57 protein-coding genes, 1 pseudogene and 1 riboswitch (2 of these 59 only partly in view) are annotated in these 115,343 nt (G+C 72.9%); of the genes and pseudogenes, 13 read left to right on the top strand and 45 right to left on the bottom strand.

Features of this window, described 5'->3' with window-relative positions; translation table 11 throughout:
- Nucleotides 1-72, top strand: the 3' portion of a protein-coding gene (locus ACTVZO_RS30385; RefSeq protein WP_443301354.1) for a DUF3093 domain-containing protein. Its footprint begins 384 nt before the window's first position; 72 of the gene's 456 nt are visible here — the last part of the coding sequence; its start codon lies off the left edge, out of view; the stop codon is at nucleotides 70-72.
- Between the two features lie 71 nt (nucleotides 73-143).
- Here ACTVZO_RS30385 and ACTVZO_RS30380 read toward each other — a convergent pair whose 3' ends face one another.
- The 4 genes from ACTVZO_RS30380 to ACTVZO_RS30365 form a co-directional block, all read right to left on the bottom strand.
- Complete coding sequence (locus ACTVZO_RS30380; protein ID WP_443301353.1) at nucleotides 144-1,079, bottom strand: hypothetical protein; 936 nt, start codon at nucleotides 1,077-1,079, stop codon at nucleotides 144-146.
- A gap of 12 nt (nucleotides 1,080-1,091) precedes the next feature.
- Entirely contained in the window at nucleotides 1,092-1,388 is a 297-nt protein-coding gene (locus ACTVZO_RS30375; RefSeq protein ID WP_443301352.1) for a DUF4193 domain-containing protein, read from the bottom strand.
- Nucleotides 1,389-1,770: 382 nt separating this feature from the next.
- The gene (locus ACTVZO_RS30370; RefSeq protein WP_443301351.1) at nucleotides 1,771-3,012 is read right to left on the bottom strand and encodes a sensor histidine kinase; all 1,242 of its coding nucleotides are present in this window, start codon (nucleotides 3,010-3,012) and stop codon (nucleotides 1,771-1,773) included.
- Between the two features lie 5 nt (nucleotides 3,013-3,017).
- Nucleotides 3,018-3,671, bottom strand: a complete 654-nt coding sequence (locus tag ACTVZO_RS30365) for a response regulator transcription factor (RefSeq protein ID WP_030008767.1) — start codon at nucleotides 3,669-3,671, stop codon at nucleotides 3,018-3,020.
- A 259-nt stretch (nucleotides 3,672-3,930) separates the two neighbouring features.
- Between ACTVZO_RS30365 and ACTVZO_RS30360 the strand changes: the two genes are divergently transcribed.
- Nucleotides 3,931-4,104, top strand: a complete 174-nt coding sequence (locus ACTVZO_RS30360) for a hypothetical protein (RefSeq protein WP_384225627.1) — start codon at nucleotides 3,931-3,933, stop codon at nucleotides 4,102-4,104.
- A gap of 78 nt (nucleotides 4,105-4,182) precedes the next feature.
- On the opposite strand, the gene ACTVZO_RS30355 is transcribed toward ACTVZO_RS30360, so the two are convergent.
- The gene (locus ACTVZO_RS30355) at nucleotides 4,183-4,986 is read right to left on the bottom strand and encodes an inositol monophosphatase family protein (RefSeq protein ID WP_443301350.1); all 804 of its coding nucleotides are present in this window, start codon (nucleotides 4,984-4,986) and stop codon (nucleotides 4,183-4,185) included.
- 12 nt (nucleotides 4,987-4,998) lie between these two features.
- Nucleotides 4,999-6,183 (bottom strand): ferrochelatase, encoded by a 1,185-nt coding sequence (locus ACTVZO_RS30350; protein ID WP_443301349.1) that lies wholly within the window; start codon nucleotides 6,181-6,183, stop codon nucleotides 4,999-5,001.
- A gap of 172 nt (nucleotides 6,184-6,355) precedes the next feature.
- On the opposite strand from ACTVZO_RS30350, the gene ACTVZO_RS30345 reads away from it, so the two are divergent.
- Together ACTVZO_RS30345 and ACTVZO_RS30340 are read left to right on the top strand one after the other, a co-directional pair.
- On the top strand, nucleotides 6,356-7,609 hold the full coding sequence (locus ACTVZO_RS30345; RefSeq protein ID WP_443301348.1) for an MFS transporter: 1,254 nt from the start codon (nucleotides 6,356-6,358) through the stop codon (nucleotides 7,607-7,609).
- Nucleotides 7,563-8,888 (top strand): D-arabinono-1,4-lactone oxidase, encoded by a 1,326-nt coding sequence (locus ACTVZO_RS30340; protein WP_443301347.1) that lies wholly within the window; start codon nucleotides 7,563-7,565, stop codon nucleotides 8,886-8,888. The genes ACTVZO_RS30345 and ACTVZO_RS30340 overlap by 47 nt, the downstream gene beginning before the upstream one ends.
- Before the next feature lie 13 nt (nucleotides 8,889-8,901).
- Here the strand turns inward: ACTVZO_RS30340 and ACTVZO_RS30335 are convergent, their stop codons facing one another.
- Nucleotides 8,902-9,648, bottom strand: coding sequence for a hypothetical protein (locus tag ACTVZO_RS30335; protein WP_443301346.1), 747 nt, complete (start codon nucleotides 9,646-9,648; stop codon nucleotides 8,902-8,904).
- Nucleotides 9,649-10,143: 495 nt separating this feature from the next.
- On the opposite strand from ACTVZO_RS30335, the gene sepH reads away from it, so the two are divergent.
- Nucleotides 10,144-11,199, top strand: a complete 1,056-nt coding sequence (gene sepH / locus ACTVZO_RS30330; RefSeq protein ID WP_384225642.1) for a septation protein SepH — start codon at nucleotides 10,144-10,146, stop codon at nucleotides 11,197-11,199.
- Between the two features lie 28 nt (nucleotides 11,200-11,227).
- On the opposite strand, the gene ACTVZO_RS30325 is transcribed toward sepH, so the two are convergent.
- Nucleotides 11,228-12,073, bottom strand: coding sequence for a sulfurtransferase (locus tag ACTVZO_RS30325; protein ID WP_443301345.1), 846 nt, complete (start codon nucleotides 12,071-12,073; stop codon nucleotides 11,228-11,230).
- 174 nt (nucleotides 12,074-12,247) lie between these two features.
- Between ACTVZO_RS30325 and ACTVZO_RS30320 the strand changes: the two genes are divergently transcribed.
- Nucleotides 12,248-13,069 carry a VOC family protein gene (locus tag ACTVZO_RS30320; protein WP_443301344.1) on the top strand — a complete coding sequence of 274 codons (822 nt, stop codon included), beginning with the start codon at nucleotides 12,248-12,250 and terminating at the stop codon, nucleotides 13,067-13,069.
- Here the strand turns inward: ACTVZO_RS30320 and ACTVZO_RS30315 are convergent.
- Nucleotides 13,066-13,512, bottom strand: coding sequence for a type II 3-dehydroquinate dehydratase (locus ACTVZO_RS30315; protein WP_443301343.1), 447 nt, complete (start codon nucleotides 13,510-13,512; stop codon nucleotides 13,066-13,068). The two genes, ACTVZO_RS30320 and ACTVZO_RS30315, sit on opposite strands and share 4 nt — an antisense overlap.
- Nucleotides 13,513-13,906: 394 nt before the next feature.
- On the opposite strand from ACTVZO_RS30315, the gene ACTVZO_RS30310 reads away from it, so the two are divergent.
- On the top strand, nucleotides 13,907-15,223 hold the full coding sequence (locus ACTVZO_RS30310) for a helix-turn-helix transcriptional regulator (RefSeq protein ID WP_443301342.1): 1,317 nt from the start codon (nucleotides 13,907-13,909) through the stop codon (nucleotides 15,221-15,223).
- A gap of 28 nt (nucleotides 15,224-15,251) precedes the next feature.
- Here the strand turns inward: ACTVZO_RS30310 and ACTVZO_RS30305 are convergent, their stop codons facing one another.
- The 4 genes from ACTVZO_RS30305 to ACTVZO_RS30290 all read right to left on the bottom strand — a co-directional run bounded on the left by ACTVZO_RS30305 (nucleotide 15,252) and on the right by ACTVZO_RS30290 (nucleotide 19,109).
- The gene (locus tag ACTVZO_RS30305; protein ID WP_443301341.1) at nucleotides 15,252-16,103 is read right to left on the bottom strand and encodes a metallophosphoesterase family protein; all 852 of its coding nucleotides are present in this window, start codon (nucleotides 16,101-16,103) and stop codon (nucleotides 15,252-15,254) included.
- A complete protein-coding gene (locus ACTVZO_RS30300; RefSeq protein ID WP_443301340.1) occupies nucleotides 16,103-16,909 on the bottom strand; it encodes a thioesterase II family protein in 807 nt (268 codons plus the stop codon). Before ACTVZO_RS30300 ends, ACTVZO_RS30305 begins: the two co-directional genes overlap by 1 nt.
- A 103-nt stretch (nucleotides 16,910-17,012) precedes the next feature.
- A complete protein-coding gene (locus ACTVZO_RS30295) occupies nucleotides 17,013-18,257 on the bottom strand; it encodes a cytochrome P450 family protein (RefSeq protein ID WP_443301339.1) in 1,245 nt (414 codons plus the stop codon).
- A 126-nt stretch (nucleotides 18,258-18,383) separates the two neighbouring features.
- On the bottom strand, nucleotides 18,384-19,109 hold the full coding sequence (locus ACTVZO_RS30290; RefSeq protein ID WP_443301338.1) for a class I SAM-dependent methyltransferase: 726 nt from the start codon (nucleotides 19,107-19,109) through the stop codon (nucleotides 18,384-18,386).
- Between the two features lie 377 nt (nucleotides 19,110-19,486).
- Between ACTVZO_RS30290 and mhpA the strand changes: the two genes are divergently transcribed.
- The gene (gene mhpA, locus ACTVZO_RS30285) at nucleotides 19,487-21,121 is read left to right on the top strand and encodes a bifunctional 3-(3-hydroxy-phenyl)propionate/3-hydroxycinnamic acid hydroxylase MhpA (RefSeq protein ID WP_443301337.1); all 1,635 of its coding nucleotides are present in this window, start codon (nucleotides 19,487-19,489) and stop codon (nucleotides 21,119-21,121) included.
- Between the two features lie 4 nt (nucleotides 21,122-21,125).
- Here mhpA and ACTVZO_RS30280 read toward each other — a convergent pair whose 3' ends face one another.
- From ACTVZO_RS30280 to ACTVZO_RS30195, 18 genes and pseudogenes are all read right to left on the bottom strand, one after another.
- Complete coding sequence (locus ACTVZO_RS30280) at nucleotides 21,126-22,025, bottom strand: ROK family protein (protein WP_443301336.1); 900 nt, start codon at nucleotides 22,023-22,025, stop codon at nucleotides 21,126-21,128.
- Nucleotides 22,026-22,039: 14 nt separating this feature from the next.
- Nucleotides 22,040-22,732 (bottom strand): HAD-IA family hydrolase, encoded by a 693-nt coding sequence (locus ACTVZO_RS30275; RefSeq protein ID WP_443301335.1) that lies wholly within the window; start codon nucleotides 22,730-22,732, stop codon nucleotides 22,040-22,042.
- 66 nt (nucleotides 22,733-22,798) lie between these two features.
- Nucleotides 22,799-23,881 (bottom strand): Gfo/Idh/MocA family protein, encoded by a 1,083-nt coding sequence (locus tag ACTVZO_RS30270; RefSeq protein ID WP_443301334.1) that lies wholly within the window; start codon nucleotides 23,879-23,881, stop codon nucleotides 22,799-22,801.
- Nucleotides 23,878-25,038 carry a DegT/DnrJ/EryC1/StrS family aminotransferase gene (locus tag ACTVZO_RS30265; RefSeq protein ID WP_443301333.1) on the bottom strand — a complete coding sequence of 387 codons (1,161 nt, stop codon included), beginning with the start codon at nucleotides 25,036-25,038 and terminating at the stop codon, nucleotides 23,878-23,880. The genes ACTVZO_RS30270 and ACTVZO_RS30265 overlap by 4 nt, the downstream gene beginning before the upstream one ends.
- 228 nt (nucleotides 25,039-25,266) lie before the next feature.
- Entirely contained in the window at nucleotides 25,267-26,079 is an 813-nt protein-coding gene (locus ACTVZO_RS30260) for a shikimate dehydrogenase family protein (protein ID WP_443301332.1), read from the bottom strand.
- Nucleotides 26,076-27,335, bottom strand: coding sequence for a 3-deoxy-7-phosphoheptulonate synthase (locus ACTVZO_RS30255; protein ID WP_443301331.1), 1,260 nt, complete (start codon nucleotides 27,333-27,335; stop codon nucleotides 26,076-26,078). The genes ACTVZO_RS30260 and ACTVZO_RS30255 overlap by 4 nt, the downstream gene beginning before the upstream one ends.
- A 1-nt stretch (nucleotide 27,336) precedes the next feature.
- Entirely contained in the window at nucleotides 27,337-28,404 is a 1,068-nt protein-coding gene (locus ACTVZO_RS30250) for a 3-dehydroquinate synthase family protein (RefSeq protein WP_443301330.1), read from the bottom strand.
- Nucleotides 28,405-28,410: 6 nt separating this feature from the next.
- Entirely contained in the window at nucleotides 28,411-29,727 is a 1,317-nt protein-coding gene (locus ACTVZO_RS30245; protein ID WP_443303311.1) for an NAD(P)/FAD-dependent oxidoreductase, read from the bottom strand.
- Nucleotides 29,728-29,837: 110 nt separating this feature from the next.
- Nucleotides 29,838-30,614, bottom strand: coding sequence for an arylamine N-acetyltransferase (locus ACTVZO_RS30240; RefSeq protein ID WP_443301329.1), 777 nt, complete (start codon nucleotides 30,612-30,614; stop codon nucleotides 29,838-29,840).
- Nucleotides 30,615-30,627: 13 nt separating this feature from the next.
- Complete coding sequence (locus ACTVZO_RS30235) at nucleotides 30,628-41,286, bottom strand: type I polyketide synthase (protein WP_443301328.1); 10,659 nt, start codon at nucleotides 41,284-41,286, stop codon at nucleotides 30,628-30,630.
- 50 nt (nucleotides 41,287-41,336) lie between these two features.
- Nucleotides 41,337-46,820: pseudogene (locus ACTVZO_RS30230) on the bottom strand (type I polyketide synthase); the annotation flags it as partial.
- A 159-nt stretch (nucleotides 46,821-46,979) separates the two neighbouring features.
- The gene (locus ACTVZO_RS30225) at nucleotides 46,980-57,851 is read right to left on the bottom strand and encodes a type I polyketide synthase (protein WP_443301327.1); all 10,872 of its coding nucleotides are present in this window, start codon (nucleotides 57,849-57,851) and stop codon (nucleotides 46,980-46,982) included.
- Nucleotides 57,852-57,887: 36 nt separating this feature from the next.
- Nucleotides 57,888-68,648 (bottom strand): SDR family NAD(P)-dependent oxidoreductase, encoded by a 10,761-nt coding sequence (locus ACTVZO_RS30220; RefSeq protein WP_443301326.1) that lies wholly within the window; start codon nucleotides 68,646-68,648, stop codon nucleotides 57,888-57,890.
- A gap of 6 nt (nucleotides 68,649-68,654) precedes the next feature.
- The gene (locus ACTVZO_RS30215; RefSeq protein ID WP_443301325.1) at nucleotides 68,655-85,745 is read right to left on the bottom strand and encodes a type I polyketide synthase; all 17,091 of its coding nucleotides are present in this window, start codon (nucleotides 85,743-85,745) and stop codon (nucleotides 68,655-68,657) included.
- 35 nt (nucleotides 85,746-85,780) lie between these two features.
- Nucleotides 85,781-86,974, bottom strand: coding sequence for a cytochrome P450 (locus ACTVZO_RS30210; protein WP_443301324.1), 1,194 nt, complete (start codon nucleotides 86,972-86,974; stop codon nucleotides 85,781-85,783).
- A gap of 53 nt (nucleotides 86,975-87,027) precedes the next feature.
- Complete coding sequence (locus ACTVZO_RS30205; protein WP_443301323.1) at nucleotides 87,028-87,654, bottom strand: FMN-dependent NADH-azoreductase; 627 nt, start codon at nucleotides 87,652-87,654, stop codon at nucleotides 87,028-87,030.
- Between the two features lie 291 nt (nucleotides 87,655-87,945).
- The gene (locus tag ACTVZO_RS30200; RefSeq protein ID WP_443301322.1) at nucleotides 87,946-88,944 is read right to left on the bottom strand and encodes a Gfo/Idh/MocA family protein; all 999 of its coding nucleotides are present in this window, start codon (nucleotides 88,942-88,944) and stop codon (nucleotides 87,946-87,948) included.
- Nucleotides 88,941-89,927, bottom strand: coding sequence for a Gfo/Idh/MocA family protein (locus tag ACTVZO_RS30195; protein ID WP_443301321.1), 987 nt, complete (start codon nucleotides 89,925-89,927; stop codon nucleotides 88,941-88,943). The genes ACTVZO_RS30200 and ACTVZO_RS30195 overlap by 4 nt, the downstream gene beginning before the upstream one ends.
- Before the next feature lie 361 nt (nucleotides 89,928-90,288).
- Here ACTVZO_RS30195 and ACTVZO_RS30190 point away from each other — a divergent pair, with 361 nt between their 5' ends.
- Complete coding sequence (locus ACTVZO_RS30190; protein ID WP_443301320.1) at nucleotides 90,289-90,909, top strand: hypothetical protein; 621 nt, start codon at nucleotides 90,289-90,291, stop codon at nucleotides 90,907-90,909.
- A gap of 144 nt (nucleotides 90,910-91,053) precedes the next feature.
- Here the strand turns inward: ACTVZO_RS30190 and ACTVZO_RS30185 are convergent, their stop codons facing one another.
- From ACTVZO_RS30185 to ACTVZO_RS30170, 4 genes are all read right to left on the bottom strand, one after another.
- On the bottom strand, nucleotides 91,054-91,704 hold the full coding sequence (locus ACTVZO_RS30185) for a thymidine kinase (RefSeq protein WP_443301319.1): 651 nt from the start codon (nucleotides 91,702-91,704) through the stop codon (nucleotides 91,054-91,056).
- A gap of 66 nt (nucleotides 91,705-91,770) precedes the next feature.
- Nucleotides 91,771-92,976, bottom strand: a complete 1,206-nt coding sequence (locus ACTVZO_RS30180) for an alkaline phosphatase family protein (RefSeq protein WP_443301318.1) — start codon at nucleotides 92,974-92,976, stop codon at nucleotides 91,771-91,773.
- On the bottom strand, nucleotides 92,976-93,584 hold the full coding sequence (locus ACTVZO_RS30175) for a DUF5998 family protein (RefSeq protein ID WP_384216124.1): 609 nt from the start codon (nucleotides 93,582-93,584) through the stop codon (nucleotides 92,976-92,978). Before ACTVZO_RS30175 ends, ACTVZO_RS30180 begins: the two co-directional genes overlap by 1 nt.
- 51 nt (nucleotides 93,585-93,635) lie before the next feature.
- Nucleotides 93,636-96,479, bottom strand: coding sequence for a bifunctional acetate--CoA ligase family protein/GNAT family N-acetyltransferase (locus ACTVZO_RS30170; RefSeq protein ID WP_443301317.1), 2,844 nt, complete (start codon nucleotides 96,477-96,479; stop codon nucleotides 93,636-93,638).
- A gap of 184 nt (nucleotides 96,480-96,663) precedes the next feature.
- Between ACTVZO_RS30170 and ACTVZO_RS30165 the strand changes: the two genes are divergently transcribed.
- Complete coding sequence (locus ACTVZO_RS30165) at nucleotides 96,664-96,945, top strand: HPr family phosphocarrier protein (protein ID WP_266783732.1); 282 nt, start codon at nucleotides 96,664-96,666, stop codon at nucleotides 96,943-96,945.
- Between the two features lie 240 nt (nucleotides 96,946-97,185).
- Here ACTVZO_RS30165 and ACTVZO_RS30160 read toward each other — a convergent pair whose 3' ends face one another.
- From ACTVZO_RS30160 to ACTVZO_RS30145, 4 genes are all read right to left on the bottom strand, one after another.
- Nucleotides 97,186-97,863, bottom strand: a complete 678-nt coding sequence (locus ACTVZO_RS30160) for a GntR family transcriptional regulator (protein WP_443301316.1) — start codon at nucleotides 97,861-97,863, stop codon at nucleotides 97,186-97,188.
- 201 nt (nucleotides 97,864-98,064) lie between these two features.
- Nucleotides 98,065-98,862, bottom strand: coding sequence for a M23 family metallopeptidase (locus ACTVZO_RS30155; RefSeq protein ID WP_443301315.1), 798 nt, complete (start codon nucleotides 98,860-98,862; stop codon nucleotides 98,065-98,067).
- 12 nt (nucleotides 98,863-98,874) lie between these two features.
- A riboswitch (cyclic di-AMP (ydaO/yuaA leader) is annotated at nucleotides 98,875-99,034 on the bottom strand.
- A gap of 194 nt (nucleotides 99,035-99,228) precedes the next feature.
- A complete protein-coding gene (locus ACTVZO_RS30150) occupies nucleotides 99,229-100,596 on the bottom strand; it encodes a M16 family metallopeptidase (protein ID WP_443303310.1) in 1,368 nt (455 codons plus the stop codon).
- 20 nt (nucleotides 100,597-100,616) lie between these two features.
- Nucleotides 100,617-101,966, bottom strand: a complete 1,350-nt coding sequence (locus tag ACTVZO_RS30145) for a M16 family metallopeptidase (RefSeq protein ID WP_443301314.1) — start codon at nucleotides 101,964-101,966, stop codon at nucleotides 100,617-100,619.
- A 191-nt stretch (nucleotides 101,967-102,157) separates the two neighbouring features.
- Here ACTVZO_RS30145 and ACTVZO_RS30140 point away from each other — a divergent pair, with 191 nt between their 5' ends.
- Nucleotides 102,158-104,614: a DNA gyrase/topoisomerase IV subunit A gene (locus ACTVZO_RS30140; protein WP_443301313.1), complete on the top strand. Its 2,457-nt coding sequence runs from the start codon at nucleotides 102,158-102,160 to the stop codon at nucleotides 104,612-104,614.
- 109 nt (nucleotides 104,615-104,723) lie between these two features.
- Nucleotides 104,724-106,796, top strand: a complete 2,073-nt coding sequence (locus tag ACTVZO_RS30135) for a restriction endonuclease (protein ID WP_443301312.1) — start codon at nucleotides 104,724-104,726, stop codon at nucleotides 106,794-106,796.
- An 18-nt stretch (nucleotides 106,797-106,814) separates the two neighbouring features.
- On the opposite strand, the gene ACTVZO_RS30130 is transcribed toward ACTVZO_RS30135, so the two are convergent.
- Nucleotides 106,815-107,939: a CobW family GTP-binding protein gene (locus ACTVZO_RS30130; RefSeq protein WP_443301311.1), complete on the bottom strand. Its 1,125-nt coding sequence runs from the start codon at nucleotides 107,937-107,939 to the stop codon at nucleotides 106,815-106,817.
- A gap of 14 nt (nucleotides 107,940-107,953) precedes the next feature.
- A complete protein-coding gene (locus tag ACTVZO_RS30125) occupies nucleotides 107,954-109,105 on the bottom strand; it encodes a citrate synthase/methylcitrate synthase (RefSeq protein ID WP_443301310.1) in 1,152 nt (383 codons plus the stop codon).
- A gap of 70 nt (nucleotides 109,106-109,175) precedes the next feature.
- Between ACTVZO_RS30125 and ACTVZO_RS30120 the strand changes: the two genes are divergently transcribed.
- Complete coding sequence (locus ACTVZO_RS30120) at nucleotides 109,176-110,408, top strand: citrate synthase (RefSeq protein WP_443301309.1); 1,233 nt, start codon at nucleotides 109,176-109,178, stop codon at nucleotides 110,406-110,408.
- A gap of 50 nt (nucleotides 110,409-110,458) precedes the next feature.
- Here ACTVZO_RS30120 and ACTVZO_RS30115 read toward each other — a convergent pair whose 3' ends face one another.
- From ACTVZO_RS30115 to ACTVZO_RS30100, 4 genes are all read right to left on the bottom strand, one after another.
- Nucleotides 110,459-112,066, bottom strand: coding sequence for a glycoside hydrolase family 13 protein (locus ACTVZO_RS30115; protein ID WP_443301307.1), 1,608 nt, complete (start codon nucleotides 112,064-112,066; stop codon nucleotides 110,459-110,461).
- Nucleotides 112,067-112,161: 95 nt separating this feature from the next.
- On the bottom strand, nucleotides 112,162-113,037 hold the full coding sequence (locus ACTVZO_RS30110) for a carbohydrate ABC transporter permease (RefSeq protein WP_443301306.1): 876 nt from the start codon (nucleotides 113,035-113,037) through the stop codon (nucleotides 112,162-112,164).
- Nucleotides 113,038-113,052: 15 nt separating this feature from the next.
- Complete coding sequence (locus tag ACTVZO_RS30105) at nucleotides 113,053-113,997, bottom strand: carbohydrate ABC transporter permease (RefSeq protein ID WP_443301305.1); 945 nt, start codon at nucleotides 113,995-113,997, stop codon at nucleotides 113,053-113,055.
- A gap of 72 nt (nucleotides 113,998-114,069) precedes the next feature.
- A protein-coding gene (locus ACTVZO_RS30100; RefSeq protein WP_443301304.1) for an ABC transporter substrate-binding protein crosses the window boundary here: on the bottom strand, nucleotides 114,070-115,343 show its 3' portion. It continues 124 nt past the right edge of the window; the window shows 1,274 of its 1,398 coding nt (coding positions 125-1,398); the start codon falls outside the window, past its right edge; its stop codon occupies nucleotides 114,070-114,072.

Raw genomic sequence — 115,343 nt, 5'->3', positions numbered from 1 at the left:
ACCCCGTACGTGTACGTCTCCACCCGCGAGCCGGAGGCCCTGCGGGCGGCCATCCTCGCGGCGAAGGGCTGATCCCGGCTCCGGTCCCGGCTCCGGTCCGGTCCGGTCTCCTGTTCCGCCCGGCGGTCCGGGGGGTCGGGCCCTCAGGCTCCGGTGCCGTGGCGTCCGGGACCCTCGAGTGCGGCCCTGGTGGCCTCGGGAAGGGGCTGGGAGGGCCGTTCCAGGGGCGGGAGCTGAGGCAGGGCGTCCCAGGCCACGGCGCGGCCGCGCAGGTCCCCACGGACCTTCTCGGCGAGTTTGCGGGTGTCGCGGCGGTTCATGACCGCACCCACCGCGGCGCCGACCATGAACGGCATCAGGTTGGGCAGGTTGCGGAACATCCGCTTCATGATCTGCTGGCGCAGTTCGCGCTTCATCTGGCCGCCGAGGGCCGCGTTCAGCGTCGTGGGCTTGGTGAGGTCGACGCCGCGCTCCTCGGTCCACGAGGTCAGGTACGCGAAGCTGCGCTGCCCCACCGTGCCGGGCGGGCGCAGGCCGTAGACCTCGTGGAGTTCGGCGATGAGCTTCAGTTCGATGGCGGCGACGCCGGTGATCTCCGCGGCCAGCTCCGCCGGCATGGCGGGCGGGACGGGCAGCATGGCCGCCGCTCCGATGCCCGCGCCGACGGTGGAGGTGGCGTTGGCGGCGCCGTGGATCAGCTTGTCGGCAAGCTGATCGGGGCCGAGGCCCGGGAACTGGGCGCGCAGGGTCGCGAGGTCCCGAACCGGAACGCGCGGTGCGTTCTCGATAATTCTGTCGGTGACGTACAGGGCGGCGTCCCTGACACTTTCGCCGCCCTTGCGTACACCGTTCCTGACTGCTCGCAGCCGACGAGCCCCGGACCTCTGCCGGGCCTCCTCGCCGACTCCTGTGGCCGACGGCACCGCCGGGGCGGTGTCGGAGGGCACGATGGCGCTATCCGTGGCGGAGCCGCCGGAGGTTCCAGGACTCGTGACCGGGTCCGTGGTTCCCGCCTGCGCCTCCGCCGGATCACCAGATTTTCGGAAGCGGCGCTTCCGAAACGGTGTCGAGCCAGCCACGGCCGACGCCTCTCAGTCGCAGTCGCGACAGATCGGCTGACCGTTCTTCTCACGTGCCAGCTGGCTGCGGTGGTGCACCAGGAAGCAGCTCATGCAGGTGAACTCGTCGGCCTGCTTCGGCAGGACCCGGACGGCCAGCTCCTCGTTGGAGAGGTCCGCGCCGGGAAGCTCCATGCTCTCGACCGAGTCGAATTCGTCCATGTCCGCGGACGAGGTCGACTTCTCGTTACGCCGGGCCTTCAGCTCTTCAAGGCTGTCGTTGTCGACGTCGTCGTCGGTCTTGCGTGGGGTGTCGTAGTCCGTTGCCATTGTTCGCTCTCCCCCTCTGGGTGTTAGCGGTGTCTCAGCGCACGTAACGCGCGAGAGGCCGGACTTGTGCCCGACCTGAGGCGGAGATTTTGCCTCACATCAAGGTCTGTTACTCAATCGACACCCAGCCGCCTGCCGGAACGGGCAATCGGCTGGGATGACGACCGGGACCGTACACGGTCCGGGGGCCGTCTTGCACAAACGCCACCCCGTGTATTTCCCGCCATCCGGGGGGCCGGAAACCCGGACGTCCCGGGCTTTCCGGCCGCCATGGGGTCACAGAACGCACATGGTCCGACACTCGGACATGTGATCGATCACACAGGACCGGTTGGCTTCATGGTGCAGGTATTCAGCCAAAAGCGAACACGGGGTGGAGGGCTCACATGGGAAGAGTGACACGCATCACGAGTCCACCGCCTTCCCGGGGGATCGCCTGGATCCGTCCGCCGTGTGCGCGGGCCACGGAGCGCGCGATGGAGAGGCCGAGCCCGACACCCTTGTCGCTGCCCGTGCGCTCCGTACGCAGCCGCCTGAAGGGCTCGAAGAGGTTGTCCACCTCGTACGCGGGAACCACGGGACCCGTGTTCGACACCAGCAGGACGGCCTGGCCGTGCTGGGCCTCGGTGGTGACCTCCACCCAGCCGTCCTCCGGCACGTTGTACCGGACGGCGTTCTGCACCAGGTTGAGGGCGATCCGCTCGAGCAGCACGCCGTTGCCCTGGATGACGGCCAGGGCGCGCTCGCCGCGGATCTCCACGCCCTTCGCCTCGGCCTCCCCGCGCACCTGGTCCAGGGCGCGGGAGGCGACCTCGGCCAGGTCCACGGGCTTGCGCTCGACGATCTGGTTCTCGCTGCGGGCCAGCAGCAGCAGGCCCTCGACCAGCTGCTCGCTGCGCTCGTTGGTGGCGAGCAGGGTCTTGCCGAGCTGCTGGAGCTCGAGCGGCGCCCCGGGGTCGGAGAGGTGCACCTCCAGCAGGGTGCGGTTGATCGCGAGCGGGGTCCGCAGCTCGTGCGAGGCGTTCGCGACGAACCTCTGCTGGGCCGTGAAGGCCCGCTCCAGCCGGTCGAGCATCTCGTCGAAGGTGTCGGCGAGCTCCTTGAGCTCGTCGTCCGGCCCGTCCAGCTCGATGCGCCGGGTCAGGTCGGACCCGACCACCCGGCGGGCGGTACGGGTGATCTTGCCCAGCGGCGAGAGCACCCGGCCGGCCATCGCGTAGCCGAAGGCGAAGGCGATGATGCTCAGGCCCAGCAGGGCCATCAGCGAGCGGCTCAGCAGGTCGTCCAGGGCGTGCCGGCGCTGTTCCAGCATGCACTGGCCGATCGCGGCGTTGAACTCGTTGGGCGTCAGCTGGCCCACCACGCCCGGGCAGGTGCTGCTGGTGACCTTCACCTCGCCGCCGACGATCTGGAACGGGGGCGCGTTGCCCTCCCGCAGGGCCTGGGCCGCCAGCAGGTAGATGATCGACAGCAGCAGGATGCCCGCGATCAGGAACATCCCGCCGTACAGCAGCGTGAGGCGTATGCGGATGGTCGGCCGCAGCCAAGGGAAAGGACCCTCGGGCTGGCCGGGGTCCCAGGTCGGTTTCGGTGGCGCGACCGGTGGCGCCGGGTTGGCTGGCACGCCCGTCAGATCCGGTATCCGGAGCCCGGCACGGTGACGATGACCGGGGGCTCGCCCAGCTTGCGGCGCAGGGTCATCACGGTCACCCGCACGACGTTCGTGAAGGGGTCGGTGTTCTCGTCCCAGGCCTTCTCCAGCAGCTGCTCGGCGGAGACCACGGTCCCCTCGCTGCGCATGAGGACCTCCAGCACCGCGAACTCCTTGGGCGCCAGCTGCACCTCCTTGCCCTCACGGAACACCTCGCGCCGGTTCGGGTCCAGCTTGATGCCGGCCCGCTCCAGTACGGGCGGCAGCGCGACCGTGGTGCGCCGCCCCAGGGCGCGCACGCGGGCGGTCAGCTCGGTGAAGGCGAAGGGCTTGGGCAGGTAGTCGTCCGCCCCGAGCTCCAGACCCTCCACGCGGTCGCTGACGTCGCCGGAGGCGGTCAGCATCAGGACGCGCGTGGGCATGCCGAGCTCGACGATCTTCCGGCAGACGTCGTCGCCGTGCACGAGCGGGAGGTCCCGGTCGAGCACGACCACGTCGTAGTCGTTCACGCCGACACGCTCCAGGGCGGCGGCGCCGTCGTACACGACGTCCACGGCCATGGCCTCCCGGCGCAGTCCGGTGGCCACCGCATCGGCGAGCAGCTGCTCGTCCTCGACGACGAGTACGCGCACGTCGATTTCCTTCCTCCGAGCCCAGCAGGGCACATGTGTGTTGCGTCGCCCATCCTGCCCGTTTCGGCCGTAAACCGGCTGTAAGACGCTGCTCGCAGGGTGCAGCCACGGGCGGTTCCGGGCGGAGGTGAGGATTCCCTCGTCTTACGAGGTTTCTGGGCCCAGGGTGCCGGGGAGGACGTGAGCACACCCCATCCACTCCCTGACGGCGGACTGCCACGTGCCGCCGCCGAAGCCACGAAGAGGGGGCGAACCCACCATGGACGCATTCACCGCGGGTCTCCTGCAGCGCATCAGGGCCACGCAGTCGGACCTGAGGCAGGCCCGCGAGGCGGGCGACGACTTCCTCGCGGAAGTGGAACAGGCGGAGCTGGAGGATCTCCAGCGCCTCGCCGCCGAGCACGGCGTTCCGGTCTCCGTGCCCGCCTCCTGACCCGAGTTTCCGCACGGCCCGAACCCCGGCCGCCCTCTCAGGGCGGCCGGGGTTCACTCTTGCGCTGCCGCGGGCCGGTCAGTCGTGCCAGGCTCCCGCCTCGTCCAGCAGCGGCTGGAGCGAGGCGAAGACCGCGGGCGTCGCGGCGAGCGTGAGCTCGCCCGAGGCGGGCTCCCCCGGCCGGCCGCCGGTCAGGGCCCCGGCCTCCCGGGCGATCAGGTCGCCCGCCGCCAGGTCCCAGGGGTTCAGCCCGCGCTCGTAGTACCCGTCGAGCCGTCCGGCGGCCACGTCGCACAGGTCCAGCGCCGCCGACCCGCCCCGCCGGATGTCCCGCACCACCGGGATGATCCGCGCCACGACCTCGGCCTGGTGGGCGCGCCGGGTCTGGACGTACGCGAAGCCGGTCCCGAGCAGGGCCTGGTCCAGCGGGGCCGCGGGCCGGCAGGCGAGGCGCGCCGGGCCCAGCCAGGCCCCGCCGCCCAGCACCGCGCGGTAGGTCTCCCCGCGCATCGGGGCCGCCACGACGCCCACCACGGTCTCGCCCCGGTACTCGGCCGCGATGGACACGCCCCAGCTGGGCAGGCCGTAGAGGTAGTTCACGGTCCCGTCCAGCGGGTCGACGATCCACCGCACCCCGCTCGTGCCGGGGCTGTCCGCGCCCTCCTCGCCCAGCAGGCCGTCGTCGGGCCGGCGCTCGGCGAGGATGCCGGTGATCAGCTTCTCGGCCGCGATGTCCATCTCGGTCACCACGTCGATGGGGCTGCTCTTCGTCGCGGCCACCGCCAGATCGGCCGGCCTGCCGTCGCGCAGCAGGGCCCCGGCCTGCCGGGCGGCGCCCAGGGCCACGTCGAGCAGTTCGGCCTTCAGGTCATCGGAGATCAAGGTCCCTCATCCCTACGCGTACGGACTGTCGGCGCCCGCGGCCGCGGGCCGGGGTGCCCGCCCCGGGCAGCAGCCCACGGCGCACAGGTCGTGGCTCTGCCCCAGCATGCCCACCCAGCACTCCTGAGCGGTCTCCCCGCGCTCCTTGGCGGCCCGTTCCAGTACGAGCTCCCGCACGGCTCCGGCGAAGGCGGGGTCGGCGCCGACCGTCGCGGAGCGGGCGACCGGCAGGCCCAGTTCGGCGGCCTTGGCGGTGGCCTCGGTGTCGAGGTCGTAGAGGACCTCCATGTGGTCCGAGACGAATCCGATGGGCACCATGACGACGGCGGGCGCGCCCTCGTCGTGCAGGGCCTCCAGGTGGTCGCAGATGTCCGGCTCCAGCCACGGGATGTGCGGGGCGCCGCTGCGGGACTGGTAGACGAGCCGCCAGGGGTGCGTGACACCGGTCCGCGCGGCCACCTCGTCCGCGATCACACGGGCGACGTCGAGGTGCTGCCGGACGTAGGCGCCGCCCTCGCCACGCCCGCCGTCCTCGCCGCCCGCGGTGTGGTCCTCGACGGGGCCGGAGGTGTCGGCCGCGGCGGTCGGGATGGAGTGGGTGGTGAAGGCGAGGTGGGCGCCGTCGCGGACCTCTTCGGGCAGCGCGGCGAGCGAGGCCAGCACGCCTTCGGTCATGGGACCGACGAAGCCGGGGTGGTTGAAGTAGTGCCGCAGCTTGTCGACGCGCGGCGGCTCCAGGCCCTCCTCGGCGAGCGCGGCCAGCGCGTCGGCGAGGTTCTCGCGGTACTGCCGGCAGCCCGAGTAGGAGGCGTACGCGCTGGTCGCGAGCACGGCGATGCGGCGGCGGCCGTCAGCTGCCATCTCCCGCATCACGTCGGTCAGGTACGGCGCCCAGTTCCGGTTGCCCCAGTAGACCGGCAGGTCCAGTCCGTGCCCGGCGAACTCCTTGCGCAGCGCGTCCAGCAGCGCACGGTTCTGCGCGTTGATCGGGCTGACCCCGCCGAAGCCGAAGTAGTGCTGTCCGACCTCCACGAGCCGCTCGCGCGGGATCCCTCGCCCGCGCGTGACGTTCTCCAGGAACGGCACGACGTCGTCGGGTCCCTCGGGCCCCCCGAAGGAGAGCAGCAGGAGGGCGTCGTACGGGGCGGCGAGGCCTTCGGCCCGGGGCTGGGCGGCGGCGCGGAGCTGGTCTGACATGCATGGAATCCTGCCACCCGGCCACCGCGCACGGGAATCGACCCGGCCCGGAACCGTGTGCCGACCAAAGGTAAGGTGAACCTAAGTTCCCGCGTCGGGAGCTTTCCCCGTGCGGGTGGCTTGTCAGCAGTCGTAACCTGTATGGGCCGATGACGTCCCTTACGGAGACCCTTTGCCCAGTCCCTATCGCGCCATCTTCGCGGCCCCCGGCACCAAGGGGTTCAGCGCGGCCGGCCTCATAGGCCGCATCCCGATATCCATGGTCGGGGTCGGCATCCTCACGATGATCTCCGAGATCACCGGCCGCTACGCGATGGCCAGCGCCCTCACCGGCACCCTCGCCCTGGCGGCCGCCGTGATAGGCCCGCAGGTCTCGCGGCTGGTCGACCAGTACGGCCAGCGCCGGGTCCTGCGCCCCGCCACCCTGATCTCCGTCGCCGCGGTCGGCGCGCTGCTGATCGCCGCCGCGAACGGGTGGCCCGACTGGACGCTCTTCGTGTTCGCCGCGATCGCCGGCTGTGTGCCCAGCGTCGGCTCGATGATCCGCGCCCGGTGGACCGTGATCTACCAGGACTCCCCGCGCGAACTGCACACGGCGTACTCCTTCGAGTCCGTGGTCGACGAGGTCTGCTTCATCTTCGGCCCGATCATCGCCATCGGCCTGTCCACCACCTGGTTCCCCGAGGCCGGTCCGCTGATCGCCGCGCTCTGCCTGCTGGTGGGCGTCTGGCTGCTCACCGCGCAGCGCTCCACCGAACCCGCGCCGCACCCGCGCAGCGAGGGCGGGGACCGCACCTCGGCCCTGCGCTCCCCCGGCCTCCAGGTGCTGACGCTCACCTTCGTGGCGACCGGCGCGATCTTCGGTTCCATCGACGTGTCCACCCTGGCCTTCGCCGAGGAGCAGGGCCACAAGTCCTGGGCCAGCTTCATCCTGGCGATCTGGGCGGCGGGGTCCTGTATCGCCGGAATCGTCTTCGGCCTGCTCCACCTCAAGGGCCGGGCCGAACTCCGGTGGGTACTGGGCGTATGTGCGATGGCCGTGAGTATGATCCCCCTCCTACTGGCCGGGAACCTTCCGTTTCTGGCCGTGGCGCTCTTCGTCTCGGGCCTCGCCATCGCTCCCACGATGATCACCACGATGGCCCTGATCGAGGCGCACGTACCACGCGCGAAGCTGACCGAGGGCATGACCTGGATCAGCACCGGCCTCGCGGTCGGCGTCGCGGTCGGCTCGTCGGTGACCGGTCTGGTCATCGACGCGGCGGGCGCGCAGCGCGGGTTCGTCGTCTCCATCACGTCGGGGGTGGCCGCGGCGGCGGTTGCGTTCGCGGGATACCGCCGGCTGACGCAGCCGGCGCAAGGGGAGGAGCCAGCCAGCGATGGGGACGGCGACAGCAGGGCAGAACAGCCAGACCGCGTGGCGTAACTGGGCGGGCAACGTCTCGGCCACGCCCGTGCGCACGGTGACCCCGGCCTCGGTCGGGGAGCTCCAGGAGGCGGTCCGCCGGGCCGCCGAACAGGGACTGCGGGTGAAGGCCGTCGGCACCGGCCACTCCTTCACCGCGGCCGCCGCCACCGACGGGGTGCTCGTACGCCCCCAGGCGCTGGCCGGGATCCGGTCGCTCGACCGGGCCGCCGGGACCGTCACGGTGGCGGCGGGCACGGTCCTGAAGGACCTGAACGTGGCGCTGGCCAAGGAGGGCCTGTCGCTCACGAACATGGGCGACATCATGGAGCAGACGGTCTCGGGCGCCACCAGCACGGGCACCCACGGCACCGGCCGTGACTCCGCCTCCATCGCCGCCCAGATCCGCGGCCTGGAGCTGGTCACCGCCGACGGCACGCTGCTGACGTGCTCCGAGAAGGAGAATCCCGAGGTCTTCGCGGCGGCCCGGATCGGCATCGGGGCGCTCGGCATCGTCACCTCGCTCACCTTCGCCGTCGAGCCGGTGTTCTTCCTGACCGCCCGTGAGGAGCCCATGGGCTTCGACCGGGTGACCGCCGAGTTCGACCAGCACTTCGCGGAGAACGAGCACTTCGAGTTCTACTGGTTCCCGCACACCGGCAACTGCAACACCAAGCGGAACAACCGCAGCCAGGGCCCCGCGGCCCCGCCCGGGCCGGTGAGCGCGTGGGTCGAGGACGAGCTGCTGTCCAACGGGGTCTTCCAGGCGGTGAACTCGCTGGGCCGCGCGGTCCCGGCCACCATCCCGGCCATAGCGCGGGTGGCCAGCCGCGCCCTGTCGGCGCGCACGTACACCGACATCCCGTACAAGGTGTTCACCAGCCCGCGCCGGGTCCGGTTCGTGGAGATGGAGTACGCACTCCCGCGCGAGCGGGTCGTCGAGGCGCTGCGGGAGCTGCGGGCGATGGTCGACTGCTCCGGGCTGCGCGTCAGCTTCCCGGTCGAGGTGCGGACGGCCCCGGCGGACGACATCACGCTGTCGACGGCCTCGGGGCGCGAGACGGCGTACATCGCGGTGCACATGTACCGGGGCACCCCGTACCAGGCCTACTTCACCGCGGCCGAGCGCATCTTCACCGCGCACGGCGGCCGGCCGCACTGGGGCAAGGTGCACACGCGGGACGCGGAGTACTTCGCCGGCGTCTACCCGCGGTTCGCCGAGTTCACCGCGCTCCGCGACCGGCTCGACCCGGGCCGGCTGTTCGGCAACGACTACCTGCGGCGGGTCCTGGGCGACTGAGCCCCCGGCCCCCTCAGGGCGTGGCCCGCGGCGGCCCGGACGGGGTCCGCGCGTCCGGGCTCGGCGTCGCGGACGGGGTGGGCGTGGGAGTCGGCGTCGGAGCGGGCTTCGGCGGGGACGGGCTGGGCGTCGGGTCCCCCGGGTTCCCCGGGCCCGAGGGGTCCGGGTCGGGGGACGCGCTGTGGCCGCGGCCCCCGTGGGAGCCCGAGGGGTCCGGGGTGGGCCCGGATCCCGGGGTCCTGCCGTCCGTCCCGCCGGTGCCCGGCTTCTCCGTCGGTGCGGACGGCTGGTGGTCGGGCGCCTTGCGGGTGCCTCCGGACAGGATGGTCCCGCCGTCCGAGCTGACCGAGGTGCCGGCGATCGCCTCGTAGCTCCCGAGGCCGCCCAGGGCGATGGCGAAGGCGGCGCCGGCGGCCACCGCCGTGCGCTTCCAGCCCCGCACCCGGGTGCCGTGCACGGTGGCCTCGCCGAACTCCCCGGACGGCGCGGCGTCGTCGGGCGGCGGCACCTGCCGGGCCCCGGGGCGGGCGGTCCCGCGCAGCTGGTCGCCGGTGCGGCGGAAGAAGTGCTGGATGACGGGGCCGCCGGCGGTGGCGACGACACTGACGACGCCGGCTCCGAGGATGGTCCCGTAGACCCCCATCTTCGAGGCGAGGAGGGCGGCCGCGACGGTGGCGAGCGAGCTGCCGGCCACCTGAGCGGCGCTCAGGTCGAGCTTCTTCTTCTCCGGTTCGGTGTCGTGCGCCGACTTCTGACCCATCGCCATCCCCTGTGTGCCCTGCCTCTCCCGCGCCGGAAGCCTTCAGGAGTTACTGACACCCGGGCGAAACGATTAGTTCCGTTTCTGGGGATTATGTGAAGCAAGACACCCGGAAACGGACACGGGTGCAGGTGGAGCCCGTCGGAGGGCAGGCCAACTCCCGCCGTCCGGGAGAACTTCGGCGGCGCGGCGGTCCACCCAGGTGGCCCGAATGGAGTACTGTGACGAGCCCTGGGGCCGTCCTTCCTTTCGGATGTCCGGACTCGGGAGAGGGGGCCGGCTGATGGAGAACGGCACTCGAAGACCGGTGATGCCGCGGTATCGCACGGGCGCCTGCTGCGCACAGTAATCGTTCGGTCACTGTGCGTGCCCAACAGGTAACCGTGCCATAACGGCGATCAAGGGCGCATGCCCGACACGCCGGTTTAACTCGGCAAGGTTGTGGCAGGCTGCACCCGGGCAGGCCACACTCGACTAGCGGAAGCAGCGACGCACGTGACGTCGGCAGGCACCACCCGGGAGGTCCCCATGCCCGAACTGCGTGTCGTGGCCGTCTCAAATGACGGCACACGACTGGTGCTCAAGGCTGGGGACAGCACGGAGTACACGCTTCCGATCGACGAACGGCTGCGGGCCGCCGTGCGCAACGACCGCGCGCGCCTGAACCAGATCGAGATCGAGGTGGAGAGCCACCTCCGCCCGCGCGACATCCAGGCCCGCATACGGGCCGGTGCCTCCGCGGAGGAGGTCGCTCAACTCGCCGGCATCCCCGTCGACCGCGTACGCCGCTTCGAGGGCCCGGTGCTCGCCGAGCGCGCGTTCATGGCCGAGCGCGCCCGCAAGACACCCGTGCGCCGACCCGGCGAGAACACCGGACCCCAGCTCGGCGAGGCCGTGCAGGAACGGCTCACGCTGCGCGGAGCCGAGAAGGAGTCCGTGCAGTGGGACTCCTGGCGCCGCGACGACGGCACGTGGGAGGTCCTCCTCGTCTACCTGGTCGCCGGTGAGCCGCACTCGGCGAGCTGGACGTACGACCCGCCGCGCCGGCTGGTCGTGGCCGTGGACGACGAGGCGCGCTCGCTGATCGGCGAGTCCGACGACCTGCCCGCAGCGCCGGAGCCCAGCTTCCCCTTCGTGCCGAGGATCGCTCGGCTGCCGCGCGACCGGCCGCTGGACCGCGCGCTCGACCGCCAGTTGGAACGGCCGACCGCCCCCCAGCCGGATCCGGAGGAGGAGCGCGACACGCTGACCAGCCTGCTGGAGGCGGTCCCGAGCTTCCGCGGCGACATGGTGGTCCCGGAGCGGACTCCGGAACCTCCGGCGCCGGAGGACGAGGCGGAGGAGCCGCCGGCTCCGGCCGCCTCGGCGGGCGCGGGCTCCGCGTACGCCGATGTCCTGATGCCCCGTACGGTCGCCGGCCACCGCGACCGGCTGACGGGAACCACGGACCGGCAGGCCGAGGCGGACGGCGTCCGCCCCGGGCGCCGGGCGGCGGTTCCCAGCTGGGACGAGATCGTCTTCGGTACCCGGCGCAAGAAGCAGCAGGAATAACGCACGACCGCCCGGCCCGGATCCGCCGCTACTGCGGTTCCGGGCCCGTGGCCACCGGGCGGGCCGGGTCGGAGGACCACTGCGACCAGCTGCCCGCGTAGAGGTCGGAGGCGATGCCCGCGACCTCCAGTGCCAGCACCTCGTGGGCGCCGGACACCCCCGAGCCGCAGTACACGCCCACCGGGGCGCCGCCCGTGGCGCCGAGCGCGGCGAAGCGTGCCCGCAGGGCCCCGGCCGACAGGAACCGGCCGTCCGGACCCACGTTCTCCGTGGTCGGGGCCGAGAGCGCGCCCGGGATGTGGCCGCCGACCGGATCGATCGGCTCGACCTCACCGCGGTACCGCTCCCCCGCACGCGCGTCCAGGAGCACCCCCGCGCGTGCCCGCGCGGCCGCTCCGTCCGCGTCGAGCAGCCCGACGGCCCCCGGATTTGGCTTGAAATCGCCCTCCTGGGGAATCACCCGGTCGGCCGACACGTCACCCCCCGCTGACGTCCACGCGGCCAGGCCGCCGTCCAGGACCCGTACGTCCTCGTGACCCGTCCAGCGCAACAGCCACCAGGCCCGGGCGGCCGACCAGCCCTGGCCGCCGTCGTACACGACCACCGGGACGTCCGCCGAGACCCCGGCCCGGCGCATCACCGCCCCGAAGGCCTCCGGCTCCGGCAGCGGGTGGCGCCCGCCCGACCCGGCCGGACCAGCCAGTTCGCGGTCGAGGTCGACGTACACCGCGCCGGGCAGGTGCCCGGCCTCGTACGCGGGACGCTGGTCGGGGCCGCCCAGCTGCCAGCGGATGTCCAGCAGCACGGGAGGCCGGGAACCGGCCAGCTCGCTCATGAGTTCGGCGGCGGAGAGGATCGCTGTTGTCGCAGTCATACGGGCCATCTTCCTCCCCGCCCCACACCCGCGTAACAAGCCCGTCACCAGCGGGGCGAACCGATCCGGTCATCTCCTCCCGGGCCCCGAACGTGCGGCGCGGCCGGGGCGCGCCGGGCCTCCCGGAGTGGAAGCATCAGCAGCGGCAACGGCACGACGGAGGAGACGGTTGACATGACCGAGGCAGCGAAGGCAACGCGGCGCACGCCCGGCACCCCGTGCTGGGTGAGCCTCATGGTGCACGGCCTAGGGACCACCGAGGACTTCTACGCCGACCTGTTCGGCTGGGAGTACGAACCGGGCCCCGAGCAGCTCGGCCCGTACGTACGGGCCCTGTTGGACGGGCGCGAGGTGGCCGGCATCGGCGAGATGCCGCCGGACCGCCATCTTCCGGTCGCCTGGACCACGTACCTGGCCACGGACGACGCCGACGCCACGGCCGAGACGATCCGCGCGTGCGGCGGGACGGTCGCGGTGGGCCCGCTGGACGCGGGCATCGCCGGGCGGGTGGCGATCTGTTCCGATCCGCTGGGCGCGATCTTCGGCCTGTGGCAGGCCGAGAGCCACATGGGCACCCGGCTGCACGGCGCCCCGGGCACGCCGGTCTGGAACGAGCTCGTCACCCAGGACACCTCGACGGTCGGCAAGTTCTACGAGCACGTCTTCGGTCACGAGCCGCAGACGCACTCCACCGCCTCGGACGACTTCGACTACGTGACCCTGCACCTGGAGGGCCGCCCGGTGGCCGCCGTGCACGGGGTCGGCCGCTCGCTGCCGCACGACCGCGGCCCGCACTGGATGGCGTACTTCGAGGTCGAGGACACCGACGCGGCCGCGGCCCGGGTCGGCGACCTGGGCGGCCGGATCCTGGAGCCGCCCCACGAGGGGCTCGTCGGCCGGGTCGCCACGGTCTCGGATCCGGAGGGCGCGGTCTTCGCGGTCGTCCGGTCGCGTGGGCGGACGTCGGCGGCGGGCTCGGGGGCGGCGGAGGGCTAGGGGGTGTCTGCCTCGGACAGGTGCAGCAGTGCCTTGGCTGCCAGCCGGTAGCCGAAGGCGCCCAGACCGACCACCACTCCGCTGGCCAGCGGGGCGATCACCGACTCGTGCCGGAACTGCTCGCGGGCCCAGACGTTGCTGAGGTGCACCTCGACCCAGGGCGGTGAATAGCTCGCCAGGGCGTCGCGCAGGCTCCATCCGGCGATCATGAGCGCGCCGGGATTGACGATGGCGCCGACGGTGGAGTCGTTGTGCTCGTGGATGGCGCGCACGAGGTCGCCTTCCGAGTCGTGCTGGACGGAGACGACGCCCCACCCCTTGACCGCCACCTCTTCGGCGACCGCCTTCTCGATGTCGGCCAGCGTGTCGGTGCCGTATATCTCCGGCTCGCGCCGTCCCAGAATTCCCAGATTGGGACCGTTCAAGAGAAGTACGACACTCAAGGGACACCTCGTTCTTCACACCGTGCCGAATTCCGGACCCTGTCCATGGTCTCGGCGCCGCCGGCGCCGCGCCATCATCAGAACTGATAGTTCCGGTCGGCGTTCTCGAGGAACTGCCCTACGCCCGCTCGACGTCGGCTGGGGCCGCACTCGAGATCGTCTCGTCGACCCCGCACGCCCGGTTCGGCGCGGATCCTGCGGGCACCCTGGCGCGAACAGGTCGGTCGCAGCCGGCGCGCGCCCGCGAACTGCCGGAAACCGGTGGTCGTTCGGCGGATCCCGATCACCTCTCGAGGGGTTCCTGAGCCACCGCCGCCTAGGCTCCCCGAGAACTCTGCCGGTACCACCACGGGAACGACGCGGCGTGAATGATGATCCCCTGACAGGAGATGTGATGCTCGATTCTCTGTTCCGGTTGGAGCTGCCGCCTGCTTTCTCCGCCATGCGGGCTTGCGACAGCGACTCTTGCGAAACGGTCCGGCTCTCCTCCCTCTCCTTCTCCGCCTGGTCCCGCGGCGACCTGACGGACGCACTGCGCCTGTCGGACGCGGCGAGCCAGGGGCACCCCGCGTGCGCCGGCACCTGCATAGGGCCGGCCACGATCTGGCATTCCTCCTTGCTGGTCAGAGTGCGCGAACCGGTCGCCGCGGCGCGTTCGCTCGCCCGGGTGGAGGAGCTGACGGCCGGCGCCCGGGACACCGAGGGGCTGGTGGCGGCCTCGCTGGTGTGCGCGGGAGATCTCGCGCTCGCCCAGGGGGATGTCGCCGCCGCCGTCGACGCGGTGGGCCGGGGTGTGCGCAAGGCGCAGCAGGCCGGCCTGCGTTGCCTGCTGCCGGACGCGCACACGGTGATGGCGCTCAGCGCGCTGCGCCAGGGCAACGTGAGCGTGAGCCTGGAGTTCGTCGACCAGCTGCGCGACGACGCCCTGCTGGGCCGGACGACCGACCGGCCCGGTCAGTACGCCTGGGCCGCGGCTCAGTTGCTGGAAGTGCAGGGCGGAGCGAAGAGCGCCGCTCATTTCATCGTGGGCATCATCACGGACGACCAGCTCCTCCTGGAGCTGCTGGCCTCGCAGCCGGCCGCCGCCGCCTGGCTGGTGCGGGCCACCAGGGAGCTGGGTGACGCCTCCCTCGCCCAGCGGGTGGCGTCCGAGGCCTCCGGCCTCGCGACGCGCAACTCCGGGCTCCGTTCGATGACGGCGGCGGCCTCGCACGCCCGCGGGCTGCTCGAGGAGAGTCCCGAACGGCTCCTCTCCGCGGGCGAATCGCACCTGGACCCGTGGGCCGGCGCGTCCGCCTTCGAGGACGCCGGGAACCTGCTCGCCGACCTGGACCGGGAACGCGACCGGGCGGTCGAGGTCCTCGAACGGGCGGTGGACGGCTACACGAACGCCGGGGCGCCGCGCGACGCCCGCAGGGTCGTCAGCAGGCTCCGCGGGCTCGGGGTGCGGCGCGGCCGCTATCCGCGCTACGTCAGCCAGGACGGGGTGAACACCGGCTCCCTCACCGAGACGGAGGCCGCCGTCGCCGAGCTGGTGAGCCACGGGTTCACCAACTCGCAGGTCGGCGAGCACCTCTTCATCTCCGGTCACACGGTGGCGTTCCACCTGAAGAAGATCTTCCGCAAGCTGAACGTGGCTTCCCGCGTGGAGCTGACGCGGACGTGGAGCCGTCTTTCGGATGCCGCCGCCGAGCCCGTTTCCCCGGGGTGACGCCGGGCGGCCGCCGCTTCGCACCGGGTCACTCCGCCGGCAGGATCCGGCGGAGTTTTCCGGGTGCTCCACCGGGGCGCTTGCGCCACTCGCGGGGGTAGCCCACGGACACCTCCTCGAAGCGGACGCCCTCGTGGTAGGTGGTCCGCGGGATGTGGAGGTGGCCGTAGACCATGGCGGTCACGCGGAACCTGCGGTGCCAGTCGGCGGTGAGCCGGGTCCCGCACCACATGGCGAACTCCGGGTACCACAGGACGTCCGTCGGGTGCCGGTCGAGCGGGTAGTGGTTGACGAGCACGGTGGGGAGGTCTTCGGGGAGTTCGGCGAGCCGGCGCTCGGTCTCGGCGACCCTGGCCCGGCACCAGGCCTCGCGGCTCGGGTAGGGGTCGGGGTGCAGTACGTACTCGTCCTGGCAGACGACTCCGGTCTCGTGCGCGTAGGCCAGCCCCTCCGCCTTGGTGGTGCAGCCGGCGGGCAGGAAGGAGTAGTCGTACCCCAGGAACAGCGGCGCCACGGCGACGGGGCCGCCCGGCCCCTCCCAGATCGGGTAGGGGTCCTCGGGCGTGGTGACGCCCAGTTCCCGGCACAGCTCGACCAGGTGCTCGTAGCGGGCCACACCGCGCAGGCTGACGGTGTCGCTCGGGTGGGTCCACAGCTCGTGGTTGCCGGGGACCCAGACGACCTTGCGGAAGCGGCTCGCGAAGGTCTTCAGGCACCAGCGGACGTCGGCCACGGTCTCCGCCACGTCCCCGGCGACCAGCAGCCAGTCCTCGTCCGACTCGGGTGTCATCCGCTCCACCAGGGCGCGGTTCTCCGCGTAGTTGAGGTGGAGGTCGCTGATGGCCAGCAGCTGTCCGGTGCCGCCGGCGGTGCCGGCCATCACCCGGTCCCCTCGGCGCTCGCGAGACCGCTTCCCGCGTACGTGGCGGCGTGCCGGCCGTCCAGGCGCTGCGCCAGCAGTCCGGCCACGCGGGCGTTCTGGTCGACGAGGTAGAAGTGGCCGCCCGGCAGGACGTGGAGGTCCGTCGGTCCGTCGGTGTGGTTCTCCCAGGCCGCCGCTTCGTCGATCGAGACCCGGGGGTCGCTGTCACCGGTGATGACGGTGACCGGGCAGTCCAGCCGCCGGCCGGGCTCGTAGCGGTACGTCTCCACCGCACGGTAGTCGCTGCGGATCGCCGGCATGATCATTTCGAGCAGTTCGGGATCGTTCAGCATGGCCGCGCTGGTGCCGCTGAGCTTGCGGAGCTCGGCGACCATGTGCTCGTCCGACTGCGTGTGGACGCCCTCGTCGCGCTCGCAGGAGGGGGCCCTGCGTCCGGAGGTGAAGAGCCGTACGGGCGAGGGGAGTCCGGCGTCCTGCATGCGCAGCGCGACCTCGTAGGCCAGTACGGCCCCCATGCTGTGCCCGAACAGCGCCAGGGGCTTCTCGTCGAGGCTGCGGACGGCCTCGAAGATCCGGTCGGCCAGGTCGGGAAGGCTGGGGATGTTCGGCTCGCCCCGCCGGTCCTGGCGCCCCGGGTACTGGACCGCCAGTACCTCCACCGCGGGCGCGAGCGCCTTGGACATCGGGAAGTAGAAGCTCGCCGATCCGCCGGCGTGCGGCAGGCACACGAGGCGTACCCCGCTGTCCGGCGCCGGGTGGGACCGGCGCAGCCACTTCTCGAATTGCTCCGCTGCTTGAGGCACGGCCAGTGATTCCTTTCGGGAACATCCCTTGGCGCAACATCTTTTCAGGAGGGTAGGACAGGCAAGGCCGGCCGGACATCCCCCGATCTGATAGGTGAACGGCTCAGCCGAGCCGCAGCGGGAGCGCGGCGACCGCCGTGAAACCGGTCCGCAGCACCCACGGGATCTCCTCGCGCGGCACGGCGAGCGACAGGTCCGGGAACCGGTCGAACAGGGCGCGCAGCGCCACTTCCGCCTCCTGGAGGGCCAGCGGCGCCCCGAGGCAGTAGTGGGCTCCCTGCCCGAACCCGAGGTGGCCCGTGCCGGTTTCCCGGTCCATGTCCATCCGCTCGGGGCAGCCGAACCTGCGCGGGTCGGTGTTCGCGGACAGGATCAGCGGGAGGACCGGCGCGCCCGCGGGGATCGTCACTCCGCCGAGCTCGACCTCCTCGGCCGGGTACCGGGGGTTGCCGAACTGGGTGGGCCCCAGGCGCATGAGCTCCAGGACCGCCTGCGGCCACCGGGACGGCTCCTCGCGCAGCAGCGCGAGCTGGTCCGGGTGCTCGAGCAGGGTCATCACCGAGTTGCCGATCAGGTTCATCGTCGTCTCGTGTCCGGCGATCACCAGGGTGAAGACGAGCTTGACCATCTCCCGGTCGGTGAGGCGGTCGCCGTCGTCCTCCTGGACCTGTACGAGTGCGCTGATCAGGTCGTCGCGCGGCTCGGCGCGGCGGCGGGCGATCACGCCGAACAGGTAGTCGGCGCAGTCGCGGAAGACGGCCGGGAGGGTCTCCACGTGCTCCGTGGGCGCCATCAGGGCGCGCCCCCATGCGTACCAGTCCGTACGGTCGGCCACGTCGATGCCGACCAGCTCGCAGATCACGGTCGCCGGGAGCTCGAAGCAGAACGACTCCACGAGGTCGACGGGCGCGCCCTCGCGTCCGGCCTCCGCCATGCTGTCGAGCAGTTCCCCGGCGATCTCCTCGATCCGCGGGCGCAGCCCGGCCACCCTTCGCGCGGTGAAGGCCTTGGAGACCAGCCTGCGCAGCCGGAGGTGGTCGTCGCCGTCGATCTCGATCAGTTTGCCGGAGAGGTACTCCACCACGTCGGAGGAGACGTTCTTCATGACCGTGAACCGGCGGGCGGCGCCCGGTACCGATGCCGGGTTGTTGAGGAACAGCGGGTCGGTGAGGACCCGGCGCACGTCTTCGTAACGGGTGACCAGCCACATCGGCGGCCCGCCCATCAGCGAGCCGGCCAGCACCGGAGCCTGCTCGCGCATCCGCGCGTACGCGGCGAACGGATCGGCTGTGACGTCCGGCGAGAACAGGTCGACCGGCGCGGCCGGACTCTCGGCGGTGGCGGTCATGGGTCTACCCCTTCGGGTCGAGGACGGAGCTGGGGCCGGGACGGCGGCGCGGCCGGCTGCCGAAGCGGCAGCCGGCCGCGTGGAAGCCCGCTCTGGGACGGGCCGATGGCCTGGCGGCGGCCGGTGTCAGCCGGCGCGGACGGCCGTGAGCTGCCAGACGGGCGCCTTGATCTCGCCCTCCAGCTCCTCCTCGGGCCACTTGAAGGCCGGGTCGAAGGCGACGGGCGCGTCGGGGGCGCCCTCGGCGGGCTTCACGCCCAGCATCTCCCGGATCCCCTCGTGGGTGAGGGTGGTGTCGTACTCCGCCAGCTGCAGCGAGGTGATCTCGAACTTCTCGCCGACGTTCTCGCGGAGGTTCTTCTCGGTGACGCGCTGCACGGTGGGGAACGGGGCGTGCGCCTCGGCGGCGAAGACCCAGAGGTGGAGCTTCGCGCCGGGCTTCGTGGCGCGGTGCAGCGCGGCGATGTAGTCGCGCTGGCCCTGCTCGTTCAGGCAGTGGTAGAGCGCGCTGTCCACGACGGTGTCGAAGCGGCCCTCGAAGCCCTCCAGGCTGGTGGCGTCGGCGACGGCGAACTCGGCCTCGACGCCCTGGGCCTTGGCGCGCTTCGAGGCCTCCTTGACGGCGGTCTTCGCCGCGTCGATGCCGGTGACCTTGTGACCGCGCGAGGCGAGGAAGATGGAGTTGCCGCCGAGGCCACAGCCGATGTCGAGGACGTCACCCTTGATCTCGCCGGACTCCTCGAGCGCGATCAGGACCGGCTGCGGACCGCCGATGTCCCACGGCGCCGGCGGGCCGACACGGGTCTCTCCCTTGTAGCTCTCGTAAAAGGCGTCCAGGTCGAGATTTTCCACGGAAACCTGATTTCCGGTCACACGAGCCTCCAGCGAATTGTTCAACGAGATTGCCCGGCAGCGGTGGCCCGCGCGCCTTGCATTGTCCTTCCACACGCTAGGGCGGGTACCGCCGGTCGGCCATCCCCCGATCTGATAGGCCGTACTCGAATTCGCGGGCCTCCTAGGGCACGGAGGGACGGCTGCACATCCCTCAACCTGATAGTATTTCCCGTTCCTTGACACGCCCGGAACGCCGGAATACTATTCTGGCAATTTTCCAGCGTGGCGGAATTCAGCCTTCAAACAGCGCGGACCTGTGAAGTCTTCCTTGACGCCGTTTTTCGAAGTTCTCGCTGATCTGCCCACGGCATGCGACGAGGGGCACGATGCCAACCATGCGAACGCACGATACGCACGCGAATCCGACGGACACGGACGTCGTCATCGTGGGCAACGGGCCGATCGGTGCCGCGCTCTCGGTACTGCTCGCCCAACAGGGATGGCGGGTGACGGTGCTCGAGCGCCGTCCCCGGCCGTACCGGCTTCCGCGGGCGACCAGCTTCGACGGGGAGACGGCCCGGCTGCTGGCCGGCACCGGGATCGGCCCGGACCTCGGCCGGGTCACCGAGCCCGCCAACGGCTACCAGTGGCAGACCGCGGCCGGCGCGGTGCTGCTGGACATCGGTTTCACCACGTCCGGTCCCTACGGCTGGCCCGACGCCAACACGATGCACCAGCCCGCCCTGGAGGAGCTGATCGCGGCCCGGGTGGCGGAACTTGACGGCATCACGCTGCTGCGCGGGCACGAGGTCGTGGGGATCTCCGACGGCGCGGAGCGGGCGGAGGTGACGGTGTCCACCGACGACGGGGCGACGCGCGTCCTCACCGCGCGGTGGGTCGTGGGATGCGACGGCGCCAACAGCTTCGTGCGCGACCACCTCGACGTCCCGGTCACGGACCTCGGTTTCTCGTACGAGTGGCTGCTCTGCGACGTCGAGCTGCACCAGCCGCGCGAGTTCACCCCGTCCAACGTGCAGATCTGCGATCCGGCCAGGCCCACGACCGTGGTGGCGAGCGGGCCGGGGCGCCGGCGCTGGGAGTTCATGCGCCTGCCGGACGAGAGCGCCGCCGAGCTCAACCGGGACGAGACGGCCTGGCGGCTGATGGCGCCGTTCGGCGTCACCCCCGACACGGCCACGCTGCTGCGCAGCACCACGTACATATTCCAGGCCCGTTGGGCCGACCAGTGGCGGGTGGGCCACGTGCTGCTGGCCGGTGACGCGGCCCACCTCATGCCGCCGTTCGCCGGGCAGGGCATGTGCTCCGGCATCCGGGACGTCGTCAACCTGGCGTGGAAGCTGGACCTGACGCTGCGCGGCCTCGCGGACGAGTCCCTGCTGGACACCTACACGGAGGAGCGCCGCGCGCAGGCCAAGGAGGCGATCTTGTCGTCGGTCCAGCTGGGCCGGATGATCTGCGTGACGGACCCGGCGGCCGCCGCCGAGCGCGATGCCACGGTGCTGGCCAACCGGCGGGGCCGGCCGGCCGGGCGGCCCGAGCCGGCGAAGCCGCTGGCGGCCGGGCTGCTCCAGCGGGCGGCCGGGGCCGGGCCGGCCGGGGCGCCCGCGGGTGCCGTCGTACCGCAGGGGCGGGTGGACGGGCCGGGCGGCAGCGGGCTGTTCGACGAGGTCGTCGGCCGCGGTTTCGTCCTGCTGACCACCGACGATCCGCACACCGTGCTCGACGCGGAGCGGCTGGCGTTCCTCGCCGGGCTGGGCGCCCACGTGGTGCGGCTGCTGCCGGCCGGGCAGGCGCCCGACGGAGCGGGCGGTGTCGTCGGCGTGGTGGACACGGACGAGGTCTACGGGCCGTATCTGGCGCGGTACGGGGCCACTTCGCTGCTCGTACGGCCCGACTACCACGTGTTCGGCGCGGCGAGCGGCCCGGACGGGACGGCGGCGCTGGTCGACGACCTGCGGGACCGGTTGCGGGCCGCCGTGCCGGCCGGTGCGGGGCACCTGGCCGGCTGACGGGTCAGGGCGCGACCAGCCGGGCGAGCGAGACCGCCCCGCGCAAGGACGACAGGCCGCCCAGCGCCGCCGGTTCCACCGGCAGCGCGGGCCGTCCTGGCCGGGCGAGTCCGGCCAGGTGGCCGGAGACCGCCCCGACGAGGCCGGGGATCCCGGCCGCGAAGCCGCCGCCGATCAGGACGAGCTTCGGCTGGACCAGTTCCTGGACCCCGCACACGGCGGCGGCCAGGGCCCGGCCGGTCCGGTCCAGCGCGGTGACCGCCCACGGCTCCCCGTCGTCCAGTGCCCGCCGCAGGTCCTCGAAGGCGGCGGGTGCGCCCCGCAGCGTCGCCGCGCGGCGCAGGGTGGCCGGGCCGGAGGCGATCGCCTGGAGGCATCCGCGGCGGCCGCAGACGCAGTGCGCACCGCCCATGTCGACGATCACGTGCCCGATCTCGAACGAGCCGCGGCCGAGCCCGGGGCACGGTTCGCCCCTCAGCACGAGGCCGCCGCCGATGCCGGTGCCGACCCCGAGGTAGAGCAGGTCCTCGCAACCGCACGCCTCGGCCTCGGCGAGCGCGCCGAGGTCACCGTCGTCGGCCCAGGCCACGGCCGCTTCGGGGAACAGGGCCCGCAGCGACGCGTCCAGCGCGAGCCCGTTCCACTCCGGGCGGCTGGGCCAGGCGGTGATCCGCCCGTCCGGGCCGACCGCTCCGGGCATGGCCACGCCCACCGCCCGGAGCGGTGCTCCGAGGCGGCTGCGCAACCCCGCCACATGGGCGGCCAGTTGTGCCAGGTCCTGGGCGGCGCTGTGCCGCGGGCCCCACGGGAACGAGGACTCGTCCACGCATCGCGCGCCGGCCTCCACCCGGAAGGCGACCTTGGTGCCCCCGATGTCGACGCCGAGGTGAAGTGCGTTCTCCATGCCCGTGGTCGCCCTCAGCCGCGGGGCACGGCCGGGCACAGCGCCAGCAGGTCGGACGGGCGGTGCAGCACGGCGCCCGGCTGGGCGGCCAGCAGTGCGTCCTCGTCGTCGACCTCGGCCCACAGCGCGGCCGCTGAGGCCACACCGGCGCCCTTGGCGCTGGCCAGGTCGGTCGGCGCGTCGCCGACCATGATGGCGGCGGCGGCCGGCAGCCCCAGCAGGTCCAGGGCGTGCTCCACGATGTCCGGGGCGGGCTTGGGGTGGGCGACCTCGTCCGAGCCGATCACGTGGTCGAAGAACGGCAGCAGGCCCAGCTCGTCGAGCAGGGAGCGGGCGCGGGGCCCGCTCTTGCCGGTGGCCACCGCGAGCTTGTACCCGCGCACCCGCAGGGTCAGCAGCAGCTCGACGATGCCGTCGAAGACCGGGACCTGGGGGGCGAGCCGGTAGCTCTCGCGAACGAAGGGCTCCTCCATCTCCAGCGGGAGGCCCATGATCCGCATGATGTCCGGGAAGTAGCGGCCCTGGTGGCGCCGGTACTCCTCGAAGGGCGCCGGACCTTCGCCGACGGCCTCCTTGTAGGCGATGGCGAACGCCTCTTCCATCACCGCGAAGCTGTCGACGATGACCCCGTCGAGGTCGAAGATCACGGCGCGCCTGGCCGACGGCAGGGTCTGCGTCGGCGGCGTCCGTACCGTTGTCACTGTCATGTGATGCCCACTCCGTACGTCTGCTCGTTCTCTTGGAACCGGTGGTCGACCGGCTTTCCGTGCCCGCTACTGGTAGGCGGGCACGGCGTGGCGGGCGCGCGCGGAACGGGCCGACGCGTAGAACTCCTCGATGACGCGGACCGTGGTGCGGGCGTCGTCGATGGAACGGCCGCGGTTGCGGGGGTCGCCCAGGATCCCGGCGAGGCCGTCCAGCTGCCGCCGGTACTCGTTGCCGATCGGCTCGTCGGGCACCGGGATGGACGTGGTGGTGCCTTCGCGGGTCAGCGTCAGCACCGGCTGCGGCTGGCGGTTGGGGCTGAAGCCGAAGGTGCACCGCAGCTCGGCGGTGCCCGCGCTGCCCACGACCTGGATCGTGGACACGTCCCGTGCCTCGTGCGAGGCCCAGCTGGCGTGCAGGGCGACGGAGACGCCGTCCTCGCGGACGAAGAAGCCCCGGGCGGTGTCCTCGACGTCGCCGCCGGAGTCGGCCGCCGGCTGGTCCTGCCGCCAGGCCGCGCTCCACGAACCGATGTTCACGAAGTCGCTCGCGGTGACGCCGACGACCTGGGTGAAGCGGGACGGCCCGAGCAGCGAGGCGAGCGTGTCGAGCAGGTGCCATCCGAGGTCGAACAGCACGCCGCCGCCGGCCTTGCTGCGCTGGGTGAACCAGCCGCCGGCCTTGGGGATGCCGCGCGCCCGGACCCAGGACAGGTCGACGTGCCGGATGTGGCCCAGGTCCGGCACCAGGCGGGCCAGGGCCCCGACGTCGCTGCGGTACGGGGCGGCGCTGCCGGCCAGCAGCATGGCCCCGCCGGAGCGTTCGGCGTCGGCCAGCAGGCCCGCCTCGTCGGAGGTCAGGCACACCGGCTTCTCCAGGAAGACGGAGATGCCCTTGCGGAGCAGGGCCGCGGCCACCTGGGCGTGCAGGAAGTTGGGCACGGCGACGACGGCGAGGTCGACGGAGCGGGCGTCGAGGGCCTCGACCGTCGCGTGGACGGGGATGCCGAGCGTGCCGTCGAAGGCCTCGCGGGCCGCCGGTTCGGTGTCGGTGACGGCCACCACGTCGAAGTCGGCGTGCTCGCGCAGCAGCGGGAGCCACAGCTCCCGCCCGGCCCAGCCGAGCCCGACGATGGCCACCCGGACGCTCATGTGGTGCTCACCTCATGCGCGATGATCTCAGCGGTCCGGTGCATGTCCTCCTCGGTGCCGAGCAGCGTGCGGTGGTGCAGCCAGATGCAGTCCTGGCTGATGGCCTCCGAGTGGGGGCAGCGCTCCGCGAGCTCGTCCGGGGTGGTGTCGGGCGCGCCGATCTCCCAGAAGGCGTCGGTGCGGTAGATCGCGCGGAATCCCGCGAAGGCCGGCAGGCCGGCCGCCACGAGCCGGTCGACCAGGGCGTTGCGGTCGTCCTCGCCGAGGCCCGGCACCCGGAACATCGCCATGTAGTGCGAGGGGACGTCGGTGCGCTCGTCACCGCGCTGCGGGACCACCCCGTCGATGGCCTCGAGGAGCTGGGAGAGCACGGCCCAGCGCTCGTGGCGCGTGGCGATCTGCCCGTCCAGGCGGCGCAGCTGGGACCGCAGGACCGCGGCCTGGAACTCGCCCAGGCGCAGGTTGGAGCCGGCGATCGCGTGCCGGTAGCGGCGGTCGGTACGGGGCCGCCCGCAGCTGTGCCGCAGGAAGGCGTTCTCGTACATCTCCGAGTCCGGGAACAGGACGGCGCCGCCCTCTCCGGCGGTCATCAGCTTGCCGTTCTGGAAGCTGAACGCGGCGACCGAGCCGAGCTCGCCGACGCGCTTGCCCTGCCAGCGGGCGCCGTGGGCGTGCGCGGCGTCCTGGAGCAGCGGGACTCCGGTGTCGGCGGAGAGCTTGGCCAGCGCGTCCATGTCGGCGAGGAAGCCCGCCATGTGCACCGGCATGATCGCCCGGGTCCGCGAGGTCACGGCGGCGGCGGCCGAGGCCACGTCGATGGAGTAGGTGTCCGGGTCGACGTCGACCGGGACCGCGACGGCGCCGAGCCGCTGCGCCGCCTGGGAGGAGGAGATGAAGGTGAAGGCCGGGACGATCACTTCGGAGCCCGGTCCGACGCCCATGACCTGGAGCGCGAGCTCCAGTGCGTGGGTTCCGTTCGTGACGGCGAGGGCGTGGGCGGCGCCGTGGTGCTCGGCGAATTCCTGCTCGAAGGAGTCGACTTCGGTTCCGCCCATCCGCCACCACTGGCCCTGCTCGAGTGCACGGATGAGCCCTTCCCGCTCACTCTCGTCATACTGGGGCCACTGGGGGAATTCCGGCGCCTGTCGCACGTTCATGTTTCTCCAAGTAATGGATCCGACTCGACGCGGAGTGCGAAGCGGGCGGGGCAGCGTTCCACAGAGAAATACGCGCGCGCACGAGCACTTTCCGTCGAGTTCGCGGAAGAGGCGCACACTCCGCCCCGTGCAGCGTCATGTGCAGTCAGAAAGAGCTGAATTACCGGTCCAATGTAGAGCTTCCGTGCGCGACCCCGCATCCCCAGATTTGGTGGTCTCGCCGATAATTCAGCGGAGATCGAAGAAGACTCGATAGGAATTCAGTTGCCCCTCGAGCATGTGAATGCCGTGGTGGACCGGGTGGCCGTGTGCGGCGGCGTGGCGCAGGAGCCGCGTCTCGCGGGGTTTCATGACGATGTCGGCCACCACGCAGTGCCGCGGCAGGGAGTCCAGGGGGAACGGCAGCGGATCTCCCGCGTGCATGCCGAGCGGTGTGGCGTTCACGGCGAGGTCGGCGTCGCGCAGCCGCGGTCCGTCCAGGGCGAACACCCGGCCGGGCCAGTGGGCTTCGAGGCGGGCGACCAGGGCGCCGAGTTTCGCGGGGTCCCAGTCGTACACCCCCAGCCGCTCGACACCGGCGGTCAGGAGGGCCGCGGCGATGGCACTGCCCGCGCCGCCCGCGCCGACGAGGGCGGCGCGCCGGCCGCCCGGGTCGTGGCCGGCCGCGACGAGTCCGGCGACGAAGCCGGATCCGTCGAAGTTCTCGGCGAGCCAGCCGCCGTCGGCCTCCCGGCGCATCACGTTGGCGCTTCCGACGATGTCCACGGTCGGACCGCGGCGGTCGGCCAGCCCGGGAACGGCGACCTTGTGGGGCACGGTGATGAACATGCCGTCGAGGTTGTCCATCCGCTGGAGCCCGCGCACCACCTGCTCGAGGTTCTCCGGACGGGCGTGCACGGGGACGACCACCGCGTCGATCCGCAGGCTCGCGAAGATCGGGTGCATCAGTGTGGGTGCCTGGACCTGGGCGATGGGGTGCCCCAGCACGGCGTACAGGCGGGTGGTGCCGGTGATGGGGATGGCGGGGGGCAGTCCGGTCATCGCAGCGCTGCCCCGGCGACGCCGGCCGCCGCCAGTCCGGCGACGCGGAAGGCGATTTCCCTCGACTGCGCCCCGTTGAGACGGGGGTCGCAGGCCGTGCGGTAGCGGGCCGGCAGGTCGGCTTCGGTCACTTCCGGGGTCCCGCCGACGCATTCGGTGACGTCGTCACCCGTCACTTCGAGGTGGATGCCGCCGGGGTGGGTGCCCAGCCTGCGGTGGACTTCGAAGAATCCGGTGATCTCGTCGGTGATCCGCAGGACGTCGCGCGTCTTGTACCCGTTGGCGGACGTGTGGGTGTTGCCGTGCATCGGATCGCACTGCCAGATCACCTCGTGCCCGGTGGCGGCGACCTTCTCCACGATCGGCGGCAGCACGTCCCGGACCTGTGCGTGCCCCATGCGGCTGATCAGTGTCAGCCGCCCGGGTTCACGGTGCGGGTCGAGCCGTCGCACGTATTCGACGGCCGTGTCCGGGGTGGTGCCCGGACCGATTTTGAGGCCGATCGGATTGGAGAGGAGTTCAGCGAACGCGATGTGCGCGCCGTCGAGCTGGCGGGTGCGCTCGCCGATCCACAGGAAGTGCCCCAGCCCGCTGGACAGCCGGGGCACGGGCCCCGTCGTGTCCACCGTCAGCAGGGACTTCTCGTAGTCGAGCAGGAGCGCCTCGTGGCTGACGTGGACGTCGGGGAACGAACGGACCAGGGCCATCGCGCGCGCCGCGTCGGCGCGGGCCCGCAGCATCCGGTGCGGGTCGGCCGTCCGGGCCGTGAGGGTGGGCTCCACGGAGTTGACCAGGTCGCCGCGGTAGACGGGCAGCCCCAGTGCGTCGACGGCCTGGGAGCGGGGCTTGGCGTACTGGCCGGCCATCCGGGCGATCTTGACGACGGGCAGTCCGGTGCCGTCGGCGAGCACGGAGGCCATGTCCGTGAGCGTGCGCAGGTTGGCCCGCACATGGGCTTCGGTGTTCCCGGCGAAGGTCTCGGCGCAGTCACCGCCCTGGAGCAGGAACGCCTCGCCGCGCGCGACCGCGGCGAGCTGCCTGCCCAGCCGTGCCGTCTCGGCCGGCGTCACGACCGGTTCGGACCGGCTGAGCAGTTCCACCGCGTCGCGGGCCCGTTGCGGGTCCGGCCAGACGGGCTGCTGCGCGGCCGGCCGGGCCAGCGCCGCCTCCAGCCGGTCGAACAGGAGGTGGTCCACCACCGGGTCGGTGCGGGCCGGTCCGTCGAGATCGGCCGGCCACTGGGTCACAAGCTTCATGTCAAACCACATCGGTCGTGGAGGCTCCGGGCACGGTGTCGCCGACGAGGTCGGCCGTCCGCACCCGGGGCATCCGGTCCAGGACCCGGGCGACGACCTCGTGGGGTACGTCGCTCACCAGTTCCGCGCCCTCGGGGCCGTCCAGAACGAAGCCGAGTCCGGTCATCGCCTTCTTGTCGTGCCGCATCAGGTCGATGAGGTCCGCGGCGTCGGCCTCGGCCGGCAGGGCGGTGGGGAGGCCGTAGTACCGGACGACGTCCAGGTGTTCGGCCTCCCGCGCCTCGTCGATGCGGCCCAGGGCTCGGGCGAGCCGGCCCGCGAAGACCGTCCCGATGGCCACCGCCTCGCCGTGGCGCAGTGCGAAGCCGGTGGCCTTCTCCAGCGCGTGGCCCAGCGTGTGGCCGTAGTTGAGCACGTGGCGCAGGCCCGTGTCGCGTTCGTCCCGCTCCACGACTCCGGCCTTGAGGGTGACGCTGGCGGTGATCTGCTCCTCCAGCGGCAGCCCGCGCAGGTCGGGTGCGCCGATGAAGTGGCAGCGGGCGATCTCGCCGAGGCCGTTCAGCATCTCCCGGCGCGGCAGGGTCGACAGGTAGTCGGTGTCGCACAGGACCGCGCTGGGCTGCCAGTACGCGCCGACCAGGTTCTTGCCGGCCGGCAGGTTCACCGCCGTCTTCCCGCCGACGCTGGCGTCGACCTGGGCGAGCAGCGTCGTCGGGAGGTGGATCACGGGGACGCCGCGGTGGTAGAGCGCCGCCGCCAGCCCGACCACGTCGGTGGTGGTGCCGCCGCCGCAGGAGACGACGACGTCGGACCGGGTGAGCCCGAACCGGACGAACTCACCGCACAGCGCCTCCACCGTGGCGAGGGTCTTGTCCTGCTCGCCGTCCCGGGCCGGCAGCAGCAGGGTCTCCACCCCGGTGTCGGGCACCCATTCCTCCGGGCGGGCCGACACCACGACGGCCCGCCTGGCGCCCAGCCGCTGGATGATCTCGGCGAGCGACGTACGCACCCCCGGTCCGATGAGGATGTCGTACGAGTGGTCTCTGAGGCGCAGAGGAATGGAAGCCATCACGTTCTACCGACCCGCCGTCGCCCTGTGCACGCGCGCCGCGGCCCGCTCCTTACGGTCGAATTCGTCCAGCTGGGGATAGGACGGGCAGCCGTACACCCGCCTGAACGGGGCGAACGTGTCCCATTCGGTCCGCCGCCGCATTTCCTGTGCCATGGGGTTGTGCTCACTCCAGAAGTCGCCGCCGATGAGCCGGATCACGTACTTCTCCAGGTCCTCGCGCCGCGTCGAGCGGGCGGCGTCGGCTGCCACCGACACCAGCTCGCCCTCGTAATAGGCGTGGATGAGGCGGATGTACGTGTCGTAGCCCGTCTTGAAGTAGTTGGAATAGGTGTCGAACAGGCGGGTCTCCGCCGCGGGGTCGGCCAGCGCCGCCCCGATCGTCTCGGCCGCGCGGACGGCGGTGGCCGTGGCCACCAGCACGCCGCCGGAGAACATCGGGTCGCCGAAACAGCCCGCGTCCCCGACCATGAGCCAGCCGGACCCGATGACCGTGTCCGAGTGGTAGCAGTAGTCGGTTTCGACCCTGAGGCCGGTGGTGGGGCGGGTTCCGGTCAGCCGCGCGGTGATCCTCGGGATCCTGGCCACGTGCTCCTCGAACGCCTTCTCGGGCGTCGTCGCGCGCAGCACGTCGCGCGGCATGACCGTGCCCACGCTGATGGCGTCCTTCGACAGCGGGATCGCCCAGACCCAGCCGTCGTCGTGGGCGCCGACCTGGATGTCGCCCTCGACGCCGAGGTTGTGGCTCTCGTCGAGTCCCTCGTAGTGCCGGAACAGCGCCACCATGCGGAGCTTCTCGAGGGTCTTGCGCAGTCCGAAGCGGTGGGCGATGCGCCCGGCGCGGCCGCTCGCGTCGACCACGTAGGCCGAACGCAGCTCGTGGCCCCGGCCGTCGCGCTCGTAGCGGACGCCGACCATGCGGTCGCCGTCCATGAGCAGCTCGGTCACGTTGGCCCCGAAGAGGACCTCCGCCCCGGCCGCCCCGGCCTGGTCGGTGAGCATCTTGTCGAACTTGGCCCGCTCGACCTGGAAAGCGCTGGGATGGCGTCCTTCCCCCTGCTTGGTGAAGTCGGCCCGGAAGACGCCCTCGAAGAACTTCGTCTCCGTCGGGTCGATGAACTCGCCGCCGAACTTGGGGACGTAGCCCTGTGCCTCCACGGCTTCGCGGAGCCCGATCTGGTCGAACAGGCCCATCATGTAGGGCAGCAAGGACTCGCCGATGTGGAAACGGGGGAACTCGTCCTTCTCCAACAGGACCACGCGGTGGCCCTGCCGGGCGAGGACCAGGGCGCTCACCGCGCCGGCCGGTCCTCCGCCTATCACGACGACGTCAGCCGATTCTCTTTCCACTGTTCTCCCTTTCGTGTGCCAACTCGGTTCGAATCACATTCGGGATGAGCGGTGTTACGCGTGGGGGGTGGGAGTGCGAAAAACTAGCTGAGCGGGCCGGACACGATGCCGGTGATCAGTGTCCGGTGCTCTGCGTCGTCCATGATCGTGCGCACCTCTTCGCGCCCGTCACGGACCGTCAGGTAGCGCCGCTGCTTCATGACGACCTGGCCGTTCTCGAAAGTCCTGCCGCACAGGACTTCCTTGTCGTCGAGCTTCCCGGGATCGGACAGGATTCCGCGGAAGCAGTCCTCCAGTTCCTTCCAGTCGTTCCATTCCCGGGGGGTCAGGGTGAAGGTGTAGACGACGCTCCACCGGGTGATCGCCCCCCGGCGCTGCAGGGCGATCTCCGTTCCGTGGTCGACCAGCCGGAACTGGCTTCCGTACTGGGCCTGCACCGCGTCGGTGACCAGCAGCGGCTCCATGTAGGAGGGGCCCGGGTAGCCGACGTCCACGAGCCACTGCTCGCCGTCCAGGGACACCGTGTTGAACATGTGCTCGATGCCGAGCCCGAAGGTGTCCCAGCCGGTGGCGGTGCTGCCCGCGATCAGCGTGACCTCGTAGCCCAGTTCGCGGAGCAGCCGGTGGAACATCCGGTTCAGGTGGTAGCACGCACCGCCCTGCCCGTTGATGATCGTCTTCTCGAACATGGCGTCCTCGTCGAGGTCGACGATGTCGATCCCGTCGGCGAGGTCGTAGGCGAAGCTGTTGTACGGAAGCGCCATGAGGTGGCTCTTGTGCAGCTTGCGCAACGTCCCGATGTCCACACCGGTCTCTCCGTCACAGCCTATGCGCTGCAGGTACCTGTTTACGTCGAACATGTCATCACCTCTTTCAGACGGAGACCGCTACGGAACGCGCGGCCTCGTCGCCGCACATCAGCTCGTGCAGGTACCCGGCGAGCAGTCCGGGGGTGGGGTAGTCGAAGACGAGGTTGGGGGAGAGCTTCGTCTCGGTGATGTTGCGCAGCCGGTTGCGGAGCTCGATCGCGGTCAGGGAGTCGAAACCGATCTCGAAGAGACCCTGGTCCGCGTCGAAGTGGTACGTCGGGCTGTAGCCCAGTACGGCGGCCACCTGGGCCCGCACCAGGTCGAGCAGGACCTTCTGCCGGTCGGCGGCGGACAGTCCGGTCAGCCGCTCCGACAGCTTGCGCGGGTCCTCGTTCTCACCGGCGGCCTGCACGAGCTGCCGGCCGGCCCGTACCAGGCCGCGCAGCAGGTGCGGGACTCCCCCGCCGCCCGCGGCCTGGGTGCGCAGCGCCCGCAGGTCCAGCTTGACGGGCACCAGCAGGGCGTGGCCGGAGCCGACGGCGGCGTCGAACAGTTCCATGCCCTCCGCCGGGGCGATGGGCAGCAGGCCGCCGCGCCGGTTCATCCGGTTCCTGGTGAGGTCGTCGATGTGCTCCGCCATGCCGTTGCTCTGCTCCCACAGGCCCCAGGCCAGCGACAGACCGGGCAGGCCCGCCGCCCGGCGGTCGGCCATCAGGCCGTCCAGGAAGGCGTTCGCCGCCGCGTAGCTGCCGCTGCCCGCGCCCATGAAGACCGCCGAGACGGACGAGTAGACGACGAAGGCGTCGAGGTCGAGGCCGCGGGTGAGCTCGTCGAGGTGGCGTACCGCGTGCACCTTGGGTGCGAACACCCTCGCCAGCCGCTCCGGAGTCAGCATCCCGATCACACCGTCATCGGTCACACCGGCGGTGTGGACGACTCCGGTCAGCGGGTGCTCGGCCGGGACCGAGGCCAGCAGCGCTTCCACCTGGGTGCGGTCGGACACGTCGCAGGCCGCCACCGACACGGCGGCGCCCTGTCCGGTGAGTTCGGCGACCAGCTCCGCCATGCCCTCGGCCTCGGTGCCGCGACGGCTGGCCAGCACCAGACTCCGTACGCCGTGCCGCGCGACCAGGTGGCGGGCCACCAGGCCGCCCAGCGAACCGGCGCCCGAGACGAGGACGGTGCCCTCGGGTCCGAAGACCGCCGGAGCACCGGGGGTCTGGGCGGCCGTGCGGGCGAGCCGGGGGACGGAGAGGGCCGTGCCGCGCACCGCGACCTGCGGCTCGCCGCTCGCCAGCACCGCTGCCAGCACCTGTTCGACGGGGACGTCGGCGGCCGGATCGGTGTCGAGCAGGACGATCCGGTCGGGGTTCTCGGCCTGTGCTGCGCGCACCAGACCCCACACGGCCGCTCCGGCCGGGTCGGTCACCGTGCCGTCACCGCCGGCGGGCACCGCGCCCTTGGTCGCGATCACCAGCCGCGATTCCTCCAGCCCGGTCCCGGCCAGCCAGCACTGCACCACCTCCAGCACCTGGCAGGCGAGCCCCAGTACCGCGTCCTCGCCCTCGACGGCGCCGCCGACGGCTTCCATGACGGCCATCGCCGGGGCCGCAGCGCCCGATTCCACGTCGTCGGCCAGTGTCGCCACCTGCTCGGCGGTGGACACGGGCACCCAGGTCGGCGCGGGGTCCGTCCCCTGGGTCAGGGGCAGTTCGTTCCACTTCACCTGGAACAGCGCGTCGGCGCCCGGCGTGCCCGCGGCCGTCTCCAGCTGCTCGGCGGACACCACCCGGCCCACCAGCGAGTCCATCGTGACGACCAGGCCGCCGGTCTCGTCGGCCGCCTGGAACGACATCGCGTCGTCCTCGTTGCGTGCGATGCGTACGCGCAGTACCGAGGCACCGGCCGCGTACAGCTCCAGCCCGTTCCACGCGAACGGCAGCTGAAGCTCCTGACCATCCCCTTCGCCTTCGGCTTCGACGCCGTCGGCGGCCGCGGCGGCGGCGGTCAGCATCGCCGAGTGCAGGGCCGCGTCGAGCAGCGCCGGGTGGATGCCGAAACCGCCGGCTTCCTTGCGGTGCTCCTCGGGCAGGGCGACCTCGGCGAAGAGTTCCTCGCCGCGCCGCCACACCGCCCGCACGCCCTTGAAGGCAGGCCCGTAGCCGTACCCGATCTCGGCGAGCCGGCCGTAGCCGCTGCTGACGTCCACCTGCTTCGCGCCGGCCGGCGGCCAGGCCGCGAAGTCGAACGCGGTGGCGCCGGTGTTCGCGCGGACCGCGACGGCCAGCATGCCGGTGGCGTGCCGCGTCCACCCGTCCGTGCCGCCCTCGCCCGCGGCGTCCTCCCGCTGGGAGTACACGTCCACCGTGCGCGAGCCGTTCTCACGCGGTCCGCCGACCACGGCCTGGACGCGTACGCCGCCGTGCTCGGGCACCACCAGCGGGGCCTCGATCACCAGCTCTTCCAGGACCCCGCAGCCGGCCTCGTCACCGGCGCGGACGGCGAGCTCCACCAGGCCGGTGCCCGGTACGAGCACCACGCCGCGGACCCGGTGGTCGGCCAGCCAGGGGTGCGTGCGCAGCGCGAGCCGCGAGGTGAAGATGAACCCGTCGGAGTGCGGGAGCTGTACGACCGCGCCCAGCATCGGGTGATCGGCGCCGGCAAGGCCCAGCGAGGTAGCGTCGGTCGGCTGACCGGCGGGCCGCAGCCAGAAGTGCTGGTGGTCGAAGGCGTAGGTCGGCAGTTCCACGCGGGTCGCCGTCCGCGGCGCGACGGCCGTCCAGTCCAGCGCGATGCCGCGGACGAACAGTTCGGCCATGGAGGCGTACAGGCGGCGCAGGCCGCCGTCCTCGCGGCGCAGCGAACCGGTCACGACCGCCTGGGTGCCGGCTTCGGTGGTGTCGACGGTTTCGGTGATCGGCTGGACCAGCACCGGGTGGGCGCTGACCTCGACGAACACCCCGTGACCCTGCTCGGCGAGGTGCGCCACGGCCGGACCGAAGCCCACCTGCGCGCGCAGGTTGCGGTACCAGTAGTCGCCGTCGAGGACGCCGGCGTCCTCGATCCACGTACCGGAGACCGTCGAGTAGAACGGCACCTCGGGTGCCTGTGCGTCGACCCCGGCCAGCTCCCCGGCCAGTGCGTCGCGGATGTCCTCGACGTGGCGGGTGTGCGAGGCGTAGTCCACGGCGACCCGGCGGACGCGGACACCTTCGGCGGACAGGGCCTCCAGGGCCTCGTCCAGCGCTTCGGCGTCACCGGCGATGACCACGGAGGACGGCCCGTTGACGGCCGCGACCTCGACCCGGTCGGCCCACGCCTGGATCCGTGTGACCGCCTCGTCCGCGCTGAGCGCGACCGAGGCCATACCGCCGCGGCCGGCCAGCTCCGACGCGATCACCTGGCTGCGCAGCGCGACCACGCGCGCCGCGTCCTGGAGCGAGAGAGCTCCCGAGACGCAGGCGGCGGCGATCTCGCCCTGCGAATGGCCCAGTACGGCGTCGGGCTTGACGCCCACGGAGCGCCATACGGCTGCCAGGCCGACCATCACGGCGAAACTGGCGGGCTGGAGGACGTCGACCCGCTCGATGAGCCCGGGATCGGCCTCGCCGCGCAGCACGTCGATCAGCGACCAGTCCACGAACGGGGCCAGAGCCGCCGCGCATTCGGCGATCCGCTCCGCGAACACCGGGGAGGCGTCGAGGAGTTCACGCCCCATGCCCGCCCACTGCGAACCCTGGCCCGGGAACACCCAGACCACCTTGCCCGGCGTACCCGAACCGGCGCTGCCGGAGACGACGGTGGCCGCGCTCTCGCCCCGGGCCAGCGCGCCCAGTCCGGCCAGCGCCTCCTCGTCCGAGCCGGCCACGACGACCGCTCGCTCGCCGAAGACCGCGCGGCCCGACAGCAGCGCCCCGGCCACGTCCGCGAGCGGTACCGCGTCGGCGCCCTCGGCCGCGTCGACGAACGCCGCGAGCCGCCCGGCCTGCCGTGCGAGCGAGCCGGCGTTGCGCGCGGAGACCACCAGGGGCACGACACCCGCGGGTGCCTGCTCCTCGGTGGCGGTGGAGGTGGCGGGCTCGGCGGGCGCCTCCTCCAGGATCAGGTGCGCGTTCGTCCCGCTGATGCCGAACGAGGACACACCGGCCCGGCGCGGATGACCGTTGCGAGCCCACTCGCGGGACTCGGTCAGCAGCTCGACGGCGCCCGCCGTCCAGTCCACCTGGCTGGTGGGCTCGTCCACGTGCAGCGTCGGGGGCATGATCCCGTGCCGCAGGGCCTGCACCATCTTGATCACGCTGGCCACACCGGCGGCGGCCTGCGAGTGGCCGATGTTCGACTTGAGGGAGCCCAGCCACAGGGGCTGCTCCGGGTTCCGCTTCCGCCCGTAGGTGGCGAGCAGGGCCTGGGCCTCGATCGGGTCGCCCAGCGCGGTGCCCGTGCCGTGCCCCTCGACCACGTCCACGTCGGACGGGACGAGACCCGCGCTGTCCAGCGCCTTGCGGATCACGCGCTGCTGCGAGGGACCGTTCGGGGCGGTCAGGCCGTTGGAGGCGCCGTCCTGGTTCACGGCGCTGCCGCGCAGCACCGCCAGCACCCGGTGACCGCGCTCACGCGCCACCGACAGCCGCTCCAGGGCCACGATGCCCACGCCCTCGGCCCAGCCGGTGCCGTCGGCGCCGTCGGCGTAGGACTTGCAGCGGCCGTCGGCGGCCAGGCCGCGCTGCCGGGAGAACTCCACGAAGGTGCCGGGGGAGGCCATCACCGTGGCACCGCCGGCCAGCGCCATCGAGCACTCGCCCTGGCGCAGCGACTGCGCCGCCAGGTGCATGGCCACGAGCGAGGACGAGCAGGCGGTGTCGATGGTGACCGCCGGGCCCTCGAACCCGAACACGTACGACACGCGGCCGGACGCGACGCTCGCCGCCGACGCCGTGGCCGCGAAACCCTCCAGCTCCGGCGCCTCGCCTGCGCCGGCCCCGTAGCCCTGGCTGGACACGCCGGAGAAGACCCCGACGTCGGTGCCCTTCAACGAGGCCGGGTCGATGCCGGCCTGCTCCATGGCCTCCCAGGAGGTCTCCAGCAGCACACGCTGCTGGGGGTCCATGGCGAGGGCCTCGCGCGGCGAGATCCCGAAGAAGGCCGGGTCGAAGAGGCCCGCGCCTTCGAGGAAGCCGCCCTGGGAGGTGTACGAGGTACCCGTGCTCTCGGGGTCCGCGTCGAAGAGACCGTCCAGGTCCCAGCCGCGGTCGTCGGGGAAGTCCGACATGCCCTCACGGCCCTCGGACACCAGCCGCCACAGACCCTCGGGGTCCCGCACGCCGCCCGGCAGGCGGCAGGCCATGCCGACGATCGCGATCGGCTCGTCGGGGTCCGCGACGGCGGCCGCCGTCGGGACGGGGGCGTCGGCGACCGTGTCGCCGAGCTCGTCGCGCAGGTAGCGGGCGAGGGCCAGCGGGGTCGGGTAGTCGAAGACCAGGGTGGCGGGAAGCTTGAGGCCGGTCTCCTCGCGGAGCCGGTTGCGCAGTTCCACCGAGATGAGGGAGTCGAACCCGGCGTCCTTGAAGGCCGTTTCCGCCCCGACACCGCCCGGCCCGGTGTGCCCGAGCACGAGCGCGACCTGCGCACGCACCAGGTCGAGGAGCAGCGCCTCCTGCTCCGCCGCGCCGAGCCCGGCCAGGCGGCGCACCAGTCCGCCGTCCCCGGCGGAGGCCGCCCGCGCCTGCTGACGGCCCACCCGGACCAGGCCGCGCATCAGCGGCGGCACTCCCGCTCCGGCCGACGCGTCCGCCCGTACGCTGCGCAGGTCGAGCTTGACCGGGACCACCAGGGCCTGTCCGGAGACCACGGCGGCGTCGAACAGCTCCATGCCCTCGACGGCGGATATCGCCTGCACACCACCGCGGTTCATGCGTGCCTGGTCGGCGCCGCTGAGGTGGGCGGTCATGCCGTTGATCTGCTCCCACAGGCCCCAGGCCAGTGACAGACCCGGCAGGCCCGCCGCGCGGCGGCCGGCCACCAGACCGTCCAGGAAGGCGTTCGCCGCACCGTAGTTGCCCTGTCCGGCCGAGCCGAACACACCGGAGGCGGACGAGAACACGACGAAGGCGTCGAGGTCGAGGCCGCGGGTGAGCTCGTCGAGGTGGCGTACCGCGTCCACCTTCGGGGCGAACACCCTCGCCAGCCGCTCCGGGGTCTGCGCCGCGATCACGCCGTCGTCGAGCACACCGGCGGTGTGGACGACTCCGGTCAGCGGGTGCTCGGCCGGGACCGAGGCCAGCAGCGCTTCCACCTGGGTGCGGTCGGACACGTCGCAGGCCGCCACCGACACGGCGGCGCCCTGTCCGGTGAGTTCGGCGACCAGCTCCGCCATGCCCTCGGCCTCGGTGCCGCGACGGCTGGCCAGCACCAGACTCCGTACGCCGTGCCGCGCGACCAGGTGGCGGGCCACCAGGCCGCCCAGCGAACCGGCGCCCGTGACCAGGACGGTGCCCTCGGGTCCGAAGACCGCCGGAGCACCGGGGGTCTGGGCGGCCGTGCGGGCGAGCCGGGGGACGGAGAGGGCCGTGCCGCGCACCGCGACCTGCGGCTCGCCGCTCGCCAGCACCGCAGCCAGCACCGGCTGCACATCGCCGTCACCGGCGGGGTCGGCGTCGATCAGCACGATCCGGTCCGGGTTCTCCGCCTGCGCGGCCCGCACCAGACCCCACACCGCCGAACCGGCCGGATCGCTCACCGCGTTCGCCGCACCGGCGGGAACCGCACCGCGGGTCACCACGACCAGCTGCGACTCCTCCAGCCCGTCTCCGGCCAGCCAGGTCTGGACGGCTTCCAGTACGCGGGAGGTCAGCGCCAGTACGGCGTCCTCACCCTCGCCGCCGACCGCCTCCAGGACCGCCACCGCCGGGGGCTGCCCGCCCTCGGCCAGTGCCGCCACGTCGGCGGCGGAGGACACCGCGGCCCACGAGGGCGCGGGCTCCGTGCCCGAGGCCGCGGGCAGCCCGGTCCACTCCACCTGGAACAGCGAGTTGGCGGTGACGGTGTCCGCCGCCGTCTCCAGCTGCTCCGCGGACACCGGACGGGACACCAGCGAGTCCAGCGTCACGACCAGGCCGCCGGCCTCGTCCGCCGCCGTCAGCGAGACGGCACCGGGCCCGCCGGGCGCCATGCGCACCCGCAGGGCCGTCGCACCGGAGGCGTGCAGCTCGAGCCCGTTCCACGCGAACGGCAGCACCGGCCGCCCGGGCTCCTCGCCCGTCGTGCCCGTGCCCGCGCCGAACATGCCGGTGTGCAGGGCCGCGTCGAGCAGCGCCGGGTGGATCCCGTACCTGGCGGCTTCCTTGTGGTGGTCCTCGGGCAGTGAGGCCTCGGCGAAGAGCTCCTCGCCGCGCCGCCACACCGCGCGCAGGCCCTGGAACACCGGACCGTAGCCGTACCCGCTGTCGACCAGACCGGCGTAGAAGTCCCCGACCTCGACGGCCTGCGCACCGGCGGGCGGCCAGGCGGTGAAGTCGAAGCCGGTGCCGCCGCCGCCCGCCGGAGCGGTGGCCGACAGCATGCCGGTGGCGTGCCGCGCCCACGTGTCGGGGCCGTCGTCGATCGCGTCCTCGCGCTGGGAGTACACGTCCACCGTGCGGGAGCCGTTCGCGCCCGCGCCGCCGACCGCGACCAGGACGCGTACGCCGCCGTGCTCGGGCACCACCAGCGGGGCCTCGATCACCAGCTCTTCCAGCACCCCGCAGCCGACCTCGTCACCGGCGCGGACGGCGAGCTCCACCAGGCCGGTGCCCGCGACGAGCACCACACCGCCGACCCTGTGGTCGGCCAGCCAGGGGTGCGAGCGCAGCGAGAGCCGCGAGGTGAAGACCAGGCCGTCCGACTGCGGCAGCCGCACCACGGCACCGAGCAGCGGGTGGTCGGCGGTCGCCTGCCCCAACGACGCGGCGTCCGTGGCCTGTGCGGCCGGCGGCAGCCAGTAGTGGCGGCGGTCGAAGGCGTACGTCGGCAGGTCCGCCCATGCGGGTCCGGCCGTCTGCGGCAGCAGGCCGCTCCAGTCCACGGCCGCGCCGCGCACGAACAGCCCGGCCACGGAGGTCAGCAGCGTCTGCTCCTCCGGCCGGCCGTCGCGCAGCGCCGCGATGCAGGTCACGTCGGCGTCCGCGGCGGTGGCCGTCTCCTCGACCAGGCCGGTCAGGGCCGCCCCCGGACCCATCTCGACGAACAGGGTGCCGCCGTACGCGACCGCGGCCGCGATCCCCTCGGCGAACCGCACCGGCCGCCGCACGTGCCCGGCCCAGTACTGCGGGTCGGCGAGCTCTTCCGGCTCGGCCAGGCGTCCGGTCACGTTCGAGACCACCGGGATGGCCGGCGTCTTCCACTCGATCCCGCGCAGCTCCGCGGCGAACTCGGCCAGCATCGGCTCCATCCGCAGCGAGTGGAACGCGTGCGAGACCGCCAGCCGCTTCGTCTTGTGCCCCTGCGCCTTCAGCCGTCCGGCCGCGGCGAGGACCACTTCCTCCTCACCGGAGAGCACCACCGAAGTGGGGCCGTTGACCGCGGCGATCTCCACGCCCTCGCCCAGCAGCCCGGCGACCTCCGCCTCGCCGGCCCCGACCGCGACCATGGCCCCGCCCGGCGGCAGCGCCTGCATCAGCCGGCCGCGGGCCGCGACCAGCCGCGCCGCGTCCTGCAGGGACAGCGCACCCGCGGCGTGGGCGGCCGTGATCTCGCCGACCGAGTGTCCGATCACGACGTCCGGCCGCACGCCCCAGGACTCCACCAGCCGGAACAGCGCGCATTCCACCGCGAACAGGCCGGCCTGCGTGAACACCGTCTGGTTGAGGAGGTCGGCGCTGCCCGGCACCTTGCCCAGCACCACGTCGCGCACCGGGTGGTCGACCCACCCGGCCAGCCGTGCGTCCAGCTGCTCGCACGCCTCGTCCAGCGCCCGCGCGAACACCGGGTACCGCTCGTACAGCTCCTGGCCCATGCCCACGCGCTGCGAGCCCTGGCCCGGGAACACCCACACGGCCTTGCCCGGCGCGCCCGAACCGGCCGCACTGCCGGAGACCGCGCCGGGTGCGTTCTCGCCGCGCTCCAGCGCGCGCAGACCGGCCAGTGCCTCCTCGTTCGTACCCGCCACGACCACGGCACGCTCACCCAGCAGCGCACGGCCCGACAGCAGCGCCCCGGCGACGCCCGCCAGGGGCACCCCGCCGTCGGCGGACTCCAGGAACGAGGCCAGGCGCCCGGCCTGACCGGCCAGCGCGCCGGTGCTGCGCGCCGACACGACCAGCGGCACCACGCCCGCGGGCGCCGCCTCGGCGGTGTCCTGGACGGCCTCCTCCTGCGGCGCCTCCTCCAGGATGACGTGCGCGTTCGTACCGCTGACACCGAACGACGACACGCCGGCGCGGCGCGGACGGCCGCTCTGCGGCCACTCCCGGGCCTCGGTCAGCAGCTCCACCGCGCCCTCGGTCCAGTCCACCTGGGTCGTGGGCTTCTCCACGTGCAGCGTGGGGGGCATGACACCGTGCCGGATCGCCTGCACCATCTTGATCACACCGGCGACGCCCGCGGCGGCCTGCGTGTGACCGATGTTCGACTTCAGGGAGCCCAGCCACAGCGGCTGCTCCGGGTCGCGTCCCTGACCGTAGGTCGCCAGCAGCGCCTGCGCCTCGATGGGGTCGCCCAGGGCCGTACCGGTCCCGTGCGCCTCCACCACGTCCACGTCCGCCGCGACCAGCCCGGCGGAGGCCAGCGCCTTGCGGATGACGCGCTGCTGGGAGGGGCCGTTCGGGGCGGTCAGGCCGTTGGACGCGCCGTCCTGGTTCACGGCGCTGCTCCGCAGCACCGCCAGCACCTGGTGCCCGCGCTCGCGCGCCACCGACAGCCGCTCCAGTACGAGCACGCCGACGCCCTCGGCCCAGCCCGTGCCGTCCGCGCCGTCCGCGAACGCACGGCACCGGCCGTCGCCGGCGAGGACCCGCTGCCGGGAGAACGCCACGAAGGTACCGGGGGTCGCCATGACGGTCGCGCCGCCGGCGAGGGCCATCGAGCACTCGCCCTGGCGCAGGGCCTGCGCCGCCAGGTGCATCGTCACCAGCGAGGAAGAGCAGGCCGTGTCCACGGTGACCGCGGGGCCTTCGAGGCCCAGCACGTACGAGACGCGGCCCGAGGCCACGCTCGACGCGCCTCCGGTCCCCGCGAAGCCCTCCAGCTCCGGCGGGATCGCCCCGACACCGGCCCCGTAGCCCTGGGTGAACACCCCGGAGAACACGCCGACGTCGGTGCCCTTCAGCGAGACCGGGTCGATGCCGGCGCCCTCGAGCGCCTCCCACGAGGTCTCCAGCAGCAGCCGCTGCTGCGGGTCCATCACCAGTGCCTCACGGGGCGAGATCCCGAAGAACCCCGCGTCGAAATGGCCCGCGTTCTGAAGGAAGCCACCCTGGTCGGTGTAGGACGTACCCGCGTGATCGGGGTCCGGGTCGAAAAGACCCTCCAAGTCCCAGCCACGGTCCTCGGGGAAGGACGACATCGCGTCCCGGCCCTCGGACACCAAGCGCCACAAGTCCTCCGGCCCCGTCACACCACCCGGGAACCGGCACGCCATGCCGACGATCGCGATCGGCTCGTCCGCGTGGCGCGAGCCCTGCTGACGCAGGGTGTGCAACTCGGTCGTGACGCGCTTGAGGTACTTGAGGAGTTTTTCGTCCGTGGCCATTCTTTAGTCCTTACGAAGGTGTGATGGAACCGCAAAAGCGTGAACTGGTATCAGTTGAGGCCGAATTCACCGTCGATGAAGTCGAAGATTTCATCGGCGGACGCGGATTCCAGTTGCTCCGCCACCGTGGAGGCGTCCGTCGCCTCGAGCACTCCGTTGCACCTGGCCACCAAACCCTGAAGCCGCAGGGCGATACTGGATTTCTGGTCGAGGCGCAGACCGGTGATCAGCGATTCGACGTCCTCGATCTTCGCGTTCAGCAGGGAGAGCGCGTCGTCGCTGGTCCCGAGCTCGTCGCGCAGGTAGCGCGCGATGGTCAGCGGGGTCGGGTAGTCGAAGACCAGCGTGGCCGGAAGCTTCAGTCCGGTCGCCTCGCGCAGCCGGTTGCGCAGTTCCACCGAGGTCAGCGAATCGAACCCGGTGTCCTTGAACGCCATTTCCGCCCGGACGTTCTCCGGTCCGGCGTGGCCGAGCACGACCGCGACCTGGGCCCGCACCAGATCCAGGAGCAGTTGCTCCTGCTCTGCCGCGGCCAGTCCGGCCAGGCGGGCGGCCAGCCCGCCGTCCGTGGCGGACGCGGCCCGGGCCTGCTGCCGGCCCGCCCGGACCAGGCCCCGCATCAGGTGCGGAACTCCCGCACCGGCGGCTGCCTGGGTGCGCAGGGTCCGCAGGTCCAGGTTGACCGGCACCAGCAGTTCCTGCCCGGACGCGGCGGCCGCGTCGAGCAGTTCCATGCCCTCCGCCGCCGTCATCGCCTGCACGCCGCCGCGGCCGGCCCGCGCCTGGTCGGCGCCGCCCAGGTGGGCGGTCATGGCGGTGGCCTGCTCCCACAGGCCCCAGGCGAGCGACTGCCCGGGCAGGCCCGCCGCGCGACGGCTCGACATCAGGCCGTCGAGGAAGGCGTTCGCCGCCGCGTAGTTGCCCTGACCGGCCGAGCCGAACACGCCCGAGGCGGACGAGAACACGATGAACGTGTCGAGGTCCAGGCCCCGGGTCAGCTCGTCGAGGTGGCGTACGGCGTCCACCTTCGGCGCGAACACCTTCGCCAGCCGCTCCGGGGTCTGCGCGGCGAGGACGCCGTCGTCCAGCACGCCGGCGGTGTGGATGACGCCGGTCAGCGGGTGTGCGGCCGGGACCGAGGCCAGGAGGGCCTCCACCTGGCCGCGGTCGGACACGTCGCAGGCCGCGGCCGTTACGGCGGCACCCTGCTCGGTGAGTTCGGCGACCAGCTCGGCCATGCCCTCGGCGTCCGGCCCCTTGCGGCTGGCCAGCACCAGGCTCCGTACGCCGTGCCGGGTGACCAGGTGGCGGGCCACGAGAGCACCCAGGGCGCCGGCGCCCGAGACGAGGACGGTCCCTTCGGTCGCGAAGACCTCGGAGGCGACGGCGGCCTGGCCGCCGGCCCGGACGAGCCGCGGGACGGAGAGGGCCGTGCCGCGGACGGCGACCTGCGGCTCACCGCTCGCGAGCACCTCGCCCAGCACCGATTGCGCTCCCTCGCGGGCGGCCGGGTCGGTGTCGATCAGGACGATCCGGTCGGGGTTCTCGACCTGTGCGGCCCGGACCAGGCCCCACACCGCGGATCCGGCCGGGTCGGTGACCGCGCCGTCGCCGGCGGGCACCGCGCCCCGGGTCGCCACGACCAGCTGCGACTCCTCGAATCCGGCCGCGGCCAGCCACGCCTGCACGGCGCCCAGCACCCGGGAGGTCAGAGCCAGTACCGCGTCGTGGCCGCCGTCGGCGGCGCCGACGGCCTCCAGGAGCGCCACCGTGGGCACGACGCTCTCGGCCAGGGCCTCGATGTCGTCGGCCGCGGCCACCGGCACCCACCACGGCGAGGACTCGGCCGCGTCGACCGGGGGCAGCTCGGTCCAGTCGACCGCGAACAGGGAATCGGCGAGCGCAGTGTCCGCCGTCGTGTCCAGCTGCCCGACGGACAGCGGACGGGACTCCACCGAGTCCAGGGTCACCACGAGGCCGCCGGTCTCGTCGGCGGCCTCGACGGACAGCGTGTCCGGACCGACCGGGGCCAGCCGCACCCGCAGCGCCGAAGCACCGACCGCGTGCAGGACGAGGCCGTTCCAACCGAGCGGCTGCCTCAGCTCACCGGACTCCTCCACCGCAGCACCCGCCACCGCGGCCTGCACGGCAGCGTCCAGCAGCGCCGGGTGAACCCCGAACCCATCGGCTTCCTTGCGCAACTCCTCGGGCAGCACGACCTCGGCGAAGACCTCCTCACCACGGCGCCACACCGCCCGCACACCCTGGAACGCCGGACCGTACGCGTAACCACGCCCCAGCAGACCGGAGTAGAACTCCCCGACCTCCACCACCTGCGCACCGGCCGGCGGCCACGCGGCGAAGTCGAACCCGCTACCGACGACGGCACCGGCCGACTCCGACAGCACACCCGTCGCATGCCGCGTCCACACATCCGCACCAGCCGCGTCCTCACGCAGCGAGTACACCTCCACCGTCCGCGAACCGGCCTCACCCGGACCACCGACCGCGACCTGAACCCGCACACCACCCAACTCCGGCACCACCAACGGCACCTCCACGGAGAGCTGCTCGAGGACGCCGTAGCCGAACTCGTCGCCCGCGCGGACCGCGAGGTCGACGTACGCGGCGCCGGGAACGATCGCCACTCCGCCGATCGTGTGGTCGGCCAGCCAGGGGTGCGTGCGCAGCGAGAGCCGCGAGGTGAAGACCAGGCCGTCGGACTGCGGCAGCCGTACTGCCGCGCCCAGCAGCGGGTGATCGGCGCCGGCCAGTCCCAGGGAGGCGGCGTCGGTGGCCGACTCGCCGGGCTGGAGCCAGTAGTGCTGGTGGTCGAAGGCGTACGTCGGCAGGTCCACGCGCGCCGTCGACCGCGGCACGACGGCCGTCCAGTCCAGCGCGATGCCGCGGACGAACAGTTCGGCCATGGAGGCGTACAGGCGGCGCAGGCCGCCGTCCTCGCGCCGCAGCGAACCGGTCACCACGACATCGGCGTCGGTGGTGTCGACGGTCTCGGTGATCGGCTGGACCAGCACCGGATGGGCACTGACCTCGACGAACACCCCGTGACCCTGCTCGGCGAGGTGCGCCACGGCCGGACCGAAGCCCACCTGACCGCGCAGGTTGCGGTACCAGTAGTCACCATCGAGGACATCGGCGTCCTCGACCCAGCTGCCCGTGACCGTCGAGTAGAATGGAATCTGCGGCGCCTGAGCACCGATCCCGGCCAGCGTCTCGGCCAGTGCCTCGCGAATCGCTTCGACGTGCCGGGTGTGCGAGGCGTAGTCCACCGCGACCCGGCGCACCCGGACACCCTCGGCCGACAGGGCCTCCAGGGCCTCGTCGAGCGCTTCGGCGTCACCGGCGATCACGACGGAGGACGGGCCGTTGACAGCTGCGACCTCCACACGATCCGCCCACGCCTGGATGCGTACGACGGCCTCGGCCTCGGACAGCGCGACCGAGGCCATACCACCCCGACCCGCCAGATCCTTGGCAATCGCCTGGCTGCGCAACGCCACCACACGCGCCGCGTCCTCAAGCGACAGCGCACCCGCCACACACGCGGCCGCGATCTCACCCTGCGAATGACCCAGCACCGCATCCGGCTTGACACCGACCGAGGTCCACACCGCCGCCAGGCCGACCATCACGGCGAAGCTGGCGGGCTGGAGGACATCGACCCGCTCCATGAGCCCGGGATCGGCGTCACCGCGCAGCACATCCATCAGCGACCAGTCCACGAACGGGGCCAGAGCCGCAGCACATTCGGCGATCCGCTCCGCGAACACCGGGGAGGTGTCGAGGAGTTCACGGCCCATGCCCGCCCACTGCGAACCCTGGCCCGGGAACACCCACACGACCTTGCCCGGAGCACTGGAGCCCACCGCGCTCCCGGTGACCACACCGGGAGCGTTCTCGCCGCGGGCCAGGGCCCGCAGCCCGGCCAGGGCCTCGTCGCCCGAGCCGGCCACGACCACCGCACGATCACCGAAGACCGCACGCTCCGTGAGCAGCGCCCCGGCCACATCCGCCAGCGACACCGCGTCGGCGCCCTCGGCGCCCTCGATGAGCGCCGCGAGCCGCTCGGCCTGGCCGGCCAGCGAACCGGCGCTGCGCGCCGACACCATCAGCGGCACGACACCCGTGGCAGGGGCGGCCTGCGCTTCATCGGCGGAAACCTCCTCGGCGGGCGCCTCCTCCAGGATCAGGTGCGCGTTCGTCCCGCTGATGCCGAACGAGGAGACACCCACCCGGCGCGGACGGCCGCCCCGCGGCCACTCCCGCGCCTCGGTCAGCAGCTCGATGGCCCCGTCGGTCCAGTCCACCTGGCTGGTGGGCGCGTCCACGTGCAGGGTTGCCGGGAGCACTCCGTGCCGCAGCGCCTGCACCATCTTGATCACACCGGCGACGCCCGCGGCGGCCTGCGTGTGACCGAGGTTCGACTTGGACGACCCGAGCCACAGCGGCTGCTCGGGGTCCCGGCCGCGCCCGTACGTGGCCAGCAGCGCCTGCGCCTCGATCGGGTCGCCCAGGGTCGTACCGGTTCCGTGGCCCTCCACGGCGTCCACGTCGGAGGGCGAGAGCCCGGCGTTGGCCAGTGCCTTGCGGATGACGCGCTGCTGCGAGGGACCGTTCGGGGCGGTCAGGCCGTTCGACGCGCCGTCCTGGTTGAGCGCGCTGCCGCGCATCACGGCCAGCACCCGGTGGCCGCGTTCCCGCGCCACCGACAGCCGCTCCAGCAGCACCACGCCCACGCCCTCGGACAGCCCCATGCCGTCGGCGCCGTCCGCGTACGCCTTGCAGCGGCCGTCGGCGGCCAGGCCTCGCTGCCGGGAGAAGGCCATGAAGGTGCCCGGCGTGGCCATGACCATCACACCGCTGGCCAGTGCCATGGAGCAGTCGCCCTGCCGCAGCGCCTGCGCCGCCAGGTGCATGGCGACGAGCGAGGAGGAGCACCCGGTGTCCACGGACACCGCGGGGCCCTCGAAGCCGAGGACGTAGGAGACGCGGCCCGAGGCCACGCTCGACGCCGTGGCGGCGCCCGCGAAGGCCTCCAGCTCCGGCGCGACCGATCCGCCGCCGGTGCCGTAGCCCTGGTTGGAGACGCCGGTGAACACGCCGACGTCGGTGCCCTTCAGCCCGACCGGGTCGATGCCGGCGGCCTCCAGCGCCTCCCAGGAAGTCTCCAGCAGCAGCCGCTGCTGCGGGTCCATGGCGAGGGCCTCACGCGGCGATATGCCGAAGAAGCCGGCGTCGAAGAGCCCGGCGTCGTGGACGAAGCCGCCCTGGCTGACGTAGGAGGTGCCCGCGCTGTCGGGATCCGGGTCGATCAGGGCCTCGAGATCCCAGTGCCGGTTGTCGGGGAAATCGGAGACGGAGTCGCGTCCGTCGACCACCAGCTTCCACAGGTCCTCGGGCGAGGACACACCACCCGGGTACCGGCACGCCATGGAGACGATGGCGATGGGCTCCCGCGCCTGGTCCTCGACCTCGCGCAGCCGCTTGCGGGCATCGCGGGCGTCGGCGATGGCCCTCTTGAGGTAGTCGCGGAGTTGTACCTCGTCAGCCACTGAATTCAGCTCCCAGGAAATCGATGTGTGCGAATGCTGTGGGTGGTGGTGCGGTCGGTCCCCGCACCGTCATGCGGGCCGTACGGCCGGGCCCACCCGGGCCCGGCCGTACGGTCCGGCTCAGTCGAGCCGGTCGAAGATCGCGAACAGATCCTCGTCACTGGCGGCTTCGAGGTCCTCGTCGGACACGTCCGCCGTACCCGCGGCTCCGGTGGAACCGCCTGCCGCCTCGGCCGCCTTCAGGAGTTCCCGCAGGCGTACGGCGATCCGGTCCCGGGCCTCCTCGTCGGACGCCGCGGACTCGATGGCCGCGTCGAGACCGGCGAGTCCGGCCAGCACCGAGTCGGCGGGCGACGCCTTGTCGACCGCGAGCTCGTCGCACAGGTGGCGGGCGAGCGCGATCGGCGTGGGGTAGTCGAAGACCAGCGTGGCCGGAAGCTTCAGGCCCGTCGCCTCACGCATCCGGTTGCGCAGTTCCACCGAGGTGAGCGAGTCGAACCCGGCGTCCTTGAACGCCGTCTCCGCCCGCACGCCCTCCAGCCCGGAGTGCCCGAGCACGACCGCGATCTGAGCACGCACCAGGTCGAGCAGCAGAGCCTCCTGCTCCGCCGCACCGAGCCCGGCCAGCCGGTCGGTCAGCTGCCCGCGGTCGTCGCCGACCGCCGCCGCCTGCGCCTGCTGCCGGCCGACGCGCACCAGGCCGCGCAGCAGGTGCGGAACCCCGCCGCCTGCCGCCGCCTCGGCGCGCGCAGCCCGTACGTCCAGCTTGACCGGCACCAGCAGTGCCTGCCCGGAACCCAAGGCCGCGCCGAACAGCTCCATGCCCTCGGCCGGCCCCAGTGCCGTGATGCCCCCACGTCCCTCACGCCGGCTCATCTGAGCCTTGGTGAGGTCGTCGATGGTGTCCCCCAGGTTGGTGGCCGTGTCCCACGGCCCCCAGGAAAGCGACAGACCATGCAGGCCGGCCGCTCGCCGGTGGGCCATCAACCCGTCCAGGAAAGCATTCGCCGCGGCGTATCCGCCACTACCAGCTCCCATAAAGACTGACGACGCGGAGGAGTAGACGATGAAGGCGTCGAGGTCCGTACCGCGGGTCAGTTCGTCGAGGTGCTGCGCCGCGTCGACCTTCGGCGCGTACACCTTCGCGAGCTTCTCCGGGGTCAGCGTCCCGACCACTCCGGCGTCGAACACACCGGCGGTGTGGATGACTCCGGTCAGGGGGTGTGCGGCCGGCACGGATGCCAGCAGCGCCTCCACCTGGGCGCGGTCGGACACGTCGCAGGCCACCACGGACACCGTGGCGCCCTGCTCGGTGAGTTCGGCGACCAGGTCCGCGACGCCCTCGGCGTCCGGGCCCTTCCGGCTGGCCAGCATCAGGTGGCGCACGCCCTGCCGGGTGATCAGGTGGCGGGCGGCCAGTGCGCCCAGCGAGCCGGCGCCGGAGACGAGGACGGTGCCTTCCGGCCGGAAGACCGCGGCGCCGTCCGTGGCCTCACCGGCGACCCGGGCGAGCCGGGGGACGGAGAGGGCGGTGCCGCGGACCGCGACCTGCGGCTCGCCACCGGCCAGTACCGCACCCAGCACCAGTTCCACGTTGCCTTCGGCGGCCGGGTCGGTGTCGAGCAGGACGATCCGGTCGGGGTTCTCCGACTGGGCGGCGCGCACCAGACCCCACACGGCCGAGCCGGCCGGGTCGGTGACCGTACCGTCACCGGCGGGAACCGCGCCACGGGTCAGGACGACCAGCCGCGACTCCTCCAGCCCCGTCCCGGCCAGCCACGCCTGGACGACCTCCAGCACACGGGAGGACAGCGCCAGTACGGCGTCCTCGCCGTCGCCGCCGACCGCGTCCAGGACGGCCGCCGCCGGGACGCCGAGGCCCGAGGCCGCGTCGTCAGCCAGGGCCGCCACGTCGTCGGCGCCGCCCACCGGCACCCACCAGGGGGACGGCTCCAGGCCCGCGTCCGGGGTCAGCTCGGTCCATTCCACGCCGAACATGAAGGAGCGGCTCTCGTCCGCCGCCGCAGCGTCCAGCTGCTCGACGGACACCGGCCGGGAGACCAGTGAGTCCATCGTCACGACCAGGGCGCCGGTCGCGTCGGCTGCCTCGACCGACAGCGCGTCGGGGCCGGCCGGTGCGACGCGTACGCGCAGTGCGGAAGCACCGGCGGCGTGCAGCACGAGCCCGTTCCAGGCGAACGCCAGGACCGGTTCGCGGGTTTCGTCCTCGGCCGCGCCCGCCGCCGCACCGAAGGTGCCGGCCTGGAGGGCCGCGTCGAGCAGCGCGGGGTGGATGCCGTACTTGTCGGCCTCCTTGCGCTGCTCCTCGGGCAGGACGATGTCGGCGAAGACCTCGTCGCCGCGGCGCCATACGGACCGCACGCCCTGGAAGGCGGGACCGTAGTCGAACCCGCTCTCGATCAGATCGGCGTAGAGGTTCCCGGCGTCGACCGGCTGGGCGCCGGCCGGCGGCCAGGCGGCGAAGTCGAATCCGGTACCGCCCGCGGGGGCCGATGCCGACAGCATTCCGGTGGCGTGCCGCGTCCAGATGTCCACGCCGTCCTCGTCGACGACGGCGTCCTCGCGCTGGGAGTAGACCTCCACCGTGCGCGAACCGTTCGCGCCCGGTGCGCCGACGGCGACCTGGACGCGTACCCCGCCGTGCTCGGGCACCACCAGCGGCGCCTCGATCACCAGCTCCTCCAGGACCCCGCAGCCGGCCTCGTCACCCGCGCGGACCGCGAGTTCGAGCAGTCCCGTACCCGGGAGGAGGACCACGCCGCCGATCGTGTGGTCGGCCAGCCAGGGGTGCGTGCGCAGCGACAGCCGCGAAGTGAAGACCAGACCGTCGGACTGCGGCAGCCGTACGACCGCACCCAGCAGCGGGTGATCGGCGCCGGCCAGTCCCAGGGAGGCGGCGTCGGTGGCCGACATCCCGGGCTGGAGCCAGTAGTGCTGGTGGTCGAAGGCGTACGTCGGCAGCTCCACGCGCGCCGCCTGCTGCGGCAGGACAGCGGTCCAGTCCACGGCCACTCCGCGGACGAACAGCTCGGCCATGGAGGCGTACAGGCGGCGCAGACCGCCGTCGTCGCGCCGCAGCGAACCGGTCACGATCGCGTCGGTGCTGCCGGCGCTTTCGACGGTCTCGGTGATCGGCTGGACCAGCACCGGATGGGCACTGACCTCGACGAACACCCCGTGACCCTGCTCGGCCAGCTCGGCCACGGCCGGGCCGAACCCCACCTGACCGCGCAGGTTGCGGTACCAGTAGTCACCGTCGAGGACATCGGCTTCCTCCACCCACGCGCCGGTCACGGTGGAGTAGAAGGGGACCTTCGGCTCCAGGGCGACGACTCCGTCCAGCGCTTCGGCGAGCGCGTCGCGGATGTCCTCGACGTGCCGGGTGTGCGAGGCGTAGTCCACCGCGACCCGGCGCACCCGGACACCCTCGGCCGACAGGGCCTCCAGAGCCTCGTCCAGCGCCTGCGCGTCACCGGCGATGACCACCGACGACGGGCCGTTGACCGCGGCCACCTCGACGCGGTCCGCCCACGGCTCCAGCCGGGCGAGCGCCTCGTCCGCGGTCAGCGCGACCGACGCCATGCCGCCGCGCCCGGCCAGGTCCTTGGCGATGGCCTGGCTGCGCAGCGCGACCACGCGCGCCGCGTCCTGCAGGGAGAGCGCGCCCGCCACACAGGCGGCGGCGATCTCACCCTGCGAGTGGCCGAGCACCGCGTCGGGCTTGACCCCGGCCGACTCCCAGACCGCCGCCAGACCCACCATCACCGCGAAGCTCGCGGGCTGGAGGACGTCGACCCATTCCATGAGCTCGGGTGCGGTCTCACCGCGCAGCACCGCCGTCAGCGACCAGTCCACCCACGGCTCGAGGGCAGCCGCGCATTCGGCGATCCGCGCCGCGAACACCGGGGAGGCTTCGAGCAGTTCACGCCCCATGCCCGCCCACTGCGAACCCTGGCCCGGGAACACCCAGACCACCTTGCCGGGAGCACCCGGACCGTCACTGCCGACCACCACGCCGGGAGCGTTCTCTCCCCGCGCCAGTGCCCGCAGCCCCGGCAGGGCTTCCTCGGCCGAGTCGGCCACGACGACCGCTCGCTCGCCGAAGACCGTACGGTCCGACACCAGCGCCCCGGCCACATCGGCGAGCGACACCGCGTCGGCGCCCTCGGCGCCCTCGGTGCCCGCCACGAGCTCCGCGAGCCGCTCGGCCTGACCCGCGAGCGAACCGGCGCTGCGCGCCGACACCACCAGCGGTACGACGCCCGAGGGCGCCTGCGCTGCGGCGGCGGCCTCGGCCGGCGCCTCTTCCAGGATCAGGTGCGCGTTCGTGCCGCTGATGCCGAACGAGGAGACGGCGGCGCGGCGCGGACGGCCGCCCCGCGGCCAGTCCCGGGCCTCGGTCAGCAGCTCGATGGCGCCCTCGGTCCAGTCCACCTGGGTGGTGGGCTCCTCCACGTGCAGCGTGGGAGGCATGACCTCGTGACGCAGGGCCTGCACCATCTTGATCACACCCGCCACACCGGCGGCGGCCTGCGAGTGGCCGATGTTCGACTTCAGGGAGCCCAGCCACAGGGGCTGCTCCGCGTCGCGGTCCCGGCCGTACGTGGCGAGCAGGGCCTGGGCCTCGATCGGGTCGCCCAGCGCGGTGCCGGTGCCGTGCCCCTCGACCACGTCCACGTCGGACGGGACGAGACCCGCGCTGTCCAGCGCCTTGCGGATCACGCGCTGCTGCGAGGGACCGTTCGGGGCGGTCAGGCCGTTGGAGGCGCCGTCCTGGTTCACGGCGCTGCCGCGCAGCACCGCCAGCACCCGGTGACCGCGCTCACGCGCCACCGACAGCCGCTCCAGCAGCACCACTCCGACGCCCTCGGACAGCACCGTGCCGTCCGCGCCGTCCGCGTACGCCTTGCACCGGCCGTCGCCGGCCAGGCCGCGCTGCCGGGAGAAGGCCGTGAAGCCGCCGGGCGAGGCCATGACCATCGCGCCGCCGGCGAGCGCCATCGAGCACTCGCCCTGGCGCAGGGCCTGCGCCGCCAGGTGCATCGCGACCAGCGAGGAAGAGCAGGCCGTGTCCACGGTGACGGCGGGGCCTTCGAGGCCCAGCACGTACGAGACGCGGCCCGAGGCCACGCTCGACACCGATCCGGTGACCGCGAAGCCTTCCAGCTCGGGCGCGTCCGCGCCGACCCCGTAGCCCTGGCCGGACACTCCGGAGAACACTCCGACCTCGGTGCCCTTCAGCGAGACCGGGTCGATCCCGGCGCCCTCCAGCGCCTCCCAGGACGTCTCCAGCAGCAGTCGCTGCTGCGGGTCCATGGCGAGGGCCTCACGCGGCGAGATCCCGAAGAACCCCGCGTCGAACTGCGCGGCGTCGTGCAGGAATCCGCCCTTGCTCGTGTACGAGGTGCCCGCGCTGTCGGGGTCCGGGTCGAACAGGCCGTCCAGGTCCCAGCCGCGGTCGTCGGGGAAGGACGACACCGCGTCCCGGCCCTCGGACACCAGGCGCCACAGGTCCTCCGGACCCGTCACGCCACCGGGCAGACGGCACGCCATGCCGACGATCGCCAGCGGTTCGCCCGCATCGGCCACGACGGACGCGGACACCGCGGACGCCGGGGCCGGAACGGAACCCGAAGCCGACGCGGGGGCCACGTCGCCGAACTCCTCGCGCAGGTAGCGGGCGAGGGCCAGCGGGGTCGGGTAGTCGAAGACCAGAGTGGCCGGAAGCTTCAGGCCGGTCGCCTCGCGCAGCCGGTTGCGCAGTTCCACCGAGGTCAGCGAGTCGAAGCCGACGTCCTTGAACGCCATCTCGGCCCGAACGCCCTCCGGCCCGGCGTGCCCGAGCACGACCGCGGCCTGGGCCCGCACCACGTCGAGGAGCAGGGTGTCCTGTTCCGCCGCGCTGAGCCCGCCCAGACGGCCGGCCAGCCCGCCTTCGGTGGTGGCCGCCGCCCGGGCGGCCTGCCGGCCGGCCCGTACGAGGCCGCGCAGCAGGTGCGGGACTCCCCCGCCGGATCCGGCCTGGCCGCGCAGCGTCTTCAGGTCCAGCTTGATCGGCACCAGCAGCGCGTGGTCCGTGTGCAGGCCGGCGTCGAAGAGGTCCAGGCCCTCCTCCGCCGTGATCTCCAGCACGCCGCTGCGGCTCGCGCGGGCCTGGTCGACGCTGCTGAGGTTCGCGGCCATGCCGAGGGTCCGCTCCCACAGGCCCCAGGCGAGCGAGAGGCCCGGCAGGCCCGCCGCGCGACGGCTCGACATCAGGCCGTCGAGGAAGGCGTTCGCCGCCGCGTAGTTGCCCTGGGCGCCACCGCCGAACACGCCCGCGACGGACGAGTAGACGACGAAGGCGTCGAGGTCGAGGCCGCGGGTGAGCTCGTCGAGGTGACGTACCGCGTCCACCTTCGGCGCGAACACCGCCGCCAGCCGCTCCGGGGTCTGCGCCGCGATCACGCCGTCGTCGAAGACACCGGCGGTGTGGACGACACCGGTGAGCGGGTGCTCGGCGGGCACGGATGCCAGCAGCGCCTCCACCTGGTCGCGGTCGGACACGTCACAGGCCACCAGCGATACGGCGGCACCCTGTTCGGTGAGTTCGGCGACGAGGGCTTCGGCGCCCTCGGCACCGGCGCCCCGACGGCTCGCGAGGACCAGACTCCGTACGCCGTGCCCGGTGACCAGGTGACGGGCCACGAGGGCGCCCAGCGCCCCGGTGGCGCCCGTGACCAGGACCGTGCCCTCGGGTCCGAAGACCGCGGGGGCGTCCGTGGCCCGACCGGCGGCCCGGACGAGCCGGGGGACGGAGAGGGCCGTGCCGCGCACCGCGACCTGCGGCTCGCCGCCGGCCAGTACCGCAGCCAGCACCGGCTGCACATCGCCGTCACCGGCGGGGTCGGCGTCGATCAGCACGATCCGGTCCGGGTTCTCCGCCTGCGCGGCCCGCACCAGACCCCACACCGCCGAACCGGCCGGATCGCTCACCGCGTTCGCCGCACCGGCGGGAACCGCACCGCGGGTCACCACGACCAGCTGCGACTCCTCCAGCCCCTCTGCGGCGGTCCAGGCCTGCAGGACACCCAGTACGCGGGAGGACAGCGCCAGTACGGCGTCCTCACCCTCGCCGCCGACCGCCTCCAGGACCGCCACGGCGGCTCCGGTGCTCTCGGCCAGGGCCTCCACATCGGCGGCCGTGGCGACGGGCGCCCACGACGGCGCGGACTCCACGGCCTCGGCCGGCGTCAGCTCGGTCCACTCCACGCCGAACAGCGCATCGGCGACCGCGGTGTCCGCGGCCGTCTCCAACTGCTGGGCGGACACCGGCCGGGAGACCAGTGAGTCCATCGTCACGACCAGGGCGCCGGTCGCGTCGGCTGCCTCGACCGACAGCGCGTCGGGGCCGGCCGGTGCGACGCGTACGCGCAGTGCGGAAGCACCGGCGGCGTGCAGCACGAGCCCGTTCCAGGCGAACGCCAGGACCGCCTCGCCGGACTCCCCGTCCGCCGTGTCGGCCGGACCGGCGAAGGTGCCGGCCTGGAGGGCCGAGTCGAGCAGCGCCGGGTGGATGCCGAACCGGTCGGCCTCCTTGCGCAGTTCCTCGGGCAGGACGACCTCGGCGAAGACCTCGTCGCCGCGGCGCCACACCGCCCGCAGACCCTGGAACGCCGGGCCGTAGCCGAACCCGCGCGCGTCGAGGTCGGCGTAGAACTCCCCGACCTCCACGGCCTGGGCGCCGGCCGGCGGCCAGGCGGCGAAGTCGAACGCCTGCCCCGTGCCCTGCGCCGCCGCGACGGCGAGCATGCCGGTGGCGTGCCGCGTCCAGGCGTCCGCGCCGTCCTCGTCGACGACGGCGTCCTCGCGCTGGGAGTAGACCTCCACCGTGCGCGAACCGTTCGCGCCCGGAGCGCCGACGGCGACCTGGACGCGTACCCCGCCGTGCTCGGGCACCACCAGCGGCGCCTCGATCACGAGCTCTTCGAGAACGCCGCAGCCGGCCTCGTCACCGGCGCGGACCGCGAGTTCGAGCAGTCCCGTACCCGGGAGGAGGACCACGCCGCCGATGGCGTGGTCGGCCAGCCAGGGGTGCGTGCGCAGCGAGAGCCGCGAGGTGAAGACCAGGCCGTCGGACTGCGGCAGCCGTACGACCGCGCCCAGCAGCGGGTGATCGGCGCCGGCCAGTCCCAGGGAGGCGGCGTCGGTGGCGGACTCGCCGGGCTGGAGCCAGTAGTGCTGGTGGTCGAAGGCGTACGTCGGCAGCTCCACGCGCGCCGCCTGCTGCGGGAGCACAGCGGTCCAGTCCACGGCCACACCGCGGACGAACAGCTCGGCCATGGAGGCGAGCAGGCGGCGCAGACCGCCGTCCTCGCGCCGCAGCGAACCCGTGATCACCGGGTCGGTGTCGCGGTCGGCGTTGTCGACCGTCTCGGTGATCGGCTGGACCAGCACCGGATGGGCGCTGACCTCGACGAACACCCCGTGACCCTGCTCGGCGAGGTGCGCCACGGCCGGACCGAAGCCCACCTGACCGCGCAGGTTGCGGTACCAGTAGTCACCATCGAGAACATCGGCGTCCTCGACCCAGCTGCCCGTGACCGTCGAGTAGAACGGAACCTGCGGCGCCTGAGCACCGATCCCGGCCAGCGTCTCGGCCAGTGCCTCGCGAATCGCTTCGACGTGCCGGGTGTGCGAGGCGTAGTCCACCGCTACCCGACGCACCCGGACACCCTCGGCCGACAGGGCCTCCAGGGCCTCGTCGAGCGCTTCGGCGTCACCGGCGACGACCACGGAGGACGGGCCGTTGACGGCCGCGACCTCGACCCGGTCGGCCCACGCCTGGATGCGTACGACGGCCTCGGCCTCGGACAGCGCGACCGAGGCCATACCACCCCGACCCGCCAGATCCTTGGCAATCGCCTGACTGCGCAACGCCACCACACGCGCCGCGTCCTGGAGCGACAGCGCACCCGCCACACACGCGGCCGCGATCTCACCCTGCGAATGACCCAGCACCACATCCGGCTTGACACCGACCGAGGTCCACACCGCCGCCAGGCCGACCATCACGGCGAAGCTGGCGGGCTGGAGGACATCGACCCGCTCGATGAGCCCGGGATCGGCGTCACCGCGCAGCACGTCGATCAGCGACCAGTCCACGAACGGGGCCAGAGCCGCAGCACATTCGGCGATCCGCTCCGCGAACACCGGCGAAGCGTCCAGCAGTTCACGGCCCATGCCCGCCCACTGCGAACCCTGACCCGGGAACACCCACACGACCTTGCCCGGCTTGCTCGAACCGGCCGCGCTGCCGGAGACCGCTCCGGCCGCGTTCTCGCCTCGCGCCAGGGCCTGGAGCCCGGCCAGCGCCTCCTCGTTCGTACCGGCGACCACCACTGCGCGGTCGCCCAGCAGTGCGCGGTCCGAGAGCAGAGACCCGGCCACATCCGCCAGCGACACCGCGTCGGCGCCCTCAGTGCCCTCGACGAATGCCGCCAGCCGTCCGGCCTGGCCGGCCAGCGAACCGGCGCTGCGCGCCGACACCACCAGCGGCACGACACCCGCGGCAGGGGCGGCCTGCGCCTCATCGGCGGAAACCTCCTCGGCGGGCGCCTCCTCCAGGATCAGGTGCGCGTTCGTCCCGCTGACGCCGAACGCGGACACGCCGGCCCGGCGCGGACGGCCGCTCTGCGGCCACTCCCGGGCCTCGGTCAGCAGCTCCACCGCGCCCGCCGACCAGTCCACCTGCGGGGTGGGCGAGTCGACGTGCAGCGTCGCCGGAAGCACTCCATGGCGCAGCGCCTGCACCATCTTGATCACACCGGCCACACCGGCAGCCGCCTGCGTGTGACCGATGTTCGACTTCAGCGAACCCAGCCACAGCGGCTGCTCCGGGTTCCGGTCGCGGCCGTACGTCGCGAGGATCGCCTGCGCCTCGATCGGGTCGCCGAGCGTCGTGCCCGTTCCGTGCGCCTCGACCGCGTCCACGTCGGACGGGGTGAGACCGGCTCCGGACAGTGCCTTGCGGATGACCCGCTGCTGCGAGGGACCGTTCGGCGCGGTCAGGCCGTTGGAGGCGCCGTCCTGGTTGACGGCGCTGCCGCGCAGCACCGCCAGCACCCGGTGACCGCGCTCACGCGCCACCGACAGCCGCTCCAGCACCACCACACCGACACCCTCGGCCCAGCCCGTGCCGTCGGCCGCCGACGAGAACGCCTTGCACCGGCCGTCCGCGGCCAGGCCCCGCTGCCGGGAGAACTCCACGAAGGCACCGGGCGTCGCCATGACGGTCGCGCCGCCGGCGAGGGCCATCGAGCACTCGCCCTGGCGCAGCGCCTGCGCCGCCAGGTGCATCGCGACCAGCGACGACGAGCACGCCGTGTCCACGGTGACCGCCGGTCCTTCGAGACCCAGCACGTACGAGACGCGCCCCGAGGCCACGCTCGACAGCGTCCCCGTGACCCCGAAGCCCTCGGCCTCCGGCGCGTCCGCGCCGGCCCCGTAGCCCTGGGTGGACGTCCCGGAGAACACGCCGACGTCGCTGCCCTTCAGCGAGACCGGGTTGATGCCCGCCGCCTCCAGCGCCTCCCAGGACGTCTCCAGCAGCAGCCGCTGCTGCGGGTCCATGGCGAGGGCCTCACGCGGCGAGATCCCGAAGAACCCCGCGTCGAACTGCGGTGCCTCGTGGAGGAATCCGCCCTGGCTGGTGTACGAGGTACCCGCGTGGTCGGGGTCCGGGTCGAAGAGCCCCTCCAGGTCCCAGCCGCGGTCGGCGGGGAAGGACGTCATCGCGTCCCCGCCCTCGGACACCAGGCGCCACAAGTCCTCCGGCCCCGCAACGCCACCCGGCAAACGGCACGCCATGCCCACGATCGCTATCGGCTCGCGGGAAGCGCCGAGGAGTTGGCGGTTCTGCTTCTTCAGCGAACCGACCTCTTCGAGCGACTTCCTTAGCGCCTCGACGACCTTTTCATACGACGCACTCACTTAACTGCCCCAATCATTTCGCGGTTTCGAAGGACTTCAGTCGCCGAGCGCCATCTGAACGAGATCGTCGACGTCGAGATCGGCGATCGCCGCTTCGTCGTCGGCCTCGTCGGAAGCACCGATTTCCAGTTCGCCGTCGCCGAGGGCGACCAGCTTGACCAGGGCATCCATCAATCCGGCTTCCCGGAGCCGGGCCAGCGGGAGAGTGGCGAGTGCGTTCCGCAGCCGCTCCTCGTCCACTTCCGAGTCCGTCGAGCCGCCGTCCGGGAGCAATGCGTGGTGCAGGTGCCGGGCAAGGGCCAGCGGGGTCGGGTAGTCGAAGATCAACGTGGCCGGAAGCTTCAGGCCGGTCGACTCGCACAGCCCGTTGCGCAGGGCCACCGAGGTGAGCGAGTCGAATCCCGCTTCCTTGAACGCCGTTTCCGCGCCCACTCCGTCCGGCCCGGCGTGGCCGAGCACGACGGCGGCCTGGGCGCGGACCAGGTCCAGGAGCAGCTCCTCCTGCTCCGGCGCGGTGAGCCCGGCCAGGCGGCGGAGCAGCCCGCCGTCCGTGGCGGACGCCGTCCGCGCCACCTGTCGGCCCGCTCGTACCAGGCCGCGCAGCAGGTGCGGGACTTCCCCGCCGGCCGCCGCCTGGCTGCGCAGGGTCTTCAGGTCCAGCTTGATCGGCACCAGCAGTGCCTGACCGGAGCCGACGGCGGCGTCGAAGAGCTCCGTGCCCTCCGCGGCCGCGAGCCGCAGTCCGCCGGTGCCGGCGGTCTGCTGCCACTGGCCCCAGGCGAGCGCGAGGCCCGGCAGGCCCGCCGCGCGACGGCCCGACATCAGGCCGTCGAGGAAGGCGTTGGCCGCGGACTGGTTGCCCTGACCGGCCGACCCCATGAGCGAGGCGGCGGAGGAGAAGACGACGAAGGCGTCGAGGTCCAGGCCCCGGGTCAGCTCGTCGAGGTGGCGTACCGCGTCCGCCTTCGGGGCGAACACCGTTGCCAGCCGCTCCGCGGTCAGCGCGGTGATCACGCCGTCGTCCGATGCACCGGCGGTGTGGACGACGCCGGTCAGCGGGTGCGTGGCCGGGACCGAGGCCAGCAGGGCCTTCACCTGGTCGCGGTCGGAGACGTCGCAGGCCGCCACCGATACGGCGGCGCCGTGCTCGGCGAGTTCGGCGACCAGTTCGTCCACCCCCTCCGCGGCCGTACCGCGACGGCTCGCCAGCAGCAGGTGCCGGACGCCGTGCCGGGTGACCAGGTGACGGGCCACCAGGGCGCCCAGCGCGCCGGTGCCGCCCGTGACCAGGACGGTCCCTTCGGTGCCGAACACCGCGGGGACGTCGGGGACTTCGCCGCCGGCCCGGACGAGCCGGGGCGCGGAGAGGGCCGCGCCGCGGACCGCGACCTGCGGCTCGCCGCTCGCGAGCACCGCACCGAGCACCAGTTCCACGTTGCCTTCGGCGGCGGGGTCGGTGTCGATCAGGACGATCCGGTCGGGGTTCTCGACCTGTGCGGCCCGGACCAGGCCCCACACCGCGGATCCGGCCGGGTCGGTGACCGCGCCGTCGCCGGCGGGCACCGCACCCCGGGTCGCCACGACCAGCCGCGACTCCTCGAATCCGGCCGCGGCCAGCCACGCCTGCACCACGGTCAGTACGCGGGTGGACAGGGCCAGGGCCGCATCGTCGGCGTTGCCGCCGACCGCTTCCAGCAGCGCCACCGCCGGCACTTCGGTGCCCGCGGCCAGGGCCGCCACGTCGTCGGCCGTGGCCACCGGCACCCACCACGGAGAGGGGTCGGCGCCGTCGGACAGGGCCAGTTCGGCCCAGTCCACCGCGTACAGCGAGTTGGCGACCGCCGTATCGGCCGCGGTGTCCAGCCGCTCGGTGGACACCGAGCCGGACACCAGGGAGTCGATCGTCAGGACCAGGCCGCCGGTCTCGTCGGCGGCCTCGACGGACAGCGTGTCCGGACCGACCGGGGCCAGCCGCACCCGCAGCGCCGAAGCACCGACCGCGTGCAGGACGAGGCCGTTCCAACCGAGCGGCTGCCTCAGCTCACCGGACTCCTCCACCGCAGCACCCGCCACCGCGGCCTGCACGGCAGCGTCCAGCAGCGCCGGGTGAACCCCGAACCCATCGGCTTCCTTGCGCAACTCCTCGGGCAGCACGACCTCGGCGAAGACCTCCTCACCACGGCGCCACACCGCCCGCACACCCTGGAACGCCGGACCGTACGCGTAACCACGCCCCAGCAGACCGGAGTAGAACTCCCCGACCTCCACCACCTGCGCACCGGCCGGCGGCCACGCGGCGAAGTCGAACCCGCTACCGACGACGGCACCGGCCGACTCCGACAGCACACCCGTCGCATGCCGCGTCCACACTTCCGCACCAGCCGCGTCCTCACGCAGCGAGTACACCTCCACCGTCCGCGAACCGGCCTCACCCGGACCACCGACCGCGACCTGAACCCGCACACCACCCAACTCCGGCACCACCAACGGCACCTCGACCGAGAACTGCTCGAGAACACCGCACCCGGCCTCGTCGCCCGCGCGCACCGCCAGCTCCACCAGTCCGGTGGCCGGGAGGAGTGCAACGCCGCCGATCGTGTGATCGGCCAGCCACGGGTGGGACCGCAGCGAGAGCCGCGAGGTGAAGACCAGGCCGTCGGACTGCGGCAGCTGCACGACCGCGCCCAGCATCGGGTGGTCGGCCGTCACCTGCCCCAGGGACGCGGCGTCGGTGGCCGACTCGGCCAACTGGAGCCAGTAGTGCTGGTGGTCGAAGGCGTACGTCGGCAGCTCCACGCGCGCCGTCGACCGCGGCACGAGGGCCGTCCAGTCCAGCGCGATGCCGCGGACGAACAGTTCGGCCATGGAGGCGTACAGGCGGCGCAGGCCGCCGTCCTCGCGCCGCAGCGAACCGGTCACCACGACATCGGCGTCGGTGGTGTCGACGGTCTCGGTGATCGGCTGGACCAGCACCGGATGGGCACTGACCTCGACGAACACCCCGTGACCCTGCTCGGCGAGGTGCGCCACGGCCGGACCGAAGCCCACCTGACCGCGCAGGTTGCGGTACCAGTAGTCACCATCGAGGACGCCGGCGTCCGCCACCCAACCGCCGTCCACGGTCGAGTAGAACGGAACCGTCGGCGCCTGAGCACCGATCCCGGCCAGCGTCTCGGCGAGAGCCTCGCGGATGTCCTCCACGTGCCGGGTGTGCGAGGCGTAGTCCACCGCGACCCGGCGCACCCGGACACCCTCGGCCGACAGGGCCTCCAGGGCCTCGTCGAGCGCTTCGGCGTCACCGGCGATCACGACGGAGGACGGGCCGTTGACGGCCGCGACCTCGACCCGGTCCGCCCACGCCTGGATGCGTACGACGGCCTCGGCCTCGGACAGCGCGACCGAGGCCATACCACCCCGACCCGCCAGATCCTTGGCAATCGCCTGGCTGCGCAACGCCACCACACGCGCCGCGTCCTCAAGCGACAGCGCACCCGCCACACACGCGGCCGCGATCTCGCCCTGTGAATGACCCAGCACCGCATCCGGCTTGACACCGGCCGAGGTCCACACCGCCGCCAGGCCGACCATCACGGCGAAGCTGGCGGGCTGGAGGACATCGACCCGCTCCATGAGCCCGGGCTCGGTCTCACCCCGCAGCACATCAAGCAGCGACCAGTCCACGAACGGATCCAGAGCCGCAGCACACTCCGCGATCCGCTCCGCGAACACCGGCGAAGCGTCCAGCAGTTCACGGCCCATGCCCGCCCACTGCGAACCCTGACCCGGGAACACCCACACGACCTTGCCCGGAGCACCCGAACCGGCGCTGCCCGAGACGGCGGCGGCCGAGCCCTCGCCGCGGGCCAGGGCCCGCAGCCCGGCCAGGGCCTCGTCGCCCGAGCCGGCCACGACCACCGCACGATCACCGAAGACCGCACGCTCCGTGAGCAGCGCCCCGGCCACATCCGCCAGCGACACCGCGTCGGCGCCCTCGGCGCCCTCGATGAACGCCGCGAGCCGCTCGGCCTGGCCGGCCAGCGAACCGGCGCTGCGCGCCGACACCATCAGCGGCACGACACCCGTGGCAGGGGCGGCCTGCGCTTCATCGGCGGAAACCTCCTCGGCGGGCGCCTCCTCCAGGATCAGGTGCGCGTTCGTCCCGCTGATGCCGAACGAGGAGACACCCACCCGGCGCGGACGGCCGCCCCGCGGCCACTCCCGCGCCTCGGTCAGCAGCTCGATGGCGCCCTCGGACCAGTCGACCTTCTTCGAGGGCTCTTCCGCGTGCAGCGTGGCGGGCATGACCCCGTGTCGCAGCGCCTGCACCATCTTGATCACACCGGCGACGCCCGCGGCGGCCTGCGTGTGACCGATGTTCGACTTCAGGGAGCCCAGCCACAGCGGCTGCTCCGGGTTCCGGTCCCGGCCGTACGTGGCCAGCAGCGCCTGCGCTTCGATCGGGTCGCCCAGCGCGGTGCCGGTGCCGTGACCCTCGACCACGTCGACTTCGGACGCGGAGAGACCCGCGCTGTCGAGGGCCTTGCGGATGACGCGCTGCTGCGAGGGGCCGTTCGGGGCCGTCAGGCCGTTGGATGCACCGTCCTGGTTGACGGCGCTGCCGCGCAGCACCGCCAGCACCCGGTGACCGCGCTCACGCGCCACCGACAGCCGCTCCAGCACCACCAGGGCGACGCCCTCGGACAGCACCGTGCCGTCCGCGCCGTCACCGTACGCCTTGCACCGGCCGTCGCCGGCCAGGCCGCGCTGCCGCGACATGCCGAGGACTCCGATCGGCGATCCCATCACGGCGACACCGCCGGCGAGGGCCATGGAGCACTCGCCCTGCCGCAATGCCTGCGCCGCGAGGTGCATGGCCACCAGCGAGGAGGAGCAGGCCGTGTCCACGGTGACCGCCGGACCCTCGAAGCCGAAGGCGTAGGACACGCGGCCGGAGGCCACGCTTCCCGCCGTGGCGGTCGTGACGAAGCCCTCGAGCTCGGCGGGCACGTTGGTGAGGGACTCGACGTAGTCGTGGATGGAGACGCCGGAGAAGACGCCGATGTTGCTGCCCTGGGCCGCGGTCGGGTCGATGCCCGCCCGCTCCAGCGCCTCCCAGGAGGCCTCCAGCAGCAGGCGCTGCTGGGGGTCCATGGCGAGGGCCTCGTTCGGCGAGATGCCGAAGAAGCCCGCGTCGAACTGCGCGGCCTCGTGGAGGAATCCGCCCTTGGTGGTGTAGGAGGTGCCCGCGCTGTCGGGGTTCGGGTCGTAGAGGCCCTCCAGGTCCCAGCCGCGGTCGTCGGGGAAGGCGGTCATGCCCTCGCGGCGTTCCTGGAGCAGCTGCCACAGGTCCTCGGGACCCGCGACTCCGCCCGGCAGGCGGCAGGCCATGCCGACGATCGCGATCGGCTCGTCGGGGTCGGCGGCGGCGATCACGGCGGTCGAGGCGGGGGTGGTGCCGTCCGCCGCTTCGCCGAGCTCCTCGCGCAGGTGACGGGCGAGGACCACCGGGGTGGGGTAGTCGAAGATCAGCGTGGCCGGCAGCTTCACGCCGGTGGCCGCGCTCAGCCGGTTCCGCAGCTCGACGGCGGTCAGCGAGTCGAAGCCGATGTCGCTGAAACCGCGGGTGCCCTGCGCCAGTTCGGGGCCGCTGAAGCCCAGTACGGCGCTCGCCTCGTCCTGGACGATGGTCAGCAGGATGCTCTCCTGCTCGGCCTGGGGCAGCCCGGCGAGGCGGCGGACCAGTCCGCTGCTGTCACCGGCGGACGCCCGGGCCGTGCGCCGGCCCGCGCGGACCAGGCCGCGCAGCAGGTGCGGGACTCCCCCGCCTGCCGCCGCCTGGCTCCGCATGGTCTTCAGGTCCAGCTTGATCGGCACCAGCAGTGCCTGGTCGGCGTGCAGGCCGACGTCGAGGATGTGCAGGCCCTCGGCCGGCGTCATCGCCAGTACGCCGCCACGGCTCATGCGTGCCTGGTCGACGGCGCTGAGGTGCGCGGTCAGGCCGTTGGTCTGCTCCCACAGGCCCCAGGCCAGCGACAGACCCGGCAGGCCCGCCGTGCGGCGGCCGGCCATGAGGCCGTCGAGGAAGGCGTTCGCCGCCGCGTAGTTGCCCTGGCCGGCCGACCCCATGAGCGAGGCGGCGGAGGAGAAGACGACGAAGGCGTCGAGGTCCAGGCCCCGGGTCAGCTCGTCGAGGTGGCGTACCGCGTCGACCTTCGGCGCGAAGACGCCGGCCAGCCGCTGCGGGGTCAGGGTCGCGATGACACCGTCGTCCAGGACGCCGGCCATGTGCACCACACCGGTCAGGGGGTGCTCGGCGGGCACCGAGGCCAGTACGGCCTCGACCTGCTCGCGGTCGGAGACGTCGCAGGCCGCCACCGATACGGCGGCGCCGTGCTCGGCGAGTTCGGCGACCAGTTCGTCCACCCCCTCCGCGGCCGTACCGCGACGGCTCGCCAGCAGCAGGTGCCGGACGCCGTGCCGGGTGACCAGGTGACGGGCCACCAGGGCGCCCAGCGCGCCGGTGCCGCCCGTGACCAGGACGGTCCCTTCGGTGCCGAACACCGCGGGGACGTCGGGGACTTCGCCGCCGGCCCGGACGAGCCGGGGCGCGGAGAGGGCCGCGCCGCGGACCGCGACCTGCGGCTCGCCGCCGGCCAGCACCGGACCCAGCACCGTGCGCAGGACGGTTTCGGCCGGGTCGGCGGACGCCGGGTCGGTGTCGATCAGGATGATCCGGTCGGGGTTCTCGGCCTGGGCGGCGCGCACCAGACCCCACACGGCCGAGCCGGCCGGGTCGGTGACCGTACCGTCACCGGCGGGAACCGCGCCACGGGTCAGGACGACCAGCCGCGACTCCTCCAGCCCCGTCCCGGCCAGCCACGCCTGGACGACCTCCAGCACACGGGAGGACAGCGCCAGTACGGCGTCCTCGCCGTCGGCTGCGGCGACGGCCCGCAGGACCGCGACCGCGGGGGCAGCCGCGCTCCCGGCCAGGGCCGTCACGTCGTCGGCGCCGGCCACCGGCGCCCACGACGGCGCGGGCTCCGTGCCCTGGGCGGCGGGCAGCTCGGCCCACTCCACCCCGAACAGGGAGTCGCGGCTCTCGTCTCCGGCCGCGGCGCCCAACTGGTCGGTGGACACGGGCAGGGACACCAGCGAGTCCATGGTCAGGACCATCTCGCCGGTCTCGTCGGCGGCCTGGAACGACAGCGCGTCCGGGCCGCAGGGGGCGACGCGCACCCGCAGTGCGGAGGCGCCGACGGCGTGCAGCAGCAGCCCGTTCCACGCGAACGGCAGCACCTGGCGGTCGTCGTCCGGGTTGGCGAAGGCGTTCGTGTGCAGCGCGGCGTCCAGCAGCGCCGGGTGCATGCCGTACTTGCCTGCTTCCTCGCGCTGCTCCTCGGGCAGGACGGCCTCGGCGAAGACCTCGTCGCCGCGGCGCCACACCGCACGCAGACCCTGGAACGCCGAGCCGTAGGCGTAGCCGCGCTCGAGGAGATCGGTGTAGAAGGTGCCGATCTCGATCGGCTCCGCGCCCGCCGGCGGCCATGCGGCGAAGTCGAACGCCTTCGCCGGCGTCCGCTTCGCCGAGGACTCGCCGAGCAGGCCGGTGGCGTGGCGCGTCCAGTCGCTCGTACCGCCCTCTCCGGCGGCGTCCTCGCGCTGGGAGTACACGTCCACCGTGCGCGATCCGGTCGCGTTCGGGCTGCCGACCGCGACCTGGAGCCGTACCCCGCCCTGCTCGGGCAGGACCAGCGGTGCCTCGATCACGAGTTCTTCGAGGACTCCGTAGCCGAACTCGTCGCCGGCGCGGACCGCGAGGTCGACGTACATCGTGCCGGGGATGATCACCACGCCGCCGATGGCGTGGCCGGCGAGCCACGGGTGGGTGCGCAGCGAGAGCCGCGAGGTGAAGACCAGGCCGTCGGACTGCGGCAGCTGCACCACCGCACCCAGCAGCGGGTGGTCGGCGCCGGTGAGACCCAGCGACGCCGCGTCGGTGACCGAGCCGCCCATCTCGATCCAGTAGTGCTGGTGGTCGAAGGCGTACGTCGGCAGGTCCACGCGCCGGGCGGCGGCTCCGCCGGGCAGGACCGGGGTCCAGTCCAGTGCGACACCGCGGACGAACAGCTCGGCCATCGAGGCGTACAGGCGGCGCAGGCCGCCGTCCTCGCGGCGCAGCGAACCGGTGACGACCACGTCGGTGGCGGTATCGGCCTTGTCGACGGCCTCGGTGATCGGCTGGACCAGCACCGGGTGGGCACTGACCTCGACGAACACGCCGTGGCCCTGCTCGATCAGCTCGGACACGGCCGGGCCGAAGCGGACCTGGCCGCGCAGGTTGCGGTACCAGTACGCGGCGTCGAGTACGTCGGCGTCCTCGACCCAGGTGCCGGTGACGGTGGAGTAGAACGGGATCTTCGGGGCCCGCGCGCCGACTCCGGCGAGCGCCTCGGCGAGGGCGTCGCGGATGTCCTCGACGTGCCGGGTGTGGGAGGCGTAGTCCACGGCGACCCGGCGGATCCGGACGCCCTGGTCCTCGAGGGCGTCGAGCGCGTCGTCCAGCGCCTCGGCGTCTCCGGCGATGACCACGGAGGACGGCCCGTTGACGGCGGCGACCTCGACCCGGTCCGCCCAGCGCTCCAGGCGGGCGACGGCTTCGTCCTCGGTCAGCGCGACCGAGGCCATGCCGCCGCGGCCGGCCAGCTGCCGGGCGATGGCCTGGCTGCGCAGGGTCACGACGCGGGCGGCGTCCTCCAGGGAGAGCGCACCCGATACGCAGGCGGCGGCTATCTCGCCCTGGGAGTGGCCGAGCACCGCGTCGGGCTCGACGCCGACGGACGACCACACGGCGGCCAGACCGACCATCACGGCGAAGCTCGCCGGCTGGAGGACGTCGACCCGGTCGAGGAGTTCGGGCGCGGCGTCGCCGCGCAGCACGTCGATCAGGGACCAGTCGACCCAGCGCTCCAGCGCGGTGGCGCACTCGGCGATCCGGGCGGCGAACACCGGGGAGGAGTCGAGCAGTTCACGGCCCATGCCCGCCCACTGCGAGCCCTGGCCGGGGAACACCCAGACGACCTTGCCCGGGGTGCCGGAACCGGTCACCACGCGGGCCGCGTTCTCCCCGCGCGCCAGGGCCTGGAGCCCGGCCAGCGCCTCTTCGTTCGAACCCGCGAGCACCACCGCGCGCTCGCCCAGTACGGCGCGGCCGGCGACGAGCGTCCCGGCCACGTCGGCCAGCGGCACCTCGGCGGCGTCCTCGACGAACGCCGCCAGCCGGCCGGCCTGCGCCGACAGCGAGGTGGCGGTCCCGGCCGACACGACGAGCGGCACCACGCCGGACGGCTGCGAGGCCTGGTCCCGGGCGGGCTCCGCGTCCTCGGCGGGCGCCTCTTCGAGGATCATGTGCGCGTTCGTGCCGCTGGCTCCGAAGGCGGAGACGCCGGCCCGGCGCGGACGGCCGGTCTCCGGCCACTCGCGCGCCTCGGTGAGCAGTTCGACGGCGCCCGCCGACCAGTCGACCTGGGGGGTGGGCGCGTCCACGTTGAGGGTCTTGGGGAGGGTCTTGTGCCGCAGCGCCTGGACCATGTTGATCACGGCGGCCACGCCGGACGCCGCCTGCGTGTGCCCGATGACGGACTTGACCGAGCCGAGCCACAGCGGCTGCTGCGGGTCGCGGCCCTGGCCGTAGGTGGCCAGCAGCGCCTGCGCCTCGATCGGGTCGCCGAGCACGGTGCCCGTGCCGTGGCCCTCGACCGTGTCCACGTCGGACGGGGAGAGCCCGGCGCTGTCGAGGGCCTTGCGGATGACGCGCTGCTGGGAGGGGCCGTTCGGGGCGGTCAGGCCGTTGGACGCGCCGTCCTGGTTCACGGCGCTGCCGCGGATGACGGCCAGGACCTGGTGTCCGCGTTCGCGCGCCACCGACAGCCGCTCCAGCAGGACCACGCCGACGCCCTCGGCCCAGCCGGAGCCGTCGGCGCCGGCGGCGTAGGACTTGCAGCGCCCGTCGAAGGCGAGGGCGCGCTGCCGGGCGAAGCCGACGAACCCGCCCGGGGTCGCCATGACCGTCGAGCCGCCCGCGAGGGCCATCGAGCACTCGCCCCGGCGCAGCGCCTGCGCGGCGAGGTGGATCGCGACGAGCGAGGAGGAGCACATGGTGTCGACCGTCACCGCGGGGCCTTCGAGCCCGAGGGTGTAGGAGACGCGACCGGAGGCGACGCCGCCGGCGGTGCCGAGGGCGCGCTCCAGGCTGAGGTAGCCCTCGAACCCGCTGAGGTCCGGCGCGTAGTCCTGGTGGACGACTCCGGCGAACATGCCGATGTCGCTGCCCCGGACGGAGTGCGGGTCGATGCCGGCCCGCTCGAAGGTCTCCCAGGACACTTCGAGCAGCTGGCGCTGCTGGGGGTCCATGGCCAGGGCCTCGCGCGGGGAGATCCCGAAGAACCCGGCGTCGAACTGCGCCGCGTCGTGCAGGAAGGCGCCCTCGCGGACGTACGTCGTCCCCGGGTTGTCGGGGTCCGGGTGGTAGAGGCCCTCGACGTCCCAGCCGCGGTCCTCGGGGAACGTGGAGTAGACGTCGGTGCCCTGGGACACCACCCGCCAGAAGTCCTCCGGGCCGCGGATCCCGCCGGCGTAGCGGCAGGCCATGGACACGATCGCGATGGGCTCAGAGGCTGCCGCGACGAGTGTGCTGTTCTCCTGCTGAAGCCGGGCGTTCTCCTTCAGCGAGGCACGCAGTGCCTCAACGACCTGCTGGTCGGGCGCCGACATATCCATCCTCCACGATTCGTTCACAGGCGATCAGCTCGTCTTGCCCAGGGCCCGTTGCACCAGATCGGCAACGTCCATGGCGTCGATCAGTTCCACGTCGGCGGCGTCCGCCGACGGTTCCGCTTCCGGCGCGTCCGCATCCGCGTCCGCGTCCGCCTCGGCGAGGCCGAGGAGGGTGTCCAGTACGCCGGCCTCCTTGAACCTGGAGAACGGCACGGACGCCAGGATTTGCCTGAGTTCGTCCTCCCGCCCGTCCAGGCCGTCGTCGGCCTCCCGGAGAAGTTCGGTGCGCAGGTAGCCGACCAGCGCTTCCGGCGTGGGGTAGTCGAAGATCAGCGTTGCGGGCAGCTTCAGTCCGGTGGCCCCGTTCAGGCTGTTGCGCAGGTTGACGGCGGCGAGCGAGTCGAAGCCGACCTCCTGGAACGCCTGGCGCGGGCCGATGCCCTCCGCACCGCTGTGGCCGAGGACCGTCGAGGCGTGGCCGCGCACCAGCCGGAGCAGGATGCGGTTCTGCTCGGTCTCCGCGACCCCCCGCAGGGAGTCGGCGAGGGACGAGGCGGCCTCGCTGGTCTCGCCGTCGCCCTGAAGGGCCTGGAGCGCTTGCCTCGCCTCGGGCAGGTCGGCGAAGAGGGGGCTGGTGCGGACCGAGGTGAACGCGGGGATGAATGCGCCCCAGTCCATGTCGGCGACGGCCACGAACTTCTCGTTGCCCCGTACCGCCTGCACCATCGCGGTCACCGCCGGCTGCGGGCCCATGGGCAGGACGCCGCGGCGCCGGAGCTGGGCGAGGGCTGCCTCGTCCATGCCCACGCCGATCTGGTCGAGGGCTCCCCAGGCGATCGAGGTCGCCTTCAGTCCGCGGGCCCGGCGCCACTCGATGAGGGCGTCCAGGACGGCGTTCGCCGCTCCGGACGGGCCCTGGCCGCCGCCGCCCCACACGCCCGCGATCGAGGAGAACACGACGAACGCGTCGAGCGGCGTGCGCTCGAACAGCCCGTCCAGCCACAGGGCCGTGTCCACCTTGGCCGCGAACACCCCGGCGAGGTCCTCCGCTCCGGTGTCGTCGATCGAACTGGTCTGCTGGACGTCGGCGGCGTGCACCACCGCCGTGACCGGCTGCTCGGCGGCCGTCTCGGCGACCAGCCGTGCGATCGCGTCCCGGTCGGAGTCCGCACAGGACTCCACCGTGGTGGCGGCGCCCAGCGCGGCCAGTTCGGCCCGCAGCTCCGGCACGCTCAGGTCGGTCGCCTGCGCGGTGGTCGTGACGAGGAGCCGGTCGGCGCCGGCCTGGGCGAGCCAGACCGAGACGTGCTTGCCCAGTCCCTCGGCGCCGCCGGTCACCAGGACCGTGCCCCGGGGCTGCCAGCCGCTGTCGCCGGTGGACTCCGGTACCGGCTTGCGCACCAGCCGCCGGGTGTACACGCCCGAGCGCCGGACCGCGAGCTGGTCCTCACCGGCGGCGGAGTTGAGCACTCCGAGCAGGTACTGGGCCGTGCGCGGGTCGGTGGCGACGGGCAGGTCGACCAGGCCGCCCCAGCGGTCGAGCCGTTCCAGGGCGGCGGCGCGGCCGAGGCCCCACAGCGAGGCCTGCACCGGTGAGGTGAGGGTGTCGTGGATGCCGATGTTCACCGCGCCCCTGGTCAGGCACCACAGCGGCTGCGTGACGAGGTTGTCGCCGAGGGCCTGGATCAGCGCGAGCGTCGACGCGGTGACCGCGGCCGGGTCCTGGTGGCCGCTGCCCGTCTGCTGGTCCACGGCGAGCAGGGACAGCACGCCGGTCAGGTCCTGTCCGGCGAGTACGTCCGCCAGCCGCTCGGCGAGCCGCTTGCGGGTGCGGTCGGACGCGCCGACCTCCAGCAGGACGGTGCCGAGTCCGAGACCGGTCAGTTCCGCCAGGAGGGCGTCGGTCGCACTGCCCTGCGCGCGCTCGGCCGGTACGACGACCAGCCAGCGGCCGCCCGGTACACCGGCGGCCTCGCGCTCGAGCGGCTGCCAGGTGACGTGGTAGCGCAGCTTCTCCGCCGTCGACCGCTCGCGGCGCCTTCCGCGCCACTCGGCGAGTACGGGAACCACGGTGCCCAGGGCGCTGCGTTCGTCGGTGGACGCCATCTCCAGCAGCTCGCCGAGGGAGTCCAGATCGGCCTGCTCGACCGCGGCCCAGAAGTCGGCGTCCGCGCCCTCGGCCGCGTCGGCCGCCCCGGTGGCCGCTTCGGCTTCCTGGAGCCAGTAGCGCTGGCGGTCGAAGGCGTACGTCGGCAGCTCCACGCGCCGGGCGGCCGCGGCCCGCGGCAGGACACCGGTCCAGTCCACGGCCACACCGCGGACGAACAGTTCGGCCATCGAGGCGAGCAGCCGTCGCAGGCCGCCGTCCTCGCGCCGCAGCGAACCGGTGATCACCGCGTCGGTGTCGGTGGCGTCGGCGGTCTCGGTGATCGGCTGGACCAGCACCGGGTGGGCGCTGACCTCCACGAACACCCCGTGGCCCTGGCCCATCAGGTCGGCCACGGCCGGACCGAAGCCCACCTGGCCCCGCAGGTTGCGGTACCAGTAGCCGCCGTCGAGGACGCCCGCGTCCTCCACCCAGGTGCCGGTGGTGGTGGAGTAGAAGGGAACCTCCGGCGCCTGCGCGCCGATCCCGGCCAGTGCCTCGGCCAGCGTCTCGCGGACGTCCTCGACGTGCCGGGTGTGCGAGGCGTAGTCCACCGCGACCCGGCGGACGCGGACGCCCTCGGCGGACAGGGCCTCCAGAGCCTCGTCCAGGGCCTGCGCGTCACCGGCGATGACCACGGAGGACGGCCCGTTGACGGCTGCCACCTCCACACGGTCCGCCCACGGCTCCAGCCGGGCGACCGCCGCGTCCGCGCTCAGCGCGACCGACGCCATGCCGCCGCGTCCGGCCAGGTCCTCGGCGATGACCTGGCTGCGCAGGGCGACCACGCGCGCCGCGTCGTCCAGGGACAGCGCCCCGGCCACGCAGGCGGCGGCGATCTCGCCCTGCGAGTGGCCGAGCACCGCGCCCGGCTCCACTCCCACGGAGCGCCATACGGCTGCCAGGCCGACCATCACGGCGAAACTGGCGGGCTGGAGGACGTCGACCCGCTCGATGAGCCCGGGATCGGCCTCGCCGCGCAGCACGTCGATCAGCGACCAGTCCACGAACGGGGCCAGAGCCGCCGCGCATTCGGCGATCCGCTCCGCGAACACCGGGGAGGCGTCGAGGAGTTCACGGCCCATGCCCGCCCACTGCGAACCCTGGCCCGGGAACACCCAGACCACCTTGCCGGGCTTGCCCGAGCCTGAGCTGCCGGACACCACACCGGGGGCGCTCTCGCCCCGGGCCAGCGCCTTCAGCCCGGCCAGTGCCTCCTCGTCCGAGCCGGCCACGACGACCGCTCGCTCGCCGAGCACCGCACGGCCCGAGACCAGCGTCCCGGCCACGTCCGCGAGCGACACCGCGTCGGCGCCCTCGACGAACGCCGCGAGCCGCCCGGCCTGGCCGGCCAGCGAACCGGTGCTGCGTGCGGAGACCACCAACGGCACCACACCGGTGGGCGCCTGCTCCGCGGAGGGGGCCTGCGCCTCTTCGGCGGGGGCCTGCTCCAGGATCAGGTGCGCGTTCGTGCCGCTGGCTCCGAAGGAGGAGACCGCGGCCCGGCGCGGACGGCCGGTCTCCGGCCACTCCCGTGCCTCGGTGAGCAGTTCCACCGCGCCCGCCGACCAGTCCACCTGGCCCGTGGGCTCCTCCACGTGCAGCGTGGCGGGCATGACCCCGTGCTGCATCGCCATGACCATCTTGATCACACCGGCGACGCCCGCGGCGGCCTGCGTGTGACCGATGTTCGACTTCAGGGAGCCCAGCCACAGAGGCTGTTCCGGGTTCCGGTCCCTGCCGTACGTGGCCAGGAGCGCCTGCGCTTCGATCGGGTCGCCCAGGGACGTACCGGTCCCGTGCGCCTCCACGACGTCCACGTCCGCGGGGGTGAGTCCCGCCGTGTCCAGCGCCTTGCGGATGACCCGCTGCTGCGAGGGACCGTTCGGCGCGGTGAGGCCGTTGGAGGCGCCGTCCTGGTTGACGGCGCTGCCGCGCAGCACCGCCAGCACCCGGTGGCCGCGCTCACGCGCCACCGACAGCCGCTCCAGTACGACCACGCCCACGCCCTCGGCCCAGCCCGTGCCGTCGGCCGCCGACGAGAACGCCTTGCACCGGCCGTCGGCCGACAGGCCGCGCTGCCGCGAGAACTCCATGAAGGCGTCCGGGCTGGCCATCACCGTCGCACCGCCGGCCAGCGCCATCGAGCACTCGCCCTGGCGCAGCGACTGCGCCGCCAGGTGCATGGCCACGAGCGAGGACGAGCACGCCGTGTCCACCGTGACCGCCGGGCCCTCGAACCCGAACACGTACGACACGCGGCCGGAGGCCACGCTGGCCGCCGTTCCGGTCATGAGGTAGCCCTGGACGTCCTCGGGCACCTGGTGGAGCCGCGTCACGTAGTCGTGGTGGACGATGCCGGTGAAGACGCCGATGTCACGGCCCCTGACGGACAGCGGGTCGATGCCCGCCCGCTCCAGCGCCTCCCAGGAGGTCTCCAGCAGCAGCCGCTGCTGGGGGTCCATGGCCAGCGCCTCGCGCGGGGAGATCCCGAAGAGCCCGGCGTCGAACTGCGCGGCCTCGTGCAGGAATCCGCCCGAGCGGGTGTAGCTGGTGCCCGGGTGGGCCGGGTCCGGGTGGTACAGCCCTTCGAGGTCCCAGTCGCGGTCGAGCGGGAAGCCGGACACCGCGTCCCGCTGCTCCACCACCAGCTTCCACAGTTCCTCGGGACTGTCGGCTCCGCCCGGCAGGCGGCTGCTCATCGCGACGATCGCGATCGGCTCGTCGGAGACCGACGGCGCCGCGGACGCGGCGGACGGCTCCGTCTGCTCGCCGAGCAGTTCGGCCCGCAGGTGGTCCGCGAGGACCGCCGGATTCGGGTAGTCGAAGACCAGCGTGGTGGGCAGGTTCATCCCGGTGAGGTCACGCATCCGGTTGCAGAACTTGACCGCGGTGAGCGAGTCGAAGCCGAGGCTCTTGAAGGACTGCTCCGCGTCGAAGCCGTCCGCGTCGCGGTGGCCGAGGACGAGCGCGGTGCTCTCCTGGACCACGTCCAGCAGGACGCGGTGCTGCTCCGCGGCCGACAGCCCGGCCAGCCGGCCGGCGATCGCGCCGCCGGCGCCCTCGCCGCGTGCCACCACGCGCCGGTTCAGGGCGGCGGAGGCCGTCTGCCGCGGTTCGGCTGCGGCGGCGGCGGTGTCGTGGCCGGCCGTCTCGACGGGCTCTTCGGCGCCGTCGGCGGCGCCGGCCCCCAGGGCCAACGGGCCCAGGAGCGCGACGGGTTCGCCGCCCGCGTCCGCGAGTTCGAGCAGGTGACGGCCGTCCCGGGCCGGGGTGATCCGCAGCCGCAGTGCGGCGGCTCCCTCCGCGTACACGGCCAGGGCGGCGCCGGCGGACAGGTCGCGGCGGCCCGCGGCGGCCGCTGACGGGTCCGCGGCCGTCCGGGAGTCCAGTACGCGCAGCGCGGTGTCGAGGAGCTCCGGGTGCAGGGTGAACCTGGCCGCCTCGTCCGCCGGTTCCTCCGCGAGCTCGATCTCCGCGAAGATCTGCCCGTCGGCCTGCCACACACGGTGCGCCCCCGGGAGGAGCGCGTCGCTGTCGGCGGGCACGGACCAGGTCCGCAGGTCGAAGGCCGGCTGCGGCATGCCGGGGACCAGCACGGCCCGTGCGTGGCAGGTCCAGGGTGCCTGCTCCGGGTCGAGGGGCCGGGCGTGGACGGCGGCCCGGCGGCGGCCGTCCGTACCGGGACCGTCCACCGACACCCGCACCTGGACGCCGCGGTGCTCCGGCAGTGTCAACGGCGCTTCTACGGCGATCTGTTCGAGGCTTCCGCAGCCCACCTCGTCGGCGGCCCTGACGATCATCTCCAGGAGCGCGGCGGCCGGGACCGCGGTGGTGCCGTCCGCGGCCACCCGGCCGGCGAACCGGCCCCGGCCGCGCGGCGACAGCTGTCCGGTGAGGACGACTCCGTGGTCGCCGTCAACGCCCGGCATGTCGATGACGGTGCCGAGCAGCGGGTGCCGGGCGCCGGTGGCGCCGAGGGCCTCCGCACCGCCCGCCGGGGTCTCGTCGCCCTCGACCCAGTACCGCTGGTGCTGGAACGCGTAGGTGGGCAGGTCTGCGCCGGCCTCCGTGGCCGGGCGGCCGAGGACGGCCTCCCAGTCCAGGTCCGTACCGCGCACGTGCAGTTCGGCGAGCGCGGTCATGACGTCGGCGGCCTCCGCGCCGTTCTTGCGCAGGGTGGCGATGCAGCTCCCCTCGGGGGCGCCGAGGGTACCGAGCGCCATGGCGGCGAGGGCTCCGCCCGGGCCGATCTCGAGGAACGTCGTCGCGCCCTGGCCGCTGAGCGAGGTGACGGCGTCGCTGAACCGCACGGCGCTCCGTACCTGGTCCACCCAGTACTCGGGGTCGCCCAGCTGCCCGTCCCGGACGAGCTCGCCCGTCAGGGTCGAGACGACGGGGAGTTCACCCGGCCGGTACGACAGTCCGCGCGCGACCGTGCGGAACTCGTCGAGCATGGGTTCCATGAGCTGGGAGTGGAAGGCGTGGCTCACCTGGAGCCTGCGCGTCTTGCGGCCGCGGCCCGCCAGTTCGGCCGCGAGGGCGAGCACGGCGTCCTCGGCGCCGGAGAGCACCAGCGCGTCGGGACCGTTCACCGCCGCGACGCAGACCGCGCCTCCCGCCCGGGCCAGCAGCGGCGTCACGTCGGCCTCGGTCGCCTGGACGGCGACCATCGCGCCGCCCTCGGGCAGGGCCTGCATCAGCCGGCCGCGGGCGGCGACCAGCTTGCCCGCCTCGGCCAGGTCCAGGACTCCGGATACGTGCGCGGCGGCGATCTCGCCGATCGAGTGGCCGGCGAGCAGGTCCGGTCGCACGCCCCAGGACTCGAAGAGCCGGAACAGCGCCGTCTCCAGGGCGAACAGGGCGCCCTGCGTGTACACGGTCCGGTCGAGCAGTGCGCTGTCGGGCGACCCGGGGGCGGCGAACACCACCTCGTGCAGGGGGCGCGCCGCGTGGTCGCGCAGGTGCGCCTCGACGGCGGCGCAGGCGGCGGCGAAGGCGTCGCGGAAGACCGGGTAGGTCTCGGCGAGTTCGCGGCCCATGCCGGCCCACTGGCTGCCCTGTCCCGTGAAGAGGACGGCCAGCTTGCCGGTGGCCGGGGTGCCGGAGACGACCGCGGGGCTCGCGTCACCGCGCCCGAAGGCGCTCAGGTCGGCGGTGAGCCGTCCCCGGTCGGACGCCAGGACGACGGCCCGCTGGTCGAGCCGGGCACGGGTGGTGGCGAGGGCGTGGGCGGCATCGGCGAGGCGCAGGTCGGACCGCTCGTCGAGGAACCGGGCGAGCCGCTCGGCCTGGCCGCGCAGTCCGGCCGGCGTACGGGCCGACACGGGTACCGGCACCGGCGCGAGGACCCCGGCGGGCTCCGGCGCGGGCTCGCGCACGGCGGCCGCCGGCTGCTGCTCGGGGGCCTCTTCGAGGACGACGTGCGCGTTCGTGCCGCCGATGCCGAAGGAGGACACGCCGGCCCGGCGGGGGCGGCCGCCGCGCGGCCAGTCCCGGGCCTCGGTGAGCAGTTCCACGGCGCCCGCGGACCAGTCGACGTGCGTCGACGGACGGTCCACGTGCAGCGTCTTGGGGAGGACCTCGTGCCGCATCGCCATGACCATCTTGATCACGCCCGCGACGCCCGCCGCACCCTGGGTGTGTCCGAGGTTCGACTTCACGGAACCGAGCCACAGCGGCTCGCCGCCCTGCCGGTCCTGGCCGTAGGTCGCCAGCAGCGCCTCGGCCTCGATCGGGTCGCCGAGCGTCGTGCCCGTGCCGTGCGCCTCCACCGCGTCCACATCGGACGGCGAGAGGCCGGCTCCGGCCAGCGCCTTGCGGATCACCCGCTGCTGCGCGGGACCGTTCGGGGCGGTCAGACCGTTCGACGCGCCGTCCTGGTTGACCGCCGAGCCGCGGACCACGGCCAGCACCTGGTGGCCGCGGCGACGGGCGTCCGACAGCCGCTCCACCAGGAGCAGGCCCGCGCCCTCGGACCAGCCGGTGCCGTCCGCTCCGTCCGCGAACGCCTTGCACCGGCCGTCGGGCGCCAGGCCGCGCTGCCGGGAGAACTCGACGAAGGTCTCCACGGTGCCCATCACCATCACGCCGCCGGCCAGTGCCATCGAGCACTCGCCCCGGTTCAGCGCCTGCGCCGCGAGGTGCAGGGCCACCAGGGAGGAGGAGCAGGCCGTGTCGACGGTGAGGGCGGGACCCTCGAAGCCGAGGTGGTAGGCGATACGGCCGGAGGTGACGCTGCCCGAGCCGCCGGTGAGGCGGAACCCCTCGACGCCGGACGCCTGGTGCATCCGCATGCTGTAGTCGTGGCTGTTGACGCCGACGAAGACGCCGACGTCCTCTCCGGCCAGCGTGGTCGGGTCGATCGCGGCCCGTTCGAAGGCCTCCCATGAGGTCTCCAGCAGCAGGCGCTGCTGCGGGTCCATGGCGAGGGCCTCGTTCGGCGAGATGCCGAAGAACGCGGCGTCGAACCCGGCGGCGTCGTCGAGGAAGGCGCCGTGGCGCACGTACGTGGTGCCGGCGTGATCGGGGTCGGCGTTGAAGAGCCGGTCGATGTCCCAGCCGCGGTCGTCGGGGAACTCGGTGACGGCGTCGACCCCGTCGGCCACGACCCGCCAGAGGTCCTCCGGACTGTTGACGCCCGCGGGGAAGCGGCAGGCCATCGCCACGATCGCGATCGGCTCGTCTTCCATCGCGGCGGGGGCGGCGGGCTCCGACGGGAGCTCCGGCGCCGCGCCGAAGAGCTTGGCGTGCAGGTGGTCGGCGAGCGTCGTCGGCTTCGGATAGTCGAAGATCATCACCGGTGAGAGCGTCAGCCCGGTCGCGGCGGCGAGCCGGTTGCGCAGTTCCACCGCCATCAGCGAGTCGAAGCCGGCCTCCTTGAAGGTCCGGTCGGCGTGGACGGCATCGGCGGTGGTGTGGCCGAGCACCTCGGCGGCGTGCCGCCGGACCAGTTCGACCAGCGTCTCGGTCCGCTCGCCCGCGCCCAGACCGGCGAGGCGCTCCCGCAGGGACGCGGGCCCGGCCGGAGCGGCGGCCCGGGCCGCCGGGCGCGGCGACGGGGCCAGCGCCCGCAGCAGCGGGGGAACCGGGCCGTCGGCGGCCGCCGAGGCCCGCAGCGCGGGCACGTCCAACCTGGCCGCCACCAGCGTGCCGTCCGTGCCCGCCCCGCCGCCCAGGGCGGCGTCGAGCAGGGCCATGCCCTCGGTGGCGGAGAGGCCGCTCATGCCGATGCGCGCGTTGCGGCGCAGGTCGGCGGCGCTCAGGTGCTCGGTCATGGCGCTGACCGTCGCCCAGTAGCCCCAGGCGAGTGAGACGGCTGGCAGACCGAGGCCGTGCCGCTGCCGTGCCAGCGAGTCCAGGCAGGCGTTGGCCGCGGCGTAGTTGGCCTGTCCCGGGTTGCCGAGGACGCCGGCCGCCGAGGAGTACAGGACGAACGCGGCGAGGTCCAGGTCACGCGTGAGCTCGTGCAGGTGCAGCGCCGCGTCCACCTTGGGCCGCAGCACGGTGTCGACGCGTTCAGGGGTGAGCTCGGTGAGCACCCCGTCGTCCAGGACACCGGCGGAGTGCACCACGGCGGTCAGCGGGTGCTCGGCGGGTATCTCGCCCAGGAGCGCCTCGAGCCGGCTCCGGTCCGAGATGTCGCACGCGGCGATGGTGACGGACGCCCCCAGCGCGGTCAGCTCTTCCTGGAGCTCCGGGGCGTGGCCGCGCCGGCCGGCCAGGACCAGGTGCCTGATCCCGTACCGGGTGACCAGGTGCCGTGCGGTCATCGCGCCCAGCGTCCCGGTGCCACCGGTGATCAGTACGGTGCCATCGGTGTCGAGCGGACGCGGCTGCCGGTCCGCTTCGGGAAGCGGTCCGGCCGACGGGACGGGCACGCGTGCCAGCCGCGGTACCTCCGCGATGCCGCCGCGCACCCGCGTCTGCGGTTCGCCGCTCTGCACCACGGCCGCCAGGGCGGGCCGGGAGGCCTCGTCGAGGTCGGCGAGGACGATGCGGTCCGGGTGCTCCGACTGCGCCGAGCGCACCAGGCCCCACACCGCGGCCGCGTCGAGTTCCGTGCTGTCTCCGGTGACCACGGCCAACCGGGTCTCCGCGAGGGCGGGTTCCGCCAGCCAGGCCTGGAGTACGGCCAGCGCTGCGTGGACCGCGGCACGGGGGTCGGCACCGGCCTGGGCGCCGACGGGCGTGGCCTCGTACAGCAGGACCTCAGGGGCGGACGCGCGGGTCACGGAGGCGGTGACGTCCTCGGCGGTCGCGACGGCCACGATGTCGAGAGCACGCTCCACGGCGGGAAGCGCGGCTTCCGTCCAGTCGACACGGAACAGGGCGTCGTGCGTCAACGCACCCTCGATCCCCGCCTGTTCGGGGGAGAACGGGGTTCCGAGCACCGCTCCGACGGTCATGACCGGCTGCCCCGTGGGGTCGGTCAGCTCCAGCCCGGTCCCCTCCGCCGAGGTCCCGCCCGCCCGCACGTTCAGGGCGGCGGCGCCGGACGCCAGCAGGGTCACCCCGGTCCATACGGACGGGAGCATGCCGGCGGGCACGACGGTACGGACGGCGGCGTCGAGCAGCACGGGGTGCACCCCGTAGCGGCCCGCGTCACGGAGGGCGGCGCCGTCCAGGGCGATTTCGGTGGCGGGCCCGGAGTCCGGGCTCGTGGCCGTGGTGGCGGGCCCGGGAACGAGCACGCCGTGCGCGTGGCGCGTCCACGGTGCGTCCAGGGGGGCGTCGGCGGCGCGGGAGTAGATCTCGACCGACCGCCGCCGTGCGTCGTCGGACTCGCCGACGACCACCCGGATGCCGCGGCTGCCGCGCTGGGGCATCACCACGGGCGCGTCGACGGTCAGTTCGTCGAGTACGGGGGTGGCGGCCAGGTCACCGAGCCGGATGGCCAGCTCGACCAGAGCGGCGTTCGGCACGACGACGACATCGGACAGCAGGTGGTCCGCGAGCCAGGGGTGCGCACGGAGCGACCAGCTCGACGTGGCCATCAGGCCGGTCGAGTTCGGCGTGCTCACGACCGCACCCAGCATCGGGTGACCGGCCGCGGCCAGACCCAGCGAGGCGGGGTCGGTGGCGGACTCGCCCGCCTCGAGCCAGTAGTGCCGGTGGTCGAAGGCGTACGTCGGCAGCTCCACGCGGGCGGAGGCGGCTCCGTCGGGCAGGACACCGCTCCAGTCCACGGCCACACCGCGGACGAACAGTTCTGCCATGGAGGTGAGCAGGCGGCGCAGACCGCCGTCCTCACGGCGGAGCGAACCCGTCACGACGGCATCGGTGTTACCGGCCTCGTGAACGGTCTCGGTGATCGGCTGGACCAGCACCGGATGGGCACTGACCTCGACGAACACCCCGTGACCCTGCTCGGCGAGGTGCGCCACGGCCGGCCCGAAGCCCACCTGACCGCGCAGGTTGCGGTACCAGTAGTCACCATCGAGGACATCGGCGTCCTCGACCCAGCTGCCCGTGACCGTCGAGTAGAACGGAATCTGCGGCGCCTGAGCACCGATCCCGGCCAGCGTCTCGGCCAGTGCCTCGCGAATCGCTTCGACGTGCCGGGTGTGCGAGGCGTAGTCCACCGCGACCCGGCGCACCCGGACACCCTCGGCCGACAGGGCCTCCAGGGCCTCGTCGAGCGCTTCGGCGTCACCGGCGATCACGACGGAGGACGGGCCGTTGACAGCTGCGACCTCCACACGATCCGCCCACGCCTGGATGCGTACGACGGCCTCGGCCTCGGACAGCGCGACCGAGGCCATACCACCCCGACCCGCCAGATCCTTGGCAATCGCCTGGCTGCGCAACGCCACCACACGCGCCGCGTCCTCAAGCGACAGCGCACCCGCCACACACGCGGCCGCGATCTCACCCTGCGAATGACCCAGCACCACATCCGGCTTGACACCGACCGAGGTCCACACCGCCGCCAGACCCACCATCACCGCGAAACTCGCCGGCTGGAGGACATCGACCCGCTCGATGAGCCCGGGATCGGCGTCACCGCGCAGCACGTCGATCAGCGACCAGTCCACGAACGGATCCAGAGCCGCAGCACATTCGGCGATCCGCTCCGCGAACACCGGCGAAGCGTCCAGCAGTTCACGGCCCATGCCCGCCCACTGCGAACCCTGACCCGGGAACACCCACACGACCTTGCCCGGAGCACGCGAACCGGCCGCACTGCCGACCACCACACCGGGCGCGCTCTCGCCCTGGGCCAGTGCCCCGAGCCGCGTCAGCGCTTCCTCGGCGGAGCCGGCCACGACCACCGCACGCTCACCGAAGACCGCACGGCTCGACACCAGAGCCCCGGCCACCGGGGCCAGCGAGACCTCGTCGGCGGCGGACTCCAGGTACGAGGCCAGGCGCCCGGCCTGACCGGCCAGGGAGCCGGCCGTCCCGGCCGACACCACCAGCGGCACCACACCGGTCGAGACCGACGGCTCCTGGGGCTCTTCGGCGGGAGCCTCCTCCAGGATCAGGTGCGCGTTCGTCCCGCTCACACCGAACGACGACACGCCGGCCCGGCGCGGACGGCCGGTCCGCGGCCACTCCCGGGCCTCGGTCAGCAGCTCCACCGCGCCCGCCGACCAGTCCACCTGCGGGGTGGGCGAGTCGACGTGCAGCGTCGCCGGAAGCACTCCATGGCGCAGCGCCTGCACCATCTTGATCACACCGGCCACACCGGCAGCCGCCTGCGTGTGACCGATGTTCGACTTCAGGGAGCCCAGCCACAGCGGCTGCTCCGGGTTCCGGTCGCGGCCGTACGTCGCGATGATCGCCTGCGCCTCGATCGGGTCGCCCAGGGACGTACCGGTCCCGTGCGCCTCGACCGCGTCCACGTCCGCCGGGACCAGCCCGGCGCTGGCCAGCGCCCGGCGGATCACGCGCTGCTGGGACGGACCGCTGGGCGCGGTCAGGCCGTTGGACGCGCCGTCCTGGTTGACGGCGCTGCCGCGCAGCACCGCCAGCACCCGGTGACCGCGCTCACGCGCCACCGACAGCCGCTCCAGCACCACCACACCGACACCCTCGGCCCAGCCCGTGCCGTCGGCCGCCGACGAGAACGCCTTGCACCGGCCGTCCGCGGCCAGCGCCCGCTGCCGGGAGAACTCCACGAAGTGGCCGGGGGTCGCCATCACGGCGACACCGCCGGCGAGGGCCATCGAGCACTCGCCCTGGCGCAGCGCCTGCGCCGCCAGGTGCATCGCGACCAGCGACGACGAGCACGCCGTGTCCACGGTGACCGCCGGTCCTTCGAGGCCCAGCACGTACGAGACGCGCCCCGAGGCCACGCTCGGAGCCAGCCCCGTGGTCGTGAAGCCCTCCAGCTCCGGAGCCGCCGCCGCGGCGCCGGTCCCGTAGCCCTGGCCGAAGAGACCCGAGAACACCCCGACGTCGCTGCCCTTCAGCCCGACCGGGTTGATGCCCGCCGCCTCCAGCGCCTCCCAGGACGTCTCCAGCAGCAGCCGCTGCTGCGGGTCCATGGCGAGGGCCTCACGGGGCGAGATCCCGAAGAACCCCGCGTCGAAGAGCCCCGCGTCGTGCAGGAAGCCGCCCTGATCGGTGTACGAGGTGCCCTTGCGCTCCGGGTCCGGGTCGAACAGGCCGTCCAGGTCCCAGCCTCGGTCGTCGGGGAAGGACGACAGGGCGTCCCGGCCCTCGGACACCAGGCGCCACAGCTCCTCGGGGCCGGCCACGCCGCCCGGCAGACGGCATGCCATGCCCACGATCGCGAGCGGTTCGTCGGGGTCGGCCGCCATGACCGACTCCGTGACCTGCCGGGTGAGGCCGAGGACCTCGGCCCGCAGGCAGGAGGCCAGGGCCGCCGGGGTGGGGTGGTCGAAGACGACCGTGGTGGCCAGCGACAGGCCGGTGCTCTGCGACAGCCGGTTGCGCAGGCGGACGACGGCCATCGAAGTGAAGCCCATGTCGCGGAACGCACGGTCGGAGGAGATCTGTTCGCCTCCCGCGCTCTGCAGCACGGCGGCGGCCTGCGTGCGGACCATGTCCTCCAGCAGTGCCAGCTGCGCGCGCTCGTCCAGGCCGGACAGCCGCTCGCGCAGGGCGGCGGTGACGGCCTGGTCGGGCCCGGCCGGGCCCGCCTGGTCCTCGGCCAGGGCGCCGAGGACCGCGGGGACCCCGGTGGCGCCGGCGGCCGGCGTCGCGACCTTCAGGGCCAGCAGGGACGGGCGGTCCGTCGTGATGACGAGGTCGAAGGCGGAGAGGAGCAGGGTGCGCAGCCGGCCGGTCTCGTCGTCCGCGGCGTCCTGGTCTCCGGGCCATGCGCCCCAGGCGAGGAAGGAGCCGGGCAGGTTGCGCAGGCGTCGGTTGCGGACCACGGCGTCGGCGAGGATCCCGTCGACGGCCTCGTCCGGGGCGTCGGAGGTGCCGGCGCCGAGCAGCCCGGCGGCGTCCGAGACCACGACGAAGGCGGCCGGCTCGTGGCCGGCGGTCATCTCGTCCAGCAGGAGGGCCAGTTCGGGATCGCCGGCGGCGTGGACCACCGCGGACACCGGGCTCGTCAGGGCGGCCAGCGCGGCGCGCAGCGGCTCCGGGTGCTCCGCGTCCGCGGTCACCCGCACGACGGTGGCCCCGTCGGCATCCGGTATCGGCTCGGCGCCCGATGCGCCGGTTCCGGTGCTGCCCGGGGCACTCACGAGCAGCAGGTTCTCCGCGTGGTGGACGGTGGCCAGCCGGTGGGCGATCGCCGCGCCGTGCTCGGTGTCGGCTCCGGTGACCACCACGGTGCCGGCCGCTCCCGGCCAGGACGCCGCCTGCGGCAGGTCTCCGACGGGCAGGTGGTGCAGCCTGGGGACCAGCAGGGCGCCCGACCGCACCGCGATCTGCGGCTCGCCGGACGCGACGGCGGCCAGCAGGAGCTCGGGGTCCGGGCCGCCTGCGGTGTCGGCTTCGAGGTCGACGAGGGTGAGCGCTGCCCGGCGGTCCTCCGGGAAGGACCGGGCGAGGGCCCGGAGCGAGGCTCCGGCCAGGTCCTGCGCGGCGTCCTCCGCGGTGGCGGCGACCGCTCCGCGGGTGAGGACCACCAGGCGGGTGGCCGCCTGTCCGGTGCCTGCCGGCCAGTCGCGCACCTGGTCCGCGAGGGTCCGGGCACCGGCGCGTCCCGCGGCGAACGCGGTGGTGGCGTCGGCGGTGTCGGCGGTGTCCGACGGCTGGACGAGGACCGTGACCTCGGGGGCCGCCTCGCCGCCGGCCACGGCGGCGCGTACCGCCGCCAGGTCCGGGTAGTGCCGTACGCCGGTGACCCCGGCGGCGTTCAGGGCCGCGACGAATCCGGCCGTCACGAGTCCGGCCGCACCGGGACCCGCAACCGCCCACTCGCCCGCCGGGGACACGGGGGCCGTCGGCGCCGCCGCCGGAACCCAGCCCAGGCTCATCAGTCCGTCGTGGTGCCCGCTCGCCGCGTACCGCAGCCGGCTCGGCTGCTCGGCCAGCAGACGCCGCTTGATCTTGCCGGACGCGGTCCGTGGGATGCCCGCGACCTCGCGGACCTCTTCCGGCACCTTGTAGGCGGAGAGCTGCTCGCGGCACCGGTCGACCAGGGCCGCGGTGTCGAAGCCGGAGGGGCCGGGGATCACGTACGCGACCGGCACCTCGCCGAGCGTGTCGTGCGGCACGCCGGCGACCGCCGCGTCGGCGACGCCCTCGACGGCGCGCAGGACCGCTTCGATCTCCTCGGGGTGGATGTTCTCCCCGCCGCGGATGACGAGTTCCTTGATCCGGCCGCGGATGGCGAAGTAGCCGGCGTCGTCGCGCCGGGCCAGGTCTCCGGTCCGGTACCAGCCGTCCTGCATCGCCGCGGCGGTGGCCTGCGGGCTGTTGTGGTAGCCGACCATGACGTTCGGCCCGCTGACCCACACCTCGCCCTCCTGGCCGACGGGTACGTCGATCCCGGTGGTGGGGTTGACGATGCGCACCCCGACGCCGGGCACGGGCAGGCCGCAGGACCCGTCGACGCGCTCGCCGTCCGGCGGGTTGATGGTGATGGCGCCGCAGGTCTCGGTGCTGCCGTAGGCGTCGACCAGCGGGACGCCGAAGACCTCTTCGAAGTCCTGGCGCAGCCGGGAGCCGGTGACGGCTCCGCCGACGAGGCCGATCCGCAGGGAGGGTGCGGAGAATCCGTTCTGCCGGGCGGCGGTCACCAGGTGGTGGTAGGTGGTGGGGACTCCGGCCAGGAAGGTGGAGCCGTCCTCGGCGAGCGCCCTGATCACGTCCTCGGCGGAACTGCCGTCCATGATCCGGGCGGTGGCTCCGACCACGGTGACGGACAGGACGCACGCGATGTGCGAGAGGCTGTGGAACAGCGGGAGGGGCCAGAGCACCCGGTCCTGGTCCGTCAGCCCCGGGATGGGCACATAGCACGAGGCCACGGACCAGAGGCAGTTGCGCTGGGTGGACAGGACACCCTTGGGACGGCCGGTCGTACCGGACGTGTAGAACATCCAGGCAACCTCGTCGAGCCCGAGGTCGTCCCGGGCCGGCTCGGACGGCTCGCTGACGGCGAGTGCGTCGTACGAGTGGACTCCGGGCACCGCGGGGACGTCGCCGGTCACCAGCAGCGTGATGCCGGGGGCCACGGCCGCCGAACGCCGGAGCCGCTGCGCCTGCACGGCGTCGGTGATGACCACCGTGGCGCCGCTGTCGGCCAGCAGGTACTCCAGCTCGGCCAGGGCCGAGGCCGGGTTGAGCGGCACGCCGATGCCGGCGGCACGCACGATCGCCAGGTAACTCTCCACCGTGGAGACGGTGTTGCCGAGGCAGATGGCCACCCGGTCGCCGCGCCCGACGCCGAGGTCCGCCAGATGCCCGGCGAGCCGGCGCGTCCGCGCCTCCAGGTCACCGTAGGTGACCGCTCGCCGGGCGTCTTCGAAGGCGACCTTGCCCGGGAAGCGGGTCGCGTTCTCCACGACTGCGACAGGAAGTGGCTTGATCAGGTCGGTGCGCACTATGCCGCAGTTCCTTTCGGAGGAAAGAGGAAGGATTACCAGGAGACGGGCAGGCTCTTCAGCCCGAACACGGAGCCCTTGAGGCTCAGCGGCACCTCGTCGAACGCGATGGCCAGCCGGAGGTCCGGGAACTCCCGGAGCAGGGCCGACAGGCCGACCCGCAGGGCGACGCGCGCCAGGTTCTGGCCCAGGCACTGGTGGACGCCGTAGCCGAAGGACATGTGACCCGAGGTGTCGCGGTCGATGTCCAGGTTCGCGGGGCACCCGAACTTGGCCGGGTCGCGGTTGGCCGCGGGCAGCGACACCGTGACGGTGTCGCCCTTCTTGACGGTCTCACCGTTCAGCTCGACGTCTTCCGTCGCGGTGCGGAAGATCTCGTACTGGTTGATGGTGATGTAGCGGAGGAGCTCCTCGACCGCGCCGTCGAGCTTGGTCGGGTCCGCGCGGAGCTCCGCCAGCTGGTCCTCGTGGTGGAGCAGGGCGAAGGCGCTGACGGCCAGCGCCGGCCCGGTGGTCCCGTAGCCCGCGAAGAGCAGCAGGGCGACCATGTTGCAGATCTCTTCGTCGGTCAACTGACCGTCGGAGACGAGGCGGCTGAGGATGTCGTCCTCGGGCTGCTGCCGCTTGCGCTCGATGAGCTCGAAGAAGTAGGTGAGCGCCTGCTCGTAGGCGGGGCCGACCTCCTCCATCTTCGACTCGGGGTCGTGCATGATCTTCGGCGCGTGCGCGAACCGGTCGCGCTCCTCGTAGGGCAGGCCGACCACCTCGCACACCACCCGCAGGGCCAGCGGTTCGGCGAAGTCCTCCACCAGGTCCGCGGTGCCGCCGTGCTCGCGCATGACCTTGATCTGCTCGTCGGCCATGACCTCGACCCGCGAGGTCATCTGGCTCGCGCGGCGGCCGGTGAACTCGCCCGTCAGCAGACGCCGGTAGCGGGTCTGGTTCGGCGGGTCCATGTAGATGAACATCCCCGGGATCTCCGGGGAGTTCGGCGTCAGCTCGCCCCAGTGGGTCGTCGGGAAGTGACAGGTTTCCATGTTGTGACTGAATCGCGGGTCGCTGAGGACCTTGCGCGCCAACTCGTGACTCGTGGTGAGCCAGCCGACGTGCTCGTCGGGGTACACCATTTTCGCGAGCGGGCGTTCTTCACGCAGCGAATCGAATATCGCAGGAGGATCGAACTGATGGGTTCGCGCCCAGTGGTCCTCGAAGGAAATTGCGTCGCTCATGGAATCCTTCTCACTCGAGATGATGTCGGTGGCCCCGTTTGACGGTGCCGGGCCTATTCGGCCAGCTTCTTGAGGGTCTCGTACGCGGTCGCGAGGGAGCTCTCGGCCAGCGGCCGGAGCTGCTCCATCTGCGGAACGTGCGCGGCCATCGTCAGCTCGGCGCTCACGAACGTGAGGTCGTCCCCGAGACCGACGGCCTCCAGCACCGCACGCAGGTAGGGCTCCTGGAAGTCGAAGTCCTCGCGGGGGGTGCCGGGCGCGTACGAGCCGCCGCGCGCCTGGATGACCACCACCGACTTGCCGCTGAGCGGGCTGGTCTTGCCGGGCATGGACATGTGGGCCGGGTGGACGATCCGGTCCAGCCACGCCTTGAACGTCGACGGGATCGAGAAGTTGTGCATCGGGACGCCGAGGACGACCGTCGACGCCCCGAGCAGCTCGTCGGTGATCGCCGCCGTGAGGTCGCGCTCCTGCTCGCTCTGGCCGTGGTCGCCGTCCGGGTAGACGAGGGACTGGTGCACGGGATGCGTGATGTGCGGAATCGGCTGGGCCACGACATCGCGGTACGTGTAGCCGCTGCCGGCGTGGCTGCTGCGCCACTCCTTCGCGAAGTAGGCCGACAGCTGGCGCGACACGGATTCAGTGCCGATGCTCGAGTCGATGTGCAGGAGGTGCGACATCCCGGAGTCCCCTTAACGATCGAAGAAAAAATGTAGGTCTACGCGTCCCGCGACATTCCATCGATGTACCGAATTCGTCGCGATGGGGCGGTCTTTGATCCTCTGGGGCCAGACTAGATCCGGCCAACTGTGCGGAACATCCCTCAGCCTGGTAGGGCCGGGACGGCAAGTCGGCGCACTTCGAGCACTGTTGTAGCGGACCTCAGGCATTCCCTGAGTGAATTCCGCCTGGAATTTCGAAAGCCGCCGCCGCTTGGGAAAGCGACGGCGGCTTCGGCCGGGGCCGGAGGGTCAGGAACCGGCCAGATCGACGGGCTGGCCCGTGTGCACCGACTCGTAGGCCGCCCCGATGATGCGCAGGGTGCGCAGCCCGGCCGCACCGTCCGGGCCGGCTGCCTGTCCCCGCCCGGCCGCGGCGGCGACGAACGCGCCGAGCATGACCGCGTCCAGGTCGGCCCCGCCGGCCTCCCACCGCTCACCGCCCGTGGCGGCGTCGAACCCGCCGAGCAGCCGCGGGCGTGCGTTGAACTCCACGCTCGCCTTCTCGCCGATGAAGGTCATGGCCGGTCCCCCGACGGGCGAGCCGGCCGAGGGGGCCGCCGTCAGGATCCGGCTGCAGTCGATGGACGCGACCGCCCCGCCCGCGTACCGCACGGAGACGAGCGCCGCGCTCTCGACGCCCGGCCGCCCGCCGAGGACGCTGTTCGCCTGCGCGTACACCTGCTGCGCCGGCTCCCCGCCGAGCACCGCGTCCACCAGGTCGAGCAGGACCGCGGCGTTGGCGCCCAGCGCCCCGCCGTCCTGCGCTCCCCCGGTCGCGGGGGTGTTGTACGACCCGTGCATGGTCGTCAGCGTGCCGAGGGCCTCACCGGCGGCAATGCCCTCGCGCACGGCGGTGAACGCCGGGCTGAAGCAGGCCGGCGAGGCCAGGGTCAGCCGCACGCCCGCGTCCTCACAGGCGCGCACCATGGCCCGGGCGTCCGCCTCCTCGGCTGCCATCGGCTGCTCGACCAGCACGTGCGCCCCGGCCCGGGCGGCCCGCTCGACCAGGTCGCGGCGGCGGTCGGCCTCGCTGGTGACCACCACGGCCTCGGGGCTCAGGGCGAACACCTCGTCCCAGCCCTCCGCGTACGGAGCGTCCAGCTCCGCGGCCACGGCCCGCCCGCGGGCGGGATCACCCGGCGCACCGTCGGGGTCCGCGATGATCAGCTCGACGCCGGGCATGCCGTGCAGCAGCCGGGCGTACGTCGCGGCCCGCTCATGGGCGAACGACAACACGGCGACCTTCATGCGGCGGCCCCCTTCACGGTCAGTTCCACGGCACGTCCGGTCCACGCGGACTCCGCCGCGGCTTGGGTGATGCGGATGGCGGCCAGTCCGTCCCGCGCCCCCAGGCGCGGCGCGGGCCCGCCCGTGAACCCCTGGGCGAACTCGCGGATCATGGAGACGAACGGCGTCTCCCCGAAGTGCGCGAGGTCCCCGGCCGAACCGCCGAACCCCTTGACCTCCTGGGGCCATTCGGAGTCGTAGAGCACCGTCCCGCCCGTGCCCGAGACATGGCAGGTGAGGCGGTAGGGCGGCACGGGCGTCGCCATCCAGCGGCTCACGACCTGGCTGATCGCGCCACTCGCGTGGGTGAGGACGGCGGTGCCGACCCCGACGGCTCCGGTCGGGGCCGGTGCGGCGATGTCACCCTGGTAGTAGGCGTGCACGCGCACGACGTCGCCGAACACCCACTGGGCGAGGTCGACGCCGTGCAGCATCTGGTCCGTCACGATGCCGCCCGACCGTGCGGACGCCTGCCCGCTCCACGGCCGCGGATGGTATCCGGCCACGGTGAAGCGGGCGACCGTGCCCGCGCCGACGCTGCCCGCCGCGACCAGCTCGCCGAGCCGGCCGTACGCGGGGGCGAACCGCACGTTGTGGGTGGGGTAGAGCGCCACACCGGCCTGCTCGGCCGCCGCGACGATCTCCTCGGCCTCGGCGGTGGTGCTCGCCAGCGGCTTCTCGCACACGACGCCCGCGCCCGCGGCGATGGCGGCCATGGCCATCGCGTGGTGGGTGCTCGTCGGGGTGCAGATGTCCACGACGTCCACGCCGTCCAGCGCTTCCTCCAGGGAACCGACGGCCTTGGCACCGAACTCGCGCGCGAGTTCCTCGGCCCGGCCGTCGGTGGAGTGGACCCGCACGGACGCGCCGATGGTGGTCCACGCGTCCAGATGGAACCGTGCGATCAGCCCCGCGCCCATCAATGCCACTTCGAGTCGCTTCACGGCATCCCCCGCCTTTCTTCCCGATCGTCTTGACAGGCGACCCGGCTACGGGAGCCCTCGGCCGGGCGCAGCCCCGGCATGACCGCCGACGCCCAGCACGTCTGAAGTCCGATCAGTCTCACCCGCACCACCCGGACGGGACCATCACCAGCGTGGGTAGTCTCAGCCTCCGCCTCTCTGCCGGGAGTTCACCCCGAACGCCCGGCACGCTGCCGGGCACGGCCCGCGGGTCCGCGACAGGAGTCCCGTGAGGCCCCGGAGGAAGCCTCGCCGTGAGGCCGGGAGCCAGCGGGCCCGCGGCCCGCCGACCGGGTGGCCGGGTGCGGGTGGCCGGGTGGCACGGGGCGCTTAGGATGCGCGGATGCAGCACTTCGCACCTCCGCGCATACCGGCGAACGATCTCCGGCCCGGCCGTCACTGGTATGCCGCAGCGGCCTCGATCGCCGTCGTACTGATCGCACTGGGTGCGGTCATCGGCGTGTACCGCTTCCACAAGGTGATCGACGCGGTGGACACCGGCCGTCACTTCGCCGACGGGGACACCGTCACCCTGCGGCTCGAGCCGGGGAGCGGGAGGGCGATCTGGATCAAGGACCAGGAGTTCGGCCCGACGGCCTCCCCGGAGTGCGCCGTCACCGGGCCGGGCGGCCCCCGTCTCACCGAGCCGGGCGTCGACGTGTTCCTCACCCGTGCCGAGACCTGGAATCCGATCTACGTCATCGACGTGCCGCGAGCAGGCGACTACGAGGTCACCTGCTCGTCCCAGGCACCCTCCACGTACGCCATCGGGGACTCCGGAGGCCTTTTCGCGCTCATGGGCTGGCTGGCGCTGGCCGTCGCCCTGCCCGTCCTCGGACTCGGCATCAGCGCTGCGATCGTCCTCGTCACCGCAGTCCGCCGCAGCCGCCACCGCAAGCGGCTGCTCGCCGAACTCCACGGCCCGGCCGCCGGTGAACCCAGCCCCGCCCTCCGAGGCAACTGACCCCCACCACGGGGGTCACGTCCTGCGGCTGCCGCGACCGCGCCTAGGGCCTGTGGTCAAACTCCCGTCTGGCCCGCGACGCCTGGCACGCGCTCTCGCCGCAGGGCCGCCCTCCGGGCGACGACGGGAGTTTGACGACAGGCCCTAGGAGTGGTTGACGGGAAGGACGTCCGGGGAGAGGGCGCCCGCGTGGGCGGAGGCCGAGGTCAGGCGCTTGCGGTGGTGGCGGCGGCACAGGACCTCGTAGCCGATCTCCTCCGCCGGGCGGTTCACGTCGCCGACGACGACCTGGGCGCCCTCGACGACCATCTCCCCGCCCACCGTACGGGCGTTGTGCGTGGCCCGCGCCCCGCACCAGCACAGCGCCTCCACCTGGAGCTGCTCCAGCCGGTCCGCCAGCTCGATCAGGCGCTGCGAGCCCGGGAACAGCTTCGTGCGGAAGTCCGTGGTGATGCCGAAGGCGAAGACGTCCATGTCCAGGTCGTCCACGATGCGCGCCAGCTGGTCGATCTGCTCCGGGGCCAGGAACTGCGCCTCGTCCACGATCACGTAGTCCGCCTTGCCGCCCTTCGAGAGCTGGGCCACCAGGTACGCGTAGAGGTCCATGCCCTCCGGAGCCTCGACCGCCTCCGTCACCAGCCCGAGCCGCGAGGACAGCTTGCCCTCGCCCGCCCGGTCGTCACGGGTGAAGATCACGCCCTGGAGCCCCCGCGCGTCACGGTTGTGGGCGATCTGGAGCGCCAGGGTGCTCTTTCCGCAGTCCATCGTTCCGGAGAAGAACACCAGCTCGGGCATGGGAAGTACGGGACCTTTCGGGTCGTGGGCTGCGGGGGGGGAGGGTTCGGGGAGGGGACGCGGCGGTCAGGTGCGGATCTCGAGCAGCGGGACGAGCTGCTCGGCCGCCGTCATGGAGCCGTGCATGCCGACGAGCGCGGACTCGTTGGGCTCGTTGCGGGAGGCGGTGATGGCGACATCGGCCTGAGCGGCGGCGACCACGTCGCCGATCCGGCCGAGCACGCGCTCGTCGCACTCCCCCGGTACCCCGAACCAGCCCAGCTCCAGGGCCTCTTCGCGGCTCGCGACCCAGAACCGGTCGCCGAGCACCTCTCGCCACACCGTCAGCACGTCGGCCTCGGCGCCCGGTACCGCGTACACGTGCCGGGCCCGGCCCTCGCCGCCGAGCAGGGCCACGCCCGCGCCCAGCTCCCAGTCCTCGTCGAAGTCGATCCGCGACTCCTCGTCGAAGGGGACGTCCACCATGCCGTGGTCGGCGGTCACGTACAGCGCGCTGCGCGGCGGGAGTTGCTCGGCGAGCCGCTGCACCAGCCGGTCCACGTACATCAGCTGGCCGCGCCAGGCGTCGGAGTTCACCCCGTGCCGGTGGCCGGCCCCGTCGAGTTCGCTGTAGTACGTGTACACGAGCGAGCGGTCACCGGCCGCGAGGCGGTCCGCGGCGAGGTCCATCCGCTCCTCGCCGGTCATCCGGCCAAGGAAGGTGCCGCCGCTCAGCGCGATCTTGGTGAGCGGGGTGGTCTGGAAGGCGGGCGAGGACACCTGCGCGGTGGCCACGCCGGCCGCGTCCGCCTGCTGGAAGACGGTCGGGTACGGCTGCCAGGCCTTCGGCTGGGTCCACGGCTGCCAGCGCAGCTGGTTCATCAGCTCGCCGGTGGCCGGGTTGCGCACCGCGTAGCCGGGCAGGCCGTGCCGGGCGGGCGGCAGGCCGGTTCCGACCGAGGCCAGCGAGGTCGCGGTGGTCGCGGGGAAGCCCGCGGTGACCGGGCGGCCGGTGCCGCCGCGCGAGCTGCCGAGCAGGGAGGTCAGGTACGGGGCCTCGTCCGGGTGGGCCTTGATCTGCTCCCAGCCCATGCCGTCGACCAGGAACACGCAGTTCCGGTCGGCCGGCGCGAGCTCCGCGATGGCCGCGGAGAAGCCGGGCACTCCCTGGCCGGCCACGAGGGTGGGCAGCAGGTCGGCGAGCGAGCCCGTGCCGTACTCGGGGACGGGCGCCGCCGCGAGGTCCAGCAGCTCCGGCTCGTCCTGCCAGTTCTGCGCCGCGGGGTACGTCATCAGCGGGCGGAGGGGGAGGACGTGGCCGCCGTGGCTGCCGTTGCCTCGGAGAGTGCCTGCGCGAAGACCAGGGTCTGGCGCACCGCCTCCGGGCCGTCGCCCGCCTCGCTGACGCGCAGGCTGAGGTCGTCGGCGGTGGAGTTGCCGGTGTAGCCGTGGTCGGAGTCGCAGTTCGGGTCGCCGCAAGCGGCCGGCTCCAGGTCGATCCGGGAGACCGCGCCCCAGCCGATGGTCAGGACGACCTCGCGGGGCAGGGTGCCGGGCGTGTAGGACTCCGGGTTGGCGACGACGCGGCTGAGCACCACGGAGGAGATGCTGGAGAGCTTGACCGACTCGGTGGAGGTGGTGGCGTACGGGGACGGGGACCCGGCGTCCGCGGCCTGCTCGTCGGTGTGGCTGACGATGAAGCGGTTGCCGGTCAGGACCAGCACGGTGACGTGGCGGCGGACCTCGTTGGAGTCGAAGGTCGTCTCCTGGTGGACCAGGTACGACGAGATCGGCTCGCCGCCCACCGCGGCCTCCACGGCCTCGGCCACGAGGGCCGGGTAGTAGCCGCTGCGCTCGATCGCCGTGCGCAGCCCCTGGGTCGTCGTACCGGATTTCGCCATGAGGTCCATCCTAAGGCCCGTACGGGGCATCCCGGCCGCGCGCGGACCCGCTCAGTAGCTGGGGAGGGTCCGCGGGCCGAGATCACCGCGGGCGGGCGGATGCGCCACGCGGACGGTGGCGCTGAGCACGGAGAGTCCCGCGGTGGCGACGACCACGGGCTCCAGGGAGACCCCGATCACCTCGGGGTGGTCGTCGACCAGCCGGGACAGCCGCAGGAGCAGCTCCTCCAGGGCGGGGGTGTCGACGGGGTCGCTGCCGCGCCAGCCGAACAGGAGGGGTGCGGCCCGGATCGACCGGATCAGTCCGGCCGCGTCCCGGTCGGTGGCCGGGACCAGGCGGTGCGCGGTGTCCCCGAGCAGCTCGGAGGCGACGCCGGCGAGCCCGAAGGAGAGGACGGCGCCGGCGGCCGGGTCGATGACGGAGCGGACGACCGTGTCGACCCCGCGGGGCACCATCGACTGGACCACCGGCTGGAGCTCCGCCGGCTTCCCGAGCAGCCCGGTGAGGTCCTCGTACGAGGAACGCAGCTCGGACTCGTTCCTGAGGTCGAGCCGTACGCCGCCCAGGTCCGCCCGGTGGCGCAGGTGGGGGGCGGTGGTCTTGAGGGCGACCGGGTAGCCGAGGATCCCGGCGGCGCGGACCGCCGCGTCGGGGCTGGGGGCGGGCAGGGCGGGCAGGACGCGGATCCCGTAGCGCCCGAGCAGCTCGCGGGCGTCCCATTCGGCGAGGGTGAGCACGGCTCCGCCGTCGACGTCGGCCAGCAGCCCGGCCAGCTGGGCGGCGGCCCCGGGCTCGTCGATGTCCTCGTACTCGGGCACGTGCCCGGCCTCGGCGTTGGCCCGCCGCCACTGCCCGTACCGGACGGCCTCGGCGAGCGCGTTGACGGCCCGCTCTGCGGCGGGATAGCTCGGGATCCTGCCGCCGGGCCCCGGCTCGGCCCGGCCGGCCGCCTCGGAAACCGGCGGCCCGGAGGCAGGCGGCCCGGAGGCAGGCGGTCCGGAAGCCGGCGGGGCGGAAGCCGGCGGGGCGGCAGCGGGCGGGGCGGGGTCGCCCTGCGCGGGCGTGGTCTGTGGAGCGGCCAGTGCCTCGGCCAGCTCGCCGAGTTCCACGTGGACGACCGCCACCGGCTTGCCGGGTCGGCCGGCCACCGCGGAGCGCAGCGCCTCGGCGAGGTCGTCCGCCGGGGTCTGCTCGTTCACCCACGGGATCGCGGTGATCACGACCGCGTCGTTCGCGTCGGAGGCCAGCGCCGCGGCCAGCGCCGTCCGGAAGTCCTCGGGCGAGGCCGCGGTGGTCAGGTCGAGCGGCGGCAGCGGCCGCAGCCCCTGGGTCAGGCAGGCGTCGTAGGTCAGGACCCCGAGGGACTCGGAGTTCCCGAGGATCGCGACGCGCGGTCCGGCGGGCAGCGGCTGCGAGGCCAGCAGCAGCCCGGCGTCCACCAGCTCCGTCACCGTGTCGACCCGGATCACGCCCGCCTGCCGGAGCAGGTCGGAGACGGTGGCCTCCGGCAGCCGGGTGCCCGGGACCACGTGTCCGGCGGGGGTGTGGCGGCCGCCCCTGGCGACGACCACCGGCTTGACGGCAGCCGTCCGGCGGGCGAGGCGGGTGAACTTGCGCGGGTTGCCGAGGGTTTCCAGGTAGAGCAGGGCGACATCGGTCGCCTCGTCGTCGTACCAGTACTGGAGGATGTCGTTGCCCGAGACGTCGGCCCGGTTCCCCGCGGAGACGAACGAGGACAGCCCCTCGCCCCGGCGCACCAGGGCGGAGAGCAGGGCGATGCCGATCGCCCCGGACTGCGTGAACAGGCCGGTCCGGCCGCGCATCGGCATCGGCGCGGGCGTCAGCGAGGCGTTGAGCTCCACCTCCGGCGCGGTGTTGATCACCCCGAAGGCGTTGGGCCCGATCAGGCGCATCCCGTACGAACGCACCTGCTTCACGAGTTCGCGCTGGCGGGCGAGGCCGGCCGGCCCGCTCTCCCCGTATCCGGCGGACAGCACGACGAGCCCCTGGACGCCGTGTTCGCCGCAGGCCGCGACGGCCTCGGGGACCCGGTCCGCCGGAACGGCGATCACCGCGAGGTCGACGGGGGCGCCGACGGCGTCGAGCGTGCGGTAGGCCCGTACGCCCTCGAGCAGGTCGAGGGCGACCGCCTCGTTGACCGCGTAGAGGTGGCCGTGGAAGCCGCTGTCGCGCAGGGTGCGCAGGGCCGCGGCCCCCACGCCCGCGCCGGAGCGGCTGACTCCGATCACCGCGACCGAGCCGGGGGCGAGCAGCCGCTGCACCGAGCGGGCCTCGGCGCGCTGTTCGCGGGCGCGCTGCACGGCGAGGGATTCGGCGGTGGGTTCGAGGTCGAGGGTGAGGTGGACCGAGCCGTCCTCGAAGCTGCGCTTCTGCTGGTAGCCGACGTCCGTGAACACCTTGATCATTTTGGTGTTGGCGGGCAGCACCTCGGCGGCGAACCGGCGGATGCCGCGCTCCCGGGCCACCGCGCCGATGTGTTCGAGGAGGGCGGAGGCCACCCCGCGGCCCTGGTGGGCGTCCTGGACGAGGAAGGCGACCTCGGCCTCGTCGGAGGGTCCGGACGCGGGCCGGCCGTCGGCTCCGATGCGGTCGTAGCGGACGGTGCCGATGAACTCCCCGCCGATGGTCGCCGCGAGGCCGACGCGGTCCACGTAGTCGTGGTGCGTGAAGCGGTGCACGTCGCGGTCGGAGAGCCGGGGGTAGGGGGCGAAGAAGCGGTAGTACTTCGACTCGTCGGAGACCTGCTCGTAGAAGCTGACCAGCCGGCCCGCGTCGTCCGGGGTGATCGGCCTGATCCGGGCGGTGCCGCCGTCGCGCAGGACGACGTCCGCCTCCCAGTGGGCCGGGTACGAAGGGTCCGACTCGGTGGTCATGGGCCTACCTTACGGCCGGAAACCGCCTGCCAGCGTGCGCGCGGCGCATCAGGCACACTGGGGCAAACCCGTGCAAGCTGGGGAAGGTCGAACGGCGGAGGATTCGGGCCGAAGGTCGGTCCGAGCATTCCGGACGTCGTGAGAGACTGGTCTAGACAACCGTAAGAACCTGAAGGGCATCACCATGGCAGAGCGCCGCGTCAACGTCGGCTGGGCCGAGGGCCTGCACGCTCGTCCCGCCTCGATCTTCGTCCGTGCGACGACCGCTTCCGGCGTCCCGGTGACCATCGCGAAGGCCGGCGGCGACCCCGTCAACGCCGCTTCCATGCTGGCGGTTCTGGGCCTCGGCGCCCAGGGCGGCGAGGAGATCGTCCTCGCGTCCGACGCCGAAGGCGCCGAGGCGGCGCTCGACCGCCTCGCGAAGCTGGTCGCCGAGGGTCTCGAGGAGCTCCCCGAGACCGTCTGACCCTTCGGGTTCGACACCTCCGTCGCCCCGCGACCACACGGGCCCACAGGCCCGCACGGTCCACGCGCGCAAGCCGCGGCCCCGCCATCCGGGGACCGCGGCTTTCGCGTTCACGCAGGGGAATCCGGCGCATCCGGAATTCGGCGCACCGGGCGGGGTTGATTTTCGGCACGCCGAATTGACGCCGACCGGAATTCCGGAAGCGGCGCACGAATACCCCACCTTTGTATACGGCTCCTGTTAATGACGGCCGCTCGACATGTTTACGGCAGGTTGCGAAGTGCTCACGGCCGCCCGCGGCCGCGGCCGGTGCGCGCCCGCCGCCCGGTCGGCGTGGATGGCCGTCAGCGTCCGCGCCCGCTCCGCGTCCCCCCGCGCCACCGCGTCCACGATCGCCCCGTGCTCGGCCCAGGAGTCCACCGGCCGGGCCGGCGCCTCCACCACGTACATCCACGCCAGCTTGTGCCGCATCTGCGTCAGCAGCGCGATCAGGCCCGGGCTCCCGGAGGCCTGCGCGAGGGTCTCGTGGAACCAGCCGCCCAGCGACCGCAGGTCCTCGCCCTGGCCCCGCCTGGCCCGCTCCTGGCCCAGCCTGACCAGCCCGCGCAGCACCTTGAGGTGCCCCTCGGTGCGCCGCCGGGCCGCCCTGGCCGCCGCCAGGGGCTCCAGCAGCATCCGCAGCTCGAGGAGGTCGGCGGCCTCCTGCTCGGTCGGCTCGGCCACACAGGCGCCCGCGTGCCGCCGCGTGGTCACGAACCCCTCGGACTCCAGGGTCCGCAGCGCCTCGCGGACCGGGACCCGCGAGACCCCGTACCGCCGGGCCAGCACTTCCTCGGTCAGCCTGCCGCCCGGCCCGAAGACCCCGGAGACGATGTCGTCGCGGATCGCAGTGCATACCGCGTGCGCGGGAATACGCAAGACCGGACCTCCGCCATCTCCGATTTTCGACTGCCACGCCAAAGACCGCGCATATCCATGACGCGCCTGCGCGTGCTGCGACTCTATTGCAACACACGATAATTTCAGAGAGCCGCCGGAAATGACGAACATGTATCCGGCGGGCAGCACGAAGGCCCCGGCTCGGGGAGCCGGGGCCTTCGGTGAGCGGTGGGGTGCGGGTCAGAGGCTGACGCCGTGCGAGCGCAGGTACGCGATCGGGTCGATGTCCGAGCCGTAGTCGGCACCGGTGCGGGCCTCGAAGTGCAGGTGCGGGCCGCTGGAGTTGCCCGTGGAGCCCGAGAGGCCGATCTGCTGGCCGGGGGTGACCTGCTGGCCGACGGAGACGCTCAGCGAGGACATGTGCCCGTACTGGGTGTACGTACCGTCGTTGTGCTTGATCACGACGTTGTTGCCGTACGCGCCGCCCCAGCCGGCCTCGACCACGACGCCGACGCCCACCGAGTGGACGGAGGTGCCGGAGGGCGCCTGGAAGTCGATGCCCGTGTGGCTGCCGGAGGACCACATGCCGCCGCCCGCCTTGTACTGCGTGCTGACGTACGAGCTGTCGAGCGGGGAGACGAAGGTGTTGAGGCGCTTGCGCTCCTCCTCGCGGGCCGCGCGCTCGGCGGCCTCGCGCTCGGCCTTCGCCTTGGCCTCGGCGAGGCGCTTGGCCTCGGCGGCCCGCTGCTTCGCGTCGGCCTCGGCCTGCGCCTTGGCGGCGGCGTGCTCGGCGGCACGCTGCTGGGACGCGGCCTGGTCCTGGATGTCACCCGCGAGGTCCTCGGCGACGACGACCGCGCCGAGCGCGTTGTCCGAGGCGGAGTGGTTGTCACTGCTGTCCGCGGCGAAGGCCGGAGCGGCGAGGGAGCCGACGACACCAGTGGTGGCGAGGGCGGCTATGCCGGCGTAGCCGGCGGTCTTGCGGCTCAAACGGCTGGAACCACGGTGCTTACCGGCGGCACGACTGCCAAACGCCATGAAGGGGCTGATCCTTTCCTTCCCTCTCGCCTACCGGGTTAGCTGACGGGTTCGGAGCAGGAAGGTCTCCTACGGGCCTCCTCTTGCGAGGCGGTCCGATTCACCCCAGGGACTGATGTGGGTCCCCGGCTCCCCAGGCTCGCGCCTGACGGGGACTCGGCGATCGCTGTCCGGTGCCGCGGATGCGGCGGGTACAACTGACGGACAGCACAGGTGACGCTAGGCGGATCATCAGTCAATCGGCAAACAGACACGCCCTTTTGTTGCGTACGCCACACCACATAAAAGCAACCTCTCCGCTAAACGGACAAAAGGGGCTCCGGCGGATATGTCCGCCAGAGCCCCTTGTCGTGCCGTCGGCCGGGGTCAGTTGGTGACGACGCTCACGGCGCCGATCCCCAAGGCCCGCACCGACTCCTCGATCTGCGTCGCGTCACCCACCAGCACCGTGACCAGACGGTCGGCCGGGAAGGCCTTCACGACCGCCGAAGTCGCCTCCACCGTGCCCGTTTCGGCCAGCTGCGCATACAACTGCGCCTGGTAGTCGTCCGGCAGCTCCTGCTCGACCTGATCGGCCAGGGTGCCCGCGACCGAGGCCGCCGTCTCGAACTTGAGCGGGGCCACGCCCACCAAGTTCTGCACCGCCACGTCCCGTTCGGTGTCGGTCAGACCGCCCTCCGCGAGGGTGCGCAGCACCTTCCAGAGGTCCTCCAGCGCCGGGGCGGTGTTCGGGGTGTCCACCGAGCCGCTGATGGCGAGCATCGAAGCGCCCCGGCCGTCGGCGGTGGAGCGCAGCACCTGGCCGAAGGCGCGCACGCCGTACGTGTACCCCTTCTCCTCGCGCAGCACCTTGTCCAGGCGCGACGTCAGGGTGCCGCCCAGGCAGTACGTGCCGAGCACCTGGGCCGCCCACACGCGGTCGTGCCGGTCCGGCCCGATCCGGCCGATCAGCAGCTGCGTCTGGACCGCTCCGGGCCGGTCCACGATGACCACGCGGCCCGTGTCGTCGGCGGTCACCGGCGGCACCGGCAGGGGCTCGGCGGTGTTGCCCGTCCAGGCGCCCAGGGTGTCGGCGAGGACCGCGTCCAGGTCGATGCCGGTCAGATCGCCGACCACGACCGCGGTGGCCGTGGCGGGGCGTACGTGGGCCTCGAAGAAGGACCGTACGGCCGAGGAGTCGATCCGGGCGACCGTCTCCTCGGTGCCCTGGCGCGGGCGCGACATGCGCAGGCCGGCCGGGAAGAGCTCCTTGGAGAGCTGCTTGGCGGCGCGCCGCTGCGGGTTGGCCAGCTCGTGCGGGATCTCGTCGAGCCGGTTGCGCACCAGCCGGTCGACCTCGGAGTCGGCGAAGGCCGGCGCGCGCAGGGCCTCGGCGAGCAGGCCGAGCGCCTTGGGCAGCCGGGAGGCCGGGACCTCCAGGGAGACCCGCAGACCCGGGTGGTCGGCGTGCGCGTCGAGGGTGGCGCCGCAGCGCTCCAGCTCGGCCGCGAACTCCTCGGCCGAATGCTTGTCGGTGCCCTCGGACAGGGCGCGGGCCATGATGGTCGCCACCCCGTCCAGGCCCTCGGGCTCCGCGTCCAGCGGGGCGGCGAGGTTGACCTCGACCGCGATCACCTGCTGACCCGGCCGGTGGCAGCGCAGCAGGGTCAGGCCGTTGGACAGCACCGAGCGGTCCGGGGCCGGGAAGGCCCACGGCTGCGGCTCCCCGGCCTGCGGGCGCGGGTGGAAGGTCATCGTGACGGCTGCGGTGTCGCTCACTGCTCCGCCCCCTCGTTCTCGTCGTCGTTCCCGGCGGACTCGTCGGAGCCGGCCAGCGGCTCGTAGACCAGCACCGCGCGGTTGTCCGGGCGCAGCCGGGCCGCGGCCACCGCCTGTACTTCCTCGGCGGTCACGTCCAGGACCCGCTGGACCGCGGACAGCGCCAGCTGCGGGTCGCCGAAGAGCACCGCGAACCGGCACAGTTCGTCGGCGCGGCCCGCGACCGTGCTCAGCCGGTCCAGCCACTCCCGCTCGAGCTGCGCCTGCGCGCGCTCCATCTCCTCGGCCGTCGGGCCCTCGGCGGCGAACCGCGCGAGCTCCTCGTCCACGGCCGCCTCGATGTCCGGGACCTCGACGCCGCCGGAGGTCTTGACGTCCAGCCAGCCCAGCGAGGGCGCTCCGGCCAGGCGCAGCATGCCGAACCCGGCCGCGACGGCCGTCTGGTCGCGGCGTACCAGGCGGTTGTGGAGCCGGGAGGACTCGCCGCCGCCCAGGACGGTCAGCGCCACGTCGGCGGCGTCGCACTCGCGGGTGCCGTCGTGCGGGAGCCGGTAGGCGGCCATCAGCGCACGCGCCGGGACCTCCTCGACGATCTCCTCGCGCAGCTCGCTGCCGATGACCTCGGGCAGCGAACCGTCCCGGGGCGGCTGCTTGCCGTCGTGCGAGGGGATGGTGCCGAAGTACTTCTCGACCCACGCGAGCGTGCGCTGAGGGTCAATGTCGCCCACGATCGACAGGACCGCGTTGTTGGGCGCGTAGTACGTGCGGAAGAAGGCGCGCGCGTCCTCGAGGGAGGCGGCGTCCAGATCGGCCATGGAGCCGATCGGCGTGTGGTGGTACGGGTGGCCCTCGGGGTAGGCGAGGGCGGTCAGCCGCTCGAAGGCGGTGCCGTACGGGACGTTGTCGTACCGCTGGCGGCGCTCGTTCTTGACGACGTCGCGCTGGTTCTCCATGGACTCGTCGTCCAGCGCGGCCAGCAGCGAACCCATCCGGTCCGCCTCCAGCCACAGCGCGAGCTCCAGCTGGTGGGTCGGCATGGTCTCGAAGTAGTTGGTGCGCTCGAAACTGGTGGTGCCGTTGAGCGAGCCGCCGGCCCCCTGGACCAGCTCGAAGTGCCCGTTGCCCGGCACGTTCGCCGAGCCCTGGAACATCAGGTGCTCGAAGAGGTGAGCCAGGCCGGTACGCCCCTTGACTTCATGGCGCGAGCCGACGTCGTACCAGAGGCAGACCGCGGCGACCGGGGTCAGGTGGTCCTCGGACAGCACCACGCGCAGGCCGTTGGCCAGCCGGTGCTCGGTCGCTGTCAGGCCGCCGGAGCCGGCCTGGGCTGTGGCCGTGTGACCCATGGGCATGTGGTCCCTTCGATACGCGATGCAGAGATTTCCGTCAGACCTGCCACTGTATGCAAGCGCGTCGACGACCGGATAAGTTCCCGGGTCACCCCCTGGGGTCGGAGTCCGGGTTGTCGGTGCCTCGGGCCACAATGGTCCGCGTCAGACCCCCGCACACCCATTCTTGGTTAAGGAGCCGCGCAGCGATGGCCCGCCGCAGCACGAAGACCCCGCCGCCGGAGGATTTCGAGGAGAAGATCCTCGACATCGACGTCGTCGACGAAATGCAGGGCTCCTTCCTCGAGTACGCGTACTCGGTGATCTACTCCCGTGCCCTGCCCGACGCCCGTGACGGCATGAAGCCGGTGCACCGCCGCATCGTCTACCAGATGAACGAGATGGGTCTGCGCCCCGACCGCGGCTACGTCAAGTGCGCCCGTGTCGTCGGCGAGGTCATGGGCAAGCTCCACCCGCACGGTGACGCGTCGATCTACGACGCCCTCGTGCGCATGGCCCAGCCCTTCTCCATGCGGCTGCCGCTGGTCGACGGCCACGGCAACTTCGGTTCGCTCGGCAACGACGACCCGCCGGCCGCCATGCGTTACACCGAGTGCAAGATGGCCGACGCCACGTCACTGATGACGGAGTCGATCGACGAGGACACCGTCGACTTCACCGCCAACTACGACGGCCAGGAGCGGGAACCGGTGGCACTGCCCGCCGCCTACCCGAACCTGCTGGTCAACGGCGCGTCCGGGATCGCGGTCGGCATGGCCACCAACATGCCCCCGCACAACCTCGGCGAGGTCATCGCGGCCGCCCGCCACCTGATCCGCTACCCGCAGGCGGACCTGGAGGCGCTGATGCGCTTCGTCCCGGGTCCGGACCTGCCCACGGGCGGCCGGATCGTGGGGCTCTCGGGCATCAAGGACGCCTACGAGAACGGCCGCGGCACGTTCAAGATCCGCGCGACGGTCGCGGTGGAGAACGTGACGGCCCGCCGCAAGGGCCTGGTCGTCACGGAGCTGCCGTTCACGGTCGGCCCCGAGAAGGTCATCGCGAAGATCAAGGACCTGGTCGGCTCGAAGAAGCTCCAGGGCATCGCGGACGTCAAGGACCTCACCGACCGCTCGCACGGCCTGCGCCTGGTCATCGAGATCAAGAACGGTTTCCATCCTGAAGCCGTGCTCGAGCAGCTCTACAAGCTGACGCCGATGGAGGAGTCCTTCGGCATCAACAACGTGGCGCTGGTGGACGGGCAGCCGCTCACCCTCGGCCTCAAGGAGCTGCTGGAGGTCTACCTCGACCACCGCTTCGAGGTCGTCCGGCGGCGCAGCGAGTTCCGCCGCGGCAAGCGGCGCGACCGGCTGCACCTGGTCGAGGGCCTGCTGGTGGCCCTGCTCGACATCGACGAGGTCATCCGCCTCATCCGGGACAGCGACAACTCCGCGCAGGCGAAGGAGCGCCTCATCGAGCGCTTCTCGCTGAGCGAGATCCAGACCCAGTACATCCTGGACACCCCGCTGCGCCGGCTCACCCGCTTCGACCGGATCGAGCTGGAGTCCGAGCGCGACCGGCTGACGGGCGAGATCGACGAGCTGACCGGGATCCTGGAGTCCGACACCGAGCTGCGCAAGCTGGTCTCCACGGAACTGGCCGCGGTCGCCAAGAAGTTCGGCACCGAGCGGCGTACGGTCCTGCTGGAGTCCGCGGGCACCGCGGTGGCAGCCGTTCCGCTGGAGGTCGCGGACGACCCCTGCCGCGTACTGCTGTCCTCGACCGGCCTGCTGGCGCGGACCGCGAACGGCGATCCGCTGCCCGCGGAGGAGGGCGGCGCCCGCGCCAGGCACGACCTGATCGTCTCGCAGGTCGCGGCGACCGCCCGCGCCGACGTGGGCGCCGTCACCTCGTACGGGCGGCTGCTGCGGCTGTCGGTGATCGACCTGCCGCAGCTGCCGGACACGCACGCCGCGCCGAACCTGGCGGGCGGCGCACCGGTGTCGGAGTTCCTCTCCGGGCTGGAGGCGGACGAGAAGCTGGTCTGCCTGACCTCGCTGGACGAGTCCTCGCAGGGCCTGGCGCTGGGCACCGAACAGGGCGTGGTCAAGCGCGTCGTGCCGGACTACCCGGCCAACAAGGACGAGCTGGAGGTCATCACCCTCAAGGACGGCGACCGGATCGTCGGCGCGGTCGAACTGCGCACGGGTGAGGAGGACCTGGTCTTCCTCACCGACGACGCCCAGCTGCTGCGCTACCCGGCCTCCCAGGTGCGCCCGCAGGGCCGCCCGGCGGGCGGCATGGCCGGCATCAAGCTCGCCGACAACGCGAAGGTGATCCACTTCTCGGCCGTGGACCCGGCCCGGGACGCGATGGTGTTCACCGTCGCCGGCTCGCACGGGACGCTGGACGACTCGGTGCTGTCCGGGAAGCTGACCCCGTTCGACCAGTACCCGCGCAAGGGCCGGGCCACCGGCGGCGTGCGCTGCCAGCGGTTCCTGAAGGGCGAGGACGTGCTGGTCCTGGCCTGGGCGGGCAACGCGCCGGTCCGGGCGGCCGCCGCGAACGGAACCCCGGCCGGACTGCCGCCCGTGGACCCGCGCCGCGACGGATCGGGGGCCGCGCTGCCCGCCACCGTGGCCGCGCTGGCCGGGGGCGTGCTGTAGGACGGAAGTCGCCATTCAGGTGGTACGCCCTAGGGGGGACGTACCACCCGAATGGCGACTAGTGTTTTCCCCCTTGGCACTGGCTGGTGGGGCGGGGAGAACAGAGCTGATGAGTCGTCGTGCGGGCGGAGTGATCGGAGACTGGGCAGAGGCCCAGCGCCGGATGCAGCAGACGCAGCAGATACAGCAGCGCGAGGCGGAACGCCGACAACGGGCGTACGAACGCGAGGCGGCCCGTAGCCACCGGCAGCACCGGGAGTCCGAGGCCCGGCGGCGCACCGCCGAGATCGACGCCGAGGTGGCTGCCCTGCAAGGCCTGCTGGTCACGGGGTGCAGGGCACCGGCCTTCCGGATGGCCGCCCTGGTGCGATCCGAACAGCTGGAGCCGTTCAGCCCCGGCACCCTGGCGCAACAGGTGCCGATGCCCCGCATCGAGCAGTTCCAGCACCAGAGCAGCGGCTGGACCCTCGGCTCGGCCAACCGGGCCCAGGCCGAGCGGGAGTCACACGCCCGGTACACCGAGGCCTGGCAGGCGGCGAATGCCGCCGAGGCACAGCGGCAGCAGCAACTGGCTTCGTACCGGCAGCAGTACGACCAGTGGGCGGCGCAGCAGCTCGCCGGGATCCGGACGCACAACGACGGGCTCACCGAGCTGGCCGGGGCCCTGCGCGCGGGCGATTCGGAAGCGGTGGTCGAATACTTCTCGGCCGCCCTGTACACCTCCACGGCCTGGCCCGAGGCGTTGCCGCGCCAGGTGGCGGCGGCGTACGGCCCGGGGGAGCGCGAGCTCGTCCTGGACTGGGAGCTGCCCGGGTACGCGGTGGTACCGGAGGCCCGCTCGGTCCAGTATCTGCCGAGTACCGACCAGGACAAGGTGAAGCCCCGCTCGGTCACGGAACGACGCGCCCTGTACCGGGACCTGCTGGCGCAATCCATGCTGCTCGTCATACGTGAGCTGTACGCGGCGGACGAGTTCGGCGTGCTGGACTCGGTCGTGGTGAACGGCTTCGTCGACTGCCCCGATCCGGCGACGGGCCGGGAGGCACAGTTCGTGCTCGCTTCGGTGTCGGCGCCCCGCTCCGCCTTCGCGGGGCTTCGGCTGGAGCAGGTCAGCGCGGTGGACTGCCTGGTGGAGGGCTTGCGCGGGCAGCTGTCGGCGCGGCCCGACCAGCTGACGGCCGTACGCGCGGGACGCCGGCCCGACGAGCTCGGCGTCGGGGTCGTCAGCCACGGCGGGCACGCGGACGGCGGCCAGGACGAGCCCGACCTGTTCGAGATGGACCCGATCGCCTTCGAGAACCTGGTGGCGGAGCTCTTCCGGGCGATGGGCATGGAGGCGCTGACCACCCAGCGCTCGGGCGACGGCGGGGTGGACATCGAGGCGAACGACCCGTCCCCCATCACGGGCGGGCGGATCGTGGTGCAGGTCAAGCGCTACCGGAACACGGTCTCGCCCACGGCGGTGCGGGATCTGTACGGCACGGTCCAGGACAAGGGGGCGAACAAGGGGGTGCTGGTCACCACCGCGTCCTTCGGGCCGGGGTCGTACACCTTTGCCAACGGCAAGCCGCTGGAGTTGGTTCCCGGCGACAGGCTCGTGGAACTGCTGCACCAGTACGGGCTGCGCGGCCGCCTCGGCGGCGGCCCCGCGGGCGTCCCGGCGCAGCGGGCATCCGAACCCGCGCCTTCCCCTTCCCCGGACCACAACGTGCTCGGCATGTACTGGTCGGGTGCGGTCGCGCTCGACGTGTGCGCGCTGGTCTGCACGGGCAACCGGGTGCTGAGCGAGGACCACTTCGTCTTCTTCAACAACCCGGGGACTCCTGACGGTTCGGTGCGCGCCCGCGCGCACACGGCGCCCGACAAGGCGGCACTCGAGGTCACCTTCGACGCCCTGCCCCGCGAGGCCGACCGGCTGGTCCTGGTGGCCGCGATCGACCCGGAAGCCGACCCGCACGCCGACCTGGCCGGTTTCACGGACGCCCGGATCCGGCTCCTCGACGCCTCGGGCGCGGAGGCCGGGGAGCTGGAGGTGTCCGACGGCCGGGCCGGCGAGACGGCGCTCGTCCTCGGCTCCTTCCGGCGCCGGGCGAACGGCGACTGGGACTTCGTGATCGGCGGCAAGGGCTACCGGGGCGGCCTGGAGGACCTGCTGCGCGAGTACGGGGTCGAGGTCGCCTGAGCCCGGGCCGGTCCCCGGCTAGGCCCCGGCCGTAGGCTCTTCCTGGGCTTCGGCCTGGCCTTCGGCCGTTTCGCCCTCCGACCCCTCCGGCCCCTCCGGCCGGGCCACGTACCGCAGCACCCCCCACATGCTCTCGGGGCCGAGCTCGTGCGGCGCCTCCTCACGGCAGGCGTCGAGCTCGCGCAGCAGGCCCGCGCCGTCCGTGCCGGAGCCGATCAGCACCAGCTGCGACAGCCGGGGCTCGCCGCGCCCCCAGGGCTGCGGGGCGAAGCGGAGGAACCGGCCCACCGCGTGGACCTCGTACTTCTCCCCGTGCCCGGGCACGCCGAAGTGGACGAAGCCCTTGATCCGGTAGAGCCCGGCGGGGCGGCGGTCGAGGAAGTCGATGAACCGGCGGGGCGAGAGGGCCTGCTCGGAGACGAACTCGACGCTCTCGTACGCCGCATGGGCGTGGGCACCGTGGTCGTGGTCCTGGTCGTGGTCCTCGGCCTCCGCGAGCAGGTCCTCGAAGGAGAGCTGTCCGCGGGTCTCGGTCCACGGCCGCCGGTCGAAGAGCAGCTCGGGGTCGATCCGCCCGTGGTCGGCTCCGACCACCGGGATGCCGGGGGCGCACAGGGTGGTCAGCAGGCCCTCGATCCGGGCCCGCTCCGCGGCGTCGACCCGGTCGGTCTTGTTGAGCACGACCAGGTCCGCGACGGCGAGGTGCCGGTCGGTCTCGGGGTGCCGGGCCCGGGTCGCGTCGAACTCCGCCGCGTCCACGACCTCCACCATCCCGCCGTAGCGGATGCCGGGATTCTCGCTGGCCACGAGCATCCGGACCATCTCCTGGGGCTCGGCCAGCCCGCTCGCCTCGATGACGATGACGTCGATCCGGTGGGCGGGAGCGGCGAGCTTCTCCAGGTACGCGTCGAGCTCGCTGCCGTCGACGGCGCAGCACAGGCAGCCCCCGCCGAGGGAGACCATCGAGTCGCCGACCTGGCCGGCCACCGACATGGCGTCGATCTCGATCGACCCGAAGTCGTTGACGACGACCCCGATCCGGGTTCCGGCGCGGTGGGCCAGGAGGTGGTTGAGCACGGTGGTCTTGCCGGATCCGAGGAATCCGGCGAGGACGACGACGGGGATGGGCTGCCTGCTGTTCACCCGGTCGATCGTAGTCAGCCCAGGGCGGGCACCGGCTGCGGAGGGGTGGGCCCGGTGTACCGGGCGGCCGGTCGGATGATCTTCGAATCGGCCGCCTGTTCCAGGATGTTCGCGCTCCAGCCCACCACGCGGGCCGCGCAGAAGGTCGGGGTGAACATCTCGCGCGGGAGCCCGCACAGTTCCATGACCACACCCGCGTAGAACTCCACGTTGGTGTGCAGTTCGCGGCCCGGCTTGAGCTCGGCGAGGATCTCCTCGACCTGGCGCTCGACCTCGACGGCGAAGTCCACCAGCGGCCCGCCGAACCCGCGGGCGATGTCGCGCAGCATGCGTGAGCGGGGGTCCTCGGTGCGGTAGACGGGGTGGCCGAAGCCCATGATCCGCTCCCCCGCCAGGACCCGCTCGCGGATCCACGGACCGATCCGGTCCGCGGTGCCGATGGCGTCCAGCGTGTCCAGGGCCCGGCTCGGGGCGCCGCCGTGCAGCGGGCCGGAGAGCGCCCCGATCGCACCGGTGAGGCAGGCGGCGACATCGGCGCCGGTGGAGGCGATGACCCGGGCGGTGAAGGTGGAGGCGTTGAATCCGTGGTCGACGGTGGAGATCAGGTACCGCTCTATCGCGCGGGCCGGGGCGGGACGGGGCTCCTGCCCGGTCAGCATGTACAGGTAGTTGGCGGCGTACGGGAGGTCTTCGCGCGGCTCCACCGGCTCCAGCCCCTGTCCCAGCCGGTGCAGGGCGGTGAGGAGGGTCGGTACGGCGGCGCATGCGGCCAGTGCGTCGGCGGCCCGGCGCTCCGGGTCGAGGTCGTAGACCGGGCGGAATCCGGCGGACGCGCCGAGCAGCGAGAGCGCCGTGCGCAGTCCGGCGAGCGGCCCGGAGAGCGCGGAGGCCCGGGCGAGGGCGGGGAGGGCGTCCCGTACCGCGGCGGGCAGGCGGCGCAGCGGGGCGGTCTCCGCGGCGAACGCGGCGCGCCCGGCGGCGTCCGCGGGCAGGGCGCCGCGGAACATCAGGTGCCACACGTCCTCGAAGCTGCGGCTCTCGGCGAGCTCGACGGCCGAGTACTGGCGGTAGTGGTAGAAGCCTTCACGGCCTCGGACGTCACCGAGCTCGGTGTCGGTGACCACGACTCCCGCGAGACCGCGGGGCACTGCGACGGTGGTGTTCATGCATCGACCATCGAGGATTGACGGAATCCTTGTCAATATTGATTGAATCAATCTATGTAGGCTTGCGTGCATGGATGAAGAGCGACGGCTCACCACCCGGCAGGCCGCCGAACTGCTCGGGGTGAAGCCCGCGACGGTGTACGCCTATGTGAGCCGGGGCCAGCTGACCAGCCGGCGCGACCAGGTCGGCCGCGGCAGCACCTTCGACGCGGCCGAGGTGGCGGAGCTCGCCCGGCGCAGCCGCCGCGAGGCGGCGGCCCCGCCCGCCGGGGAACTGTCCGTCCGCACCTCCCTCACGCTCATCGAGGCCGACCGCTACTACTTCCGGGGCGTCGACGCCGTGGCCCTGGCCTCGCGGTACCGCTACGAGGAGGTCGCCGAGTGGCTGTGGACGGGGAGCCTCGTCCACGGGGCGCGGTTCACCGCTCCTCCGGAGCCGCTCGCCGCGGCCCGCAAGGCGGTCGCCGCCCTGCCCGGGCACAGCGGGCCGGTGGACCGGCTGCGGGTGGCCGTCGCCGCCGCCGCGGTCGCGGACCCGCTGCGCTTCGACCTGTCCGAGGAGTCCGTACTGGGCTCCGCACGCTGCCTGATCCCCACCCTGGTCGGCGCCCTGCCCGTACGGGGGCCGGCCCGGTGGGCCGGCGACGCCCGCATCGCCCGGCAGCTGTGGTCGCGGCTCACCGGGCAGGAGCCCGACCCGGACGCCCTGGCCGCCCTCGACCTGGCGCTGGCACTGCTCGTCGACCACGATCTGGCCGCGTCCACGCTGGCCGTACGGGTGGCCGCGTCGGCGCGGGCCCATCCGTACGCGGCGGTGTCGGCCGGGCTCGGAGCACTGGAGGGGCCGCTGCACGGCGCGGCCGGACGGCTGGCGCACCGGATGCTGGTGGAGGTCCTGGAGCGCGGCGGGGCCGCGCCGGTGGTCGCGGAGTACCTGCGGGCGGGACGCCGCGTGCCCGGGCTCGGCCACCGGCTGTACCAGGGGGAGGACCCGCGGGCGCGGGCCCTGTTCGACCGGCTGGAGGGCCTGCCCCAGGCCGCGCCCGCGCTGGGCGCGGCCCGCGAGGTGGCCGCGGTGACGGGCCGGCAGGGCGGGCTGCACGCGAACGTGGACCTGGCCCTGGCCGTGCTGACGGTGTCGTGCGGGATGGCTGCGGAGGCCGGGGAGACGGTCTTCGCGGTGGCGCGCACGGCGGGCTGGATCGCGCACGCGCTGGAGGAGTACCAGGAGCGGCCGCTGCGGATGCGGCCGAGCGGGCAGTACCAGGGGCCCCGCCCGCCACAGCCGATGCCGATGCCGTGACGCACGCCGGACACCGGAGCTGGGCCGGCGTCAGCGGTCCGGCCGCGGTGTCAGGCCCGCAGCCAGACCGCCGTGTCCTGCGGGAGCAGCCCCGAGTCGTCCAGGGCGGAGCTGCCCAGCAGGAGCCGGGTGCGGGCCGGCAGCGGGACCGGCCCCTCGGAGAGGTTGACCAGGCAGACCAGCCCGTCGGGCCGGGTGAACGCGAGCACCCCGGGCGGCGCGTGCAGCCACTCCAGCGAGCCGCCCCCGAAGCCGGCCGCCGCGCGGCGAAGTCCGAGCGCCGTCCGGTAGAGGCTGAGCATGGAGTCCGGGTCGCCGTCCTGCCGGTCGGCTGCGTACTCCGGCCAGTTCGCGGGCTGTGGCAGCCAGGGCTCGTTCCACGGCTGCGCGGTCCAGGGCAGCGGGACCCGGCAGCCGTCGCGGCCGGGGTCGGTGCCCCCGGAGCGGAAGTGCATCGGATCCTGGATCCGGCTGAGCGGTATATCAGCTTCCGGCAGGCCCAGTTCCTCGCCCTGGTAGACGTACACGGCGCCGGGCAGGGCCAGCGTCAGCAGGGCCGCGGCACGCGCCCGCCGGGTGCCCAGCGCCAGGTCGGTCGGGGTCCCGAAGGCCTTGGCGGCGAAGTCGAAGCCGGTGTCGGCGCGCCCGTAGCGGGTGACCGTACGGGTCACGTCGTGGTTGCAGAGCACCCAGGTGGCCGGGGCCCCGACGGGCGCGTGCTCGGCGAGCGTCTCCTCGATCGAGGTGCGCAGCCGTCCCGCGTCCCACGGGCAGCTGAGGAAGGAGAAGTTGAAGGCGGTGTGCAGCTCGTCGGGGCGCAGGTAGCGGGCGAAGCGCTCGGAGTCGGGCAGCCAGACCTCCCCCACGAAGACGGCCTCGTACTCGTCGGCGATGGCGCGCCAGGAGCGGTAGACGTCGTGCAGCTCGTCGCGGTCGATGTAGGGGTGGATCTCACCGGGCCAGGGCTCGGGTGAGCGCCCTGCCAGGTCGGGCAGGGCCGGATCCTTCGCGAGCAGGGCCGCCGAGTCGATGCGTACGCCGGACACGCCCCGCTCGAACCAGAAGCGCAGGATCTCCTCGTGTTCGCGGCGGACGGCGGGATGGTCCCAGTTGAGGTCCGGCTGCTGCGGGGTGAACAGGTGCAGGTACCACTCCCCGTCGGGCACCCGGGTCCAGGTGGCGGCGCCGTTGAACTGCGACGGCCAGTCCCCGGGGGGCAGTTCTCCCTGCTCGCCGCGGCCCGGGCGGAAGTGGAAGAGCTCCCGCTCGGGGCTGCCGGGGCCGGCCGCGAGGGCGGCCCGGAACCACGCGTGCTGGTCGGACACGTGGTTCGGGACGATGTCGACGATGGTTCGGATGCCCAGCTCACGGGCCTCGCAGATCAGCTTCTCGGCTTCGGCGAGGGTGCCGAACGCGGGGTCGATGGTGCGGTAGTCGGCGACGTCGTAGCCGCCGTCGGCGAGGGGCGAGAGGTACCAGGGGGTGAACCACAGGGCGTCCACGCCGAGTTCGGCGAGGTAGGGCAGCCGGGCCCGGACGCCCGCGAGGTCGCCGGTGCCGTCCCCGTCGCCGTCGGCGAAGCTGCGTACGTACACCTGGTAGATGGCGGCCGTGCGCCACCAGCCGGCGGCGTCTTCGGGCAGGGGAAGGTCAGCCACGAGGGGTCCTTTCACGGGGGCGGCCGGGCGTGGCGGTGCGGGTCGCGGAGTGCGGGTCGCGGGGGTGCGGGTCGCGGGGGTGCGGGTCGCGGGGGTCAGCCCTTGAGGGAACCCGCCGTCAGGCCGCTCATGATGTTGCGCTGGAAGATCAGGAAGATGACGAGCGTGGGCGCCGAGGCCATCGCGAGTGCGGCGATGAGGTGGTTCTCCGGGACCCCGGAGGCCAGCGAGTAGATGCCGACGTTGAGCGTCTGGAGCGCCGGGTCGGAGAGGGTGAGCATCGGCCAGAGGAAGTCCTTCCAGACGCCGACGATCGCGAAGATCGACACGACGCCCAGGACGGGCCGGGACATGGGCAGGACGATCGAGCGCAGCGTGCGCACCGCGCTCGCCCCGTCGATCGCGGAGGCGTCGAGGATCTCCTGCGGGATGGAGTCGAAGAACCGCTTCAGCAGGAAGATGTTGAAGGCGTTGGTGACGGACGGCAGCCAGATCACCCAGGGCGTGTTGAGCAGGTTCCGCTGGATGAGCGGCATGTCGAGCACCGTGAGGTACTGCGGGACGACCAGCACGGTGGCCGGGATCATCAGCGTCGCCAGCATCATGCCGAGGACGGCCTTGCCGAGGACGGGGCGCAGCCTGGACAGCGAGTAGGCGGCGGCCACGTCGAGCACGAGCTGGAAGGCCAGCGCCCCGAAGGAGTAGTAGAGGGTGTTGAACAGCAGCCTGGCCAGGTCCATGACCTTCCAGGCGGCCGTGTAGTTGGCGGTGTGCAGCGAGTCGGGCACGAGGGTCGGCGGGACCTGGGCGAACTCCTCGGTGCTCTTGAGGCCGCCCGCGACCATCCAGTAGAGGGGCCCGAGGAAGACGAGGGTGAAGCCGCCCACGACCAGGGCGAGGGTGATCCAGTACAGGACCCTGCCCCGGGTGCGGCCGCGTTGCATCGGCGATATCAGGGTGCGCTCTGCCATGGGACGGGCTCCTTGTCAGCTCTCGTTGTCGCGGCTGAGGCGGACGTACAGCGCGGAGAAGCCCGCGAGCAGGACGAGCAGGCACAGGCCCAGGGCCGCGGCGCCGCCGTACTGGTTGAAGCTGAAGGCGTACTGGTAGATGAGGACGACGACGGTGGTGGTCGAGCCCTCGGGGCCGGCCCCTCCGGTCAGCAGGAACGGTTCGACGAACACCTGCATGGTGGCGATGATCTGCATCAGCAGCATGAGCGAGAGGATCAGCTTGGTCTGCGGGATCGTCACGTGCCAGATCTTGCGCAGGAGCCCCGCCCCGTCGAGTTCGGCGGCCTCGTACAGCTCGCCGGGGATGCCCTGGAGGGCGGCCAGATAGATCAGGGTCGCACCGCCCATGTTCATCCACGTGGAGGCGAGGACCACGGAGAGCATCGCGGTGTCGGTGGACTGCAGCCAGTCCTGCGCGGGGAGGTGCAGGAACTCCAGCGCCCTGTTGAAGAGGCCGTATCCGGGGTCGTAGAAGTACTTGAAGAGCAGCACCGAGGCCACCGGCGGCATCATCACCGGCAGGTAGACGAGCAGGCGCAGGTAGCCCTGGCCGTGCCGGAACTCGTTCAGCACCAGGGCGACCGCGAAGGGGACGAGGAACCCGAGGAGCAGGGCCAGGCCGGTGAAGAGCAGGGTGTTGCGCCAGGCCTGCCAGAAGTTCGGGTCCCCGAAGACGTAGGCGAAGTTGTCCCAGCCGACCCAGCGGGTGGCGCCGTTCTCGGTCTTCTGGAAGGCCAGCAGGAACTCCCGGACCATCGGGTACCAGGAGAAGAAGGAGAAGCAGAGGACGGCGCCGATCAGGAAGCCGTGGGCCGTGAGGTTCCGCTTGAGCGCCCGGCGGAACTCCGCACGGGAGGTCCGTGGCAGGGCTCGGGGCAGGACTCGGGGCAGGACTCGGGGCAGGGTGGGGGCCGGCATCGCCGCTCGCTCCTCGGGGTCGTCGTCTTCGGTACGCGGGAGGCGGGGGCCCGGAGGGACCCCCGGCCGCCGCTACTGGTTGCCCAGCACCTGGTTGACCGCCTTCTCGGCCTCGCCGAGGAGCTGTGCGGGATCCGCGTCCTTGTTCGTGAGGACCCCCGACATCACCTTGTCGAGGACCTTGTAGACCTCCTGCGCCTTCCGCGGCTCCGGCTTCCCGGGCACCGGGTTGTCCAGGAAGGCCTTGAAGTTGGCGACCGGCATGGTGGCGCTGGCGGCCTTCAGCCGGTCGTCCTCGGTCTTGCTCGCGCCGGTGAAGAAGGCGGGCTGCGGAAGGCCGACCGGCAGGCCGTCGGCCTTGCTGCGGTCGTACTGGAACTGGCCCTTGCCGACCGAGAGGGTCTTGAAGTTCAGCCAGGCGACGGCCGCCTTGACCTTGTCGGGCGAGCTGCCCTTCTTGATCATGTAGCCGTTGCCGCCGGCCAGGGTGGCCGCCCCGCCGGGGATGGGGCCCATGCCGAAGTTGTCGTACTTGGCGCCGAGCTGCTGGACCATGTAGGTGATGTCGTCGGGCGCGGCGAGGAACATGCCGAGCTTGTCCGAGGCCATCTGCTTCTGCAGGTCGCCCCACTTGAGCAGCTGGGTCTTGCCCATGCTGTCGTCCTCCCAGCGCATGGCGTGCAGGTTGTCGACGATCTGCTTTCCGGTGGGGTTGTTGAAGGCGGCCTTGCCGTCGGCGCCGACGACGTCGCCGCCCATGCCGTACACGGTGGCCGTGAAGTGCCAGCCGCCGGTGTTCTCCACGCTGTACTCGCCGAAGCCGGCGACGCCGTTGCCGAGGGCCGCGATCTTCTTGGCGGCGGCCCGGACCTCCTCCCAGCTGCGCGGCGGGGTGTCGGGGTCGAGGCCGGCCTGCTGGAAGAGCTTGCGGTTGACCAGCAGGCCCATCGTGTAGTTGCTGGTCGGTACCCCGTAGAGCTTGCCGTCCCGCTTCAGGACGTCGAGGACGTTCCTGTCGATGTCGCCGACGGCGGGTACCGAGGCGGGGGTGACGTACGCCGAGATGTCCTCGGCCCCGTCGTTGTCCAGCACCTGCTGGAGGTCGGTGAAGTAGGCGTAGAAGACGTCCGGCTGGGACTTGGCCTTCAGCATCGCGGTGAAACGCGGGGGTTCCAGGCACTGGCCGGGGGTGGAGCGGCCCTCGATGGTGACGTTCGGGTACGTCTTGTTGAACTCCGCCACGTCCTCCTTCCACTCCTTGAGCTCGGCCGCCTTCGCCGCGGGCGGCATGCAGTCGATGGAGAGGGTGACCTTGGTCTTCGGGTCGAGCGGGGCGGAGGCGTCGG

Source organism: Streptomyces sp. IBSNAI002, from assembly GCF_052244475.1.
Classification (GTDB): Bacteria; Actinomycetota; Actinomycetes; order Streptomycetales; family Streptomycetaceae; genus Streptomyces.
The sequence above is the reverse complement of the archived record's forward strand: the minus strand, read 5'-3'. Positions and strand labels throughout refer to the sequence as shown.

Bases quoted from the DNA above. Each gene is read 5' to 3' on its own strand.
- ACTVZO_RS30375 (WP_443301352.1), bottom strand. From the start codon at position 1,388: ATGGCAACGGACTACGACACCCCACGCAAGACCGACGACGACGTCGAC.
- ACTVZO_RS30360 (WP_384225627.1), top strand. From the start codon at position 3,931: ATGGACGCATTCACCGCGGGTCTCCTGCAGCGCATCAGGGCCACGCAG.
- ACTVZO_RS30350 (WP_443301349.1), bottom strand. From the start codon at position 6,183: ATGTCAGACCAGCTCCGCGCCGCCGCCCAGCCCCGGGCCGAAGGCCTC.
- ACTVZO_RS30340 (WP_443301347.1), top strand. From the start codon at position 7,563: ATGGGGACGGCGACAGCAGGGCAGAACAGCCAGACCGCGTGGCGTAAC.
- ACTVZO_RS30335 (WP_443301346.1), bottom strand. From the start codon at position 9,648: ATGGGTCAGAAGTCGGCGCACGACACCGAACCGGAGAAGAAGAAGCTC.
- ACTVZO_RS30325 (WP_443301345.1), bottom strand. From the start codon at position 12,073: ATGACTGCGACAACAGCGATCCTCTCCGCCGCCGAACTCATGAGCGAG.
- ACTVZO_RS30320 (WP_443301344.1), top strand. From the start codon at position 12,248: ATGACCGAGGCAGCGAAGGCAACGCGGCGCACGCCCGGCACCCCGTGC.
- ACTVZO_RS30310 (WP_443301342.1), top strand. From the start codon at position 13,907: ATGCTCGATTCTCTGTTCCGGTTGGAGCTGCCGCCTGCTTTCTCCGCC.
- ACTVZO_RS30305 (WP_443301341.1), bottom strand. From the start codon at position 16,103: ATGGCCGGCACCGCCGGCGGCACCGGACAGCTGCTGGCCATCAGCGAC.
- ACTVZO_RS30295 (WP_443301339.1), bottom strand. From the start codon at position 18,257: ATGACCGCCACCGCCGAGAGTCCGGCCGCGCCGGTCGACCTGTTCTCG.
- mhpA (WP_443301337.1), top strand. From the start codon at position 19,487: ATGCGAACGCACGATACGCACGCGAATCCGACGGACACGGACGTCGTC.
- ACTVZO_RS30280 (WP_443301336.1), bottom strand. From the start codon at position 22,025: ATGGAGAACGCACTTCACCTCGGCGTCGACATCGGGGGCACCAAGGTC.
- ACTVZO_RS30275 (WP_443301335.1), bottom strand. From the start codon at position 22,732: ATGACAGTGACAACGGTACGGACGCCGCCGACGCAGACCCTGCCGTCG.
- ACTVZO_RS30270 (WP_443301334.1), bottom strand. From the start codon at position 23,881: ATGAGCGTCCGGGTGGCCATCGTCGGGCTCGGCTGGGCCGGGCGGGAG.
- ACTVZO_RS30265 (WP_443301333.1), bottom strand. From the start codon at position 25,038: ATGAACGTGCGACAGGCGCCGGAATTCCCCCAGTGGCCCCAGTATGAC.
- ACTVZO_RS30260 (WP_443301332.1), bottom strand. From the start codon at position 26,079: ATGACCGGACTGCCCCCCGCCATCCCCATCACCGGCACCACCCGCCTG.
- ACTVZO_RS30255 (WP_443301331.1), bottom strand. From the start codon at position 27,335: ATGAAGCTTGTGACCCAGTGGCCGGCCGATCTCGACGGACCGGCCCGC.
- ACTVZO_RS30250 (WP_443301330.1), bottom strand. From the start codon at position 28,404: ATGGCTTCCATTCCTCTGCGCCTCAGAGACCACTCGTACGACATCCTC.
- ACTVZO_RS30240 (WP_443301329.1), bottom strand. From the start codon at position 30,614: ATGTTCGACGTAAACAGGTACCTGCAGCGCATAGGCTGTGACGGAGAG.
- ACTVZO_RS30235 (WP_443301328.1), bottom strand. From the start codon at position 41,286: ATGGCCACGGACGAAAAACTCCTCAAGTACCTCAAGCGCGTCACGACC.
- ACTVZO_RS30210 (WP_443301324.1), bottom strand. From the start codon at position 86,974: ATGAGCGACGCAATTTCCTTCGAGGACCACTGGGCGCGAACCCATCAG.
- ACTVZO_RS30205 (WP_443301323.1), bottom strand. From the start codon at position 87,654: ATGTCGCACCTCCTGCACATCGACTCGAGCATCGGCACTGAATCCGTG.
- ACTVZO_RS30200 (WP_443301322.1), bottom strand. From the start codon at position 88,944: ATGAAGGTCGCCGTGTTGTCGTTCGCCCATGAGCGGGCCGCGACGTAC.
- ACTVZO_RS30190 (WP_443301320.1), top strand. From the start codon at position 90,289: ATGCAGCACTTCGCACCTCCGCGCATACCGGCGAACGATCTCCGGCCC.
- ACTVZO_RS30185 (WP_443301319.1), bottom strand. From the start codon at position 91,704: ATGCCCGAGCTGGTGTTCTTCTCCGGAACGATGGACTGCGGAAAGAGC.
- ACTVZO_RS30180 (WP_443301318.1), bottom strand. From the start codon at position 92,976: ATGACGTACCCCGCGGCGCAGAACTGGCAGGACGAGCCGGAGCTGCTG.
- ACTVZO_RS30175 (WP_384216124.1), bottom strand. From the start codon at position 93,584: ATGGCGAAATCCGGTACGACGACCCAGGGGCTGCGCACGGCGATCGAG.
- ACTVZO_RS30170 (WP_443301317.1), bottom strand. From the start codon at position 96,479: ATGACCACCGAGTCGGACCCTTCGTACCCGGCCCACTGGGAGGCGGAC.
- ACTVZO_RS30165 (WP_266783732.1), top strand. From the start codon at position 96,664: ATGGCAGAGCGCCGCGTCAACGTCGGCTGGGCCGAGGGCCTGCACGCT.
- ACTVZO_RS30155 (WP_443301315.1), bottom strand. From the start codon at position 98,862: ATGGCGTTTGGCAGTCGTGCCGCCGGTAAGCACCGTGGTTCCAGCCGT.
- ACTVZO_RS30150 (WP_443303310.1), bottom strand. From the start codon at position 100,596: ATGACCTTCCACCCGCGCCCGCAGGCCGGGGAGCCGCAGCCGTGGGCC.
- ACTVZO_RS30145 (WP_443301314.1), bottom strand. From the start codon at position 101,966: ATGGGTCACACGGCCACAGCCCAGGCCGGCTCCGGCGGCCTGACAGCG.
- ACTVZO_RS30140 (WP_443301313.1), top strand. From the start codon at position 102,158: ATGGCCCGCCGCAGCACGAAGACCCCGCCGCCGGAGGATTTCGAGGAG.
- ACTVZO_RS30135 (WP_443301312.1), top strand. From the start codon at position 104,724: ATGAGTCGTCGTGCGGGCGGAGTGATCGGAGACTGGGCAGAGGCCCAG.
- ACTVZO_RS30125 (WP_443301310.1), bottom strand. From the start codon at position 109,105: ATGAACACCACCGTCGCAGTGCCCCGCGGTCTCGCGGGAGTCGTGGTC.
- ACTVZO_RS30120 (WP_443301309.1), top strand. From the start codon at position 109,176: ATGGATGAAGAGCGACGGCTCACCACCCGGCAGGCCGCCGAACTGCTC.
- ACTVZO_RS30110 (WP_443301306.1), bottom strand. From the start codon at position 113,037: ATGGCAGAGCGCACCCTGATATCGCCGATGCAACGCGGCCGCACCCGG.
- ACTVZO_RS30105 (WP_443301305.1), bottom strand. From the start codon at position 113,997: ATGCCGGCCCCCACCCTGCCCCGAGTCCTGCCCCGAGTCCTGCCCCGA.